Source organism: Flavobacterium sp. ACN6, assembly GCF_002304005.1.
Taxonomy (GTDB): Bacteria; Bacteroidota; Bacteroidia; order Flavobacteriales; family Flavobacteriaceae; genus Flavobacterium.
This window is the reverse complement of the sequence record NZ_MRCQ01000001.1, coordinates 57,672-173,014: the sequence shown is the minus strand read 5'-3', so window position 1 is coordinate 173,014 and position 115,343 is coordinate 57,672. Positions and strand designations below refer to the sequence as shown.

Genomic DNA, 115,343 nt, shown 5'->3' with positions numbered 1-115,343 from the left:
ATTCAGTCTCAAATAGAAGTTCTTCCAAGAAAAGCAATTGCAGAAAAAGCAATTGAAAATTCAAAATTAATTTATGTTGAAAATGATCAAATCGCTTTAGATTTAATCAATGAATATGGGCCGGAACACTTTATAATCTGTTCTGAATACGACGATTTTTATTGTAACGGAATAATAAACGCAGGCTCCGTTTTTATTGGAAATTATACCCCGGAAAGTGCTGGAGATTACGCTTCTGGAACAAATCATACACTTCCAACAAACGGATACGCAAAGAATTACAGTGGTGTAAATCTCGATAGTTTTATGAAATCAATGACATTTCAAAAAATAACTGAAAGCGGCATTCAAAACATAGGTAAAGCGATTGAGCTTATGGCAGACGCGGAAGGTTTACAGGCGCATAAAAATGCTGTTACGTTAAGATTGAAGAGTTTAGAATAAAGAGAATAGAAGTAAGATTCAAGAAGCAAAACAATATAAGAATGAGCAGATTTAAGACTTTTATAAAGTCTTAAATCTTGATTCTTGCCTCTTAAAAAAAATAAAAAAATGAGCACTTTTGATATAAATACAATAACACGTGAAAACGTAAAATCTTTAAAACCATATTCTTCTGCAAGAGATGAATTTGAAGATTTTGATACTGCTGAAATGATTTTTTTGGATGCTAATGAAAATCCGTACCAAAATGGTGTGAATCGTTATCCAGATCCGCAGCAGAATTCGGTTAAAGCAATTTTAGCCAAAAATAACAATACAAAGCAGAGTCAGATTTTGTTGGGAAACGGAAGCGACGAAGTTTTAGATTTGATCTTCAGGGCTTTCTGCGAACCAAAAACAGATAATATTATCACATTACCGCCAACATACGGAATGTACAGCGTTTTGGCAAATATCAATGCGGTAGAAAATAGAGAAATTCTACTTACAAATGACTTTCAGCCTCAAGTAGAAAAGATTTTAGAGGCTGTTGATGAAAATACTAAAATCATCTTTTTGTGTTCGCCAAACAACCCGACTGGAAATTCTTTTTCAGACGAAAGCATTGTGAAATTACTTCAAAACTTTAAAGGTTTAATTGTAATTGATGAAGCGTATATTGACTTTTCAGAAAAAGAAAGCTGGCTTACAGAAATCGATGAATATCCGAATTTGGTTATTACTCAAACACTTTCAAAAGCGTATGGTTTAGCTGGAATTCGTTTGGGAATTTGTTATGCATCAGAAGTTGTCATTTCGGTTTTAAACAAGATAAAACCTCCTTACAATGTAAACGAATTGACACAACAAAGAGCGATTGAACGTTTAAAGGATTCTGATAAAATAAAACAAGAAATAACTTCTATAATAAAGCAAAGGGAAGAATTACTTAAAGTTTTACTTGAAGTTGATTTTGTGGAAAAAATTTATCCAACAGAAGCTAATTTTGTCTTGGTAAAAGTAGATGATGCCAATAAAAGATACGATCAATTAATCGAGAAGGGAATTGTAATTCGTAACCGAACCACACAGCCTTTATGCGAAAACTGTCTTCGTTTTACAATTGGAACCGAAGAAGAAAATGCTGTTTTGATTAAAGAATTGAAATTGTTGAGATAGAAAAAATAGAGTAAAGAATATAGAGTAAAGAATATAGAGTAAAGAATATAGAGTAAGGAAAAAAGTAAGAACTTTAAAAATGGAATGAAAAGACTATTCTCTTTACTCTATCTTCTATATTCTCAAAAAATAAAACATGAAAAAAGTACTTTTTATCGATCGTGACGGAACGATTGTTTTAGAACCAGAAAATTTACAATTAGACAGCTTAGATAAATTAGAATTTTATCCAAAAGCCTTTCAATATTTGGCTAAAATTGCCAGTGAATTAGATTACGAATTGGCAATGGTAACCAATCAGGACGGATTAGGAACAGATAGTTTTCCAGAAGATACGTTTTGGCCAACGCAGAATTTCATTTTAAAAGCTTTTCAAAACGAAGGAGTTTTGTTTGATGAGATTTTTGTAGACCGATCTTTTCCAGAAGATAATGCGCCGACACGCAAGCCTAGAACGGGAATGCTGACTAAATATTTAAACAATCCTGAATATGATTTAGAAAATTCGTTTGTTTTGGGCGATCGTTTAACAGATGTTGAATTGGCTAAAAATCTTGGTGCAAAAGCCATTTTTATGAATGATAAAGATGGGGCAGGAAGTAATGAGATTTCATCAAAACGTGAGGAATTGGACGAGACTATTGTTTTGCAATCGATGGATTGGAAAACGATTTATGAATTTTTAAAATTAGAGGCGCGTTCGGCTTCAATTACCCGTAAAACAAACGAAACGGATATTTATATCAATCTAAATCTGGATGGAACTGGAAAAAGCAAAATCGATACTGGAATTGCCTTTTTTGATCATATGTTAGATCAAATTTCACGTCACGGTCAAATGGATTTGGAGATTTTGGTAAAAGGTGATTTAGAAGTAGACGAGCACCACACCATCGAAGATACTGCAATTGCATTAGGCGAAGTATTCGCAAAAGCATTGGGGAATAAACTAGGAATTGAGCGTTACGGATTCTGTCTTCCAATGGATGATTGCCTAGCGCAGGCTGCAATTGATTTTGGAGGAAGAAACTGGCTGATTTGGGAAACTGAGTTTAAACGTGAAATGGTAGGTAAAATGCCGACTGAAATGTTTTATCACTTCTTTAAATCGTTTACAGACGGTGCAAAAGCGAACTTAAACATTAGAGCAGAAGGAATTAACGAACACCACAAAATCGAAGCAATTTTTAAAGCTTTCGCGAAAGCAATAAAAGTAGCTGTGAAAAGAGATACAGAAAAAATGATTTTGCCTTCGACGAAAGGAATGCTTTAATTAAGTCAAAAGTGGAAAGTCTTAAAGTCAAAAGATTCCAAAATTATGGATATCAAAAAGCAACTTTAAGATTTTAGACTTTGGACTTTTATACTTAAATAAATGAAAATAGTAATCATAAATTACGGAGCAGGAAATATTCAGAGCATTATGTTTGCTATTGAAAGATTGGGATTTAAAGCCGTTTTGAGTAATAATCCTGAGGAAATTCAGTCGGCAGATAAAGTGATTTTTCCTGGGGTAGGCGAGGCGAGTTCGGCAATGGCTAAACTTCGTGAAAGTGGTTTGGATAGTTTGATTCCGAATTTGAAACAGCCCGTTTTAGGAATTTGTCTCGGAATGCAGTTAATGTGTAATTCGTCTGAGGAAGGAAACACAAAAGGTTTAGGTATTTTTGATGTTGATGTTGTCAAATTTTCAAATCAGGTAAAAGTGCCGCAAATGGGATGGAATCAGATTTATGATTTGAAATCAGATTTATTTAAAGACATTCCAGAAAATGAATTCATGTATTTGGTACACAGTTTTTACGCGCCAAATTGCGATGAAGCCATTGCTACAACCAATTATGAACTGGAGTATGCATCGGCTTTGCAAAAAGATAATTTTTATGGAACTCAGTTTCATCCAGAGAAAAGCGGCGCTGTTGGGGAGAAAATACTTGACAATTTCTTGAAAATTCCAATTTCTTAAATTCCAAATTCCAATTACAATATCAATTACAATATTAAAAATCAATTTCAATTTTTAGAATCTAAACTCTAAAATCAGAAATCTAAAATATCAAAAAATGAGAATAATACCAGCCATAGATATCATTGACGGAAAATGTGTTCGTTTGTCAAAAGGCGATTATGATACCAAAATAATTTACAATGAAAATCCGCTTGAAGTGGCTAAATCATTTGAAGCACACGGAATCGAATATCTACATTTAGTAGATCTTGACGGTGCAAAATCGAGTAAAATTGTTAATTATAAGATTTTGGAACAAATTGCCACGCAAACTGGTTTGAAAATCGATTTTGGCGGCGGATTAAAATCTGATGATGATTTGAGAATTGCTTTCGAAAGTGGTGCAAATCAAATAACTGGAGGTAGTATTGCTGTGAAAAACAGAACGATTTTTGAAAAATGGATTTCAGAATATGGTTCTGATAAAATTATTTTAGGTGCCGATGCAAAAGACGAGAAAATAGCAGTTTCAGGCTGGTTGGAAGATTCGAATGAGGATTTAGTACCGTTTATTCAGGATTATCAATCGAAAGGAATTCAGTACGTTATCTGTACTGATATTGCAAAAGACGGAATGCTTGAAGGTCCGAGTTTTGATTTGTATGGGAAAATCCTTGATGAAGCAAAAGGAATAAAATTAATCGCTTCTGGTGGAATTTCAACTTTCGACGAACTGCCAAAATTAGCTGAATTGGGTTGTGAAGGAACAATCATTGGAAAAGCAATTTACGAAGGAAGAATTTCGCTTAAACAACTAGAGAATTATATTATTGGTAAAATGTAAAAAGTGAATTGTAGAATGAATGTTGTACGCTGTGCAGAAGAACATTTTACACCTTACATCTAACAATTAACAAAAAGAAAAATGTTAGCAAAAAGAATAATACCTTGCTTAGATATAAAAAACGGAAGAACTGTAAAAGGCGTTAATTTCGTTGACTTGCGTGATGCGGGAGATCCTGTCGAGCTAGCGGAGATTTACTCTGCTGAAGGGGCAGATGAATTGGTTTTTCTGGATATTTCGGCTACAGAAGAACGTCGTAAGACTTTGGTAGATATGGTGCGAAGTGTAGCGGAGAAAATTAATATTCCGTTTACGGTTGGCGGTGGTATTTCTTCTGTAGAAGATGTTGAAATTCTGCTGAATAACGGTGCAGATAAAGTTTCAATCAATTCATCGGCAGTAAAAAATCCGCAATTGATTAACGATTTAGCTCAGAAATTTGGAAGCCAATGTGTTGTAGTTGCCATCGATGCCAAACAAATTGACGGACAATGGATTGTACATTTAGTTGGCGGAAAAGTACCAACCGAATTAAATTTGTTCGACTGGGCGGTAGAAGTTGCAGAACGCGGCGCCGGAGAAATTCTCTTCACATCAATGGACAATGATGGAACGAAAAATGGTTTTGCAAATGAGGCTTTGTCAAAATTATCAACTTTAATTAATATTCCGATTATTGCATCTGGCGGTGCTGGAAATATACAGCATTTTGTAGATTCGTTTAAAGAGGGAAAAGCAGATGCCGCTTTGGCTGCGAGCGTTTTTCATTTTAAAGAAATCGAAATTAAAACTTTAAAAGAGGAGCTTCGGAAAAATGATATTGAAGTAAGGATTTAGAAATTCCAAATTTTTTAAATTCCAAATTCCAATTGCAATATCAATTTTTAAATTCCAAAAATTAAAATAATCATAGAGCCAAGAAATCTAAAATCTTCCCGATAGCTATCGGGACTAAAATCTAAAAATACAATGAACGTAGATATAAAAAGCGCACACGGATTGATTCCAGCAATAATTCAGGATTCAGAGACAAAAAATGTTCTGATGCTGGGGTATATGAATGAAGAATCATTGCAGAAAACAATAGAAACGAAGAAAGTAACATTTTTCAGCCGATCCAAACAAAGACTTTGGACAAAAGGCGAGGAGAGTGGAAATTTTTTAGAGCTTGTAGATATTAAAAATGACTGTGACGGCGATACACTTTTAATTCAGGCAAAACCTGTCGGTCCAACTTGTCATACAGGTGCAGATACTTGCTGGCAGGAACCGAATACTGCTAACTACGGTTTTATTTCTCAATTAGAAAATACAATCAAAACACGCAGGGAAAATGCTGATTCTGAGAAGAGTTATGTTGCCTCTTTATTCGAAAAAGGAATCAATAAAATTGCTCAAAAAGTTGGTGAAGAAGCTGTAGAAGTGGTTATTGAAGCAAAAGATGATAACGATGATTTGTTTCTTAGCGAAAGCGCTGATTTACTTTTTCACTATTTAATTTTATTACAAGCAAAAGGATTTCAGTTGAATGATGTGGTAGAAGTTTTGAAAAAACGTCAGAAGTAAAGAGCATAATTTCAACACAATCAAATCGTATTATAATTTAGAAATGTCTAAAATATAATGCGTTTTTTTGTGCGGAATAGTAAAATAAAGTACTTTTAATAGGTAAAAATATTCTTTATGAAATGGTATATCTGTTTGTTGTTATTTCTTAATTCCTATTTTAATTATGCTTTTAAGAAAGAAGCACTGCCATATTCTATCGTTATTTCAAAAGCAGATTTGATTGTTGATGGAGTTGTATCTAAAGTTTCTAAAGATAAATATGAATTTACAATTAGTCAATTTTTAAAAGGAAGATCAGCTATAAAAATTAGTATTTCCCTTTGGAAAGAATGGCTTTGTGATTCAAGAATAAAAGAGTTGAAACCTGGCCAGCGATTAATTTTATTTTTAGAAAAAACAGCTTATGGCAATTTTATTCCAATTAATCAAAGTACTGGAGAGCTGTACGTAGATAATGATACTTTCATAAATATACTTCTACCCAAAGATTTTTCTAATCCTACAGTTTTAAAAAAGGGAGTTTCTATGTTTTTGGAAACATATACGTTATATGGAGGTTTAAATTATGAATTTTCCCAAAAGCTGTATTTTTTACGTAACAAATCCATTTTTGCAGTTTATAGAATGACCACGTCTAATTCATTTTTTAAGTTTTTAGTTCAAGATGTGGAGTATTATAAGCCTACCGAAATATATCAGTTGTTCTATTAACTTCGAAAAATAAATCACTCCACAAACTCAAAAACAGCAAATTCCTGTGGCTGATGAAAGCCAAATTTCAAACTCTTATACGGTTGTAATGCAAGGTATTCGATCGTGTTACCGTAATCAATTCTAAAAGTATTTGCTTTCCATTTTGTACCATTTATTGGTTTTGAAAAATTACCGTTTTTAATTTTTTCAAGATTAGAAAACGGAATTTTAATTTCTACAGTATAGCCTTCTGAATTAATTTTGCTGACAGATTCCATTCCTTTAATATCAAATTGCATTGAGGTCTTCCATCCGCCGCAATCGGGAGAAATACATTTTAAAAGCAGGTCATAGTTAGTTGAAAATGCATTGACTCCAATCTCAATATAATTTTGACCGTCTCCATCAGGATCAATAAAAATCTCTACCAAATCATCGGTATAAAAAATCTGGGAATCTTTCTTCTGTGCTTTCCCAATGATCTTAGAATCGGTGCAGTTGTAAGCGATATATAAGTTTTCCTCATTCCACGAAAGTGAAACAAAAGTATTTTGAGCTGCTTTTTCACCAGAATTATGAATTACAAACGGACCTAGAAAAGTATTTTTCCAATCTGACAAATCACCGTCTACAGTTATTTCTTCATTAACCTTATAGACTGGAATAGTCTGCGAATAAATTCGGTTAACAGAGACCACGATGATTGAAAAAAGGAATAAATAAAATTTCATAAGAGTGACGGTAATTTTATTATGCTAAAATAGAGAAGAATAATGATTTTTGATGTAGCATCACTCGAATAGAAATCATAAAATTTAAAAAAACTTAATTCGAATGTTTACATTTGCTGTAGATTAATTCCCGAAGTTTCGGGATATATACTTATTTATTTTATATTTCTAACTAATGAAAAAATACTTTGGAAGCATTTTAACTGCTTTTTTAATTGGTTTCAGCGCTAATGCTCAAGGACTTTTAAATAAGTCAGAAACGGTTTTTACACATCAAGATACTTTACGCGGCAGCATTACAAAGGAAAGAGCTTGGTGGGATTTAAAATACTATCATTTGAATGTAAAGGTAAATCCTTCTGAAAAATCAATTTCAGGTTCTAACACTGTTCGTTACAAAGTTTTAACAGAAAACAACAGAATGCAGATTGATCTGCAGGAACCAATGAATATTACAAAGGTGACTCAGAATGGAAAAGATTTAAAGTTTGAAAGAGACGGGAATGCTTTCTTCATTACTTTAACGGAGAAACAAAAAGTTGGAGATACAAAAGAAATTGTAATCTCCTATAATGGAAAACCAAAAGAAGCGGTTAGAGCACCATGGGATGGAGGATTTTCTTGGAAAAAAGATAAAAATGGAAAAGATTTTATCGCTACATCTTGTCAGGGTTTAGGTGCAAGTGTTTGGTGGCCATGTAAAGACCATATGTATGATGAAGTTGAAAACATGTTAATTAGTGTAAATGTACCTGGAGATTTAACGGAAGTTTCTAATGGAAGACTGCAAAGTGTTAAAAAAGAAAAAGACGGAACAAAAACATTTAATTGGTATGTTTCAAACCCGATAAACAATTACGGAGTAAATATTAATATTGGTGATTACGTAAATTTTTCTGAAGTATTCAAAGGAGAAAAAGGTAATTTAGACTGTAATTATTATGTTTTAAAAGATAATTTGGCTTTAGCAAAAGAACATTTTAAAGATGCTCCAAAGATGCTTAAAGCTTTTGAAAGCTGGTTCGGACCTTATCCGTTTTATGAAGACAGTTACAAATTGGTAGAAGTTCCTTATTTAGGAATGGAGCACCAAAGTTCTGTAACGTATGGAAATCAATACAAACAAGGTTACTTAGGGCGCGATTTAAGCGGAACGGGCTGGGGATTAAAATTCGACTTTATTATTATTCACGAATCGGGTCACGAATGGTTTGCTAATAATATTACCTACAAAGATATCGCTGACATGTGGATTCATGAAAGTTTTACTAATTATTCAGAAAGTCTTTTTGTTGAGTATTACTACGGAAAAGAAGCTGCTGCTGAATATGTAATTGGCTGCAGAAAAAACATTCAGAATGATACGCCTATTATTGGTCATTATGATGTAAACAATGAAGGTTCTGGTGATATGTATCCGAAAGGTGCGAATATGCTGCATACCATCCGCCAGATTGTTAATGATGATGCTAAGTGGAAATCGATTTTAAGAGGTTTAAATAAAACTTTTTACCACCAAACGGTGACTTCAAAACAAATTGAAGATTATATAAATGACCAGTCTGGAATTAATTTCAACAGAGTTTATGCGCAATATTTAACTACAACTCAAATTCCAGTTTTTGAATATATGTTTAAAAATGGAACGCTGGGTTACCACTGGACAAATTGTGTTTCCAAGTTTGATATGCCTGTTAAGGTTAAAATTAATGGAGTGGAAACTTTGTTAAAACCAACAACAGAATGGCAGTCGGTAAAAACAACAAACGAAGATAGAAAGCTCGAAGTAGATAAAAATTTCTATGTAACGACTTCTAATATTGTGGAATAAATTTTAAAAATTCCAATACAAAAATCCCAAATTCCAAAATTGGAATTTATTAATACTAAACCCGACAGGTTTTTAAAACCTGTCGGGTTTGTTGTTTGCGTAAAGTTTGTCGTCCTGAGGAACGAAGGATCACACTATAAACTATCGAATAGTAATTTTCCAATCTTTGTTGATTTACGAGTGTGATCCTTCGTTCCTCAGGATGACAACAAAAGCGCTAAAAAAGTAAGTTTTTTTTAGCGCTTTTGTTATTGGAATTTGGAATTTAGAGAATTGGAATTTAAAAAACTTATCGATTATTCAATTTTGCTTTTTCCTTTATAATAGCAGCGATTTTTCGGTTTTCAATTTTACTTTCCAGCCAAGAAATAATATCTAGATACAAGAACGCTCTTTTTTCGTAAGTGTTCTTTTCCAACTCTACAAAACGAGCGTGCATTTTTTTAAATTCTTTCTTAATATCAGCAGGGTAAAAGTTGTTTAAATTTCTAAGGAATTTGATGATTTCTTTTTGAACTTCATGTAAATCATTCATTTTCAATAAAAACTTATAAGTGCTTTTAAGATGATTTTCTAAATAATAATCTTTTCCAAGTTCATAATGTGCAATTAGAGATAAAAGTCTCGCAAAGCACATCAAATCTTCGCGCATCGTTAAGTTCTTGTTGTTTATGATTTTATCTAAATAATTAATGCATTCGTTGTATTTTTCAACTCCAAAGTAAATAGAAGCAATCTTATAGAAAAACAACATTTCGTGGTGTTCATCAAGATGCTCACTGTGGACTTTAAGCTTAGTGAGAATCTCTGGAATTAGATATTCGCTTTCGGCAAAAGTTCCCTCTAAAATATGCAGATTTAATTTGTTATTATATACATATAAAAATGAAAGTGAGGCAATATTATCATTTGCAGGGAATTTTGGATCTGCGATAGTTTCTTCCAAAAGATTCAAGTATTTCTTGAAATTAGATTTGTACTTTAACATATAAAGCGATTCTAAGAAATAATGATTTCCTTTTAAGAAAAACACCGGATTCAAATAAATCATACTAGGATTATCGTAGAAAAGCTGTACCCATTTATAGGCATATTTATAACTAGCCAAGAAATCCTGAACTAGAAAACTTCTCCATAAATTAGCATTGTAAAACCAGTATTTCTCACGGAATCCGAATTTACTTTCGTCTAACTTTGCAATATGTCTATGGAAATAATCGTCAATATATTTGTATTCTGTATCACTTTTTACGTAACCCGTTTTAAGCATTATTCCGTATAACTGCAGCGATAAATTGGATAATTTACTCGAAATAGTATTACGATAATTCAATTCTTTAGCCTGAACAACCAGTTCGTCAGCGCGGCCTTGAATACTTCGGGTAATGTATTGTGATTCGATTAGTTTTTCAAACTCAACAATTTCATAGGCCATATATTTTTCATCATTCTCAAGTGCCTGCTGTTTTGTTTTGTCTAAAATTTTCAAACTCTGTTTGTACAATCCTTTATTATAAAGAATAACAGCAAAATCCATTTGTTCGCGAAGCTGATAACGAATATTCTGGCTCGGAATATTCAATCGGATACTTACTAGGATTTGTTTGTACAAGTATGATTTTAAATTAGATAGCTGTACTTTCTGAATAATACCGCTTTTCAGAATCAGCTTTTCATCGTAAACCTCAGATTTATCAAGAATGTTGAATAACTCGATAAATTTTGTGTTTGAACTCGTCTCTAATCGGCTTGCAAAAATTTTAAACTGCCTTTTTTCTGATTTCGAAAGTGATTTGATTAAAACAAATAAGAAATCTTTTTGATGGTTAGCCATTGTAAAAAATAATAATGTAACTTATTGATATTAAAGTAATTAATAAGGTATAAATCGTTTTATGAACAGTATAATTTCATTAAAATGAATTTGGTACTGCGGTAGTACAATATATATTTGTTATCAAGATGTGAAATTACATTAAATAAATGAATATGAATAGAGAGAAAGTTCAAATTTTTGACACCACTTTGCGAGATGGTGAACAAGTTCCAGGATGTAAGTTAGATACTAAACAAAAATTAGTTATCGCAGAACGACTTGACAAAATGGGAGTTGACATTATCGAAGCAGGCTTTCCTGTATCAAGTCCAGGCGATTTTTTATCCGTCTCTGAGATTTGTAAAATTGTAGAAAATGCAACGGTCTGCGGACTAACAAGAGCCGTAAAAAATGACATTGATGTTGCTGCAGCTGCTTTAAAGCACGCTAAGAGACCTAGAATCCATACTGGAATCGGAACTTCAGAATCTCATATCCTCCACAAATTAAATACTACTCCAGAAGATATTATTGCAAGAGCAAAGTATGCTGTGGCACATGCAAAGTCTTATGTAGAAGATGTTGAATTCTACGCAGAAGATGCTGGTAGAACAGATAATGCTTTCTTGGCAAAGGTTTGTGAAGAAGTGATTAAATCTGGAGCAACAGTACTAAATATTCCTGATACTACTGGATATTGTCTTCCAGAAGAATACGGAGCAAAAATTAAATATTTAAAAGAAAACGTAAAAGGAATCGAAAACGTAATCCTTTCATGTCATTGTCATAATGATTTAGGAATGGCAACTGCAAATTCAATTTCAGGTGCTATAAATGGAGCAAGACAAATAGAATGTACAATTAATGGTATTGGAGAAAGAGCTGGAAATACAGCACTTGAAGAAGTGGTAATGATTTTCAAACAACATCCTTACCTAAATTTAGATACAAACATTAATACAAGAGAATTGAACGAAATGAGTCGTTTGGTCTCTGAAAGTATGGGAATGATTGTACAGCCAAATAAAGCGATTGTAGGAGCAAATGCTTTTGCCCATAGTTCTGGTATTCACCAAGATGGTGTTATCAAAAACAGAGCTACTTATGAGATCATGGATCCGCTTGAAGTTGGTGTAAACGAATCTTCAATTATTTTGACAGCAAGAAGCGGAAGAGCAGCCTTGGCTTATAGAGCTAAAAAAGTGGGTTACGAGCTTACAAAAACACAGTTGGATATTGTATATATTGAGTTTTTAAAATTTGCAGATATCAAAAAAGAAGTAGTAGATGCTGATATTCATCAGATTATTGAAGCTTCTAAAATTGAAGGTGAATTAATTAGAAGCTAGTTAAGAAGAGAATAGAAAATAGAGCAAAGAAGATAGAGAAAAAATAATATAAGGATTTAAATACATAAAGAACGAGACGTTATGAATTTGAAAATTGCAGTTTTGCCAGGAGATGGAATTGGACCTGAGGTTATTTTACAAGCAAAAAAAGCGTTGTACGCTATTGCTGAAGTTTACAATCATGAATTTGTTTTTGAAGATGCGCTCATGGGAGCAGTTGCAATTGATAAAACAGGAAATCCTTTGCCGGAACAAACGCTTAATTTGTGTTTAAATACAGATGCAGTTTTGCTTGGGGCTATTGGTGATCCAAAATATGATAACAACCCAAATGCAAAAGTTCGTCCAGAACAAGGATTGTTAAAGCTTCGTAAAGAATTGGGCTTGTTTGCAAATATCCGTCCAATAAAACCTTATAAAGCATTAATTGATGCTTCTCCTTTAAAAAGAGAAATTATTGAAGGAGCAGATTTTACAATTTTCAGAGAATTAACAGGAGGTGCTTATTTTGGAGCTAAAACATTAAACGAAGAAGGAACGCACGCTTCTGATTTATGTGAATATACAGAAGAAGAAATCAGTAGAATTGCACATTTAGCTTTTAAATCGGCACAAAAACGTCGTAAGAAGTTAACAATGGTAGACAAAGCTAATGTTTTGGAAACTTCAAGATTGTGGAGAAAAGTAGTTCAGAAAGTGAGCTCAGATTATCCAGATGTCGCTTTAGATTTCTTGTTTGTTGACAATGCGGCAATGCAGTTAATCTTAAATCCAAAACAATTTGATGTGATTTTAACGGAGAACTTGTTTGGAGATATTTTATCTGATGAAGCTAGTGTAATTACAGGATCAATTGGTTTATTGCCATCAGTATCTTTAGGCGAAAAAAATGCTTTGTTTGAGCCAATTCACGGATCATATCCGCAGGCAAAAGGAAAAAATATTGCTAATCCGATTGCTTCGATTTTAGCAGCTGCACTTTTGCTAGAGCATTTTGGATTAACTAAAGAAGCTAATGTAATTTATAAAGCGGTTGAAAAAGCAATTGAGTACAAAGTTGTAACAGTTGACTTAAAACCAGATTCAAAATTTGGAACAAATGAAGTAGGAGAGTTTGTTTCTAATTTTATTTTCAGTAAAGATGATTTACTGTATTTTAATAATGATAATGTAAGTATTGGGCAATCTACAATTGTTTAATATTTTTTGTTAAAAAGTGAAGATAATCACAAGAAGTATTTGAAATGTTGAGATTTTATTTTTTTAGTTCCATAAGTTTAGCTACTTTTGTGACACTAAAAAGTAAATGATGCAAATCTCAATTATTATTATTTCTGTCGTTGTTGTCAATGTGATTCACACATCTGCATCGGGAATGTTATAAATATAATTGAAAAACTATATTACAAACCTTCCAAATACTGGAAGGTTTTTTTTTGGAATAAAAATTAAAATAAAATAAAACAATAATGGAATTAAATAAGTACAGCAAGACCATCACTCAAGATCAAACACAGCCTGCGGCGCAAGCAATGTTGTACGGAATTGGTTTAACTGAAGAAGATTTAAAAAAAGCACAAGTTGGTATTGTGAGCATGGGTTACGATGGTAACACTTGTAATATGCACTTAAATGATTTAGCAAAAGATGTTAAAAAAGGTGTTTGGGATGTAGATCTTGTCGGACTTATTTTTAATACCATTGGTGTCAGTGACGGAATTTCTAATGGAACGGAAGGAATGCGTTTTTCATTGGTTTCTCGTGATGTAATCGCAGATTCAATTGAAACAGTTGTAGGTGGACAATGGTATGATGGTGTAATTGCAATTCCTGGCTGTGACAAAAATATGCCCGGAGCATTAATCGCTATGGGAAGATTAAACCGCCCATCGATGATGGTTTATGGAGGATCAATCCACTCTGGAAAATGGAAAGGAGAATCACTAAATATCGTTTCTGCTTTTGAAGCTTTAGGTAAAAAAGTAAAAAATGAAATTACACCAGAAGACTTTAAAGGTGTTATTCAAAATGCCTGCCCTGGTGCTGGTGCGTGTGGTGGTATGTATACTGCAAATACAATGTCTTCTGCAATTGAGGCATTAGGAATGAGTTTGCCATACAGTTCTTCAAACCCTGCTTTAAGTCAGGAAAAAAGAGATGAATGTCTTGCTGCAGGTGCTGCTATTAAAGTTTTATTAGAAAAAGATATTAAGCCAAGAGATATTATGACTCGCAAAGCTTTCGAAAATGCTATTACAATTGTAGCAGTTTTAGGAGGTTCTACAAATGCAGTTATGCACTTAATTGCAATGGCTCACGCTGTTGATATCAAAATTACTTTGGATGATTTTCAAGCAATTAATGACAAAACACCAGTTTTGGCTGACATGAAGCCAAGTGGTAAATATATGATGGAAGATATTCATGAAGTTGGAGGTATTCCTTCAGTAATGAAATATTTATTGAAAGAAGGATTAATTCATGGAGATTGTTTAACTGTAACTGGAAAAACGGTTGCAGAAAACTTAGCAAGTATTCCAGATTTACAAGACGGACAGCAAGTAATCCATGAAATTCAAAAAGCATTAAAACCTACAGGAAATATTCAGGTTTTATACGGAAATCTTGCTTCTGAAGGTGCTGTTGCGAAAATCAGTGGTAAAGAAGGAGAATATTTTGAAGGACCAGCTGTAGTTTTTGAAGGAGAATTTGAAGTAATCCCAGGTCTTCAGGCCGGAAAAATAAAACCAGGTAATGTAGTCGTCATCAGGTATTGCGGGCCAAAAGGTGGTCCAGGGATGCCTGAAATGCTGAAACCTACATCTGCGATTATTGGAGCTGGATTAGGAAGCAGCTGTGCTCTTATTACAGACGGAAGGTTCTCTGGAGGTTCGCATGGATTCGTGGTAGGACACGTAACACCAGAAGCTTATGATGGTGGTGGTATTGCTCTAGTAAAAGATGGTGATTTGATTGCGATCGATGCTGTAAAAAATACTATTGACCTGAAGATTTCCGACGAAGAATTTGCAGCTAGAAAAGCGGCTTGGGTACAACCGCCGTTAAAAGTTACAAAAGGAGTTTTACTTAAATACGCCAGATCGGTGTCAAGCGCTTCAACAGGCTGCGTTACCGATAACTAATTAAATAACAATATCAAAAATCAATAGCAATGACAATAACAACATCAAAAATCAAATAGCAAAAAAAAAATCAATTTAGAATTTTTCATTAAAATTGATTTTGACATTGCCATTGAATTTTTTGATATTGATTTTTGAAATTGACATTGATAAAACAAAATATACTATGAAAATATCAGGGGCAGAAGCCGTTATAAGATGTTTATTAGCAGAGGGAGTAGACTTGGTTTATGGTTATCCAGGAGGAGCAATCATGCCGGTTTATGACGAATTATATAAATTTCAAGATCAATTACACCACGTTTTAGTACGTCACGAACAAGGTGCAACGCATGCAGCTCAAGGATACGCGAGAGCTACAGGAAAAGTAGGAGTGGCAATTGCTACTTCTGGGCCGGGAGCAACTAATCTTGTAACTGGAATTGCAGATGCTCAAATTGATTCAACACCAATGGTTTGTATCACTGGACAAGTTGGAAAACATTTATTGGGTTCTGATGCTTTTCAGGAAACAGATATTATCGGAATTTCTACTCCGGTTACAAAATGGAATTATCAGGTAACGGAGGCTTCTGAAATTCCTGAAATTATAGCAAGAGCTTTTTATATCGCTCGTTCTGGACGTCCAGGACCTGTATTAATTGATATTACTAAAAATGCTCAGTTTGATGAGTTTGATTTTAGTTATGAAAAATGTACAGGAATTAGAAGTTATGTTCCGGTTCCAAAATTAAAATTAGATAAAGTTGCCGAAGCTGCAGCCTTAATTAATAGTGCCAAAAAGCCTTTTATTGTTTTCGGACAGGGAATTATTCTCGGTCAAGCCGAAGAGCAGTTAAAAGCTTTAATTGAAAAATCGGGAATTCCAGCTGGGTGGACTATTTTAGGTCTTTCGGCTCTTCCAACAGATCATCCTTTAAATGTTGGAATGTTAGGAATGCATGGAAATTATGGGCCAAATATGCTTACTAATCAGTGTGATGTGCTTATTGCTTTAGGAATGCGTTTTGATGACCGTGTTACGGGAAGTTTAAAAACGTATGCAAAACAGGCAAAAGTGATTCACTTTGAAATTGATCCTGCAGAAATCGATAAAAACGTAAAAACAGAAGTTGCTGTTTTAGGAGATGTCAGAGAAGCTTTAAATGCTTTACTGCCTTTAATTGAAAACAATTCTCATGAATCTTGGCACAATGAATTCAAAGAATTACAAAAGATAGAGGTTGAAACGGTTATTAATGAAGAATTAAATCCAACAAACAATAAAGGAATTTCAATGGGTGAAACTATTGAAATGATTAACAAACACTCAAAAGGTGATGCTATTATCGTTTCAGATGTTGGTCAGCACCAAATGTTTGCTTGTCGTTATGCTAAATTTAATTCAACAAAAAGTAATATTACTTCAGGCGGATTAGGAACAATGGGATTTGCTTTGCCAGCTGCAATTGGAGCTAAAATGGGAAGACCAGATCGTGAAGTAGTTGCTATTATTGGTGATGGAGGTTTCCAGATGACAATTCAGGAATTGGGAACTATTTTTCAGACTAAGGTTCCTGTAAAAATTGTCATTTTAAATAATGAGTTTTTAGGAATGGTGCGTCAATGGCAGGAATTGTTCTTTGATAACCGATATGCATCAACAAAAATGATTAATCCAAATTTTGTTGCAATTGCTGAAGGATACCATATTAAATCTAAAAAAGTTTCACAAAGAGAAGATTTAGATGAAGCAGTAGCAGAAATGCTGGCTTCAAAAGAATCTTATTTCTTAGAGGTCATGGTGGAAAAAGAAAACAACGTTTTCCCAATGATTCCAACAGGAGCATGTGTTTCAGAAATTAGATTAAGCTAGGAAAAGTTTCAGGTTTCAAGTTTAAGGTTTCAGGTTCTGTTGAGAACGTGAAACCTGAAACTTGAAACAAAATAAACTAAAAAACAAAATGGAAGATAAAACATTTACCATATCGGTATACTCAGAAAATAACGTGGGTTTATTAAATAGAATATCAGGTATATTCTTAAAGCGTCACATTAATATATTAAGTCTAAATGTTTCTGAATCAGAAATAGAGAATGTTTCTAGATTTATCATTGTTGTAGAAACAACAGAAAAATGGGTTCAGAATATTGTTGGTCAGATTGAAAAACAAATTGAAGTTATAAAAGCATTTTATCACACAGATGAAGAAACTATTTATTTAGAAAATGCATTATTTAAAATCGCTTCAAATTTATTGTTTGATGAGAAACAAATTCAGAATATTATCAAAGACAGCCAGTCTACGATTGTTACGGTTTCAAGGGATTTCTTTGTGATTTCAAAATCGGGGAGACGTTCTGAAATTGAAGAATTATACAAAAAATTCAAACCATACGGCATAATGCAGTTTGTACGTTCTGGAAGAATTTCAGTTTCTAAAGAAAAAATGGAAATTTCATCTTTATTAGAATCTTATAAATAAACAGTTTAGTTACCCAAATTATAAAAATTATTAAATATCATTTCATTAAATATTAAAACAAAAATGGCAAATTATTTCAATACATTACCACTTAGATTACAATTAGAACAATTAGGAGTTTGCGAATTTATGGAGCAGTCTGAATTTGCAGACGGTATTGCTGCATTGGCAGGAAAAAAAGTTGTAATTGTAGGCTGTGGAGCACAAGGTTTGAATCAAGGATTAAACATGAGAGATTCTGGTTTAGATATTTCTTATGCATTACGTGCAGATGCAATAGCTGAAAAAAGAGCTTCTTATAAAAATGCTACTGAAAATGGTTTCACTGTAGGAACTTATGAAGAATTGATTCCAACAGCAGATTTAGTTTGTAATCTTACACCAGACAAGCAACATACAGCTGTGGTAACTGCTATTATGCCATTAATGAAAAAAGATTCTACTTTGGCTTATTCTCACGGATTCAACATCGTAGAAGAAGGAATGCAGATTCGTAAAGATATTACAGTAATTATGTGCGCACCTAAATGTCCAGGTTCTGAGGTTCGTGAAGAATACAAAAGAGGTTTTGGAGTTCCAACACTTATTGCAGTTCACCCAGAGAATGATCCAAACGGTTTAGGCTTAGATCAGGCAAAAGCTTATGCAGTTGGAACTGGAGGACACAGAGCAGGGGTTTTAAGATCATCTTTCGTAGCTGAAGTAAAATCAGATTTAATGGGTGAGCAAACTATCCTTTGTGGTTTATTACAAACTGGATCTATTTTATGTTTTGATAAAATGGTTGAAAAAGGAATTGATGCTGCTTATGCTTCAAAATTAATTCAATACGGATGGGAAACTATTACTGAGGCTTTGAAACACGGAGGTATCACAAACATGATGGACCGTCTATCAAACCCTGCAAAAATTGAAGCTTATGAGTTAGCTGAAGAATTAAAAGACATCATGCGTCCGTTATTCCAAAAACACCAAGATGATATTATTTCTGGAGAATTTTCAAGAACTATGATGGCTGACTGGGCTAATGATGATGTTAATTTATTAAAATGGAGAGCTGCAACAGGAGAAACTAACTTCGAAAAAACTGCACCGCAGGAAGCTCCAATTTCTGAGCAGGAATATTTTGATAATGGAGTATTAATGATTGCAATGGTTAAAGCGGGTGTTGAATTAGCTTTCGAAACAATGACAGAAGCTGGTATCATCGAAGAATCTGCTTATTATGAGTCATTACACGAATTGCCATTAATTGCAAACACAATCGCAAGAAAGAAATTATTCGAAATGAACCGTGTAATTTCTGACACTGCAGAATATGGCTGTTATTTGTTTGATCATGCATGTAAGCCTTTGTTGACTGAATTCATGAAAAATGTAGAAACTAATATTATTGGTAAACCATTTTCAACTTCAAATGCAGTAGACAATGCGGTATTAATTGCTGTAAATAAAGAAATTCGCCAGCACCCTATCGAAGAAGTAGGAGCATGGTTGAGAGAGTCTATGACAGCTATGAAAAAAATTGGATAATTAAAAAATGGGAATTCCCGCAAAATTGGATTTTGCGGGATTTGCACTGTATCAATGATTTGTAATATTTTGAATTAGTAAGCACTTATTAAGAAAATAGATATAGATGCATATTGCATTCACTTAACTTCTGCAAGGTTAAGTTAAGTGAAGCTAATCCCATAATGGGGTATATTTAATAAAATATACTTGTTGAAATTTCTGTTTTAATTAATAAAGATGCTGCTATTTTCAAAATAGAGAAAAGTATGGTAAAAGCAGTTTTAAAAAATTAATTGTTATTGAAATTTGTTAAATTAAAAAAGGCATAATATCTATTTATTATGCCTTTTTTGCCCTTTCTAATTTGGTTTAAAAAATAAAAAAATATACCAAATGCAAATAATAATCATGTTTTATTAAATAAATGTTTTTTTTTAATAAAATTTATGAATTAAATTATTTCTAGAATACATTCAGATTTAATACATTTATAAAAAAATTCAACAAACGATGAGCTATTACAAAATTGAAAATTTAGAACAATATTTTAAACATTATAATAAATCAATAAGAGAGCCAAGAAAGTTTTGGGGAAAGATAGCTGAGGAAAATTTCACATGGTACCAACAATGGGAAAAAGTAGTTGATTTTAATATGGCTGAAGCTGAAGTAAAATGGTTTACAGAAGCTAAAGTCAACATTACCAAAAATTGTATTGATAGACATTTAAGCAAAAGAGGCGATAAAACGGCAATTATTTTTGAACCGAACGATCCTTCTGAAGAAGCTTTACATATAACGTATAACGAATTATACGAAAGAGTTTCAAAAATGGCAAACGTTCTTCGCGAGCAAGGTGTTCGTAAAGGAGACAGAGTTTGTGTTTATCTGCCAATGATTCCTGAGTTAGCCGTTGCTGTTTTGGCTTGTGCTAGAATTGGAGCAATACATTCTGTTATTTTTGCTGGATTTTCTGCATCTGCAGTTTCAGCAAGAATTAATGACTGCGAATGTAAAATGGTTATCACATCTGATGGAGGTTATAGAGGAAACAAAACAATTGACTTAAAAGGAATTGTTGATGAAGCTTTAGAAACTTGCCCATCTGTCGCAAAAGTTTTAGTTGCGAAAAGAACTAAGACTGAAGTAAAAATGAAAGAAGGTCGTGACGAATGGTTACAGCCTTTATTAGATGCAGCTTTAGACAATAGTGTTGCTGAAATTATGGACGCAGAAGATCCGTTGTTTATTTTATATACTTCAGGATCAACAGGAAAACCAAAAGGAATGGTTCATACTACTGCTGGTTACATGGTTTATACAGCATACACATTTAAAAATGTTTTTAGCCACGAAGAAAATGATATTTTCTGGTGTACTGCAGATATTGGATGGATTACTGGACACTCGTACATTTTATACGGACCATTATTAAATGGAGGTACAACTGTTATTTTTGAAGGAGTTCCTTCTTACCCAGATTTCAGCCGTTTTTGGGAAATTATCGAAAAACATAAAATTACACAATTCTATACAGCACCAACTGCAATTCGTTCGTTAGCAAAAGAAAGTTTAGATTATATTCAAAAATATCCCCTAAAATCTCTTAAAGTTATTGGATCTGTTGGAGAGCCAATTAACGAAGAAGCTTGGCACTGGTTCAATGACCACGTAGGAGATAAGAGATGTCCGGTTGTTGATACTTGGTGGCAGACAGAAACTGGAGGAATCATGATTTCGCCAATTGCTTTTGTAACCCCAACCAAGCCAACTTATGCAACTTTACCATTGCCTGGAATTCAGCCCGTTTTGATGGATGAAAAACGCAACGAAATTGAAGGAAACCAAGTTGTGGGAAGTTTATGTATTAAATTTCCTTGGCCGGGAATTGCCAGAACAATCTGGGGAAATCACGATCGTTACAAAGAAACTTATTTCTCTGCTTTTCCAGGAAAATATTTTACAGGAGACGGAGCATTAAGAGATGAAGTTGGATACTACAGAATTACGGGTAGAGTAGATGATGTTGTAATTGTTTCAGGTCACAATTTAGGAACAGCGCCAATTGAAGATGCGATCAATGAGCATCCTGCAGTTGCAGAATCTGCTATTGTTGGAGTTCCTCATGATATTAAAGGAAACGCTTTATATGGTTATGTTATTCTAAAAGAAACTGGAGAAGTTAGAAATAAAGAGAATTTGTCAAAAGAGATCAATCAATATATTGCAGATCACATTGGACCAATTGCTAAATTGGATAAAATTCAGTTTGTTTCTGGACTTCCAAAAACTCGCTCTGGAAAAATTATGCGTAGAATTTTACGTAAAATAGCCGAAGGAGATTTTTCTAATTTTGGAGATACGTCAACATTATTAAATCCAGAAGTTGTAGAACAAATTATGAATGAAAGAATTTCTTAAGTAAAATATAGATCAATAAAAAATGCCTCTTAAATTTTAAGAGGCATTTTTGTTTACTAAAGTATTTTTGGAATTTGGAATTTCAATTTTGGAATTTAAAATTACTATTTTATCCCCAATCGAGACTTCAATTTAAGAAATAAAAGTCCGATTCTGTAAGCATCTTCGGAAGAAGAATTTCTGTCACTTTTTGGAATTTTATAAATTTCGCATAAATCGTCTAAAGAAAACTGTTTGTCATTTATATCAGTTAGTTTTCTGTACATCACATCGACATCAAGTGCCTCATTTTTTAATCGGCCGCAATCCAAACGTTCCAACGCTGCGTTTAACATTTCGACATCAAAATTAATATGATGACCAACCAAAACTGAATTTCCGATAAAATTAACCAAAGCCTCAAGCGCATCTGGCTCCGGCATTTTCATCATTTTGCTTTCAATGATAAATTCATTTGAAAGTCCGTTGTCTTGCAGATACTTGTATTGCAGTAAAACAGTTTCAAAACTTTCTTTTATAACAATGCTGTCATCGATAACCGAAAATGCACCAAGAGACAATATAACATCCTTATCCGGATTCAATCCTGATGTTTCAGTTGATAAAACAACGAACTTATTAGGTTTGGTTTCGAATTTAGTTAAATAATCTTTCCAGAATTCTGGATAGTCTTTATTAATATTTTTTAGCCAGTCTAGCATATTATGAGAATTGTGTCAATTGAAATTTACTCTTAATCAGTTCCTCCAGGTCTTTCATAGGGGCTAAAGCATTTTTTAATTTCTCTTTGTCGGTTTTTGACATTTCTCTTAAATTAATAAATTGGCCAGAGTCGTCATTTTTTAGTCCTTCAACAGTTCTAAATTTTGAAAGTGCCAAAAATGCTTCAGCACAACTTAAATAAATTTCAGCATTTTTAGAATCTGTAATTGCCAATTGTTTGAATCTTAAATAAGTATTTTGAATTCCTTTTATATTGGCATTTAATATCAATAAACGTGCGCCATCAATTAATGGCATTAGTGCACGGGTTTTTATATCAAATTTACCTTTGTGCGGGCCTTCTTCTTCAATGATGAATTTTTTAAAGAAACTTAAAGGAGAATTTCTTTTTAAAGCATCATTTCCTAAAAAGTCAAAAAACAAAGTATTGTTAACTGCATTTTTGAAAATGACATTTTCAATAGCTTCTTCGATTTTTGGTTCACCAAAAACAATTTCATAATCAAAGAAAATACTGCTCAAATCATTACTATTTTCACCTGGAGTATTCATCCAGCTGTTGTATTGTTTTGTCCAGTCACTCAATGATTTACACCAAAGCATATTGCTTCCCATATGCCCATTTGGACAATATTCATAACCAACTTTTTCTAGTACAGAAGTAGTTCTTTTTGCTAATCTTAAAAAATAATCTTTTACTTCTCTATATTTTTCTGGTGTAACATCTTCAAAAATTAAAATACTATCCTGATCTGTAAGTAAAAGTTGTTCTTTACGTCCTTGACTTCCAATACTTAACCAAGCAAAGCGTGCAGGAGGGGAGCCTAAATCTAAAATTGACAGCTCGACAGCGCGTTTAATGATTGCAAGATTAATTTCGCTCGCAATATTACTAACATGCGAAATTGGAATATTCTTTTGAATTGAATTCTGAATCAAATCTGACAGACGATCACGAATCTGTTTTAGATCTTTTGGCAGCTGAGAACGTTTAATTTCTTTAATTAAAACACCAGGGTTGCTGGCTTGAGCGACAATAAGATCATGTTCAGAAATAATTCCTTTTACAACAGATTTACTTGTTCCGTCTTTTGTAACGCATAAATGGGTTACGTTATGTTTTAACATCAACAATTGAGCTTCGGCTAAAGAAACATTTTCTAAAACAGTTACCACCGGCGATGACATAATTTTGTCAATAGTTTCAGTAATAGGATAGCGCCCTGTTGCAATCTTAGAAGATAAATCAGCATTAGTTACAATACCAATAGGGTGATTTTTTTCGCAGATTATAATATTATCCACCATAGAATCTGTCATTAAAATCGCAACATCTTTAATAATGTGATTGGATTGCGTAGTTAATGGCGAATTGTTATAGTTAAGTGATTGAATATATTGCATTTCCGTCTGCTGATCTAGGAAATCAGTATCAGAAATCAGTTTGCCATTAGAGCTGACACTATCTTTTGTATGTCTTGAATTTACAGCAAAACTCTCCAATAAAAAGTTTAAAACATCAGAATTATTAGCAACAAAAGGTCTAAATACAGCGATTGGAATAGCATAAATAATGCTTTCTTCACGAGCTTTAGCGGTCATCATGTAATTATTTTTGGCAAAAAACGGACGCAAGCCAAAAATATCTCCTTCGTGGCATTTATTTATAATGGTTTCTTCAGCGTCTGCAATAGTTGTAAGGTTGATTACACCAGAAGCAACGACATAAAAACTATCATGAAGTGCGTCGTTATTTTGAAATAATACCGCATGTTTTTCTAAATTAATGACACGAATATTCGTAGCAATATCTGATAATTCCTGAAAAGTTAAATTATCAAATGGTTTGTATTCTTTCAAAAAATCTGCAATATGCTCAGCAACTGTATTCATATGTTTGATAATTTATTTTTAAAGTATCGAATGTAAAAATAATAAAATAAAGTCTTACAATGAAAGCATCTTGGCGAGAATATAAATAATATTAAGGAAATGTTAAACATTACTGATTTAAGGACTTAAAAATGTTTTTTTAGTTCGAAATTTTAATCTTTTGATTTAAAAATGAAATTTAAATCGGTAGTATATCTGTTTAATTTTTTTAGAATTGAATATTCAGAAGAGAAGAGTTTCGATTTGTTGAGATAAGAAAAATAGAATGATTCAAAAACAATACTAGATGGGTTTCTTAAATATTCTATTTTACATAATATAAATTATAGTTCAAAATTATCTTTAGGAAATAGAGGCAATATTCATTTGCAAACGTTTAACCAGATTCTTATCCTGTACTGTATGCTTAATGTTTTGCATACTTGAAAAAATAATTTTACTATTTTCATATAATAGATTTTTACCCATCTTATTGAATGATCTCAAAAATTACATTCATATTCTAAGTCTGATATTTTCCGTATTTCAGAAATAAAATTTATTTTTTCCAAATATTGGATTTTCGATCTTTGATCCAGTACTCGTATATTAAACCAAAAATTATTCTGATACCAGATATTATTAAAACTAATGCAAATATTCAAAGCTTCATAATTCTAGTATTTCAAAAAATAATTTTATTTTTTTTAAATATCGAATTTTTCTTAATTAGACGCTTTTATTTTTTCTTAATTAGACGCTTTTATTAAATCACAACACAGTCTAACATAGTTCAAATTATATCTGCTCTAAATAGAGTTATTCATACAACTTATTCAAAATAAATTCTTTAGGAACCAGATCACCACCGCCGCGTTTGTTAAATTGTAAAACGCCTTCGTTTGTAATTAAAACGGCACTTGAAGAAATTCCGTCTTTATCTTTTAATTTGATTTGAGCTCTGTCGCCAAGCGGATAAACATATCCGGAAACTTCTAGAATTCCAGAATTTAATTCTTTGTGTTCACTTGTAACTTCTGCGGTTCCAAAAATCGCATAATTTGACTGTGCGATTGTAATGGTGAAAACATATTCTTTTTTGCAGTTCTTGCAGTTTTCGTTGCTCCAAGTTCCAGAAAATCTATTGGACTGTGAATAAGATTTTAAAGAGATTAAAATTGCCAGCAATAGAAATTTTTTCATTGTAGATTGTTTTATTTAAAATTGAGCCAAATATAACGCAAAAAAGCATCATAAATTATGATGCTTTTTCTAAGTTTGATAAAAATTATAATTTTTTCAAATAAACTGATTTTCCGTTTAATGAAACTTCAATTTGATTTGTTTTTTCATTAAAAGTTGTTCTCAGAGCATTTCCGTTAAATATTGTAACGTCGCCGTATACGTGGCCAGCTTCTGTTGAAACGTAATCAAATACTACTTTTTTGTTACCAGGTTCGATTCCTAGTTTGTAACTCGAAAATTTTGTTCCTCTTAAATCAAAATCCTGCTGTGTGTCGATGACATTGCCGTCTGCGTAGAAATTGGTTACAGACTTACTCAAAGTAATATCAGGATAATACTGATTTACTTTTTTTAAGAGCTCGTATTGTCCAGTACTAGCCTCTTCTTGTTTTGAGGTAATAGTTTGAGCAAAAGAAAGAGATGTAAATAAAACGGCTAATAGTAAAAGATACTTTTTCATATTTTTTTTAAATTAAAGATTAATAAATAGTTACGCCAAATTGTTTTGGCAATAACTTTAATTTATTGTTATAAACTCCTTGAAGTTATACAACAAGGTATGAAATCTTTACCTTTGCACGAAATTAAAAGCCTTTTTTTAAGATAATGACAACAAAAAAATATATTCAGCTTATCCTTATTTTAGGATCGTTAACCGCTCTAGGTCCTTTTTCTATTGACATGTATCTGCCTGGTTTCTCTGGAATTGCTAAAGATTTAAATACAACTGTAGCAAAAGTTTCTATGAGTTTATCCAGCTATTTTATCGGAATTTCAGCTGGACAGTTACTTTACGGACCTTTATTAGATCGTTTCGGACGTAAAAAACCTTTATTTATTGGATTACTGGTCTACATATTAGCTTCTTTAGGCTGTATTTATGTGGGTGATATTGATTCCTTTATTTTGCTTCGCTTTGTTCAGGCTGTTGGAAGCTGTGCTGCAACTGTAGCTTCTGTAGCAATGGTTCGTGATTTATTTCCTGTAAAAGATATTCCAAAAGTGTTTTCACTTTTAATGCTTGTTGTCGGACTTTCGCCAATGCTGGCCCCAACAATTGGCGGTTATGTTACAGAAGATTTAGGCTGGCACGCCGTATTCTTTATATTAATGTGTATGGGAGTTGTAATTTTAATTGCTTCACAAATTGGACTTCCAAATACGTATAAACCAGACACTTCAATTTCGTTAAAACCCAAACCAATTATTACTAATTTCTTAGCGGTTTTAAAAGAACCTCAATTCTATACCTACGCGTTTACAGGAGCAATAGCTTTTTCGGGATTATTTTCTTACGTTGCAGCTTCTCCAATCGTATTTATGGATATTTACAAAGTTGACGCCAAAACCTACGGATGGATTTTTGCTTTAATGTCAGTAAGTTTCATCGGTTCTAGTCAGTTGAATTCGATGTTATTAAAAAGATTTTCCAGCGAACAAATGATTTTTGGTGCTTTAATTTCGCAATCTTTTATCAGTATAATATTTTTGATATTAGCTTTAAATGATCTTTTAGGATTATATGAAACGATTGGAATGTTGTTTTTATTCTTAGCTTGTTTAGGAATCTCAAATCCAAATACAGCAGGACTAACGCTTGCTCCTTTCGCTAAAAACACAGGAAGCGCATCTGCTTTAATGGGAGCAATTCAATTAGGATTAGGGGCTTTGGCTTCTTTTGCAATTGGTGTTTTCGTAAAAGATTCTGTTGCTCCAATGGTGGCAATTATGACAACTACGACAATTACAGCTTTTATTATCTTAAATATCGGTAAACGATTTATAAAAAATAAAGTAGAGCTTTCTGATAGTGATGATGTTATGATTGCTCACTAGGTGATTGAAATTCCAATTTTTAAAATTCCAAATTCCAATTAAAAAAGCCAAAATCTAAAGATTTTGGCTTTTTTAATAGTATACATCCAGCATCCGTTGGAATTTGGAATTTAAAAAATTTGGAATTTAACTTTTAACTTTGCTGCCTTTTCTCAGGTCGAATAATCATTCTAAGAGATTGATCTTTTGCGAAATACGCAACCATCCAGTTCCAAAATGTATTTAATCTGTTTCTGTATGTTATAAGCGAAATTAAGTGAATAAACAACCAAATGACCCAGGCAAAAAATCCTTTAAAATGCCATTTTGGACTTGGTAAATCAACTACAGCTTTATTTTTTCCAATAATTGCCATAGAACCTTTGTCATTGTACGTAAAAGGTTTTAAAGGTTTGTTCTGAGTCAGAGCTTTAAAGTTTTTCGCTAAGTTTAATCCCTGCTGAATAGCAACTTGTGCTACTTGTGGATGTCCGTCAGGAAAATTTTTATCGCCGGCTAAAATGGCAGTGTCACCAATTGCATAAATATTTTCTAATCCGTTTACTTTATTATATTGGTCAGTTGCCATGCGTCGGCCGCGACCGTAACTTTCTTTAGGAATTCCTTCAAAAATCTTTGCAGAAACTCCGGCAGCCCAGATTAAATTTTTAGTTTTAATAGTTTCGCCACTTTCAAAAAACACCGTATCATCTACATAATCTACAACTTTAGTGTTTAATTTTACGACAACGCCTAATTTGGTCAATGCTTCTAAAGTATCTTTTTGAGAATCTTTACTCATTGGAGCAAGTAAAGCATCTCCTCCATCGACTAAATAAACATTACTAACAGATGTATCTAATTCTGGATATTCTTTTAAAAGAATGTTTTTTCGCATTTCTGCAAACATTCCAGAAACTTCAACTCCTGTCGGCCCTCCTCCAGCAACTACGATTGTCAGTAATTTACGTCTTTTACGCATATCCTTACAAATCGCTGCTTTTTCAAGATTTTTAAGTAACGTATTACGCATTTCGATGGCATCATTTAAGGTTTTCATCGGAATGGCGTTTTTCATTACGTTTTCCATACCAAAATAGCTGGTTTCAGCTCCAGTTGCAAAAACTAAATGATCGTAAGTCAATTCGCCGTTGTTCAAAACAATTTTATTTTCAGAAGGAACAACAGATAGCAATTCGCCTAAACGAAACTGCAGATTTTTTTTACCTGCAAAAAACTTTCTAAACGGATAACTAATGCTCGAAGGCTCTAAAAAAGCCGTAGCAACTTGATATATAAGTGGTGGAAAAAAGTTATAATTATTCTTGTCTACAAGTGTTACTTGTAATTGAGGATGGTTTACAAGCTCTTTTGCCAGATTGATTCCTGCAAATCCACCTCCTATAATGACGATCTTCATATATGTTGTTAATTAAGTAGGATTATAAAATAATTCCTTATAAATGTACAACTTTAATATACAATGACAAAAGTCATATTTATTACTTTTTGAATTTTTTAACAGGTTTTTCAACTATATCGATTTTGTTCTGCAAAATATAATTGGCCATTAATTTCTCGATTAGTTCCTCTTTAGTTAAGTGATGAAAAACTGTTTTTACTTTTGTTTTTAATTCGGAAGCAATTTCATGATTTGGTTTTGTTTTGAAGATTTGTTTGGCCCACAAAAGCATATTATTTTCTTCAAGACTTGCTGCAGAAGGTTTTTTAAATTCTAAAAATTTAATTCCTAATTCTTTTTCAAAATCAGCAATTTCAGCGGCTTCTTCTTGTTGTAATACGGTTAAAGAAAGTCCCTTTGCTCCTGCCCTTGCTGTTCTTCCGCTTCGGTGAACGTAATTTTCATACGTATCAGGAAGGTGATAATTAACGACATACGATATTTCTTTTACGTCTATTCCTCTCGCAGCCAAATCGGTAGCAACTAGAATATTGATGTGTCCTTCGCGGAATTGCTCCATAATTCTATCACGAATTCCCTGTGATAAACTTCCATGAAGCGCTCCAGAAGAAAACTTATTTATAGCTAAATTTTTAGCCAGTTTATTAACTGCAGCTTTTGTTTTACAGAAAATAATACCACGTTCTCCATCTCTTGAATTTAAGAAATGCATCAAAACTTCTAATTTCTCAATCGGATCTACAACAATAAATTCGTGATCAATTCCTTCATTACCAACAGTTTCCATATTGGCGCTTACCTGAACTACATTTTTGTTCAAATAATTTTGAATCAGTTGTTTGACGGTTCCTGGCAGTGTTGCAGAAAATAATAAAGTGCGATGCTTTTTCGGTAATTCAGCAACAATTTCGTCTAAACTTTCTTTAAGAATAGCAACCATTTCATCGGCTTCATCCAAAACTAAATATTCAGTCTGTTTTAGATCAACGGCTTTACGCCGCATCAAATCGATTAAACGTCCTGGAGTTGCCACGACAATTTGAGCACCTTCTTTAAGTCTTTCAATTTGAGGTTTTATTGGAGTTCCACCGCAAACTGACGCAATAGATATATTAGGAATATATTTTGAGAAATCTTCTAAATTTCTAAAAATCTGCTGTCCAAGTTCTCTTGTCGGAACTAAAATTACAGCCTGAACCGCAGTTGATTCTGAATTGACCAACTGTAATAATGGCAATCCAAAAGCAGCAGTTTTTCCTGTTCCCGTTTTTGCTAAACCCACTACATCGTGGCTTTCAGACAATAAAAGCGGAATTGTTTTTTGTTGAATTTCAGTTGGTTCAACAATATTTAATTCGCCTAAAGCTTTTAAAATTGGCGCTGAAAGTCCTAATGTTGAGAATTGTTTAGACATAAGTTATTTTTAGATTTTAGAGTTCTGATTTTAGATTTGCTGAAGACTCAGATTTAAATGATTTTTTTGTAACCTTCTTTATTTCTATTTAGTTTTATTTGTCAATCCTCGAGAAGACAAATTGAAACTAAAAATCTTTGTCAAAGCATAAAACTTTGACAAAGATTGTTTTTTTATTTCTATTCCTGCAAGGTTTTCAAAACGTTGTAGGTCTATTTTTTGGTATTTATATTTAAATTCATACCTGAAAGGTTTTGAAAACCTTGCAGGTATCTCAGAATCAATCCGGTTCATTCATGATTTTCTCACGATATTTTTTACCAATTAATAACGTTAATCTTAATTTATAATCGTCTACAAGCCATTCGCGGTAATTTTTACTACATTGGCTCAAACATTTAGAATAACGTTTAATACGATCTTCAATATCATCATCAAGCTCTTTTGCCAGTGATTTTGCTTCTTGCAGCGTTTCTGTGTTATCTACACACATGCTCGAATGCTGCTCAAGCGATTTGTCTAAAACTACTTTTGAACGAAGATTTTGTTTGATGATTAATTTGTGTTCTTCATCAACATCAAAACTAACATCGGCAGTTTTGCTGAATTTCGCACGCAATTCTGGAGGCATACTGTATTTGAAATACAACTCGATTTCGTGATCATCACGCAGGTTTTCAAGATAAAATTCTGGAGATTTAAAAATATGCTGCCAATTTACAGGATCGCTCCATAGACCAAAACGTGCGGCATTATTTCCTAAATCAATAACCGTAAAATCATCTTTTCCAGGCAGTTTACGAGAACCGCGTCCTATCATTTGGAAATAAAGCGTCAAAGATTTAGTTGCTCTGTTCAAAATAATCGTTTCTACAGTAGGCTCATCAAAACCAGTTGTCAAAATTCCGACAGAAGTCAAAATAGCATCTGGAGTCTTTTTAAACCATTGTAAAATGTCTTTACGTTCTTCAGAACTGCTGGTATTATCAAGGTGTCTAATATCGTAACCTGCTTCTCTAAACGTTTCATAAACATATAAAGAAGTATGAATACCATTATTGAAAATCAACGTTTTCTTGCCTAAAGAACGCTCTGTATACGCATGAAGCAGTTTTTCCTGCATCAAGGTATTCGTATACAAATCATCTGATGATTTTACTGTGTAATCACCATTAATACCTACTTTTAATGAAGTTAGACCAACATCATAACTATAAGTAGTTGCTCTTGCCAAAAATCCTTTGTCAATTAAAGATCCAATTGTATCACCAACAATAAGTTCGTTATAACTTTGGTGCATTGGTAATTTTATATTAGAACTCAAAGGCGTTGCTGTTACTCCAAGAATAAAAGCATTTTTAAATGAGTTTAATAATTTACGAAATGAATTGTAATGCGCCTCATCAATAATTACCAAACCAATATTATCCAGATGAAGTTTTTCATCATTAATACGGTTTTTTAAAGTTTCAACCATTGCCACGAAACAAGAAAACTCGTTCTGATCTGGCAGTTCTTTTACTTTACTATTGATAATTTTGTTTGTAACACCAAAACCTGTCAACATCTTTGAAGTTTGTTTACAAAGTTCGATACGGTGCGTTAAAACAACCACTTTTTTATCATTATGAGATAAATAGCGGCGAACGATTTCAGAAAATATTACTGTTTTTCCTCCTCCTGTTGGAAGTTGATACAATAAGTGGTGTTTTGAAGGAGCATTATCTAAGCGTTCAAAAATGGCATCTATATCACCTTTCTGATATGCATACAGTTCTTTTTTCTCTTCTCTTTCTATTTCTAAAGTGTTTTGAGACATTGTTTATTTTTGGATTTTTGCAAAAATACACCGAAAAAACAGTTATTCATCTTAATTTAACCTAAAATAAATGTTTTTTTTAAACTAAGATTTTTTATGAGAGAGGGTTTTAATAGTCGATTTTCTCCAAAATGGCCTCAAAATCGTACTTATTTTTCCATTTTTGGTCGACAGTTTCTTGCTGAACAGCATTAATTCGCAATTTAAATTCGTTAAAAATACCATTTGAAACTATAAAACTCACTGCCTGCTCGAACGAATTAAAGATACTTTTGTAAAACAATTCTGTCTTAATTAAATTTTGTGAAGAATAGGTTTGTGCAATTTCAATATTATACAACATAATATCGGCCACAATAAACGAATCTACCCCAAGCATAATAAAATGTTTGATTAGTTTTTGAGCAACAGATCTTCGCATTTTGGCTTTTGGCCGCCATTTTGCCCCAGGTTTCTTAATTGGAAAATATTCGTGCGAAATTTTAACTTTTGCATCCTGAAGCAATTTGTCTTCTTTAGGATTAAAAACAAAGTCATAATAGACTTTTACGGGACTAAATTTTTCATAAAGTTCAATAAGTTGTTCCTCTAACTGCTCTTTTGTTAAACCTCCTAAATATTTTTTTAAATCTCTTTTACTCATTATCAAAACTTATGATTACAAAAATAAATTACTTTCTTTATAAATACTTCAGAAACCAACGATATTACTTAATTTTGCGGGTTTAAAAACTTAAAAATTTCATACATGCTCAAGATTTTCAAAGTTACTGCAATTTTAGAAGGAATCTCTTATTTAGTTTTATTTGCTAATATGTTGATTATCAAAAACAATAATCCTGAACTTTACCACACTTTACTGCGTCCGTTAGGAATGACACATGGTGTTTTGTTTATTGGATATATTATTTTGGCTTTTTTATTGAAAAAATCTCAAAACTGGGATTTAAAAACTTTCGGAATCATCCTGATTGCTTCCCTTATTCCGTTTGGAACTTTTTACATTGAAAAGAAATACTTAGCAAATGCATAAGCTTTTGGATAAAATTTTCAATTTTTTATATCCCGTTTTTAGAGATTGGGGAATGAGCCGCAATTTTGCGTCTTATATTAGCCTAATCTTTAATATCGTTATTTTAATAGCACTGGCATACATAATTTATTATGCAGCCAAATTTTTACTGGTTACGCTGACGGCAGTTTTTGCACAGCGTACCAAAACCAAGTTTGACGATTATTTAATCCAAAACAAAACCACAAGATATACCGCTTACTTAATTCCGTTTTTCTTTATTTATAAAGCCGTTCCAATTATTTTGGATAAATACGAATATTGGGAATTAATGTTCGGAAAAATTGTCGGCGTTTATATTGTATTGCTTGGATTATGGATCGTTCGAACGGTATTTAATTCATTACGCGATTATTTAAAACAAAAACCAGAATACAGCGATAAACCAATTGATAGTTTCGTTCAAGTAATTATGATTGTGCTTTGGATTTTTGGAGTTGCGCTTATTATTTCGACTTTATTCGGAGTCAAAAAGGGCGAACTTTTAACGATTCTTGGAACACTTTCGGCTATTATCATTTTGATTTTCAGAGATACTATTCTTGGATTCGTTTCCAGTGTTCAAGTTGCGATAAACGACATGGTGCGTATTGGCGACTGGATTACAATGGATAAATTTGGTGCTGATGGAGATGTGATCGAAATCAACTTAACGACTGTAAAAGTCCGAAATTTTGATAATACCATTACCACCATTCCGACTTATGCCTTAAGTTCAGATTCTTTTCAGAACTGGCGCGGTATGCAGAAATCAGACGGAAGACGTATTAAAAGACATGTTTTAATAAAAAGCAGTACGATTCGTTTTCTAAATGATGATGATTTGCAGCAATTGCGAAAAGTACAGCTTATCACCGCCTATATTGACAGCAGACAAGCAGAAATTGAAAAATACAACGATCTAAGAGGTGTTGATAAAACGCTTTCGCTAAATGGCCGTAATATGACCAATTTAGGTTTGTTTCGAAAATACATCATGCAGTATTTGACGGATCATCCGGGATTGAACAAAAACATGCATATTATGTGTCGACAATTACAATCTACAGCGCATGGAGTTCCGTTAGAAATTTATGTTTTCTCGAGTGATAAACGCTGGGCAAACTACGAATATATAATGGCCGATATTTTTGATCACGTTATGGCTTCTGTAGCTTATTTTGGTTTAGAAATATTTGAACTTCCGTCTACAATTGGGAAATTGGAATAAAATAAGTTTTGGTTCAAACCTTAATTTCACCGCAAAGTTCGCAAAGTTTTTTTATGATTTAGAGAATTCTAAATTTAGAAAAGCTTTGCGAACTTTTTTTTTTTTTGAATCTGCTTTTAAAGGAAACCTTGCGTGCTGTGTCCACAGTCTACTGTTTTTTTTAGAAATTCATAATTTGTTTCTGATTCCGATGTGTCGCCAGATTGGCTCTGTAGAGAGGCACTGCAGTGCCTCTCCGCAACGTTTTTCGACAAAGATTTTCACATTCCGTTGTCGATATACTGGATGTAGACGCACAGCAGTGCGTCTCTACGCTATACGATTTTGTTAAAAATTCGGAATTTGTTTCTTATTTCAATTTATAACATTTCGTTGTCGATATATTGGATGTAGACGCACTGCTGTGCGCCTCTACAATATATGGTTTTGTTAAAAATATGGAATTTGTTTCTGATTTCAATTTATAACATTTTGTTATCGATATGCCGGACGCAGACGCACTGCTGTGCGGTAAAAAATAAACCCACTTTATGTCAAACCTGAAACCTGAAACTTGAAACAAATAAAATCAATTTGAAACCTCCTCCTACTCCTCTATTTTCTCAAAAACAAATTCTGAATTAGTATATTCAATTGGCACGCCAGGAACAAAACACGGAAGATTGAAGTACGTTCCAATAACTCCTTTCCCAAGAAAAAGTTTATTGTCTTTCTTTAAGAGCGCTATCGGTACTCTCTTCCAGCTTCCGCCAAAAGAAATATAGTGATAATCGCCTCGAAGCGTGTCGCCTCTTAAATCACCTCTTACGTCTCCAGAATCTTTTCCGTAGCCATAACGTGAGATTTCGTAACGGCCATAAAAACGTTTGTAGTTCATATGAATATCGAAAACGGCAGTATCTTTATTATTTACAGCTCGATAGAAAGCATGATTGTATTTGTCTTTATCTTCTTTTGAATTACAAGAAACTATGAGCAGGCAGAGAAATAGAAATAATCGCATATTTTTATTTTATAAAAAACAAAAATAGGTTTTTACTGTGGGATTATTTATTTAACTTTAAAGAAAAAACATGGCAGATAGAGACACTTTTTTAAAAGAATTCAGAGGCGAAACTTTAGGAACTGTAAGTGCTCAATCTTCTCTAGATGAGATCTTTCAAAATCAAACCATTCGACCTATTTTAAAACTGCAAAATGACTTATTTATAGCGGTTTTTATTAATTATGTCAATAAAAACAAACCCGACTTTTATTCGTATTCTGTCGACAAGAAACTGCAGACAATCGAAAATTCCATACAAAAAGATATTAAGTTCAGAAATTCCCTTAAAGGAATTGTAATGGCGCTCTTCACCATTCAAGAATACGATACTTATATTCAGAATTCTTCAAGCTTAAACAAACGAATGATGAATTTGTTGATTGACCGCTTGAAAAATCAGGTGCAGTTGTTTGAAGTGGAATCTGATTCTAAGTAAAAAAAGATATAGTTAATAAGAATGAAATTTTATTTAAACTTTACTACAGGTTACGGTCAATTCTACTTAAATGATAAGGGCGAAGGAGATACTGGCAGTACAAATTTTTGGTCAGATGAAGCTTTTAATGATAAACTTGCTGTAGAAAAAGGAATTTTAGGGATTTCTCTTGAAAACAGTGAGGGAATAGTAAAATGCGAACTTGAAATATTAAATGAAAAAAGTTTAATTTCTGATTTCAATAATTTTGATCATGTTGTGGAAGCGAGTTTAGAAATAGAAACCGGCTTACTGCAAGTAAATGATTGTCCTTTTTCAATTCTTATTTTGGAAGAAAATATTGAGATTGGAAATTACAGAGTTCGTGTTTATTTCAATAATTTGAAAACAGCATATTCAGAAAATCCAGAGGATTTTTATAAGATTGAAATGTGGAAAGATGTTTTTTCTGAAAGAGTTGTTTTAAAAAGATTTCAAGATTAAAAATTATTTTTAGCTAAATAAATAATGTTCAACAAATTCCGAAATAAATTCCCCTTGACCGACGAAAAGTGGAACGAATACATCTGCTATTTCAATAGAATCGAAGTTCCTGCAAAAACGACTCTTCTAGAAGAAGGCGAAATTTCGAAAAAGCTTTTTATTATCGAAAAAGGCTGTATTCGGGTTTGGTTCAATCACAACGGAAAAGATTTGACTTCTCAATTCTTTTTCGAAAATCAAAGTGTGGCTTCTATCGAAAGTTTCATGAAAAAATTCCCAAGTCCGGTTTTTGTTGAAACGATTGAACCTTCAGTTTTATGGTGGATCTCTAAAAATGATCTAGATAAAATCATCGAAGAAATTAAGGAAATTCCAGAATTAAGGGACCGATTAATTGACATGCTTTTTCAAAGGACATTTGATTATATGAAACACTTTTTTTCTTTCATAAAAGACTCCCCTACTCAGCGTTATCTCAATTTAATTGAAGAAAAGCCTCAAATTGTTCAAAGAGTACCGCAACATTATATTGCATCTTATTTGGGTGTGAGTACGGTTCACTTAAGCCGTATTAAAAGTAAATTGGTTCAAAACAAATAGTGTATTTTATTTGATAACAAATGTTATCGTCTTCCTGCAAACAGCTGTCTAATTTTGCTTTATAAAATTTAATAATTATGAAAGCAGCAGTAGTTTATAAAAAAGGCGAATTGCCACAATATGCAGAATTTCCAGAACCAATTGCATCCAATGAGAACGAAGTTTTACTCTCGGTTAAAGCCGTTTCGATTACAAATCTCGATAAAGGAATTGCGAGCGGAGAACATTATTCTTCGGAAAATGGAAATCAAAATGGATTTATTGTCGGCAGTGATTGCGTTGGAATTTTAGAAAACGGAACAAGGGTTTATGCCCGCGGGATTTCTGGAACAATAGCTGAAAAAGCTTTGGTAGAGAAAAACAGAATGGTTGTTTTGCCTGTCGGAATTGATGACGCAACGGCAGCAGCAATTCCAAATGCAGTTGCAGGTTCGGCAATGGCGCTTCGATTTAGAGCTGGAATAAAACCTGGAGATACCGTTTTAATAAATGGAGCAACAGGATTTACGGGGCAAATGGCGATTCAGATTGCCAGACATTATGGAGCAAAAAAAATAATCGTTACGGGAAGAAATGAAAAAGTACTTCAAAGTCTTGTAGAATTGGGCGCTGATGAAATAGTTTCCCTAAAACAAAGCGAAGAATTAATTATTTCTCAGCTAAAGAAAATTCATCAAAATACTCCATTTGATATTGTAATTGATTATTTGTGGGGACGTTCTGCAGAACTTATTCTTTCTGTTTTAAAAGGAAATGGAAATTTTACTCCCAAAACAAGATATGTCTCAATTGGTTCTATGTCTGGAGATACAATTCAATTATCAGCCCAGATTTTAAGAAGCGTCGATTTACAATTGTCTGGATCAGGTTTAGGAAGCTGGACAAAAGAAGAAGTAAAATTGCTATTTTTAGAAATACTTCCTGAAATGTTTCTTTTGGCTTCTAAAAATATACTAAAAGTAAATATTGAAAAAGTGAATATCTCTGATATCGAAAAAAATTGGAATGCCGAAGTTAGTGATGGAAAAAGATTAGTTGTTTTGATTTAATTTTTTTAAACACATAGTTGCATAGGTTTTAGAATCAAAAAAAGTTTTACTCATTTAAACACATTTGCTATGTGTGAGGAACTAGTTTCTTTTTATTATCTCTTCTCAGAATAAAAATCTATGTAACTATGTGTTTAGTATAAAGTCCAAAAGTTTAATATTTCAATAATTCTTTCAAAACCTCTTCAAATCTATTTCTTGGTAAAAACTGATCTTCAAGCGCTTTTGTAAACGGAATTGGCGAATCTAAACTTGCCACTCTTTTTACTGGAGCATCCAAATATTCAAAACAATTCTCCATTATTAAAGCCGAAATGTCGCTGGCAATCCCGCCAAACATAGTGTCTTCTTGATAAATTATCGCTTTTCCTGTTTTTTTAACCGAAGCAAAAATCGTTTCAGTATCTAAAGGTTGCAGCGTTCTTAAGTCAATTAAATCGGCTTCGATTTCTGGGTTTTGTGCCAAAGTTTCTAAAGCCCAATGTACTGGCGCACCAAAAGTGATAATTGTAACCGCATTTCCTTCTTTTAGTAAAGCCGCTTTTCCTAACGGAATCGTGTAATAATCTTTAGGAACTTCTTGATAAATACTGCGGTATAATAATTTATGTTCAAAAAACAAAACCGGATTCGGATCATTTATAGCGGTGTTTAAAAGTCCTTTTGCATCGTATGGAAATGCTGGATAAACGACTTTCAAACCTGGAGTTTTGGTAAACCAAGCTTCATTCGTCTGCGAGTGAAATGGTCCCGCCTGAGTACCGCCGCCACAAGGCATACGTACTACTACATCGGCTTTTTCGCCCCAGCGGTAATGTGATTTTGCCAATAAATTCACAATCGGATTAAATCCAGTTGAAACGAAATCGGCGAACTGCATTTCTACAATTGCTTTGTAATTATTGATTGATAATCCCATTGCGGCAGAAACAACAGCGCTTTCGCAGATTGGTGTATTGCGAACACGGTCTTTTCCAAAAAACTCTACAAAGCCGTCTGTTATTTTAAAGGCTCCGCCATATTCGGCAATATCCTGACCCATTATAACAAGGTTTCTATGGCGCTGCATCGATTCGTTTAAACCATTTCGAATTGCATCAATAAAACGAATATTTTCCGTTTCTGCTTCTTTGTTAACTTCTTCAAATTGATATGGTTTGTAAACATCATCTAGTTCTCCGCTGTAAGTTGCTTCTATTTCAGGTTCGGCATTTGCCATCGCCCAATTTTTGTCAATTTCTTGTTTTATTTCGGCGTGAAATTGTTCGTCTATTTCAGCAGTAAGAATGCCGATTTCAGTCAGGTAATTTCTGTAATTTGTAACGGGATCTCTTTGCTCCCATTCTTTCATTAATTCCTGCGGCACATATTTAGTACCACTCGCCTCTTCATGTCCGCGCATCCTGAACGTTTTAAATTCTAATAAAACGGGATGCGGATTCTCCTGCATTTCTTTCTTTAACTGAGATAATTTGTTGTAAACTTCAACAATATTATTTCCGTCAATAATCCAGCTTTCAATTCCGTAGCCAATTCCTTTATCAGCAAGGTTTTCGCAGGCATATTGTTCGTTTGTGGGCGTTGAAAGTCCGTAACCATTATTTTCAATAATAAACATAACCGGCAGATTCCAAACCGCGGCAATATTCAAAGCTTCGTGAAAATCTCCTTCACTTGTAGCGCCTTCACCAGTAAAAACGGCGGTTATTTTTTTATTATTTTGAAGTTTATCGGCTAAAGCGATTCCGTCAGCGATTCCTAATTGCGGGCCAAGATGCGAAATCATTCCGATAATATTGTATTCCTGAGTTCCAAAGTGAAAACTTCTGTCGCGGCCTTTTGTAAAACCATTAGCTTTTCCCTGCCATTGCGAAAATAATCGGTGAAGCGGAATTTCTCTCGTAGTAAAAACACCAAGATTTCGGTGCATTGGAAGAATGTATTCCGATTGATCTAAAACAGCGGTAACACCAACAGCAATAGCTTCTTGCCCGATTCCAGAAAACCATTTAGAAACCTTTCCTTGCCGAATCAAGATGAGCATCTTTTCTTCGATTAATCGTGGTTTTAATATCTTTTTATATAAATCTAATAATTGAGCGTCGGTTAAGTTTTGTCGGTAAAAAATCATTTATTTTTTATTTTTTAGTGTTTCAAATATAACAATTTGCGCCAATTTTATAAGATTCTGAAATATTTTTTTAATCAGAAATCAGCTTTTAATGGCTGAGCTTAAGATTATTTTCTAAAATATTCTATACCTTTGTTAACGAAAGGTGCTTATGACACCTTTTGTTCTTAAATATAAAATGTAAAGTATGCAAAACATTCCTAGTGTAGACTTACGTGATTTCCTTTCGGACGACCCGAAACGTAAACAAAAATTTGTAAATGAAATCGGCAGTGCATTTGAAAACATTGGCTTCGTAGCCTTAAAAGGTCATTTTCTTGATGATCAATTGGTCAACGAACTTTATGGTGAAATTAGAAACTTTTTCGCCTTGCCAATAGAAACTAAGCATAATTATGAAATTCCTGGAATTGGCGGACAAAGAGGTTATGTTTCTTTTGGAAAAGAACATGCTAAAGGACGCAAAGAAGGAGATTTAAAAGAATTTTGGCATTTTGGTCAATACGTTGACGAAAATTCACGATGGGCTTCAGAATATCCAGATAATGTGGAAGTTACTGAGTTACCTCGTTTTAATGTGGTTGGTAAAGAAGCATATCAAAAATTAGAAAAAACCGGCGTTTATGTTTTAAGGGCTTTGGCTTTACATTTAGGTCTTGACGAGTTTTATTTTGATGAATATGCAAAAGAAGGAAACTCAATTTTAAGACCAATCCACTATCCTCCAATTACTTCTGAACCAGAAAATGCCATTCGTGCTGCAGCTCACGGTGATATCAATTTGATCACTTTGTTAATGGGAGCTCAAGGTAAAGGATTACAAGTTCAAAATCATAATGGTGAATGGATTGATGCCATTGCACAAGATGATGAATTGGTAATTAATGTTGGAGATATGTTGTCAAGACACACCAATAACAAATTAAAATCTACGATTCACCAAGTGGTAAATCCGCCGAGAGAATTGTGGGGAACTTCACGTTATTCAATTCCGTTTTTTATGCATCCAGTAAGCGATATGCGTTTGGATTGTCTTGAAAATTGTATTGATGAAGAAAATCCAAAGAAATTCGAAGATATTTCTGCGGGTGAGTTCTTGCACGAACGTTTAGTAGAATTAGGTTTAATTAAAAAATAAAACTTAAATAAATTTCTCCCGTGGCTTCGGGATAAAAATTCCAAATTCCAATCTTCATTGGAGTTTGGAATTTGATTTTTATAAACTATATTTATTGTAATTATTTAGAGAATAAAAATTATGGATTTTAAAGATCAATTAAAGAATTTATTTCCAGATCATGTTGAATCAAATGAACCAGAACAAGTTGAAGAACAAGAACATGTCCTGTATGTTCAAAAAGAACCAATGATCTGTAAATTTGAAAAAAGAAAAGGAAAAGCAACCACAATTATTGAAGGTTATGAAGGCTCCGACGAAGATTTTAAAATCTTAGCCAAAGAAATCAAAACTAAATTAAGCGTAGGCGGCACTTTTAAAGATGATTCCATTATTATTCAAGGAGATTACCGTGATAAAATTATGGCAATTTTAAAAGAAAAAGGATTTAAAACCAAACGTGTAGGTGGATAGAATAAATTAAATTTCAATTTTTAAATTCCAAATTCCAAGTAAAAAAACTTAGAATCTTAGTACCTCAGAACCTTAGCAACTTAAAAAAAAATGATCCAATCATCAGAATTAATACTAAATCCAGACGGAAGCGTTTATCATTTAAACCTGCGTCCTGAACATATTGCACACGACATTATTTTTGTTGGTGACCAAAATAGAGTGGAGAAAATTACCCAATTTTTTGATTCAATTGAATATTCCACTCAAAAAAGAGAATTTAAAACCCAGACCGGAATTTACAAAGGCAAGAGAATTTCTGTAATTTCTACCGGAATTGGCCCAGATAATATTGATATCGTTTTAAATGAATTAGACGCCTTAGTTAATATCGATTTAAAGACGCGTGAACCAAAAGAAACGCTAACTTCACTAAATATTATCCGAATTGGAACTTCTGGTTCTTTGCAAGAAGATATTCCAGTAGACAGTTTCGTAATGTCAAAATTTGGTTTAGGATTAGACAATATGCTCCGCTCCTATTTAATTGATGATGTTTCGATTACTGAAATGGAAGACGCATTTGTAGAACATACTAATTGGGATCCTAAAAAAGGAAAACCATACGTAACACAATGTTCTGAGGAATTAGAAAAACTAATTGAATCCAATAGAATATTTAAAGGAATTACAGCAACTGCGGGTGGATTTTACGGTCCGCAGGGAAGAGTTTTACGTTTAAATATTCAAGATGAAGAATTGAATAATAAAATGGATAATTTTATTTTTAATGAAACTAAAATCACTAATTTAGAGATGGAAACGGCAGCAATCTACGGACTCTCTGCTCTTTTGGGACATAATGCTTTGTCGCTTAATGCCATTATTGCCAATCGCGCTTCTGGAACATTTAGCGAAGATCCATACAAAGCTGTAGACGAATTGATCACGTACACTTTGGGTAAATTAGCGGGAAAATAATGAGATAATTAGAAAATGTGATAATTCGATAATTATAAAAAATAGCATTATGTTTTTGAGAGTTGCGCGACATACTAACAATTTAGAGAAAATTGAAAATTTTTATATCAATATTCTTGGTTTTGAAAGATTAGGCGGATTCCAGCATCATAATAATTATGACGGAGTTTTTATAGGAAAACCAGGTTTAGACTGGCATTTTGAATTTACAATGTCTGAAATTGAAGCCAAACATACTTTTGATGAAGATGATATTATCGTGCTTTATCCAAAAACAATGTCAAATTACAACGACTTAATACATACGATTACACAAAATAATATTGAAATGATACAAGCGGTTAATCTGTATTGGAATGAAAACGGAAAAATGATTCAGGATCCGGACGGTTACCGCATAGTTGTGTCATCATTAAAAGCCATAATAAACGAAATAGAATAATGTCGGAAACTCATAAAAAAATATTATTTAAATATTACAGCGATTATTTGGATGAAGTAGTTTCTGAAACCATGTGGGCAGAAATTATAGATTTGGAAAAAGGTCTTTTTAAATTGGATAATATTCCATTTTTTGGCCCATTAATTGCAACAGATGACATTTTTTATGCAGAATTTGATGAGACAGAACAACGTTTCATGCATAGAAAAACAATACAAAATTCAGGAAACTCAATTATACAAATAGCTGTTTTAGAAAAAGATTTTGACAAAGAAATCATCCGCGAACAATTAAAGGCAATAAATTGCTTGTCGGAAGGATTAAACGAAACTTTTTTTGCAGCAGAAATTGCGAAAGATGTAGATTACACATTGGTAAGAAGCCTTTTGACTGATTATGAGTCAAAGGAAATTATCGAATTTGCAGAACCTTGTCTTTCAGAGAAACACAGAGCCGATTTATTAAAAAACTAAAAAAAGAAAAACTAGATTACGCATACCAAGCAACTTAACTTAACTTAACTTAAACTTAAAAGAAATGAAAACTGTCAAAATTGCGGGTGTTCCTGAACACTTCAATTTGCCATGGCATCTATGTATAGAAAATGGCGAATTTGAAGCTGAGAACATCGACTTACAATGGAGAAATATTCCCGAAGGAACCGGAAAAATGTGTCAAATGCTCCGTGATGGAGAAACAGATCTAGCTGTTATTTTAACTGAAGGAATTCTAAAAGATATTGCAGCTGGAAATCCCAGTAAAATTATTCAGATTTATGTGCAGTCGCCTTTAATTTGGGGAATTCATGTTGATGCAAAATCTGATTTTCAAACCCTTAAAGATCTTAAAAACAAGAAAGCCGCTATTTCGAGAGTTGGTTCTGGATCGCAGTTAATGGCCTATGTAAATGCAAATGAGCAAGGCTGGCAGATGGACGATCTGGAGTTTGAAATTGTAAACACAATTGACGGCGCAGTTGATGCTTTGACCAATAAAAAAGCAGACTACTTTATGTGGGAACGTTTTATGACAAAACCTCTTGTGGACCAAGGAATATTTAGACGTATTGACGACTGCCCTACTCCTTGGCCTTCTTTTATAATTGCGGTACGCGAAGAATTCTTGAAAAAGAATCCAAAAGTTGTTGAAAAAATCCTTGAAATTATCAATAAAACAACGGTTGATTTCAAAGAAATTCCCGAAATTGACAAAAAATTATCTAAACTTTTTAATCAAAAAGCAGAAGATATTAAAGAGTGGCTGAAATTAACACAATGGTCACAGAAAAACCTAACAGAGAAAGCTTTTAATAAAATTCAAAATCAATTATTTGATCTGGGAATTATTGATAAAAAAAGTATTTTTGTAGAAACCGTAAAAGCACTATAATACTGCTTTTTTGATTCGTATGATGAAATTCCCTAAAATTGACTTTCCGCAATTAAAATCCAAACTACAGGTGAAATCGCCGTGGGACAGGATTATTATTATGCTTTTGAGTCTTTTTATTACCATTCCGATTTTCATCATACTGCATCAAAATCTTATCGATTTGGAGTGGGCATTCAATCTAGATCGTGTTTTTATCTTTATTTTTGTCTTTGCAGCAATATTTTTCCTTCTCATGTATCTCAGAACAATAATTATATTGTGCATTGCTGTTTATTTATTGGTGTTGTTTTACGGAACAGTTATAGGGAATTATGGTTTCAGCGAAATCTCAGAAGATTATAACTCGATGATTTATACGATGTCTGATAATCCGTATCCGCAAGATATAATTGTGGCAAAACTGCTTCCATTTCCAAATAAATCAAAAATTATTAATGCAATAGAATATCAGAATCCGAGAGTGCGAAATTTTGCTATTATGGCAACAACCAAACACTTTAAAGGTATTAGAGGTTATTCAGATTATAGAACAATTATTCAATGTTTTGCCGTTTTTAAGGAAATAAACGGCCGATGGAATTATGTGAATGATCCCAAAGAAGGTGATTATATTGCAACCGCGAGCGAATCTTTAGATTATTTCTCTGGCGATTGCGATGATCACTCTATTTTGATGGCGGCGGCGATTAGATCTATTGGCGGTACTCCCCGACTTATTCACACCAAAGGACATATTTATCCAGAAATTTTAATTGGTTCTACGATTGATTTGGAGAAAGTTAATTACTTAATTAAGAACGTTCTTTTTACTAAAGAAAGCTACGGTAAAAAACTGCATTACCATATTGACGAGCGCGGTCAAGTATGGATGAACCTTGATTATACGGCAACTTATCCAGGCGGCCCGTTCATGTACGAAGAAATATTAGGAGCCTTAACTCTTAATTAAAATCCCCTTTTCTTTTAGTCTTTCTTGATTACATAAAAAATCAGTGTTTTTTATGAAGAAAAAAAACTTTATAAATATTTGATTATGAATAATATAATGTTGTTTTTTTTTGTAACTTTTTCCTGTTTAACTTTTAACCCAATAATCATGAGAAACTCTAAATTATTTACCCTCGTAATTGCAATTGCTGTAGTATTAATGGTATCATGCCATAGTAAAAGAGACAAACTTGTAAATTCATGGAAAGTTAGTGCTGTAGAACCAAAAATAGAAATGAATGATTCTACAAAAAATGCTATTTTAACAAATGGTACGCTCACTTTTACAGAAGATGGACACGTGACAGGATATTTGCTTCGAGAAATAACAGACGGGACTTACGCTTTAACTAATAAAGGAACTAGTCTTGTTATTAAAGATGAAGTTGGAACACCTTATCCTTGTGTAAGCACAATTACAGAGGATAAACTAATTTTAGATGCTAAAGAAGCTAAAATAACATTAGATAAAATTTAAATTAAGCAGTAGCTTAAACTTTATACAAAAACCATTCTTTACGATTGTAAAGAATGGTTTTTTGATTTTTAATACTAAAATAAATATCTTTGTACTCTTCAAATTAAGCATTGACGTATGTGAAAAATAATTTCTTTCGAAAATTTTAGTAAGCAACCGTAATTTTACGGCCGCTTAATTATTTATCTTAAAAGAAAGGAATTATGCTTATTCTTCAAAATATTTCGTATCAGCACGAGAATAAAAATCTGCTGTTTCAAAACATTAGTTTTACTATAAACAATCACGATAAAGCCGCATTGGTTGGAAATAACGGTGTTGGAAAATCTACGGTATTGAAAATTATTGCTGGTGAACTGCTGCCTTTTTCTGGGCAGCTAAATCTAAATGCTAAACCTTATTTTGTACCGCAATTGTTTGGTCAGTTTAATGATCTGACAATAGTTGAAGCTTTACATATAAAGGATAAAATAAAATCACTTAAAGCAATACTTGAAGGTGATGTAAGTGAAGAAAATCTAGAATTATTAAATGATGACTGGACAATTGAAGAGCGATGTCAAGAAGCTTTATCGTATTGGAAACTTCAAAATTTGGATCTGAACCAGAAAATGGAAACGCTGAGCGGCGGACAGAAAACCAAAGTTTTCCTGGCTGGAATTATGATCCATGAACCCGAGTTGGTTTTGTTGGACGAACCGAGCAATCATTTGGATTTTGAAGGAAGAACTTTATTATATGATTTTATTAAATCTACTTCAAGTTCGTTATTAATTGTAAGTCACGACAGAACATTGCTTAATATTCTAAATAAGACTTTAGAAATGAGTAAAAATGGGATTTCTGTTTATGGCGGCAATTATGATTTTTACAGCGAACAGAAAAAGATTGAAAATAATGCCTTAGAACAAGATGTACAGAGTAAAGAAAAAGCCTTGCGAAAAGCAAAAGAAAAGGAACGTGAAACGATTGAACGTCAAAATAAATTAGATTCAAGAGGGAAAAAGAAGCAGGAAAAATCAGGTGTTGCACGCATTATGATGAATACGCTCCGAAATAAAGCCGAAAACAGCAGTTCGAAAATTAAAGATGTTCACACAGAAAAAATCACCAGTATTTCTGATGATCTGCGACAGCTGCGATCGTCGCTTCCAGCGATTGATCAGATGAAATTTGGTTTTAATGCTACTGTATTTCATAAAGGCAAAATACTTTTTAAAGCAGATGAAATCAATTACAGCTATGAAAATCAAGTACTTTGGAAAGAAAACCTGAGTTTTGAAATTCTTTCAGGAGACCGTTTGGTTTTAAAAGGTTCAAACGGCTCTGGAAAAACTACTTTAATAAAAATAATTTTGGGAAAATTAAATCCAAAGCTTGGAAATATTCAATCCTTAAATAAAAAAGCAATTTATATCGATCAGGATTATTCCCTGCTTGATAACAACTTAAATGTGTATCAGCAAGCTCAAGTTTTTAACGATTCAGGTTTAGAAGAACATGAAATAAAAATGAGGCTCAATCGCTTTTTGTTTTCTCAAAATGATTGGGACAAACCCTGCGATGCTTTGAGCGGCGGAGAAAGAATGCGCCTGATGCTTTGCTGTTTGACAATAAGTAATGAGTCGCCCGATATTATTATTTTGGATGAACCGACTAATAATCTGGATATTCAAAATATCGAAATTCTAACGGCGGCGATTAATGAATATCAGGGAACTTTGATAGTTGTTTCGCACGATCAGTTGTTTTTGGAACAAATCAATATTGAAAAAGAAATTCTGCTTTAAATAAAATAATTTTAGCGCGAAAACTAATTTGGCGCTAATTTATTGATTTCATTACAAATTAAATCCGGTTGCTGAAGCGTTATATAATGACCGCTTTTCTGCGCAAAAATCTGTTTGCTGTGAGATGACAAATTCAGAAGATCAACTTGTAAGGCATTGTGAACCGATAAATATTCTTTTTCTAAGTTTTTATCTTTCGCGCCTTCTACTCCATCTGGATATTTAGCTGTAATTATGGTTAACGGAACAGCGCCAAAATTAGTAATTCGCGACGCTTCATTCATTAATTTTTCATCATTTTCCAGTTCAGCCATCATTCCATCGAAAATGCGGTAAAAATAGGTTTTCACATTCTGATTGAACCAATGTTTCTCTGGAACTGCGGTTGTAAAAGAAACGTTGCTGTACAAAATTCTGATGACACCAATTTCGTTTAAAAAACTTAAAAAATTTTTTGGTGGCGGCTGTACGGAATTTTTTAAAGCTTCAGAAGATTTTTCTAACTGCTTTGGATGGGAAACATCAACAAATACAATTCCTGCCAGATCTTTTGTGTTTTCTTTAATAAATAATCTTGGCGTAATACCTCCAAAGGAGTGTCCGACCAAAATATAAGGTTTTGGGCATTTTGTTTTCTCTAAAAGCTGTTTTAAATCATCGGCATATCTTCTTAATGATATATTTTCTGAGGGCTCACTCCATAATATTCCTGCTTTATCATACGAAATGGTGGTATATTTTTGAGAAAGTTTCTTCTGAATTTCCTGCCAATGCAGATAATCTCCGCCCAAACCAGATTCAAAAATGATGGTGCAGGAACCTTTTCCTTCTTTCTTGTAATGAATTTTTCGGCCCTCAACTTCAACAAATTCCGAATCCTGCGGTCGTTTGCTGTTGTAATAGACTCTTGAAATATGTTCAAACAAAAATCCGATTGCAATTAACGCCAGCAGAATTAGTATGACTATTTTGAGAACTTTGAAAATCTTTTTTATCATTTTAAAGTTGTTTTGGCGTGTAAATATCGTTTGTTCCAAAAATACTTTAATTCTATTCAAATTACAATATTATTTATAATTATTCCAGATAATATTGATTAAAAACCGACGTATCTTAAAAAAAGAATTTATATAAGTATTGAATTGAAATTCAAATCAATACAAAAAAGACGTAAATTGCATAGAGAGGTTTTATTTACAAATTAGTTGTCTGCAAAGTATACGCTTAATCAAAATTAAAAACTATGAAATCACGAAACAGATTTTTTGTGGCTAATAACGAAAATTATTCTAGTGAATCGTTATTGAATTTCAAGGAATCTAAACCTTTTCAGTTTGCTGGATTGGACTAAGATAGCTGAAAAATGATATGTAAAACCTTCAAATTTAAAAGTTTGAAGGTTTTTTTTATTAAAAATAATCATCAAATTATATTGCGCAGTCAAATGACTTCATTATATTTGCAGTCAAATAACTGCATAATGGAAATTAGAAGAGATGTTTTTCAAGCCATAGCCGATCCTACGCGAAGAGCTATTTTAAGTTTAGTCGCTATACAAGCAATGACACCTGGGGCAATTGCAGATAATTTTGATTCGTCGAGACAGACCATTTCGAAACACATTAAAATATTAAATGAATGTGAATTACTGCACCAAATACAAAATGGCAGGGAAATTTATTATCATTTAAATCCTCAAAAAATGAAAGAAATCGACAGCTTTATTGAACCCTTTAGAAAAATGTGGGACGATCGTTTTAATAAGTTGGAAGCAATCATGAAAAATTATAAAAAATAAAAACATGGAAAGAAAAACGAAAATTGAAGCAGAAAACGGCAGACAAGATCTTGTAATCACAAGAGAATTTGATATTGCAGTTGAATTATTATTTAAAGCTTATATCGAACCTGAAATTGTAGAACAGTGGATGGGAACAAAAGTTTTGAAATTGGAAAATAAAAAACATGGCGGCTGGCATTTTGAAACTAGTGATCCCAACGGAAACGTAGTATTTAGTGCTAATGGCGCTATTCATGATTTTGTTCCAAATGAAAAAATAACGAGAACTTTTGAAATGGATAATGCAAATTTTGCACCTCAATTGGAGTTTTTAGAATTTGAAAAGCTGACCGACGAAACCAGTAAATTAAAGATGCAGATTATTTATAAATCAATTGAACATAGAGAACAGCAGTTAAAATTGCCTTTTGCGCAAGGTTTAAATATGGCGCATAACAGATTGGAAGAAATTGTAACGAACCTAAAATAAAATAGTATGTCTAAACGAAATAAATTTATTTACTGGATTGCCACGATTTGGCTGTCTTTAGGAATGGCTTCTACGGGAACTGTACAGCTCATTAAGATGAAAGAAGAAACCGAAATGATGACCCATTTAGGATATCCGCTTTATTTTTTAACGCTTTTAGGTGTTTGGAAATTATTAGGTGTAATTGCAATACTTATTCCTAAATTTGGTTTACTGAAAGAATGGGCTTACGCAGGTTTTTTCTTTGCTATGTCTGGTGCGGTAATTTCTCATTTAGCATGCGGAGATGGTGCCAAAGAACTTTTTGGCCCGCTATTATTAATTGTTTTGACTATTTTCTCTTGGTATTACAGGCCTGCAGAGAGAAAGTGTTTTGTAAATTAAAAAAAAGAATCAGATGAAAAAAGTATTAACTACAAACGAGCAGGAAGAGATTTTAAGTACGCTTGAAAAACGTTTTGAGAAGAACTTAAAGCGGCATAAAGATTTAGATTGGGCAAAAATTGAAGCAAAATTAAAAGCCAATCCTGAAAAGTTATGGTCGCTTGAAGAAATGGAAAGAACTGAAGGGGAACCAGATGTTATTGGCTACGATAAAAAAACAGATGAATATCTTTTTGCGGATTGTTCTCCTGAAAGTCCAAAGGGACGCAGAAGTATCTGTTACGATCATGAAGCACTCGAAAAAAGAAAAGAAAACAAACCTAATAACAGCGCTGTAAATATGGCTGCTGAAATGGGAATTGAAATTTTAAACGAAGAACAATACAAAGAATTACAAAAGTTAGAGAAGTTTGATACTAAAACATCGAGCTGGATTTTGACGCCGCCGGAAATACGAAAATTAGGCGGTGCAATTTTTTCTGACTTTAGATACAATACCGTTTTTGTATATCATAATGGCGCAGAATCGTATTATGCCGCAAGAGGTTTTCGCGGTTTACTGCGAGTTTAAAAATAGCAAAAGCCTCCGAAAGATTTCATTTTGGAGGTTTTCTATTTACTCTCTTAAAATCTTTTCCATCTTTTTTCCTTTTGCCAATTCGTCTACCAATTTATCCAAATAACGAATTTTCTGCATCAGCGGATCTTCGATTTCTTCTACACGATAACCACAGATAACGCCTGTAATTTTAGATACGTTCTGATTCAATTTTGGTGCTTCAGCAAAGAAGGTTTCAAAGTCGGCCTTTTTCTCAATTTGAGCTTTAAGTTCTTCGTCGCTGTATCCTGTTAACCATTTGGTTACAATATCTACTTCTTCTTTGGTTCTTCCTTTCTTTTCTGCTTTTTGAATGTATAAAGGATACACGCTTGAAAATAGTATTTTATATACTCTATCGTTCTTCATTTTACTCTTTTTTTAGATCAATTATGGTTTAGTGTAAATATAATTCAAAACTTAAAAAACGGCAACGGAATAAATTATTTTATACCTTAGATTTAGTTTTAACATTTCAATCAGTAATCTAAAAACTATTTTTATGGAAAACCAGAATAATTTAAACGACAACACACCAAAAGTTACAGGAATAGGCGGTATTTTCTTTTTTCTTGATAATCCGAAAGAGACTAAGGATTGGTATGCCAAAAATTTAGGATTAGAAATTAATGATTGGGGTTCTGCGAGTTTTGAATCGAGAAATCTTGAGAAACCAGATCAAATAGAATCGACTCAATGGTGTCCATTTAAAACGGGAGATAAATATTTTTCTCCATCCAAAAAGGATTTTATGGTGAATTACCGTGTTCAAAATATTGAAGGTCTTTTAGAAAAACTCAAACAAAACGGAGTAACTATTCTGGATGATATTGAAACGTACGATTACGGGAAATTTGTTCACATTATGGATACCGAAGGCAATAAAATAGAACTTTGGGAACCAATTTGATTAATTGTTAATTGTTAATGGTTTATTTAGATTGATTGAAAAAAATATAAAAAAAAGCTCCATTATTTTCTAATGGAGCTTTCGTTTTTTTATCTAATTTTAATTCCAGATTTCATTCATTTCTGTCAAAATAATGGGTTTGCCTTCTGTCACAACAATCGTATGTTCGTGCTGCGCCATAAAACCGCCTTTGTTACCAACCATTGTCCATCCATCCTGCAAAGTTTCGGCATAAGTAGAAGTTGTCGAAATAAACGTTTCTATCGCAACTACAGAATTCTTTTTGAATCTTGTCAAATTGAATCGGTCTCTATAATTGGCTATTTCGTGCGGTGCTTCATGAAGGTTTCTCCCTACTCCGTGCCCCGTTAAGTTTTTAATGACTTTATAACCTCTTTTTTTAGCTTCTGTTTCAATTAAAAAACCAATATCAGAAATACGAACGCCTCTTTTTATATTGTGAATCGCTTTATGCAAAATCTGTTTGGAAGCTTCAACCAGTTTTTGATGTTCGTTTACATCAGAACCAATTACAAATGAGCCTCCGTTATCTGACCAAAAACCATCTAGTTCGGCAGAAACATCAATATTGATTAAATCACCTTCTTGAAGAATTCTATTTTCTGAAGGGATTCCGTGACAGAATTCATTTCCAACGCTGATACAAGTCCATCCAGGAAAACCATAAGTCAAATATGGTGCAGATTTAGCGCCGAGATCGTTTAGTATTTGTCCGCCATAATCATCCAATTCTTTGGTAGACATGCCGGCTTTGGCAAACTTTCTCATTTCTTTTAAGGTGAATGCAACTGCTTCACTTGCTTTTTTCATTCCTGCTAATTCTGCTTCTGTTGTAATTGACATAGTTCTTTCTTTAAAGTTCTTCAATTGAATATTTCACAAAACTACCATTTTTTTATTTTACCAAGGACTTTCTTCGCTTTCGTCTTCAATATCATTGCTGAAGAATTTTCCAGTTGGTCCGTTTTTGTCAGTCAGTGTATGTTTTATAATGAAACCAGCGGCGCTTTCGACACTTCCCGGCCCGCTGAAATGATTAAAATCTGTAGCGGTGTAACCTGGATCTATGGAATTTACTCTGAAACCTAAATCTTTTAATTCGTAAGCCAAAGTAACGGTAAAAGCGTTGAGAGCTGCTTTGGATGAAACATAAGAAACGGCTTTAATAGCGTAATATTTCCAAGCAGGATCGCTATGTAACGTAAGTGAACCAAGACCCGAAGTGATATTGCTAATTCTCGGATTCTTAGACTTTTTAAGCAATTCAATAAACGCTTGTGTAACTCTAATTACCCCAAAAAAGTTAGTATCAAAAGTACTCTGGATCTTTTCTACAGCAGTTGACGAAGGATCTTGCGGTGTATCTCCTAAAACTCCAGCATTATTGATTAGAATATCTAATTTTCCCTGCTCCTTTTCTACAATTTCTTTTGCTTTTAAAACACTTTCTTCGTTTGTAACATCAATTTGAATTGCTTTAATGTTTTTAAAACCTTGCTGTGTTAGTTCTTTTACCACTTCCTCGCCTTTTGCAAGATCACGGCTTCCTAAATAAACAAATAATCCTTTTTCTGAAAGCTGTTTAGCAGTTTCTAAACCAATGCTTCTGTTTGCGCCTGTAATTAATACTGAATCCATTTTTTATCTTTATAAATTATTGAGTACAAAGCTGCGTCGATAAAAAACAAAAACATTTGCCATATGGCAAAAAGCGATTTTAGCGAATATTTTTTCGTATTCTGCTTAAAGAAGATTGTGTAATTCCGAGATAAGAAGCCAAATATGAAAGCGGTACGCGATTAATAACTTTTGGAAACATTTCCATAAAAGATAAATAACGAGTTGTAGCATCTTCTGAAACCAACGGACTTCTTCGAGCTACTTTCTGAATTAAAGCTTTTGAGATAATTTTGTGCACAATAGTATCCCAGCCAATAATGGTGATCAGGAGTTCTTCCCAATCTTTTTTAGAAAAAACAATCATTTTACAATCTGTAACAGCCTGTACGTAAGCTGAGGAACAAATACTATTTTGAAAACTTTCCAGGTCGACAACAAGATTATTTTCGTCTATAAAATATTTCGTTATTTCTTCGCCTTTGTTATTATAGTAACAAACCCTCATTATTCCGTCTACAATAAAACCAACTTCTACAGCGATTTTACCAGCTTCTGAGAAATAAGCGTCTTTAGTAATGTCTCGTTCTTTGGCTTTGGTTAAAATTAAATCAATTTGCTGCTGATTTAAATTACCAAACTGTAATAAGTATTCTACTAATTCTTTCATGCACGAAAGTTAAGTATAAGTTTTTAATGGAAATTTGTCATATGGCAAAAAAATAGTATTCTGAAAAGCTTAATTTTTAATAAATTTTAGTCCGTCTTCGGCATTATTCTTACTTTGCATTGGTTTATTTACGGTAACAATCTTTATAAGAGAAATGAAAATTATAGAAAGCAGTTTTTTCAAGCCTAGGAAATGTGAGTACGGCAATTTTGAAATAATACCCGATGAGGGCTGGGAATTTTCGCAGACATTCATTGATTATGAATCTAAACTTTTAATAGTATCTCTAAGTATTATAGATAAAACCAAATGGGAAAATCTGGGTTATAATGGCACCGTGATTCCAACCAAACAATATAAAATTGATTTGAATACGCTTCGTATTTTAGAATGTGAAGAGTGGAAAGAGTATTTCAATTACAATAAAATTGAAATAATTAGTGACGATAAAAAGTACAAATTGATCACTCAAAGGGTTTTTAAACCAGAAAACAATAATGATTCAATCATTGAAGAATTATATGATAATGTTTCTGGCGATCTAATAAGTTCAAGCCGTTCTGTTGCTTTTCGTGAAGATAAATATGAAAATTTATTAGAAAATAAATATCGTTCGGAAAGGGAATTAGAAGAGCGAATAAGAATATATAATGCTAAACCCAATTTAGCTGCATTCTACACGATTCAGATTAATCAGTTAAAAAATCAAGATGTTATAATTTATTATTATGATGCTTTTGATACATTTAAACTTACTTTCTTAAATGATGAATTTGTTTTATCTAAAGGAGATATATTTCCTTCAAAACAAGAAGATTGGCAGTCATTATACTATGATGAAATCGCTGTTTACTCTACTATAGATGAATTTTGGAAAGAATTTAGTAAAGATGAAAAATGGTATTTAAAGTATAACTTACATTACGGCTTTGATCATAAACCATTGGTTTTGGCAAAACAAGTAACGGAATATTTGAATGAATTGCGTGAGGAACAAAAGTCTTCATTTAAAGAATATGAAAAAATTAATGAATGGCAGGGAATAGTTTGGAGTGACGAGTATAAAAAGAAGGAAATAAAACAGTGGTGTTCTAATTGTTTTAAACCAGTGAATTACAATGGACGCTATCCAAAGTATATTTGTCAAGAATGTGCTTCTAAAGACGCATACGATGCAGATGGAAATGTACTTGAGTTTTCAAACCTCGGAATGTCAGGCGGTTTCAAGGCAATTACAAAAAATAAGGAAGGAGAAATTATCAAAGAAAATGATACCGACCAATTTTGTGATTGTATAATTGATGGTAAATTGTTTTTTGCACAAGAAGCAAGATTTGGCGGCATAGTAATTCAACTTAAAGATTCTCAATAAATTGAGATTGAATCACATTCCCGGCCAATACAGAAAATTAAATTTATGCCCGTCTGGATCTGAAAAACCAAAAGTATAACCTTGTTCAAAATTTTCTGGTTCTGAAAATATAGTTCCACCAATTTTTTTGACTTTTTCGTGCCAAAGGTCTACTTCTTCCCTACTTTCGGCCGATAAAGAAAATATGATTTCATTTTCAGATTTAGTATTCGTTATATTGCCTTTTAGAGCATTTTTAAATCTCTTGGAAGTGAAAAAGTTAATTATAAAATTGCTGTCTCCAAAAGAGAAACTCACCAATTCTTCTGTTTCTTTTCCGTTTTGTACGAAACCTAGATTTGTGTAAAACTGAATTGTTTTTTGCAAATCATGCGTAACCAAATTTGCCCATATCATTTTCGTTTTCATAAACTTTGATTTTATTAAATTGATTTACACTAAGTTAATTAAATTATGCTAGATTTAAGAAAACAATTCTAATTTATAGACTGCCTCTGTAAGTTTTTTCTATCTTAGCTTAATAGACAAAGAACTATGAAATTTATAAAACCTTTTTCCTCCTTAATACTTTTGATACTTACTGGATGTATTGGAAACTTGAGTCCAAATGGCGGAAATTCTTCTGTAGATTATCCTTATTTTATTACTACCGAACCAATAATAGTGAAGAAAATTTTAGTGCCTAAAGGAACCAGGTTAACATACGATGAACACTTTTTTGTAAAAGGAAAACAAGACCATACTATGAGCGAAAAGCGCTTAACGAGTATAAAATTACCCGAAGGACAAACCCTAGATTGGGGTGGTATTCCTATTTATTGGATTGAAAAATTTTTCAATTCTGAAATGCGCGGTTATACTGTTTATGCTGATTTCAGCAAATTGACTGAAGATAAAAAAACGAAATTTGCTAAAATATGGCAAGGCTGCACCGACGGTTTAAGCATCACTGTCAAAGAAGTCGACGATTGGTCTTTTAATAAAGTAAATATTGCTGATATTGAAAGCTGCAGCGTACAGTATCAACGTTATTTTAAAGATGACAAAGAGCAGCAGGCTTTTTTAGATGATATGCTCAATGAGCTTAGAAAAGTAGATTCGAAATAAACATCAACTCAAAATACTTCCTTTAAAATACAACAAATCAAAAAATAACTAAACACCAAACCTATAACCAATGAAAATACTTTCAAGAATCTTAATCTTATTAATAATATGTCAAGCTGCTTATGGACAAACTGCTGCAAAGAAAATTGATTCGATTTGCCAGTCAATTTCAAAGAAAAATCCAGAAGTTGGAATCAGTGTAGGATTTCTTGATAATGGTAAAGAATACTTTTTTAATTATGGAAAAATAAGCAAAGAAAGTAAGCAGCCAGTAAATGAAAAAACAATTTATGAAATTGGTTCTATCACTAAACTTTTTACGGGAAATTTAATAGCACAAGCCAGCAATGAAGGTAAATTGAAAGTGGATGATTTTATAGATGGATATCTGCAAGATTATAAGCTATCAAAAGAACTTCAAAACAAAATAAAAATTTCAGATTTAGCTTCTCATCAATCTGGTCTGCCCGATTTAGATTTCAAAAAATTGACAGAACTAAATCCGAAACAGCCTTTAGATATAAGTAAAGAATTGGTTCATTCTATTATCAATGAGAAAACAGAATTAATTGATTATGGCAACTATCGCTACTCTAATATGAGTTTTATATTGCTTGGTGCCATACTAGAAAAGGTATATGGAAAAGATTATGAGACTTTAATTAGAGAAAAGATTCTTGTTCCAACAAAAATGGAAAACACGTTCACTTCTTCTTATACTGTTGAAAATATGGTAACAGGTTACGATTATAAAGGCGTTCAGCAAGATTTTTTCAATTGGAATACTGTAGTTGCGCCGGCAGGTCTGCTTAAATCTAATACATCAGATTTAACGAAATTGGTTAAGAGTATTTTATCTAATAAAACTGAAATTTCAAAAGCGACGACAATAAGCGAAAATACCTTTTATAAAAATACACTGAGAGAAATTGGCTTAGGACTTCAAATGGAGCGAACAAATGATGATGTTTATTTCTATAAAACAGGAAATACAATGGCTTGTTCTTCGATTCTGGCTTATAATAAAAAGGCAGATTGGGGTTTGGTGATTTTGTTAAATCATAACAATTCTGGAATTGTAGCAGATTTAATTAATACAAATTATGATGAAGTGCTGCAGAAAAAAATCATTTCAACTTCTAAAAATAAAAAATAGTTTTCAAATTAATGAAAAATGAATTGCTGAAAACTCCTTTAATATATTTAAGGAGTTTTTTTATATATCTCTGAAAATTAAGGTATTGAAGTTAGTGTTTCCTGTTTTTGTAAAAAGTCGTACTATTATTTTTTAAAGAAAAGCGTTCGACTTTTTTTAGTCGGTCGCGTAAGACTAGTTTCTTTTTCACATTTGTATCGAAATAAATTTCTAACACAAAAAACGATACTATGAAAACTTCAGTAAAAATTTTAGCAGGGCTTTTAATAATAAGTAATATTTCTTTTGGACAAGATATTACCAAAAAAATTGATTCTATAATAAAGGGTAATTATCAAAAAAATCCCAACGTGGGAATCAGTGTTGGTTTTGTTCAAAATAATAAAGAGTACTATACTTCCTATGGTAATTTGAACGCAGAAACTCAAACTAAAATTGATAAAAACTCAATCTTCGAAATTGCGTCTATTACTAAAATTTTAACTTCTAATTTAATTGCACAGGCAGTAAATGAGAATAAAATTAAAACAGATGATTATATAGATAATTTTATTCCCAAAGAGTATGTACTGCATCCAAACCTTAAAAACAAAATAAAAATTTCAGACTTGGCATCTCATCAATCCGGCTTACCTGATATAGATTTTGCAAAGCTGATAGAATTGAATCCACAACAGCCTGTAAGCATTGTTACCCAAGAAACGCTGACTGCTCTAGTTAATAATTGTACAGAACTAAAAGATTATGGTAAATATCGCTATTCAACTATTGGTTATACTTTACTTGGTCAAATACTTGAAAAAGTGTATCATAAAAGTTACGATGAAATTATAAGAGAGAAAATAATTATTCCCTTAAAGTTGAAAAATACTTTTACTACAGATTTTAATGTAAAGAATATCACAACAAGTCATAATCCTGAAGGAGGTATTCAAGAATTCTTTAATTGGAATATTACAGCGCCCGCAGGATTAGTAAAATCAAGTACATCTGATATGGTTACTTATTTAAAGGCTGTTTTAAATAAAGATAATGCGGTTGGTAAAGCAGCTTTAATTACAGAAAAAATCTTTTACAAAGACGAAAAAAGGGAAATAGGATTAGGCTTAGGTATCATGACAGATGATAAGAATACCATCTATTCTAAATCTGGCGACTCTATGGGACAGTCCTCTATTATCTGTTATAACAGAGCTCAAAATTGGGGAATTATTATACTGCTGGATCAAAGAAATTCAAAAATGAGACAAGAACTAGTGAATCAGATTTATGATACCGTATTGAAATAGTTTATAAAAAACAACCTCCAAAATGAAGCCATTTGGAGGTTATTTTTTTAGTTAGAAGAACTTAAAAAACGATAATACTCTTTAATTTTATTTTTTAATCTTTCTGCCAAATATTTGTTGCCGTCTTGCAGCTCATGTAATATAATTTCGGCTTCTTCGATGTATTTCAGTTTTTTTTCGTCACTCCAATAATATGGAGGTTCATACAAATTTGATATTCTATCGGCCATTTTTACAGCCCAGACTTCTATCGGCTGTTGTTTTATTCTGCTCAAACTATCACGCATTTTTTCAAACGAATCCGCAATGTTTTCATTTTTGGTTAATGCCAAAACTCCCGACGCAACCTGACCTCCAAATAAATCATTTACTTTTTCATAGTCAAATGCTGTATCTTCTATGGTATCATGGAGCATCGCACATTTAACAGCTAAATCAGAATTCATATTTTCTGTTAAACGAACGGCATTTAGGACTTCAAAAACAACGCTTCCGATATGATTAATGTATTCTACCCTTTCTCCTTCATTAACACCACCATATTTTTGCCCTTCATGCAATTTTGAAACCAATTGCCAAACATTCTGAATTTCATCTATTGACCAGTCTTTTTGTTGTTCTATATTTTGCATATTGATTTTTTAGATTTAATGTAATTTATTGCTTTTTTTGGAGATCTGCAATAATTCAGTTGAAGGTTTTATTTTTTTTTACTAAAAATCAATGACACAGAAATAATTTGAATTAATGCGATATGTTTATATTAGCCACAGAAATACTTGTTTATGCCCCAAACTTTAAAAATTACGAGCCTTACTAATGAAGACATAAAATTCCTGAAAACAAAACTCAAGAAGAGCTACTTAGGCTGGTTGATTTTCTCTCTATTTTCGGTTGTTTTTCCTGCTTTTTGTATTTATGCCATCATCACCAATGACGAGTTAGAGGATAAAGGATTTTTAATTTTAATAGTTTTAATTATTTTCGGACTTTGGATTTACCTTACGATTAGGGGAATATTAGACACAATAAAAGAACAGCAGAATTTACTATCGCAGACTAAAATTGAGGGCGATACAATAGTTTTAGAAAAAGAAATCGTTACGATTGAAGGACATGAGTCTGATAGTACTTCACACCAAATAAAAATTTATTCAGCAGTTGAAGAAAAACATAAAAGCATTTGGATAAATCAAAAATATTACGAAAAAATCCAGATCGGAGATTCGATATGGATTGAATATTTTTTGGATTGTAATTACATCAAAACATTACGATTTGATGGACAAAATATTAAGTCTAAAACTTTTAGGTAGAATTAAAAACAGTTGCGAATATGACTGGTTCAGGATATAAGTATTTTGATGAAGATGCTTTTTAACAAGTATAAAAAAAACTCCTTAAAAAATTAAGGAGTTTTTTTTATATCAAAGTCGGTTTTACGATGCTTTTGGCCATTATAACATATACATTTCTTCTATTCGGTCTTATTAATAGCAATAAGTTTTACCATGTTAGAATTGAAAGATGGAAGATTTTCATTTAAAATAGAAAAGAATTCAATGTCGGCATTTTCAACTTCAATAATTGCTTTTTGCAAAACGCTTTCTCCAGTATTTGTTAGCCGAATTGTTTTTGCCCTTGTATCTGTGTGATGTTCATGTCGCGTTACGAAAGCTTTTTCTTCCAGCGTTCGCAATACTTTAGATACCATCATTCTGTCGGCATTACTTTGGTTGGCAATGTCAATTTGTGTTACAGAATCACTTTTTTTTGAAAGCCACCCTAATGCGGCCAACAATACAAATTGCGTCTGGGTTAAATCTAACGGATCTAATACTTTTTTTAGTTTACGCTGCCAAAGCATTGTCAGTTGTCCCAGCAAATAACCTGGACTATCCTTTGGACTTTTAAAATGAAAATTAATTTCTTTAGACATAAAATGATATTGAAGCAATTGTTTTTCTTCCAGAATTTCTTTCTAAAATTAGTAAATAATTACATTTATTTTGTTTCTAGAAAAGTAAGTTTATAACCGTCAAGATCTTTAACATGAAATGCTCTTCCAAAAGGAGTTTCAATAATTGGTCCGGCTGTAGTTACTTCATTTGCGATGAATTTTTCTTTCAAATCATCTACATTTTCGTCTACTGCAAACCAAAGCGCTACTCCTGTTCCTAATTCTTTTCCTTCTATAGGTTCGAGCGGTGTACGAATGGCAAAACTTGCCTGCCCTTCATTATACTTAAAAATACAGGCTTGCGGATTAGTATTTCCAATCTCGAATCCTAATTTTTTCTCGTAGAAGTTTTTTGATGCTTCTAGATTTTTTACTTGCACTGATGCAAAAGTTAATTCTCTCATTTTTACTATATTTAAATTGTTGTCGCAAATATAGTATTCGCGACAACAATAAACAAGTAGATTTGAATTTTTCTTTTTTGATTAGTAAAATGTTGCTTAGCTTTCAAAAATACTATTCATTCAATTTTCTAAATAACAATTTCATTGATTCAGAATCAATTGTATTCATGTCGACCAAATTGAGTGCTTTTACCATTTTGATGGTTGTTGTTTTATATTTTAGAAAATGCGGCGTTTTTAAATGGAATTGATAAGAATCTTGATCTTTATACATTTCTAAGATTCTTATTTGTGTTGAATCATTTTTTTGATACATAGGAAAAATTGCCAAAACTCCAGGTTCTAATTTTACTGATGCCGAAGATTCTTCTTTAAGTATAGCCTTGTATTCTGATAAAAATTCCGGAAAAATTTCAATTTCCGAAATACGAACCATCATCTCTTTTTTTTGAGCAGACATAGAACTGGAAGTAAAAATTATGGTTAAAAGTATTAAATGCGACAAGGGGCATTTTGAAAAAATGTTTCGAAAATTGAGGATAAGATTTGCCATATGTAAATTCATGAAATTATTGATTCTTACCGATTTTGAAGAACTTTATCAAGATTGTTTTTAAGTATTTCAGCCTGTTCGTTCCCAATTTCTTTTTTAATAATTGTACTTAATTCTGTAATCTGTCCTTCTGTAATTCCTGTATTTAATCCCATGGAAATATGAGCCTGCAATTGAGGTTCAACTCCTGACATTGCAGCTAATATTGAAATAGTTACAAATTCGCGCTGACGGTAATTTAATACATCGCGACTGAAAATATCGGCAAATAAGTGCTCTTTTAGAAAAACATCAATTGCTGGTGCAAAAGCATTCGCACCTGTTTTTGGACCTTTTTCTTCACGTCCTGTTAGTTTTTGCAGTGTTTCTTTTCCAACCTTATATTTATCGCCAGAATCAGTAATTGGAGATGCTTCCCTACCCACTTCATCTTTAATTCCTTTTGCTTTTCTTTCCTCCAGAACTTCCATAAAAGCATTGATTGCATTAAGGCTCCTTGGAAAACCACAGTAAGCGTAAAGCTGTACTAAAGCTTCCTTAATTTCATTAATAGTAAGTCCGGCATCCAGCCCTTTATTTAATTGAATTTTTAGCTGCTGTATGTTGCCAATTGCCGACAAAGCAGCAATACCAGCCATACTTTGCTGATGAGTATTTAAATTTGAACTTTGTGTATTATTATCTTGCGCATTCATTGAATTGATATTTATTAAAAGAATTATAATCAGTAGATTTTTATAAATAGTCGCTTTTTTCATTTTAAGATTATTTATTAGCCTCCAAATATTCCTCATCTGAAACAGGATTTAACCAAACTGCATTTACTTCTCCTTCGTAATTTGTAATAGCAATATGAACCATTTTTGAATCTGCTGAAGCGCCATGCCAATGTTCTGTGTTTTCGGGTATGTTTATTACATCTCCTATTTTTATCGACTGTGCAGGTTTTCCTTTTTCCTGATATAAGCCTTCACCTTCAGTTACGATTAGAACCTGTCCTTTTGGATGGGTATGCCAATTTGTTCTCGCTCCAGCCTCAAATGTTACGCTTCCTATTACGAAGTCGTTATTTTTATCTTTTGCTAATAGAAGTTGCAAATAAGCGTCTCCAGTAAAATATCCGTTTGTCAATTTTTCTCCTTTAGAAAAAAGCGATGAAGTGTTTTCTGTATTCATTTTTTGCTGTATTATTTTGTTATTACATGATGTCAATAGTACTAATGTTATTAAAATTAGTGTTTTACATCTTAGTTTTGTCATTAAATTCATCTTTAAATATTTGATATATAACATTGAATACAAATTTCGTCACTAATATTTGCTTTAGCCGTAGACAGATTACTGAATTATTTACCACTTTTACTGATAGTACAAATCAGATTAATCAGGATGATTTAGTTTCTTTAAATTTGTATAGTAATTTTTTAGATTATGGAAGAAATTGAAAGAATTGATACCGTTAAACAATACAATGACTCGGTTGGGGTTGATACATTGCACCCTTTGGTAAGTGTTGTTAATTTTGATGAAATACCAACGTACCAATATTTTAGAAGGTACATGGGGATTTATGCCGTTTTTCTAAAATATATTAACTGCGGAGATATTCGTTATGGCTGCCAGCCTTATGATTATGAAGATGGAACTTTAGTTTTTATTTCGCCTGGACAAGTTTACGGAATCGATAGTAAAGGTAAACTTATAAAACCTGCAGGAAAAGCTCTGGTATTTCACCCCGATTTAATTGCAGGAACATCACTTGGAAAACATATAAAGGATTATTCTTTTTTTTCTTATGAAGTTAATGAAGCGCTTCATCTATCTAAAAAAGAAAGAATTACAATAAATGATTGTCTGGAGAAAATCGCGGTCGAAATAGATTTAAATATTGACAAACACAGTAAAACATTAATTGTTTCCAATATTGAACTTTTCCTAAATTATTGTATGCGATATTATGATAGGCAGTTTATTACCCGAAATAATGTTAATAAAGATATTTTAGTGCGTTTTGAAGATTTACTCAATAACTATTTTAAATCTGATCTGCCGCGGAAATTAGGATTGCCAAATGTAAACTGGTGTGCAGAGCAACTGCATTTATCTCCCAATTACTTTGGCGATTTAATAAAAAAAGAAACAGGAAATACGGCACTAGACTACATCCAGTCTAAGTTGATTGATGAAGCAAAATCAAAAATATTTGATCCCCTTAAGTCAATAAATACTATTGCAGATGAACTTGGATTTAAATATCAACAACATTTTACCCGCCTATTCAAACAAAAAACTGGAATGACACCCAATGAATATAAGAATGGAAATTAAGGAGTCATATTGATGCTTCATATTGATTATGAATTATACATAAAATAAAAACTCCTTAATTTCTTAAGGAGCTAAACTATACATTTGCCCTCTTCAGAATTAAAATAAAAATAAAAAAATGGTACAAGAATTTTCAGTTACACATAGTATTCTTTCGGCAGATAAAATCAGAGAATTTATTATAGATAAATATGGTCTAAGTGAAGCTGCAGAATGTAAACTTTTTAGAGCTGCAATGAACCATTTGTATATTGTGTTGGATGGTGATGAAAAGTTTGTTTTTAGAGTCTACACCTTCAATTGGAGAACTCGAGTAGAAATAGACGAAGAATTAAAACTTTTATTGTATCTGAAAAATAGCAATACATCCGTGTCCTATCCAATAGAGGACATATCGAATGAGCTGGTTCAGGAATTTAATGCTCCTGAAGGGAAAAGGTATGGCGTGCTTTTTTCGTACGCAAAGGGTTCAAAAACAGCAAAATTTTCAGCTGATGCGAGTTTTTTCATAGGTAAAGGACTAGCCGAAGTTCATAAAGCCGCAGAAATGTTCAGTTTGGCAAGAATAACTTATAATACGCAGACTTTACTTGATGAGTCCCTTACAAGAACAAAGCTTTTTTTCAACAAAACATCAGGTGAAATTTTATTTTTAGACGCTTTATCGAGCTTTCTAAAAATTAAGTTTGATAATGTTGATGAAAAACAAATAAGATCTGGAGCCGTTCATCTTGATGTTTGGTTTGATAATATGCATATCGATGAAGAAAACCAAGTAACTTTTTTTGATTTTGATTTTTGCGGTAATGGCTGGTTATGTCTTGATATTTCTTATTTCTTGTTTCAGCTTTTTTCGACCAACCTCAATGAGAATGACTATTTAATTAAAGCCCAGAGCTTTTTAAAAGGTTATGAAAATGTGACTAAAATATCTGAAGAGGAAAAAAGAATACTTCCCTACCTCTGCCTGGCCATTATGAATTATTACATCAGTATTCAATGTGATAGATTTGAATATTGGACAAATATATTTCTAAACGAGGATCATCTAAAAAGATTTGTAGGTAACTTAAAACGCTGGGCTGCCTATAATAATATTGAAATTGAACAAAATATAATTTAAAAGCGACTGAGATTGATTAATTGTAAAAAATACTGGTAAAGAATTGGCATAATAGAATTACATTAAAAAAGTGAAAAAAAATATATTAATATTGATTTTGATGGCTCTACTTTTTTCCTGTAAACAAGGGAACGAATCCATGAAAAATAAAGCTGAGGCTGAAACGTTTCATTTGGTAAAAAATGACCATATTAAAAAGCGTTTGAGTACGATTAATAACAAAGACATTTATACTAAATATGAGTATAATGATTCTAAAAGCGCAAGTCTAATAATACAAAACAGCTTCCCGAGAGGCGGAATGAAATATACTGCTCCTAATGGCGAAGTTTATCGTTATGCCGTTTTTTGGACTAGAATAATAAACGAAACGGATAATATTCTGGAATTGAAAATTGACTTTCCTATAAATTCATATGATGTACCCTCTTTACTTGGCAAATACTTTAAAATAGTGATACCTCCTGATACGATGGTTCCTGAGAAAATGTCCTTGTTTAATTATGGCTTAACAGATTTAGAATCTTTTTTAGATACTAATATTTATACAGCAGCTTCATTAGAAAGAATCATTAATTCGAAAGAATCAACTGGCTTTTATGTTGTAATGCTCTGCGTGGTTGAAGGTGCTAAAGGAACTTTACGAACAGGACTTAGTCTAAACGGAAAAAATCTTACTTATACAATTAATGGTAAAGAAATACATTGTGGAAATATAGCCATAAAAAAAAACTCCTTAAGAAATTAAGGAGTTTTAGTATATGTGATACTAATTATTTGGTACAATTGTAGAAAGAATAAAATCAACTCTTTCTCTTATTTTTAGTTTTGGAACTTCTATAAGTCGATACCCATAATCATAATAAGTTCTTTTTAATATGTCATAAACTTCAATTGCTTCTGTAAAAGTTTGCTTGCGCTCAGAATCTGTTTGATAAATTTCTTCCCAAGGCGGTAATATAAATACAATATGATTATACCTGTATTTTCGAACAGTTTCAGCTAATTCATTGGATATTTCCAATTTAATTAGATTTGCATATGCTATGGTGTCAGGAATACCCCTATCGAAAAAGGTAATTGAAGAATCGTCCTTGTTTTTCAGAAAATCATCTATAGACCTTTCAAGCATTAAATAAGTATATCTTTCCTGATTTGCCCACGGAAGTGCATCTCCATTATTTATTACTTGTTCTTTGATAATTTGACGTGCTGCTTCATCGATACAATTATATCCTCTTCGTTCTAATTCTTGAATAATAGTTGTTTTTCCAACTCCAGGACCACCTGTAATTATGAATGTGTTGATTAATTTGATCATTTTTTAATTAATTATTTTGTTAATTAAAATACAGAGGAAATTGTTCTAAGGCAGGCAAAAAGTATCTTTGCAGTCTCGACTATTTAGAACGAAGATTTTTATAAATATTTTCAGCGTATTTATGAAAAGGTGTGGTAATTTTTGAATTATTTCTTAACGAAAAAAAAGTGTACTTAAATAAAAAACTCCTTAATTTCTTAAGGAGTTTTTCTGTGGGCGATGAGGGGTTCGAACCCCCGACCCCCTCGGTGTAAACGAGGTGCTCTGAACCAGCTGAGCTAATCGCCCTATTTTACTAGGCTGCTATCATTTCGTGATTGCGAGTGCAAATATACAGCTAGATTTTGTATTTGCAAGCATAAATACAAAAAAAATGAAATTATTTTTGATGTTTTTATTTAGCTCTCTATTTTTCAGTCTGTTAAAAAATGAACAAAAAATTGTGTTTTCTTATATTTTCGTTAAAAAGCAGAATATGGAACTCTAATTCGTAATATTACTTTGTATTCATTTCCTATAGTCATACATTTGTATACCTAAAAATAGTAAATTCTAATGGCAAGATTTAAAGAAAATGATTTACCAAAATCTAAAATAACTGCTACTTCACTTACCAAAGCAAAAACAATATTTACATACGCAGGAAATCACAAATGGAAATTCTTCATCGGATTAATTTTTCTGCTTTTAACGGGAGCTACTGCCCTAGCCTTTCCAAAATTAATGGGAATGCTTGTTGACTGTGTAAAAAATAAAGACAATGACCAAGCTAATACAATCGCTTTAGGATTAATTGCGATTTTGTTTTTACAATCTTTCTTTTCCTTTTTCAGATTGTCTTTATTTGTAAACTTTACCGAAAATACATTGGCAAATCTCCGTTTGGCTTTGTATACCAATTTAGTAAAACTGCCAATGACTTTCTTCTCTCAAAAAAGAGTTGGAGAATTAAACAGTCGTATCAGTGCGGATATTACACAAATCCAAGATACTTTAACTACTACAATTGCTGAGTTTTTACGTCAGTTTATATTAATTATTGGAGGTGTTATTTTATTAGCGACTGAAAGCTTGAAATTAACTTTATTAATGCTTTCAGTAGTACCGTTAGTGGCAATTGCAGCAGTTGTTTTCGGAAGATTTATTAGAAAATATTCTAAAAAAGTTCAAGATCAGGTTGCAGAAAGTCAGGTTATAGTTGAAGAAACGATGCAGGGAATCAGCATTGTTAAAGCTTTTGCTAACGAATGGTACGAAATTGCACGTTATAAAGGTAAAATCAGCGATGTTGTAAAACTGGCTATTAAAGGTGGTAAATATCGCGGTTACTTTGCATCATTTATTATCTTCTGTTTATTTGGCGCCATTGTAGCGGTAGTTTGGTTTGGCGTACGGTTGAGTATTGCGGGCGAAATGAGCGTGGGACAATTAATCTCTTTTGTTTTGTATTCTACTTTCGTCGGAGCTTCATTTGGTGGAATCGCCGAATTATATGCACAGATCCAAAAAGCAATTGGAGCAACCGAAAGGGTTTTCGAATTATTAGACGAAAATCCGGAGAAAATCAATTCTGATGTTAATAGAAAAAAAGAAAAAATTAAAGGAAATGTAACCTTCAATAATGTTGCTTTTAGTTACCCGACACGTCAGGAAATACAGGTTTTAAAAAACGTAAATTTCAAAGCCGAGTTTGGACAAAAAATAGCAATTGTTGGACCTAGCGGTGCTGGGAAATCGACTATTTCTTCTCTTTTATTGAGATTCTACGATATTACTTCTGGAGAAATAACCATAGACGGAAAAAATATTTACGATTATGATTTAGAAGATCTTCGCGGCAACATGAGTATTGTGCCGCAAGATGTTATTTTATTTGGAGGAACAATCAGAGAAAATATTGCCTACGGAAAACCAGACGCTTCTGACGAAGAAATTGTACTGGCAGCAAAACAGGCTAATGCTTTTAATTTTATAGAAGGTTTCCCAGAAAAATTTGAAACGTTAGTTGGAGAACGCGGGGTTAAGTTATCAGGCGGACAACGCCAGCGTATTGCAATTGCAAGAGCGCTGCTTAAAAACCCGAGTATTTTAATATTAGATGAAGCAACTTCATCTTTAGACAGCGAAAGCGAAAAACTAGTTCAGGAAGCTTTAGAAGTCCTAATGGAAGGAAGAACAAGCATCATTATCGCTCACAGACTTTCGACTATTAGAAATGCAGATAAAATCCTAGTTTTAGATAACGGAAAAATCTCAGAAGAAGGAACACATCAGGAATTGATTAATTTAGAAAATGGAATTTATAAGAACTTAAGTAATCTTCAGTTTAGTAACTATTAGATAAAATTCCAATTTTTAAAATTCCAAATTCCAATACAAAAAAAATGGATTTGCAAAGCAAATGGATTTTTTTTGTAAAATCTAAAATCTAAAATCTAAAATCTAAAATCTAAAATCTAAAATCTAAAATCTAAAATCTAAAATCTAAAATCTAAAATCTAATCCCAAGACTTCGGGACTAAAATCTAAAATCGCACGTCTACAACAAACTCGACAGGTTTTAAAAACCTGTCGGGTTTAATACGAACGAAAAAGGTTCCAATTTTGTTGGAACCTTTTTAATATGTAAACTGTAAGCCGAGACTGAAAACTAAAAATTATTTCCCTTTTCTACGTTTGCGTTCAGCTTTAATCATAGATAATTCGCGGCTTGTTTGTCCGGCTACAGAAGTGTTTTCTTCGGCACGACGAATCAAGTACGGCATAACATCTCTAACTGGTCCAAAAGGCAGATATTTAGCTACATTATAACCATTTTCAGCCAAGTTATAACTAATATTATCGCTCATTCCGTATAATTGTCCAAACCAGATTCTATTATCGTTTTTAGCAATTCCTTTTTGAGCCATCATTTCCATCAATTTGTATGAACTCAATTCGTTATGTGTTCCTGCAAAGATCGCCATTGTTTCTAAATGATCCAGCATATAGTTTACAGCGGCATCATAATTATCATCTGTTGCTTGTTTAGAAACACAAATTGGAGAAACATATCCTTTTTCTTCCGCACGTTTGTTTTCTTTTTCCATGTACGCGCCGCGAACTAATTTCATTCCGATGTAGAAACCTTCCGCTTTTGCAATATCATGCAATTTTTTCAAATAATCCAAACGATCCCAACGGTACATTTGTAAAGTATTAAATACAATGGCTTTTTCCTTATTGTATTTGCGCATCATATCGGTAACAAGATCATCAGCAGCATCCTGCATCCAGCTTTCCTCACCATCAATTAATAAAGCAACATCTTTTTTATGTGCTTCACTGCAAACTTGATCAAAACGAGCTACTACTCTATTCCATTCTTCTTGCTCCGTTGGAGATAAGGTCTGCTTTTCTCCTAATTTCTCATACAATTCAAAACGGCCTAAACCAGTTGGTTTAAATACTGCAAACGGAATTGCTAATCGCTCCTTTGCAAATTCAATAGTTTTTAAGGTCATTTCTAAAGCAGCATCAAATTGTGCTTCTTCTTCTTTTCCTTCAACTGAATAATCTAATACAGATGAAACACCTTTAGTAAACATTTTATCAACTACAGTTAAACAGTCATTTTCGTTAACCCCGCCGCAAAAATGATCAAAAACAGTTGCGCGTATTAATCCTTCAACTGGAAGATGTGCTTTGATAGCAAAATTAGTTACTGCTGTCCCAATACGCACTAACGGTTCGCTGTCAATCATTTTAAAAAGAAAATAAGCTCTATCAAGTTCTGTATCACTTTTTAACGAAAATGCAACCTGTGTGTTGTCGAATATTTTTTCCATTAAGTTTAGTTTTTGTGCAAAGATATAGAGTGTTTTGAATATTATTTACTAAATGGTGTCAAATTTTTCAATTTTCTCAATTGAAGGATTGATTTTTTTTCTGCGTAATTCTATATGAATAAAATATCCGACAATAAAGTAAGAAATTACTTTGTATTTTGTATTTTTGCAAAAAATAATGTCATGAATGCGAACAGGATTGATGAAATCATCAACGAAACAAAAGGGAAAAAGGCAATATCGGATTTTTTAGTACTTGCAGTTATAAGTTCACTGCTGGCAATTGATTTTTTTCCATATTTTAAAACTTTGGAAATTATTAACCCTCAGTTCTTTTATTTATCTGTTATTAATATTTTGCTGGGATTATATTTTTATTTTAATTCAAATACCACTTCTGCTTCTATTTTTCCATTATTAAAAAGAAATATTATTTTTAAGTTTTATTGTGCTTTTATAATAATAAGCGGGATTTCTATTTTTGCGGCAAAAAATACATCATTAGTTTATACCAAATTGACAGAGCTAGTTATTATATTTTGTCTTTTTATAAACCTTACAATTTTATTAAAAGACAAATTAGATATACTATATAAAATTATTTTAGCGGTAGGTATTAGCGCATTCCTTCAGTCATGGCAGCAATTATGTAATTTTATTATTATACCAAGAAACGCTTCTATAATTGATCTTTTGAGCACAATCAAAGGAAATACAGGAAATATTAATATAATTGCCGCAAGCCTGACAATCAAAGTTCCTTTTTTATTACTGGGAATAACTCATTTTTCAGCTTACAAAAAATGGCTTCTTATAATTGCACTTTTTTCAGTTACTTCAGTTATTTTCTTAACCGGAGCAAGAACTCCGTTGATTAATCTTTTTTTGATCTATTCTATTTATAGTATATATCTTTTAAAAAAATCCTTTACAAAATCTAGTTTTATAAAAATTATTTATTTAATTCTTCCTGTTTTAACAGCGATACTATTTGCAAATTCAATTTTTGAAAAATCTAAAGATAATGGGCGATATCAATCATTAGAAAATAGAGTCAGTCAAATTAATACCAAAGACGCTTCATCACAAGCAAGGTTAGAATATTGGGGAAATGCAGTCGAAATAACTAAAAAAAATCCAATCTTAGGAATTGGATTAGGTAATTATCAAGTAGAATCTATTCCTTATGAAAGAACTTTTTCTAATGATGTTACTGTTTCCCTGCATACACACAATGATTTTCTTGAAATTGCATCAGAAACTGGAATTGTGAACGGGTTGATTTATTTTTCAATCTTTGTTTTTTTGTTTTTTTTTAATTTAAAAAATGTCTTAATATCAAAAGAGTCAAGCAAAAAAACAACGGAGCTTTTAACCTTATTAATAGTCGTTGTTTATGGAGTCGATTCTTTTTTTAATTTTCCAATGTACAGACCTACAATGTCAATCTTTTTCTGTTTGATGGTTGCGCTTACTATAATAAATAGTTCTAATTATCAAGATTTAAGAGGCAATACAAATAAGGTTAAAATTGCATCTCGGGTCCTAATTGCGTTATCAATAATAGCTTGTTATTCTGCTTTTTTAATATGCCGAGCTTCAAATCTTGAATATTTAATCGCCGGCGATAATATTAATTTAAATAACAAAGGACTTCTTAGCGGAGACGAAGTAGTAAAAAGAATACCAAGCTATCCAAATGTTTTCAGTAGTTCTGAAGCATTCTATGAGTACGCTGGAATCTACTATATACGTGAAGAAAATTACGAAAAAGCTCTTAAATGTTTTTCTAAAGCAGCAAAAATAAACCCATATTCTGGAAGAATCGATTTTTACAAACAAGTGATTTCTTCAAAAAAAGGGAATATTGATAGTGCTTACTTTTATGCGAAACGAGCTTTTTATACACGTCCAAGAAATAAAGCTATTTATAAATCGGCAATGAATTTTGCAATTAGGAAACGTGACACCTTAGAAATATTAAAAGAACACTCATTATATAATAAATTTAGAAAAGAACCTGATACATGGGTTACCGCATTTTACGGTTTGCAAAGTTCGGGTGCAGATCGCAATAGATTATTAAATTTTATTAATCAAGGATTAAAGAACTTTCCAAATGACAGCACACTTCTGAAGCAAAAAAATAATTTTGTAGTTACAAACTATATTGAGGAGGGACAAAAAGCTGGAGCGGAAGGAAAAAGGGATAAAGAAATGGAAATTTATCTTAAAGCTTTAAAAATTGATCCTGAAAATATATATGTACTTCAAAATATTGGTTTTTGTTATTTCAATACTGGAAAAAATGATCTGGCAGTAAAATATTTCAAAAAAGCGCTTGAGCATCCTGGTTTAAAGGGTGGAAAAACAGAGTTCTTTATAGCGGTTTGTTATCTGTATAAAAATGAAAAAGATAATGCCTGCAAATATTTTAACTTGGCAAAAAGTAAAAATTACCCTGGTGCTCATCAATATACGCCACAATATTGTAAATGATTTAGTTTATAGGAGATTATATTTTGAATGATATTATATTAGGAAATTTATAAAGCGAGTATAAGCGTTATTTAGTTAAAATTGCCTTATTTTGCGGTTTTAATTAACTAAAGAATTATGCAGTCAATTCAAGCCAATAATTATTTCGTACATTTTAACCACAATGCATACGAAGCTTTAAATAAACATTTAAGAGAAACTAAATACTCAAACATATTTATAATTGTTGATGATCAAACTAATGAGTTTTGTTTGCCAAAATTTATACCGCTTTTAGAAACAGATCTTACAATTGAAATTATTGAGTTTGAAGCTGGAGAAGCTAATAAGAATATTGAAACCTGCATTGAAATCTGGAATATCTTAACAGAACTTGGAGGCGATAGAAAATCACTTGTAATTAATCTGGGCGGCGGTGTCGTTACAGATTTAGGAGGTTTTGTTGCTTCTACTTTTAAGAGAGGCGTTGATTTTATCAATATCCCTACTACATTGTTATCTATGGTGGATGCTTCTGTTGGCGGAAAAACAGGTGTTGATTTAGGAAATCTTAAAAATCAGATCGGAGTTATTAATGTACCGCAGATGGTTTTAATAGATACACAATATCTTGAAACTTTATCGCAAAGTGAAATGCGTTCTGGTTTAGCCGAAATGTTAAAACATGGTTTAATTTATGATGCACCATACTGGAGACAGTTCTCTGATCTAAAATCGATTATTTTCGATGATTTAGATCAATTAATTTATCGTTCTGTTGAAATCAAAAATGAAATAGTTATTCAGGATCCAACAGAAAAAAACATTCGTAAAGCCTTGAATTTTGGGCATACTTTGGGTCACGCTATTGAAAGTTATTTTCTAGAAAGCGAAACCAAAACTACTTTACTTCACGGAGAAGCAATTGCTATTGGAATGATTCTGGAAAGTTATATCTCTCTTCACAAGAATCTAATTTCAGATGAAGACTACAGAGAAATCAAAACTGTCATAAAAGGCATTTACGACGATGTAATTTTTGAAGAAAATGACATCGATCCAATCTTAGAATTGCTTATTCACGATAAAAAAAATGAATACGGCTTAATCCAATTCGCATTAATTGAAGGAATAGGAAAGATAAAAATTAACCAATCCGTTGAAAATAAATTGATTCTAGACGCGTTTCAAGATTATAAATCTTAAACTTTTTTTAATCAAAAGCATTGCGTTAGGTATATATTATTTTTTACATTTGCCACCATGAAAACAAACAGGAAACAAAGACACTTTAGTTCTTATAGAAACCGTCTCAACAGTTCTTTATTAAGAATGTTAGATCGCTTTTATAATAGCAAGAGTCCGTTTTGCCCCGATGTTTTCCAATGTTCAAAAGCGGAGCATGAAAAACTGCCTATTATATTTGCCAATATTAGAGTTTGAATTTAAGATTTAGTTCCAAAAAAAACCTAAATTTAAATAAAATTACAATCTCTAAACATTGACACATAAATGAATACAAAATATTCTGATCTAATAAATCAAACATACTATTTTCCACAAACAGAATTTAAATTAAACAAAGACAACCTTTTGTTTCACAATATCGATTTGATGAAATTGGTTGAGCAATATGGTACGCCATTAAAATTTACTTATCTGCCTCAGATTTCTGAAAACATCAATAAGGCAAAAGCCTGGTTCAGAAAATCAATGGAAAAAAATAAATACGAAGCAAAATACTATTATTGTTATTGTACAAAAAGTTCTCATTTTGAATACATTATGAATGAAGCTTTCAAGAATAACATTCATATAGAAACATCATCGGCATTTGATGTTAATATTGTGGAGAATTTATTAGAAAACGGAAAAATCAATAAGAGTACTTATGTAATTTGTAACGGTTTTAAAAGAGACGAATACATTAGTAATATTGCAAGATTGATTAATAACGGACATAAGAATACTATTCCGATTATTGACAATTATGAAGAATTAGATTTACTTCAAGCAGAAATTAAAGGGAAATTTAAAATTGGAATCCGTATTGCTGCTGAGGAAGAACCTAAATTCGAATTTTATACATCAAGATTAGGAATTGGTTATAAAAACATAGTTTCTTTTTATAAAAAACAAATTCAGGAAAATGATAGATTAGAGCTTAAAATGCTTCACTTTTTTATCAATACCGGAATAAACGATACATCATATTATTGGAATGAGCTTGTAAAATGTATTAAAGTATACATTGCTCTTAAAAAAGAATGCCCTACCCTAGATGGATTGAACATTGGAGGTGGTTTTCCAATTAAGAATTCATTAGCTTTTGACTATGATTATCAATATATGATTGATGAAATTATCAATCAAATTAAAATTGCTTGTGATGAAGCTGAAGTTGATGTTCCAAATATTTTTACGGAATTTGGATCGTTTACTGTAGGCGAAAGCGGTGGTGCAATCTATCAGATTTTGTATCAAAAACAACAAAATGATAGAGAAAAATGGAATATGATTGATTCCTCTTTTATTACCACTTTACCAGATACTTGGGCTATAAACAAACGTTTTATCATGCTGGCGGTAAACCGTTGGAATGATACTTACGAGCGGGTCTTGTTAGGAGGTCTGACTTGCGATAGTGACGACTATTACAATTCTGAGCAAAACATGAACGCAATTTATCTGCCAAAGTACAATAAAGAAAAACCATTATATATTGGTTTCTTTAATACTGGCGCATATCAAGAAACAATTGGAGGATACGGTGGTCTTCACCACTGTTTGATTCCGCAGCCTAAACACATTTTGATAGATCGTGACGAAAATGGTATTCTGGCGACAGAAGTTTTTTCAGAACAGCAAACTTCAGATGATGTATTGAAGATTTTAGGCTACAAAAAAAAGTTGTAAAAAAACGGCAGATTAAGTAAGATAAATATTTAGAAAATTCTTAATTTGCATTAACATCCAAAAAGGTTAAACTTTTTAATTCAAAAAAAAAACAAAAAAAAATGAAAGGACCAATCAGTCAGTTTATTGAAAAACATTATTTGCATTTTAATTCTGCTTCATTAGTAGATGCTGCAAAAGCATATGAACAGCAGTTAGCAGATGGTGCAAAAATGCTTGTAAGTATGGCTGGCGCAATGAGTACAGCAGAAATTGGTAAAATTTTTGCAGAAGTAATCAGACAAGACAAAGTACATATTATTTCATGTACAGGTGCAAATCTTGAAGAAGATATCATGAATTTAGTGGCTCATTCTCATTATGAAAGAGTACCAAATTACCGTGATTTAACACCAGAAGATGAGTGGGCATTGCTAGAAAGAGGATTAAACCGTGTTACAGACACATGTATTCCTGAGCATGAAGCTTTCCGTCGTTTACAAAAACATATTTACAAAATTTGGAAGGATGCAGATGATAAAGGAGAACGTTATTTTCCGCATGAATTTATGTATAAAATGTTGTTATCTGGCGTTTTAGAAGAATATTACGAAATTGATTTAAAAGATAGCTGGATGTATGCAGCTGCAGAGAAAAACCTGCCTATTATTGTACCAGGATGGGAAGATAGTACAATGGGAAATATCTTTGCGTCATACGTAATTAAAGGAGAGTTGAAAGCATCTACTATGAAATCTGGAATTGAATACATGACATTCCTAGCAGACTGGTATTCAAAAAACAGCTCTAAAGGAATTGGATTCTTCCAAATCGGTGGTGGTATCGCTGGTGATTTCCCTATCTGTGTTGTACCAATGTTATACCAAGATATGGAAATGCATGATGTTCCATTTTGGAGCTATTTCTGCCAAATTTCAGATTCAACAACTAGTTACGGTTCTTATTCTGGAGCAGTTCCAAATGAAAAAATCACTTGGGGTAAATTAGATATCAAAACCCCTAAATTTATTATTGAGTCGGATGCTACAATTGTTGCTCCGTTAATTTTTGCATATTTATTAGATTTATAAAATAATTTATGAAAAGAGTTATAGTAGACTACGCTAAACTTACCAATGAAATTTTAAACCTTTTGGTTGAAAAATTTCCTGATGGTTATGATGATTCGGATGTAATCCGTTTTAGAAATGCTAAAAACGAATTGGTTGAAGCTGTGGAAGTTCGCACAGAAGACACTATTTATTTAGTAAAAATTAGTACTAAACTTGCTGATAGAATTGAAAACTACGATGAAGATGATGATATTGATGTTGATGTAGATACAATCGTTCCAGTTAAAGGAATGGATCTTGATGATGATATCGACGACGATGATGAAGACGATAATCAAGACAAACCTGATGTTGAAGGCGGCGATGAAGATGATGAAGATGACGACGATAAAGCAGATACTGATTATGACGAGGATGAAGAAGAAGATGAAGATTAATTCATTTCTTTGAAATAAAATAAGAGGAACTCTATTCGAGTTCCTTTTTTTATACCATAATAATTAAACAAATTTTATATTTTTGTAAGATTATTTTTAATTTTAGTCTTTTATTAAAGATTATACGCCCTATGACTTCAGAAATATTACATGCAGCATTAAAAGAAAATTTTGGTTTTGAAAAATTCAGACCAAATCAAGAAACTATTATCAATACTATATTAGCGGGGCAAGATGCTCTAGCTATTATGCCTACCGGAGGCGGAAAATCAATATGTTTCCAACTTCCGGCTTTAATTTTACCCGGAATTACAATAGTGATTTCTCCCCTGATCGCCTTAATGAAAGATCAGGTTGACAGTTTAAAAACAAACGGAATATCTGCCTGCTATATAAACAGCTCACAGTCTGCACAAGAACAGCAGTATTATATAGAAAACTTAAAATCTAATACTTTTAAGCTGGTATATATTGCTCCAGAAAGTCTTTCTTATCTTGATGTTGCTTTTAATGAACTAACAATTAGCCTAATAGCAATTGACGAAGCACATTGTATTTCGTCTTGGGGTCATGATTTCAGACCTGCTTATACTAATTTAGGATATTTAAAAAGCCGCTTCCCTTCTACTCCAGTTTTAGCGCTGACCGCTACAGCTGATAAAGCAACGCGAACAGATATTACAAAACAGCTTAATTTAATAAAGCCAAAAACTTTTATTGCCTCTTTTGATCGTGCAAATTTAAGTTTAGAAGTACGTCCAGCATTGGATCGTGTAAAACAGATCATTGATTTTGTTGAAAATAAACCCAATGAATCAGGAATTATTTATTGCTTAAGCCGTAAAACTACAGAGGAATTAGCCGAAAAATTAAAGAAAAACGGAATTACAGCAAAAGCGTATCATGCTGGTTTAGATAACGATACGCGTGCGAAAACTCAGGATCAATTTATAAACGACGATTGTCAGGTAGTTTGCGCAACGATTGCTTTCGGAATGGGGATTGACAAATCGAATGTTCGCTGGGTAATTCATTATAATCTTCCAAAAAACATAGAAGGTTATTATCAAGAAATTGGACGTGCGGGACGTGACGGTTTACCAGCCGAAACAGTTTTGTTCGAAAGTTACGCAGATGTGATTCAGCTTCAGAAATTTGCTTCGGACGGATTAAATGCAGACATTCAGCTTGCGAAATTAGATCGTATGAAACAATACGCTGATGCCGTTAGCTGCCGTAGAAAAATTCTGCTTTCTTATTTTGGTGAATTGGTTACAGAAAATTGCGGTAATTGTGATATCTGCAAAAATCCGCCAACTTTTTTCGACGGAACAGTTTTAGCGCAAAAAGCATTATCTGCAATTACACGTTTGAAAGAATCTGAGCCACTGGCAGTAATTGTAGATTTTTTAAGAGGCTCGAGAAACGCGTATATCTACGAAAAAAATTATCAAACGCTAAAAACCTACGGAATTGGCGATGATATTTCTTGGTATGACTGGAATCAATACCTTATTCAGCTTATAAATTTGGGATATTGTGAAATTGCCTTTCATCAGCATAACAAAATACTCCTTACCCCTTTTGCAAAGAAAGTTTTGTTTGAAGGTGAAAAAGTAAAATTGACAACAGTTGTTAAGAAAGTAATCGATAAATCTGAAATTAAAGAAGCGAAAACTAAAACAGCTAAAAATTCTCTTTTTGAAACACTTCGAAAATTACGCTACGAAATTGCTCAAGAAGAAGAAGTTCCTGCGTATGTAATTTTCAGTGATGCCTCTTTAAGACAAATGGAAATTTTAAGACCAATGACAGATGAAGATTTTCTTGCTGTTGAAGGAGTTGGAAAAGCTAAACTTGAAAAATATGGTTCCGAGTTTATCAATGCTATAATTGAATTTTACAAAAATAAATCGGTAGTTAAGAAAGATAAAAAAGAAAACACCTATAAAAAAACTTTAGAATTATATGAAAGCGGTATTTCTGTAGATGAAATTGCCGAAAGAAGAAGTTTAGGCAGAACAACAATTATTTCTCATCTGGCTAAATTATATGTTGACGGTCACGATCTCGATTTGAATCCATTTATTTCTGATACAGAAATTACTGAAATCGAAAAAGCAAAAACAGCTTTAGAAAATCCAAATGCTTTGAGACCTTATTTTGATTATTTTGAAGAGAAAATGTCTTATGATAAAATTAGATTTGGTTTGGCGTTTTTAGAAAGAAAAAATCAAACTATTCAATAAATACTAATTTTTGTCATTTCAACGAAGGGGGAATCTCACGCGAGAATCTGAAAAGAATTTATTCAATTTCTAGTGTGATTTCTCCTTCGTCGAAATGGCAGGCTGTGAAAATATTATTTAAATAAAAAAATCCTGCGAATTGCTTCACGGGATTTTTTTTATAAAGAAGTTTAGCTTTCTACAAATACCTTTCTTCAAAAACTTTTTGATGATGTTTTTGATGTCCGATTATGACAAAGCCTAAAGCACGAACCGAAATTTGATTACCAGAAGCTGTTCCAATTCTTTTAAGTTGTTCTTCAGATAAGCTTTTGTAAAGCAATAAAGTTGAGTGTCTTAGCGCTGATAGTTCAGTTAGCAAATCTTGAATACTTCTTCCATTTGAATTGGTGTTATTTGCATAATCATCCTCTTCAAAACTTGGCAAAGGCGTTTGATCATTTCTTGAAAAACGTAGAGCGCGGTAAGCAAAAATACGTTCTGTATCCATAACATGTTGGATAATATCTTTGATCGTCCATTTACCTTCTGCATAACGGTAATCAAATTTATCCATTGGAATATTTTGAACAAATCGTATAAATTCATGAAGAGAAATTTCTAATTCCTCAATCAATAATCCATCTCCGGCTTGTTTTAAATATGTCCCAAAATGGCCGGAAAATTCATTCTCTGCTATATCGCTTACTTTCATTTTATATAAATCTATAATCTAAGATTCAGTTTTAAGCTGAATTTCTACTTGCATTAGTATTTCCAAAGAGAGATCTTGTTACTACTTTTTCATAAACTTTGATCAATTCTTCATTTGGAGATTCTTCTTTGTTCAACTCATTGATTCTCAATAAAGCATATTGCTGAATTGTTAACAACGGTAAAACAATACGCTCTCTTATTTGGATTGAAGCAATACCATCTGGATAATTTTCCATTAAGGTTTTATGATCAGCAATTTTTAGTAAAAGTCTCTTTGTTTCTGAGAATTCATCGTAAATAATCTGCCAGAATTCACCGAATTCAGGATCTTTTCTCATATATGCTGTTAATGGTAAAAACGATTTTGCCAATGACATCATACTATTTTCCAGTAAAGTTTTGAAAAATAATGAGTTATGATATAAATCGCTTACTTTATCCCATTGCCCGCTTTCTTCAAAATGTTTTAAAGCTGAACCAACTCCAAAGAATCCAGGTACATTTTGTTTTAACTGACTCCAAGATCCCACAAATGGAATTGCTCTTAAATCAGCAAAATCTAAAGATTCAGATTTACTTCTTTTAGAAGGACGGCTGCCGATATTAGTTTTAGAATAATATTTCAGCGTACTCATTTTTTCCAAATAAGGAATAAATTTTGGGTGATTCTTAAAACTCAAATATTTATCATATCCTAAATTAGCCAATTGCGTCAAGATTTCAGTCTCATCCGCAGTAAGTTCATTTTTTCCTTTACTAAAAACCTGGTTAGTTACTCCAGCACTTAATAAGTTCTCAATATTGTAACGACAAGAATCTAAAGTTCCAAAATTAGAGCTTATAGTTTGACCTTGAACCGTAATTTGAATTTCGTTATTTTCGATTTTTGGCCCTAAAGAAGCATAGAATTTGTGCGTTTTTCCGCCGCCACGAGCTGGAGGCCCACCGCGTCCGTCAAAGAAAATTACTTTAATACCATATTTTCTAGAAATCTCGGTCAATGAAATTTTTGCCTGATAAATACTCCAGTTTGCCATTAAATAACCACCATCTTTAGTTCCGTCAGAGAAACCAAGCATAATTGTTTGTTTATTTCCTCTTTCTTTTAAATGCTTAGAATATTCTGCATTGGTATACAATTGCTCCATTATAGAATGTGCATTTTGTAAATCATCTACAGATTCAAAAAGCGGAATAATATCAACCGTAGGATTTTCCCAATTATTCAAACGAATCATAGCGAAAGTTTCCATTACATTCAGCGCACTTTCGTTATTACTAATAATATAACGATTGGCCCCTTCTTCACCATTATTTGCTTGAATGGTTTTAATCGCCTGAACAGACTCTAATGTGTATCTGGTAATTTCATCTTCAAAATCAGCAGGATTTAAATTTCCTTTAATTTTTGATAAAACATTGATTTTTTGCTCTTCTGTTAATTCAAAATAGTTCTTCGGAAAAATATCAGATCCAGAATTCAAATAATAGTTCACAACATCTTTAAATACAACATTATGAATTTTACTATTCTGACGAATATCTAAAGTTGCAAAATGAAATCCAAATAAATTGATTTTTACTAAAAACGCTTCTAGTTCATCTAAGTATAAAGATTGATGTTTTTCAATAATTATAGCTCTAATTTTATTTAACTGCGTCAATAATTCTTCTAAAGTGATAAAAATTTCACCTTTAGAATAGAAAACAGAACGATAAAGCTTATGTTCAAGTTCAGACACCAAAGTGTCTACACCAGAGAAAGTTAACTTGCGTTTTAGATTTCTCATTTCGACATAGTAACACTTTAAAATTGAAGTACGTAAACGATCTGCAACTTTAAGCGTAATTTCTGTTGTAACAAAAGGATTTCCGTCACGATCACCTCCCGGCCAGAAACCAAGTTTGATTAATTGATTGTGAATTGGCTCTCCCTCTTTTATGTTTTTTTGAAGGTAATGTACAATTTCTCCAGCAGTTGCGTAAAACACATTTTCCAAATACCAAATCAAGCTGACTGCTTCATCGTACGGATTTGGTTTTTCATTTTGAATGAAAGGTGTTTTTCCTAACTGTGCCAGTAATTGTTTAATCTGTAATAAATCATTTTGACGGATTGCCTCAGTCAAATCATTTATAATTCCTAAAACTGGCCCAGGATAAAATTGAGTTGGATGCGCAGTTAAAACAGTACGAACATTAAAGTTTTCTAAAAACTCAATTAGTTCACCGTCTTTCTCTTTAGCATCTGATTTTTCTTTGATATCACGTAAAGAACCGCGTCCTTCCATGTTGTTCACTTCTGGAAAGGCAGCATCTTCAATAGCATCAAACAATACAATTTGGCGTTCTATATATTGAATAAATCGAAACATTAAATCGATTTTTTCAGTTTCTGAAGCATTGTTAAGAAATCTATCAGAAAAGAAATTAAAAATTTCCTTTGGGGTTTCTTGTTTTTTAAAGCCCGTTTCGCAAGTCTCTGTAAATAAAGGAAGTAAAACCCCAGTATTATCTATAGAATCAAATGGTAATGTTATAAAAACACTATTATAGATGTGGTATTTTGAGAGAACATCTTGATTAAAACGTTCAATTTTTGGCAACGTATACATAATCGTGTTATAGTTGGTTGGTTAATTAGTCATAAAAAAACCCCAAGAATAAACTTGAGGTTATATTTTAATATAGCATTCAAGAAAAGTTCTTACATATTTTTGAAAATAGTATGCATCAAACGCTTCTTATCGTTTATACTTTCTTCTAATGAAATCATTGTTTCAGTTCTGTAAACACCTTCGATATCGTCAATCATAAAGATAACTTCTTTCGCGTGCTTAGTATCTTTTGCTCTAATTTTGCAAAAAATATTAAATTTCCCTGTAGTTACAGAAGCTACGGTAACGAATGGAATTTGGTTAATTCGCTCTAATACAAATTTTGTTTGAGACGTATTATTCAGAAATACACCTACGTAAGCAATAAATGAATACCCTAATTTATCGTAATCTAAGGCTAAAGAAGAACCCATTATTATACCTGCGTCTTCCATCTTTTTTACTCTAACATGTACTGTTCCAGCAGATATCAATAATTTTTTTGCAATGTCAGTAAACGGAACTCTCGTATTGTCTATTAACATATCTAAAATCTGGTGATCTACTTCATCTAAACGAAATTTACTCATAATTGTTTAATTAATATTACTAATTGCTATTACAAAGTATAAAATTATATATAAAAAACAACAAATTCACAAAAAAATTAACTTTTTATTAATCCGTTAACAAATTTAACATTTTTATTTAAATAAAAATTTGCTTTCTGACCCAATTTGGGAAAATTTGTGAAATCATCCGAATATTCCTGCTCTTTCGCATCATATTCGTAGTGACCAAAATAATTTTCCAATTCGCCTACTTCAACTATGTAAGCATTAAACTGAATCTTATTTTCGATTAATTCCTCTTTGTATTGTGCGACAAAATTCGTAATAATTTCGATACCATCATAATTTATTTTGACATTTTTATACATAAAATCATAAAAAACCACGTTATTTTGTGAAATATTCAAATATTCACCAAATCGATTATCAACTAAAACGTTTTCGGAAATCAATTTAAAGCTCAAAATTAACGAGAAAAATATGTATTTACGTGTGATTTCCCTTTCATAGTCGCCTGGGTAATGCCCTGCTTCAAATAATATAGTAGGGACTCCTAAAAATTGAAAAGTATCTCCGATACAATTAATATTAAAAGAATCATCGAAACGGCCGACTTGTCCTGGTATATATTTCTGAAGTTCGTGATTGATTCCTGCAATAATATTTATGGCTTTTAATCTATTCTCATTCACTTCTCTCTCTTCATTATAAGAGGGTGCTAAAAAAGACACCGTTGCAGGCTTCCCAGTAGTTCCTGCGCCAAAAATAGTACGCTGATCATGTAGATTAAAACAATAATGGGGTTTGAAACTTTCAAATACTTCTCTTAAAACCCTGCTTTCTGGCTGTGTCAGGTCTTGAGAGTCGCGATTTAAATCTACATCAACAGCATTTGCACGTGTGTATAATCTTGCGCCATCTGGATTTAATATAGGAATACTATAAAAGGTAAAAGTATTGAGCATTCTCTTTGCAAAATCTGTTTCACCATTTAGCAGATTAATAAAATCGAATAGCGCTTTTGTGGTTGTGCTTTCGTTTCCGTGCATTTGCGACCATAAATAAACACGTGTTTGTCCTGTCCCAAATTGGTAACTATATATAGGTTCACCTAAAACTGATGTTCCAATAATCTGTACTTGATTATTTGTATTTAATTTATCTAAAAGTGGTTTAATGTGATCTAAAGTCAAATATCTTCCAGATATGCTTTCTTCTTTGTATTCTGTAAAAAGTACTTCTAAATTCATTGTGTTTTGATTAGTTTACAAAAGTAAACATCTTTATTTTTACAATTGTAAACTATTTAAAATGTTAATAATTTAGAAATGTAAACAGTTAATTGCCTTAATATCCTATTGGTTCAGCGATATGAATTAACAAATGTTATAAATCACAAAATTAAAGTTCATTAATTTGTTTTTCAATTACTTATGTAATTTTATTAAAGTTTATGTTTAAGTTATTATTCTTTATATATAAGATTTACAACTGTAATATTGTTATAGTTATTCTTTTTGTTTACATTTGTAAATACGCATTTCTAAAACTAGAATTTACAATGGTAAACATAGATGATTTTGTAAAAAGACTTGAGATTGTACTAGACTATTATGGACTAAATGCCTCTGCATTTGCTGATAAAATTGGTGTGCAGCGTTCGAGTATGTCTCACCTATTATCTGGCAGAAACAAACCAAGTTTAGATTTTGTTATGAAAATTTTGGAAGTTTTTCCAGATGTAGATCTTTATTGGATTTTAATTGGAAGAGGAAATTTCCCGAAAAATGACGAAGAAAAAATTTTACCTCCCTTACCTATTTCAATTCAAAATTCTGACAAAGATTTATTTTATAGAATTGAAGTAAATGAAAATAAAAAAACGGAAACAAAATTTCCGTCTGAATTAAAAAGCCCAAATTTAAACTCGGAAGAAAGCGAAATTGAAAAAATTGTATTCTTTTACAAAAATGGAACTTTTAAAACGTATTCTTCCTAATTTAAAATTATCGCATATTTGGACACAGGTAAATATTTTTTTTATTTACGCGATTCTCACGCATTTGAAAAAATCTTTAAAAATTATAGTGGAAAGCCATTTTCTGGAATTTTTCCTGAAACGCCTTGATAATGTTTTTTCAAAATTTCAAAATCAGCCTCATAATTTCCAGTTGGATAAAATGCTTCACCAAAACTAACTTCTTTTTTGCCCCAATTAAAAGCTACAGGAACAATTGGAACATTCGCTTTAAGCGCGATATAGTAAAATCCTGTTTTAATTTCTTTTACCTCTTTTCGAGTTCCTTCTGGAGCAACAGCCAATCGGAAGATTTCTTTTCGGTCAAAAATGGCAGCAATTGAATCTACCTTATTTAAGCCGCCGGATCGGTCCAAAGGTTCTCCTCCAACATTTCTGAAATAATAGCCGAAAGGAAACTTAAACAATTCCTTCTTTCCTACCCAATTCATCTGTAATCCTGATATACCACGCGTGAAAAGTCCTATATAAAAATCGTGATTACTCGTATGAGGCATTACCATTAGTATACATTTTTTGATTTCGGCATTTTTTATTCCTACTATTTTCCAGCCCATTAGCTTAAAAAATAGGAATTTGTACAATAGTTTTTTCATTAAAGACATATTATTTGGTGCAAAATAAAAGATTTAATACTAAATTTGAGTAAAAGCATTCAAAAATGATTCGAAAATTTTTCAGTTATATAATTCCTATTAAAATCTTTAAAAAGAAATCTGCCAGAAGTAAAATTATTGAAGTGACTTGGGCAAATGGTGAATTAGTATTAGATTCTGAAAACACAAATTATTCGTACGGAAGCCTGCAGCGTATTTTGCGTTACGGTCTTCGCAATATTGGCTATGAAACCATTTTAAAAATGGATCATATTTTATTATTAGGAGTGGCCGGCGGCAGTGTTGTTAAAACATTAGTAGATGAAATTGATTATAAGCATAAAATAACAGGCGTTGAAATTGATCCGGATATGATTCAGATTGCCAACGAATATTTCAATCTTAATCAAATCAAACAACTAGAAGTAGTAATTGATGATGCTTTTGAATTTGTTTTAAAAACCAAAGACAGGTACAATCTTATTATAATTGACATTTTTGAAGATACTAATATGCCGAACTTTTTATTTGAAAAATTTTTTGTAGACAGAATTTGTACTCTTTTAAAAGACAATGGTTATGTTTTATTTAATACGATGATTCTCGATGAAGCCCACAATGTTAGAAACAGAAAATATATTTCTGAAGTAAATCCAAAATTGTTTACAACAAAAATGCTGCCCCGCATAGAAGTACACAATGAATTAATAATTATAAAAAAAGTTGCTTAAATTTATGAAACCCCTTGCCTCTATTTTAAACGCCTTACCACCTACTAAAGTTATTGATGAATCAATTAAAATTTCAGAATATACGCCGTTAAATTTATCGGTTTCGAATAAAGATTTAATGGAAGAGAAGTTAGATACCTCTGAAGATTTTGAAAAATACATTTTAAGTTATCTAAAAGAAAATAATGCTAAAGTTGCTTTTGGCGGTTATATCGAAGGCCGCTTTTTGTACCAGCGCAGCTCGATATTTTTAAACGAATCTAAGCCTGAGCGAAATATTCATATTGGTTTAGATTTATGGGCAGAGGCTGGAACTGCTGTTCTTGCTGCATTAGACGGTAAAGTCCATAGTTTTAAAAATAATATTGGTTTAGGCGATTACGGCCCTACCATAATATTAGAACATCAAATAGAAAATGAAAAATTTTATACTTTATACGGTCATTTGTCGTTAGAAAGTATAGAAAAATTAAATATCGGAGAACAATTTAAGAAGGGCGAAAAAATTGCCACTTTAGGAAATGCCTCAGTAAATGGTGATTATGCCCCGCATGTCCATTTTCAAATCATTCATAAAATTGAAGATTACTGGGGAGATTATCCAGGTGTCTGCAACACAAAAGACCTGAACTTTTATATAGAAAATTGTCCCGACCCTAACTTATTATTAAAAATTACTTAAATAGTTATGAAGAAAGCAGGATTGATTATATGTTTGTTATTATTAATTGGATGTAAATCGAAAACAGTAAGCAGAGATACAGAAGATTTAAAAATTAAAAAAGTTTCTGGAGCCGACATAAGTGCAAATCAGCAGCAAAAAGCGTATGATTTAGGAAAAAGAGTTTTAGAAACTTGTAACACCTCAAAATTTAAACCTTTTAATGAAACGGAAGTAACTAAATCGGTTTTGGAAAACACGACAGAAGAACGTTTGACCAAAACCTGCCAAAGATTTAGACAATATTACGGAAGTTTTATTGATTTAAAATTAGATGGAGTTTACAAAACCAAAAATGAAGTCATTTACCGCTACCATGCGTTATACTCAAAGAAAGTAGCAAATAAAGAGCTGCGAGTATTTGTAAATGATGAAAACCTTATTTCAGCCATAAAATCAATGGATTGGGATGAAAAATTTGACGCCAAATTAGCCGATCAATAAAACACATAAATTATGAATTTTAAATTACCGTTTTTTCTATTACTATTTGTTTCAACTTTTGCCATCGCACAGCAAACTATAAGTGTAAAGGGCTCTGCTCCTTTTCCTGCAACACAGGATTACACTTTTATCTGCGAAAAATATGCTTATACTGGCGAAGTTAATATTCAAATAGCAAAAACGGATAAAGGCGGTATTTTAAAAATTACAGCTGCAACGGCAAACGACAAGGCAAGAATTGCTGGAGGTCTATATGTAGATCTTTCAAATGCCGATGTTATTGCCTGCACAGACAAAAATGTAAAAGAATCTACAGACGGTAAAACAACTTCTTATTATTATTTTACTCCTGCAGAATGGCTGAAACTTAAAAAGAATGATATTTATGCTGTTAGGTTTATAATTGCCGGCGGGCCAACAACTTTTGGTAATCAAACTGGATATTTTACAGCTCACAATAAAATGAACTATTTTTCGACTGTATTTGACAAATCAAAAAAAACATACGATACTGCGAAAGAAATTAGTGTTTTATAATGATTTTTTAATCTAATAAATCTTATATTTAACATTAAAAATTTCAGTATGAATGCAAATGAAACCTTAATTACAAAATTCTACACCGCTTTTGCAAATGCAGATGCCAAAACAATGAGTGACTGCTACCATCCAAAGGTACACTTTATTGATCCGGCCTTTGGTTTACTAAAAGAAGATCAGGTTTCTAAAATGTGGGAGATGCTGCTTTTAAAAAGTAAAGGGAATTTAAAAATTGAGTTTTCTAATGTAAAAGCTGACGACTCTACAGGTTCTGCCAATTGGACTGCTACATACAATTTTAGCAAAACAAACAGAAAAGTTATTAATAAAATTTACGCCGAATTTGTTTTTAAAGAGGGCTTAATTATTAAGCATACCGATAGTTTTGATGTCTGGAAATGGTCAAAACAAGCTTTCGGCACTACAGGTTATTTATTAGGATGGACTGGTTTTTTTCAGAAAAAAGTACAAAAGCAGGCTTTATTATCATTACAAAAATTTCAAGAGGTAAAATAATTTTTTGAATTCAAAACTCAAACTGCCTTTGCCCCGATTATAATTTATTTGTTACTTATTGTTTTTTACTAAAAGTGTTAATCTTAAATACTGATGAAAGAAATCGTACACAAAAAATTAAATCAATTACAGGCAACTGCAATTTGTGGCAATGATATTAGTTCTTCCTGTCTTTATGTTTCCGCATTAACCATTTTATATGCTGGGCAATATGCTTGGATTTCACTTTTAATTGTTGCTGTTGTATTATTTCTATTCCGAAAAATTTACGGAGAAGTGGTTGGAGCAATTCCACTAAACGGAGGAGCTTACAATGTTTTACTAAACACTTCAACCAAGCGATTGGCTTCTTTGGCTGCGACTTTAACTGTTTTATCCTACATGGCAACTGCGGTAATTTCGGCGTCTGAAGGCATGCACTATTTGCACGGAATTTTTGAAGGACTAAATGTTACAATTGCAACCGTCGTAGTGCTAGTTTTATTTACAGGACTAGCCATTTTAGGAATTGGAGAATCTGCATTTGTGGCTGTTATCATTTTCCTGACCCACATTGCAACTTTAACTTTGCTGGTTTTAGCTTCCATTTGGTTTGTAATGACCAACGGATTAGAAACTTTTCATATCAATTGGGCAGCTCCTATTGCTTACGATAATATTAAAACAGCGCTTTTCCTTGGTTTTTCGGCAGCAATGCTCGGAATTTCTGGTTTCGAAAGTTCTGCTAATTTTGTGGAAGAACAAGAACACGGAGTTTTTCCAAAAACACTTCGCAATATGTGGGCGATTGTAAGTTTCTTTAATCCGGTGATTGCTATATTATTAGTTAGCGTAATTCCGTTAACTGAAGTTGGAGAAAATAAAGAGTCACTATTGGCACATTTAGGGCAGACAACCGGTGGTTCGTGGCTGGCTTGGCTAATTTCCATCGATGCTGTTATGGTGCTCTGCGGAGCAGTTTTAACGTCTTTTGTTGGAGTTTCCGGCCTTTTAAACAGAATGACATTAGACAGAATTCTGCCAAATTATTTCCTGAAACAAAACAACAGAGGTTCGCATTACAGAATTGTGATCAGCTTTTTAATCCTTTGCATTTCAGTGCTTTTTGCTACAAGCGGTCATTTAGAATCACTGGCTGGGGTTTATACTTTTTCATTTTTAGCCGTAATGGCATTATTCGGAATTGGTAATTTACTTTTAAAATACAAACGAAAAAAGCTTCCAAGACCCGAACGCGCGCGCGGTATTGCCGTTGTAGCCGCGGTAACTTTTATTATTGCTGCTTTTATTGGTAATATGCGTCTGAATATCAATTCGTTTTATACCTTTTTGCAATACATGATCCCATCCTTGATTTTTATCGGAATCATGCTCAACCGCGTCAATTTAATTCGTCTGCTCATTGAAGCCTTAGAATATTTCTATCAGCCGCTTCGAAAAATGGTGGTGGTAAGCAATCGGTATCTTCAAAATTTAAGTGTAAAAATCAATTCACAGGAATTTGTATTTTTTACCAAAGGTGACGATATTACAATTCTCAACAAAGTCTTGCAATATGTGGAAGATAATGAGACCACCAAAAAACTGAAAATCGTCCATGTTAAAAATCAGGCCGTAGATAACGAATCTCTAAAAAAAGACCTCGAAGTTTTGGACCGTGCCTACGACGGACTTGATATTGAATACATTGAAATAGATGGCGTTTTTGGACCAGAAATAATTGACGAACTTTCCCAAAAATGGAAAATTCCCAAAAACTTTATGTTCATCGGTTCTCCAGGAAATAAATTCTCTTACCGCGTTTCAGATCTAGGCGGCGTACGTTTGATAATGTAATTTTTTAAGAAGCAGAAATATACGTTTTTTGAAGAACTAAAGTCCCGCTATCCGTTACGATCTTTTGTGCTTCCCGAAGCCTCGGGATCAGCACAAAAGGATTTTCACTTCTATCGGGGCTAATAAATAAACACTTATTCATGAAATCTCAAAATCCAACTAAAAAAATGTAAATCTTATTGTTTTGCAGAGCTTTTATGTCATCCTTGAGGAACGAAGGATCACACTAGAAACTCCGCACAGAATTTTATTAAGCGTTGTAGAGTTCCGTGTGCGATCCTTCGTTCCTCGGGATGACACGTTTGAGTTTTCTATTAACAAACCCGTCATATCATAAAAAAACCGACAGGTTTTAAAAAACTGTCGGCTTTAATATTTTTATTTCGCGCTCTTTACGGTTTAAAAAAAACTAAGATTTAAACCAGCTCGCTACCAATTCATCTTCAAAAGAAGTTGCATTTTTATGGATAAACTCGTTTCTGTCTCTATCGTAAGAATAATCTAAAGCCCAAGTTTTATGATTTGCAGCCATTTCTTTTATACTTTCACATACAAAAGCAATCTCTTTATCTGTTGTCGTTGGGTGAATAGACATTCTAATCCATCCCGGTTTTTTGATCAAATCACCAATCGTGATTTCATTAACCAGCTTATTAGAAGTTTCCTGATCAACATGCAGTAAATAATGTCCGTACGTTCCCGCACAGCTGCATCCGCCTCTGGTCTGAATTCCAAAACGATCATTTAGAAGTTTTACACCTAAATTAAAATGAAGATCATCTATAAAAAACGAAATTACACCAAGACGCTCTTTATGTTGTCCTGCTAAAATTTTGATATTCGAAATAGGATCCAATTCACTAAAAACGTAATCTACGATTTCATGCTCACGCTGCATAATGTTTTCGATTCCCATTTCTTCTTTCAGCTCAATTGCAAGTGCTGTTTTTATAACTTGAAGAAAACCAGGCGTTCCACCATCTTCACGATCTTCTATATTATCAATATATTTATGTTCTCCCCAAGGATTTGTCCAGCTTACCGTTCCGCCGCCAGGACAATCAGGAATCATATTTTTGTATAATTTTTTATTGAAAATTAAAACACCCGAAGTTCCAGGTCCACCCAAAAATTTATGAGGCGACATAAATACAGCATCCAAATAAGATTCTGGATCTGCAGGATGCATATCCACTTCTACATAAGGACCAGAGCAGGCAAAATCCACAAAACAAACACCACTATGCTGGTGCATCAATTTTGCTGCTTCATGAAAAGGTGTTCTCAAACCCGTAACATTAGAACAAGCAGTAATAGAAGCAATTTTTATTGTTCTGTCACTATATTTTTCTAGTAAAGATTCAAGATTTTCTAAATTAAAAAGTCCTTTCTCGCAAGACGGAATAATCTCAACATCTGCAATAGTTTCCAGCCAAGAAGTTTGATTGGAATGATGCTCCATATGCGAAATAAAAACAATTGGTTTTTTTTCTGCTGGGATATTCGTGAAGCTTTTCAAATTCTCTGGAATTTTCAATCCTAAAATGCGCTGGAATTTATTGATAACTCCCGTCATTCCAGTTCCATCTGTAATTAAAACGTCATCATTACTGGCATTCGCATGACGCTTAATAATATGTCTTGCATGATGATACGCTTTTGTCATAGCAGTACCAGACACCGTAGTTTCAGTATGTGTATTGGCAACAAAAGGTCCAAATTCATTTAATAATTTTTCCTCAATCGGGCGGTATAACCTTCCACTGGCAGTCCAATCAGTATAAATAATTGATTTTCTGCCATAAGGTGACGTAAATTCTTGGTTTATACCGACAATATTTTGTCTAAATTCCTGAAAATAAGTTTCTAGAGTGATGGTATTATTTTTGCTATCCATTAGTTGTGCCTTGTGTTTGACTGCAAATATATCGCTTTTTTATAAAATTGCGAATTTATCAATGGTAAACTTCAAACATTACATTCCTGTTGGATATCTTTAGTCAAAAGATCTTTTTTTTAATAAATTATCACAATATCCTATCGAATTAATAGGCATTCAACTAAAAGAAAGCATTATTTATGGAAAATTCAACAATAGCTACATTTGGAGGTGGTTGTTTTTGGTGTATTGAAGCTGTGATTCAGCGTTTAAAAGGTGTTGAATCAATACAATCGGGTTTCTCCGGCGGGTTTATAAAAAATCCACCTTACCGCGAAGTCTGTACAGGACGAACGGGACACGCAGAAGTGATTCAAGTCGCCTTCAATCCTGACATAATTTCATATCATGACCTTATTTCTATATTTATGACAAGTCATGATCCAACAACTTTAAATCGTCAAGGCGGTGACAAAGGGACGCAATATCGTTCTATTGTTTTGTATCATGATGAAAAACAGAAGGAAACAGCTGAAAAAGTTTTTCAGGAAGTACAACCTGCATATCCTGAACCGATTGTTACGGAATTAAAACCTTTTGAAGTTTTTTACCAAGCCGAAGATGATCATCAAAATTATTATAATGAAAATCGAGATGCGAGATATTGTCAGGTCGTAATTGATCCAAAAATTCAGAAACTAAATAAAATGTACGCCGATAAATTAATTGGTTAAATTTAAAGTTTTGTCAAGATTAGAGGCAAATAAAATCCTTCTAATCTGTGTAATCTGTGACAAAATAAAAAAGAAAGAAACAAAATGAAAAATCTAAAAATAAACAATCGATTTACAGCCGAATTACCAGCGGATCCAGAATTGACCAATGAAATTCGTCAGGTAAAAAATACGTTATTTTCTTATGTAAATCCAACAAAACCAGCTAATCCGAAATTGATTCACGCTTCTGAAGAAGTTGCCGATTTAGTCGGGATTTCAAAAGAAGAGATTCAATCTGAAGAGTTTTTAAATGCTTTTTCTGGAAAAGATATTCTTCCTGATACACAGCCATATGCTATGTGTTACGCCGGACATCAATTTGGAAATTGGGCTGGACAATTGGGCGATGGACGTGCTATTAATTTAACGGAAGTTGAACACAATAATCAATTTTATACGCTGCAGTTAAAAGGTGCTGGAAAAACACCGTACTCTAGAACCGCAGATGGTTTGGCTGTTTTACGTTCTTCGATCAGAGAATATCTATGTGCAGAAGCGATGTATTATTTGGGAGTTCCCACTACTCGATCTCTTTCGTTGATTCTTTCTGGTGATCAAGTTTTAAGAGACATTTTATACAATGGAAACCCTGCTTATGAAAAAGGCGCAGTGGTCTGCCGTGTTGCACCATCATTTATTCGTTTTGGAAGTTTTGAAATGCTGACAGCGAGAAATGAACTTAAAAATCTGAAAGAGTTTGTAGAATTTACAATCAAGCATTATTTCCCGGAAATTACTGGTGAACCGAAAGAGCAGTATCTACAATTCTTTAAAAAAGTTGCAGATACAACACGCGAAATGATTTTACATTGGCAGCGCGTCGGATTTGTTCATGGCGTAATGAATACCGATAATATGTCTATACACGGAATCACAATTGATTACGGCCCTTACGGATGGCTGGAAAACTATGATCCGAACTGGACTCCAAACACTACAGACAGTCAAAATAGAAGATACCGTTTCGGAAATCAGCCTCAAATTGCACAATGGAATTTATATCAACTCGCCAATGCGCTATATCCATTAATTAATGAAGCTGAACCATTAGAAAAAATACTAGAGTCCTTTATAGTTGATTTTAAAGAAGATTATAAAAATATGTTTTTAAGTAAATTAGGTATCTTTACTTCAAGTAATACTGATGATAAAATAATTCAAGGAATTGAAGAAATTTTGCAATTATCTGAAACCGATATGACTATCTATTTTAGAAATTTAAGTCAAATCAAAAAAGACGATTCTGTAGAACAGGCATTTAACAAAATCGAATATGCATTTTATTTGCCAGAAGAGATAAAAGGCGAAATTCTAGATTCTTGGCAAAAATGGTTATCGGTTTATCTTAAACGTTTAAGTAGTGAAGAGCTGTCAGATGAGGAACGCGCTGTGAAAATGAATTTGGTAAATCCGAAATATGTACTGAGAAATTATATGGCACAATTGGCTATAGATGAAGCGGACAAAGGAAATTATGATTTAGTTGACGAGTTATTTCAGCTGTTGAAAAATCCATACGACGAACAGCCTGAATCTGAAAAATGGTTTGCTAAACGACCAGATTGGGCAAGATCTAAAGTGGGATGTTCAATGCTTTCTTGTAGTTCTTAATTTTTTTCTGCTACTAATTTCACGAATTTTTGCTATTTTTTTATATAAATATTTATTAGAATATAAATCTTAAATAATTTGCGCACGTCTCGACTTCGCTCGATGTGACAATTTAAATTCAATAAAAAAATCCGCGAAAATTCGTGAAATTCGGGGCAAACCTATTTCGAAGTAATATAATTCACAATCATACTGGCGTGAACGCGCGAGTTTTCAATAAACCATTTATGTGTCTGAATACCGCCGCAGACAACGCCTGCAAGAAATAATCCTTCTACATTTGTTTCCATTGTTTCAGGATTGTAAATCGGAATTTTTAATTCGTCGTCAGAAAGCTGAATTCCCATTTTTTCTAGGAAATTCAAATCTGGTTTATAACCGGTTAATGCTAAAACAAAATCATTTTCAAGTGTAACCTTTCCATTTGGAGTTTCAATTTCAACTTCATTTTCTCTGATTTCAGTAATATTAGATTCAAAATACGCTTTAATACTTCCCTCTTCAATCCGATTTTCAATATCAGGTTTTACCCAATATTTTACTCTGTTGTTAATTTCATTTTTACGAATCACCATAGTTACATCGGCGCCTTTTCTCCAGCATTCCAAAGCCGCGTCTACAGAGGAATTATTGGCACCCACTACTAGAATTTTTCTAAATGCATATTCGTGTGCTTCTTTATAATAGTGGCGCACTTTTGGGAGATTTTCTCCAGAAATATTCATTTCTATCGGAATATCATAAAAACCTGTAGCAATTATAACATTGCTTGATTCGTAATTTTGTTTGTCGGTGGTTATTTTGAAAATCTTGTTATTTTCTTTTTGAACGCTGATTACTTTTTCAAATAAATTAATATTGAATTTAAAATAACGATGAATGTTTCTGTAGTATTCTAAAGCTTCTTGACGCCCAGGTTTTGGCGCTAAGCAATTAAACGGAATATCACCAATTTCCAATCTCTCTGCAGTAGAAAAAAAGGTCATATAAAGCGGATAATTGAAAATGCTATTTACAATTGCTCCTTTTTCAATTATTAAATATTTTAATTTTTTCTTTTGGGCTTCGATGGCGCAGGCAAGACCAATTGGGCCTCCTCCTACTATAATAAGGTCGTATGCTGCTTCTGTCATTTTATTTCTGCCATTCTTTAAATGGATTTTTACTCAAATAGGCGTTATAATATCTTTCGTCGTTTGTAACTTCTTCTCCAAGCCAATCTGGTTTTTCAAAAGCTTCTGTTTCAGAGTTTAATTCAATTTCTGCCATAACTAAACCTTCGTTTTCTCCATAAAACTCATCAACTTCATAAACATGAATTCCGGATTTTATTTCAAAACGGGTCTTTTCTATTTTGCCTTTTTCGCATAATTTCAAAAGTTCAGCTGCTTCGTCGAGCGGAATTTCATTTTCCCATTCAAAACGAGACATACCACCGCTGTGGCTTATTCCTTTTATAGTTATAAACCCTTTATTTCCCTTAATTCTAACCCTGACAGTTCGTTCTGGAACAGAACTAAGATAACCTTGAGCAATTTTATTTTGAGCAAAAGCTTGTTTCTTGAAGTCCTCAGATTTCACAAGAAATTTTCTTTCTATTTCGACCATTTTAAATGTGCGTTATTTTTTTTATGCAAGTTACTCATTTTAATCAAGCTGTTGAAAATATAGAAAAGCAAAAAAATGTTAATTCAATTTTAAAGACGTAAATCAAGAACATTAAAATAACTGATTATTAATACATTACGTGTTATTTTTTTAGTTAAATTTGATAGAATCTAAACTTTATCATCTATGTCTAAAAAAGCACTTTATGTATTAGGCATTGCAATAACCATTATTTTGGGTACTTATTTGTATCTGAAATTTTGCTGCAACTGCAATGAGAAAACACCAACGGATGATACTCCCAAAACAGCTTCAACTGCTGTTCAAGAGCTAAATTTTGTTCCGTTTGAATTGAATGGTTCTGGAATTGAATATCGTACAAATGATAATTTCAAGTTCCTTAAAAACAGCGCTATTTTAATAATGCCTGTAAGTGATTCTATTATAACTGGAATTCAGAAATTAAAGACATTCCTGGCTTCAAATCCAAAGCAGCAAGTAACAATAACTGGTTATGCTTTATCTGACGAAAAGAACACGACCTCTTTTGAGAGTCTGGGTCTGGCAAGGGCAAATGATGTTAAGAATTACTTTGTATCAGAAGGATTAACTGAAAAACAGTTTATTACTAAAGGTGAAATAATAGACAATTGGAAAACGAGTGCAGATACGCTTTTAGGACCTGCAGCTTATACCTTTGGAACTATTGATTCTACTGCTGTTACAAATGACGAATGGAGCGCTTTAAAAGACAAAATAAACGCAGATCCGCTGCTTCTTCACTTTAACACAAATCAGTCCAGCCAAACTTTAAGCAGTGTAGAAAAACAAAAAGTGGCCGATATTATTAAGTATACAGAAAATGTAAAAGATGCTGTTGTTTTAGCTGTTGGACATTCTGATAATGTTGGAAACCGCGATTCAAATATTGTTTTAGGACAAAAAAGAGCGGAATTTTCTAAAAGTTATCTTTCTAAAAACGGAATAGACCAAACTAGGATCGAAACCCAGTCTAAAGGTCCAGATGAACCCATTGGTGATAATAACACTTCAGAAGGAAAGGCGTCAAACAGAAGAACAGTAATTACAATTAAATAACTAATCAAAACATACGATCATGAATATACCTTGTATCTTAATACCTGTGCTAGTGGGATTAATCTGTGGGATTTTAGGTTACCTGCTTGGAAAAATGAACTCGAAAAATGATGATTCGCTTGCATTATCCCTTCAAGCTGATTTGGATGCCTGTAAAGCGAATACTAGAAATTTAAATGCCCGAATAGCGACATTAGAAGCAGATTTAGCTGCGAAACCTAAAATAGCGCCTCAGTCATTTACCGCCACGGCACCAACGTTAGTTACTTTTGACAGCGCATTAGCAGCAACAGTTTTAGGCAAAAAAATAAAAGATAATGATTTGAAAATTGTAGAAGGAATTGGTCCGAAAATAGAAGCATTATTAAATAATGCGGGAATTACAACATGGTATGATCTTTCTCAAGCATCAACTGAAAAACTACAATCTATACTTGATGCAGGCGGCGAAAATTACTCCATACATAATCCAAGTACCTGGGCTAAACAAGCTTTATTTGCCTATCAAGGAAAATGGCAGGAATTAAAAGATTGGCAGCAAAATCTTTTAGGCGGGAAAGAGTAAGGAAATAGGTTCAGAGGTTCAGAGTTGCAAAGGGACAAAGGTTTAAACAAAGGTTTAAACAAAGGTTCAAACAAAGGTTCAGAGGACAAAGGTTGAGAGGGACAAAGGTTCAAAGGCACAAAGTTTTCGCTCTGTATCTTTGCTCCTTTGAACCTTTGTCCCTCTGTACCTTTTTCCCTTTGTAACTCTGAACCTACAATCCCCAACCTTTTGAGTTATTGTACCAAAGCTTACCATTTTTAACTTCTAAAGGACAATCTATATTATTAGTATATAATGCTCCGGTTCCTAAACCTTGGGGCATTTTTGAATTCTGAAGGAATGTCCATTGTGCAATGGCGTTAAGACCAATATTACTTTCTAAAGCCGATGTAATCCACCAGCCGATATTATATTTGTCTGCCAACGAAATCCACTCTTGCGTGCCTCTGAAACCGCCAATAAAACTTGGCTTCAAAATAATATACTGTGGTTTTATTTCGTGGAGTAATTTTTCTTTTTCTTCCAATGAAAAAACACCAATAAGTTCTTCGTCTAAAGCTATAGGAAATGGAGTTACTTTACAAAGCTGTGCCATTTCTTTTATATTACCGTTTTTTATAGGCTGTTCTATGCTATGAAGTTCAAATTGTTTTAATTGATTAAGCTTATCTAAAGCTTCTGTAGAAGTAAAAGCGCCATTTGCATCTACACGAATTTCGATTTCTTCTGGTGAAAAATGACTTCTAATAAATTGAAGTAATTCTAATTCTTTTTCAAAATCTATTGCACCAATTTTAAGTTTGATACAGTTAAATCCATCGGCTAGTTTTTCTTCTATTTGCTGTTTCATGAAAGAAGATTCTCCCATCCAAACTAAGCCGTTTATTGCAATAGAACTTTTGTTTGTAGTGAAATCTGACGGAAATAAAATATATGAATTTTCGCTTTTTAAGGATTGAAAAGCCATTTCTATTCCGAATTGTATTGATGGAAATTCTAGTAAGGCCTCCCACAGTGCTTTTTCGCCTAAATGAATATTATTACAAGCCCATTGGAGTTTTTCTTCGTAATCGTCACGATCGTCTGCGCTTAAACCGCGTAAGATCCCGCACTCACCTATCCCTTTTTTTCCGTTTTCTTCTAGAGTAATAAACCAGGTTTCTTTTTCGGTCATTATACCTCTCGAAGTTCCTGAAGGGCGTTTAAATTCTAATAAATATTTTTGGTAAGAAGCTTTCAATGAATGTTTATTTTAATTATAAAGTTTAAGCACTTTTTCAAAATCCTTAGACGGAAGTCCAGCTTTTTCAAAAGCTGCAAAATCCAATTTTGTTTTTGCAACCCAGCTCAAACTGTCGGTTACATTTTGAGTTTGGTATTTTTTATAAATTGCTTTTGCTTCGCTGTAATCGTTAGTAATTAAATAAGTGTGAGCTAAATTTAACTTCACCATTAATTCTGTATCATCCAGCTTTTCGCCTTCTTGAAGTGCTTTTAATGCTTTTGCATATTGTTTGGTTAAAATGTAGCAATATCCTAATGAACTATAATCTAAAGCCGTTGCTTTACCTTCACTTATTATAGTGTTCAGCTTTGGAATGGCTTCATTGTATTTTTGCAGTTTTATTAATGAAGATGCCTGCGTTCTTAAGTCGTTGAATACATTTTTAGAAATGTCGGCATCTTTATAACAGGCGTTTCCAAAATCTTTATACACTTTTGTTTTTTCGACGGCTAATAATTTTTGGAATTCATCATAACGATATTGTTTCATGATTTTATTCAAAATGCACACACAAAAATCATCTGAATTGGCCATTTTTTGTGCCATTGTAGAAGTTTTACACAAACTTATGATTTCGTTTTTATTGTCTTGGTTCCAGCCGCGGTTTAATTTGGAATCGACCCAAGGCACAACTTCTAAAACTACTTTCTGACTTAGAATCCAATTTTTACTTTCAAAACCAAACCAAATTGTTCCGGTATTTTGTTTTAAGCAGGAAGATTTATCAAGTGATAAACGTTTTGCGTCTTTGCTTACAGGTTCGGCCTGAGAAAAACAAGCTTTATCAATTTTACCGTCTGCCACATATTTTTTTGCATTTTCATTTGATGTAAAAATCGAATAGGTGCATTCGTCATCTCCAGAAATTTTAGACATCAAAAAAACAGCTCCTGCAGATCCCTGACTAACGCCTGTTGGATCTGGAATAGCTTTTAGTAAAGAAACCAAACTATTGGTCAGTTCCTGATTTTTGTCTAAAAGTGTAATGCGATAAACGATTTCTGTGGTTCCGACTGGAAGATCTTCTGTCGCAATATAAATTCTATCGCGTGCGGGAACCATAATTTCTTTTGTAGTTGCTCGCTCTTTGTCCCAATAACCGTCTTTCTGTGCGAAAGCAGTAAAGGAAACTGTAATAAACAGCGATAGAATTATTTTTTTGAAAGTTGTATTTCGTGATGATGCTTTAATTGCCACAGATTTCACAGATTAAAATGATTTTTACTTAAAAAAACTTCATTATATAATAACATAGATTATGCCAAATAACTTTCTTATGGAAACGATTGCCTAGCCCCGATTACTTCACCAAATTTTATTTTAATTGGAGTTTAGTGAAATTCGTTTGAGGCGGTATCTTTTTTAAGTTAATTTTTCTTTACCTTAATAAAGATATAGCCGAAAGCAGGATTAGCTCCTTCTTTCGACTATTCTCAGGATGCCAATTATAATTCTATAGATTCTCCGATTTGTAAAAGCATTAAATCTTTTCCTTTATCGAAAAATTTACGGATTGATTCTTCGTGATTGATTTCGATATAACCGAAAGTGTCAAAGTGGTAACCTAAAATTTTATCACATTCTACAAAATCTGAAGCGATGATAGCATCTTCTACATCCATTGTAAAATTATTTCCGATTGGAAGAATTGCTAAATCCAATTTTGTACGAAGCGGAATTAATTTCATATCGTACGTTAATGCAGTATCTCCGGCGATATAAATGTTTTTATGTTCGCCTTCGATCACAAATCCACCAGGATTTCCGCCGTAAGTACCATCAGGAAAACTGCTGGAGTGAATAGCATTTACATATTTCACTTTTCCGAAATCAAAATTCCAGCTTCCGCCGTGATTCATTGGGTGTGAATTGAATCCCTTGTTGGCATAATAACTTGTAATTTCAGCATTTGAAACAATAACCGCATTGGTGTTTTTTGCAATAGCTTCAACATCCAAAACATGATCACCATGTGCGTGTGTCAACAAGATATAATCTGCCTTTAGTGCATTGATATCAATTGCTGCTGCTTGCGGATTTCCCGTAATAAAAGGATCCACAATAATATTTTTTCCTCCCACTTCAATTGCTAAAGAAGCGTGTCCGTAAAATGTAATTTTCATTTTGTTAAGTTTAAAGTTTAACGTTTGTTTTTATCTTCCTCCTAAAAATAAGTTTACAATAATGTCTGAAATCAATGAAATCATACAAATTGTAAGGAGTATCGAAAGAAGAAATGTGCTTAATGCCAGTTTTTTTAATTCTGGATCTAATAATTTAGGGTTTTGATTCTTGTAAACAGTTATTAGATGTTTAGTCAAAGGAATAAAAGCCAATAAGAAAAGGTATTGATCGAAATTATAATCGCTTAAAATGGCAAAAATAACGACCAAAAGCATTGCAGTACCAATTAGAAAATAATGGTAAAACTTTGCTTTTGCTGCGCCAATCTGCACTACAACTGTGTTTTTACCTGCTTTTTTATCTGATTCCTGATCACGCATATTGTTCAAATTTAAAACTCCAACGCTCAATAATCCTATTGAAACTGCTGGAAGAATTAAAAGCGGATCAATTTCTTTTGCATATAAAAAGTTTACACCTAATGTACTTACAAGTCCGAAGAAAACAAAAACGAAGATATCTCCAAATCCTCTGTAGCCATAAGCAGAATTACCTACTGTATATCGAATCGCAGACGCGATTGCAGCAATTCCTAATAGTAGAAAAAAGATCGAATATCCGAAATTATCTTTTCCAAAAGCGAAATAAATTAATATCATAGCCGACAAAAGAGTCAGTATTGAGGTAATTATGATCGCTTTTTTCATTGCCTGAGGCGTAATAACACCGCTCTGAATAGCGCGCATTGGCCCTACTCGATCTGCATTATCGGTACCTTTTACACCATCGCCGTAATCATTTGCAAAATTTGATAAAACCTGCAATCCTAATGTTGTTAAAAGTGCAAAACCAAATACTTTCCAGCTGAATACTTCTGTTGGCGTATTAATAGTTTCTGTTGGATTTGATAATGCATAAATACTTCCAACTATAATTCCGGAAACTGATAAAGGTAAGGTGCGCAGTCTTGCGGCTTCAATCCAATGTTTCATTATTTGTTATTTTAGATTTTAGAGTGTAGATTTTAGATTATTATGCGCTGACTAAGAATTATAGATTAAAAAAATCTATCCCGACGCTTCGGGACTAAAATCAGAAATCTACAATTATTTACGGTAACCACTTATTTTCACCGAAATTTGGTTTTCTTTTTTCTAAGAAAGCATTTCTACCTTCTTTGGCTTCTTCCGTCATGTAAGCCAGACGAGTTGCTTCTCCAGCAAAAACTTGCTGTCCAACCATTCCGTCGTCAGTTAAGTTCATTGCAAATTTCAGCATTTTTATAGAAGTTGGTGATTTTTGAAGGATTTCCTGAGCCCATTCGTAAGCTGTATCTTCAAGTTCGTCATGAGGAATTACGGCATTTACCATTCCCATTTCAAAAGCCTCCTGAGCAGAATAGTTTCTACCTAAAAAGAATATTTCACGAGCTTTTTTCTGCCCCACCATTTTAGCCAAATAAGCTGATCCGTAACCGCCATCAAAGCTTGTTACATCTGCATCTGTCTGTTTAAAAATGGCATGTTCTTTACTCGCAAGAGTCATATCGCACACTACGTGTAAACTATGTCCACCGCCTACAGCCCAACCTGGAACAACAGCAATTACTACTTTTGGCATAAAACGAATTAAACGCTGTACTTCAAGAATATTTAAACGATGCTGCCCATCTTCTCCAACATATCCTTGATGCCCGCGCGCATTTTGATCGCCGCCGCTGCAAAAAGAATAAACGCCGTCTTTTGTCGAAGGTCCTTCTGCAGAAAGTAAAACTACTCCAATTGAAGTATCTTCCTGCGCATCATAAAAGGCCTGGTATAATTCTGAAGTCGTTTTAGGACGGAATGCATTTCTAACATTTGGTCTGTTAAAAGCGATTCTTGCTACTCCATTACATTTTTTATAGGTTATATCTTCAAACTCTCTGGCTGTAATCCAATCCATTTTGATTTATTTTATTTAAACAATTATAGGGTAAAAATAAGGCATTTTTATAATTTTACCTACTCAATTCGGGTTAAGTCTTAACGAAAATTACGCTCAATGTTAACAATTGGGTCATGCGTCCAAAAAATAACATTTTTTAACATTAGTTTAGAAAAATAATAATTAATTTTACACCCTAGAAATCAATGAGATACATTTTGTTTCAATGATTTTAGATTGATTTTCTTTCACTGATTTATTAACCTAAAAAATGATTTTTTTGAGAAAATTTAAAAAATTTGTCGCTCATTTTTTTACGGTTTTTAGTAACAGACCAATTAATGAGCAAATGATTTATGTGTTTGTCGAAACTTCGAAAAGAAAAAAGTAACACCTAAGGTTAAATGTTAGAATTGTATCTATAATTAGTATATGAATGATAACGAAAAAGACGAAAAAGTACTAATTCACACTTTCTAAAAGTTATTTATAAACCAATGGATTAAGCCGTGAAATTCTCTTTTTGCTTTTAAGATATTTGCATCAATTGTTTAAAAGACATACCATCAATGGAGTAATTTCTAAAATTTTTAAAGCCATTATTCTGAGATGGATTCGAATTATTTTATTTCTGTTTTTTTTTAATTACAATTTTTTTTAAAACTAGAATAAAAAGCGAAAGGCTGCTCTAATTGAGCAGCCTTTTGTGTTATATTTATTTTTAAAATTCCAAATTTTAACTTTAAATTCCAATATTTTTTAAATTCCAAATTCCAATATTTTAGGATTGTACTTAAAATCTAAATTATAAAATCCTACATTGGAATTTGGAATTTTAAAATTGGAATTTTAAAAACTCTTTAGTTTACAAGATAAATTCCATCTTCCTTAATTTCAATTAGTTTCTCTTTGTATAAAGAACCAATTGCTTTTTTAAACGATTTTTTACTCATCTTTAAAACCGTTTTAATGTCTTCTGGATGCGAATCGTCGTTTAAACGAAGAAAACCTCTGCTGGCTCTTAATTCACTTAAAACCTTTTCTGCATTTGGTTCTATACTTTCAGCGCCTTGTACTTGTAAGGCAACATCAATTTTATTGTCAGGTCGGATATTTTTAATGTAACCGCGCATTCTGTCGCCAGTTCTAATAGAATCATCATAAACTTCGTCTTTGTATAAAAGACCTTTATGCTGCTCGTTTATAATTACATTAATCCCCATATCTGTAATATGAGAAACAATTAAATCTACTTCTTCCCCTTTTTCAACCGTTAACTGGTCATTATTCAAGAATTGGTTTGTTTTACTAGATGCTACCAAACGATTGGTTTGCTTATCCATATATAAATAAACCAAATAACGCTTTCCTTTTTCCATCGGACGTGCTTGTTCTTTAAACGGAACAAGAATATCTTTTTCCATTCCCCAATCCATAAAAGCGCCCACATTATTGATATAGTTTACTCTCAAAAGAGCAAATTCGTTCAATAAAATATAGGGAACTAAAGTCGTGGATACAGGTCGTTGTTCATGATCCAGATAAACGAAAACGATTAATTCTTCTCCGATTTCAAATTCTTTTGGAACATATTTATTTGGCAGTAAAACATCGTGAATTCCATCTGGATCATTTTCAGGATCTCCTAAAAATAAACCAACTTTGGTATCACGTAATATAGTAAGTGTATTGTATTTTCCTATTTCAAGCATTTTTCTAACGTTCTAAGTTGATAAGCAACTAAGTTTATGAGTTGCAAAGGTACGAAGTTTGAAAATGGAAATAGAAAATGTTTGAGATAAAATACTAAAAACAAAAAGCGCCCTTAATAAGACGCTTTCATTTTGACTTTAAATGACTATTTGTAAACACTTTCTTTTTTAAAGTGTACTGTCAATAAATAATACACAACTGCTCTATATTTGTGTTTGTTCGATTTTCCGTATTTTTCTAATACAGAATGAATAGCTTCCAATAATGCTGGGCTGTCTGCTAATCCTAATTTTTTAATTAAAAAATTATTTTTAACTGTATCTAATTCAGACTGCTGGCTGCCTGCCACTGTCGAAGCATCATCATTGTAAATGGATGGTCCACAGCCAATTGTTACTTTAGTCAATAAATCCATATTTGGAGTTACTCCGCATTTTTCTTTTAAATCTGAAGCATACTTCAAAATTAATTCTTCTCTTTTGCTCATAATGTTATGTATTGGTTATTATTTATAAAACCAAAACTAAAAACTATTATGAAATAAAACTAATTTTTAACAAAAATTAACTTACAATAATTAAATCAATTTTTTGAAGTATTGCTTTAAAATAACATCATTTTCTGCTGTCGGCGTAAAGATTTCCAATATTCCAGGCGCCTCATTTGTATTGTAAAGTAATTCTAAACTTTTATTTAATGATTCCGAGTCATTGGCGGTAAAGTAATTGCAATGATACATTTTAGCTAAATGTTCAGCAGTTAAATGGTGAGATGTTTCGAAATACGTATTGAAAACAGGCTTTTCTTCATGTCCTGGCAGAATCCTGAAAATTCCTCCTCCTCCATTATTAACCAATATTATTTTAAAATTTTTCGGGATATAAGAATTCCATAAGGCATTGCTGTCATATAAAAAACTAATGTCTCCGGTAATAAATACAGTCTGTCTATCATTCCCAACCGATGCTCCAACTGCTGTTGACGTACTTCCGTCGATACCGCTTGTACCGCGGTTGCAGAAAACTTCGATTGATTTGTCAATATCAATTAATTGAGCATAACGAATGGCAGAACTATTACTTATCTGAAGAATGCTGTTTTTTGGAAGCGATCCAATTACTTTCTCGAAAACTTTAAAGTCTGAAAAATTAATTTGTTCTAAATATTCTTGTCTTTTTACTAATCTAATTTTATAAATAGCATCTATATCTCTAAAATAGTCACTTACTGCAAAAGATGTTTTGGAGAGCAAATCTTTGAAAAAGTCATTGGGATACATTTCAAAATGTTTAGTCAACGCTCCAAAGGTGTCATAAGCACGTAAAGTATCAATATGCCAATGATGCTGCGGTTTATACTTTCGTAAAAATCCTTTGATTCTTTTTGAAACCACCATGCCGCCAAAAGTCACTAAAACTTCTGGGTTAAATTCTTTAAAATCAGAATCATCAAATGGTGTAATTAAAGTATCAATACTATTAATGAAAGTTGGATGATGCAGGTTCGAAGTAGTTTCTGTAAGTACTACAACTGATGGATCTGAAGCTAAATTTTCTATTACTGCTTGATCCAAAACGTTTGCGTCATTTACACCAACTAAGATTAATTTTCGCTTGGCATTGTTCCAAACGGATGCAAATTGGGCACTATTTTCAATCGTACTTACGTTATTTTCTGGCTTCGAATTTGTAATTTTTGGATGTACAGAAAGTACTTCTGTAGTTTCATATAAGGGCTCTTCAAAAGGTGCATTGATATGAACTGGTCCTTTTTTCTGTATAGCAGTTTCTATCGCGAGATTGATTTTCAAATCATTTTCTTCTGAAGCTTCTTCTGTTAGATTTGCATTAAAAACAGAATGATTAAGAAAAACATTTTCCTGGCGAATCGTTTGTCCGTCACCAATATCAATTTTACTCTGCGGACGATCTGCAGAGATTACAATTAAAGGAATCTGGCTGTAGAATGCTTCCGCAAAAGCGGGATAGTAGTTTAATAAAGCAGATCCAGAAGTACAAACAACCGCTGTTGGCTGTTTGGTTTGTTGTGCTATTCCTAAAGCAAAAAAAGCAGCGCAGCGTTCGTCTGCTATACTGTAACATTTAAAATTAGGATTTTGAGCAAAACCAATCGTTAATGGTGCGTTTCTTGATCCGGGAGAAATTATAATATTAATAATGCCTTTGGCAGATAAAATTTCGATAATGCTTTGTGCAAGCGCAATTTTGGGGTAAATCATTCTGATCGCGTATTACTTTTTTTAAAGAAAATCCTCAATTTGATTTTTCTTCATCTTGCTTACAAAGTTACAAACTTCGCAGTTGATTTAAATTATAATTAGGAATATATTAAGTCTCTTTCTCGAAAAAGGAAATATATTTGTAAAATCGAATAATTAATAAAAGCCAGACATACTATGCGTTTCTTACTTATACTTTTTTTTGCTGTTACTTTTCAAGCCGTAAATTCTCAAAATAAATTTGTTCCCGTTGATGTTACGTATAAAACGGCTTTGGAAAATGCTAAAAAAGAAGGAAAACCTCTTTTTATAATGCTTTATGCCGATTGGTGTCCGCATTGTAATTTAATGAAAACAGAAGTTTTAAGTGATCCTGCAGTTATTGATTTTCTGAACAAAAATTATGTCTGCACCTATAAAAACATTGAAAAAGAAGAAGGAATTGCTTTAAAGAATAAATTCAACACCAAATCGCTTCCTACTTTTTTATTTTTAGATGCCAATGAAACTCTGATTTATGCTTTAAAGGGCGAAATGAAAAAGGCAGAATTTCTAAATGAGCTTCGTTATGCTTTGAACCCAAAAATGCAATTGCCTTATTTAGAAAAGGAATTTATGGCAGATCCGAGTAATTCTGATAAGTTCTTTACCTATTTAAATACCTTAAAAAAAGGAAAAGATAGAACCGAATTGTCTCCAGCAACTCATACGTATCTTAATACACAATCTGATACACAATTGGTGAGCGAGTTAAATTGGCGCGTTATTGCAAATGGTGTTACAGATATAAAATCGAGAGAATTTCAGTATGTTTTAAATCATCAAAAAGAATTTGCCACTGTAGCTTCTCAAAATCGTGTGGATCGTAAAATTGAAAGTATTGTAAATGAACTACTTCGTCCGTTGGTTGATAATTTAGACACTATAAACTATTACAAACAAAGAGAAGTTGCCAAATCGATTCGATTGCAAAAAACTGATTCGCTGGTTTTTAAATATGATTTAACTTTGGCGGAAAGAACAGAGAAATGGGATTTTTATAAAAAAGTTACACTTGAAGATACTCAAAAATTAGTTTGGAATGATGCCAGTTTTCTAAAAGAAATTGGAAATACATATTTAAAACATATTAACGATACTGAAAGTTTGAAGAAGGCGATTTTCTGGGTTAATCATTCTTTAGAATTAAATGATTCTTATGATGGTAATTTACTTCAAGCGAAACTTTATCATAAAATAAAAGATAAAAAGAAAGCTTTAGAATTTGCCAAAGAAGCCAAAGCTGTTGCAAAAGAAATGGGCTGGGATTCTAAAGACGCAGACGCTCTTCTAGCAGAACTAAACAAAAAATAACCAAAAAAAATATGAACATCGTTTTAAGGCCAGCAGTCGCAGATGATTTGCAAAAAATATTAGAAATCGTCAACCATTCTATTTTACACACAACGGCGAATTACAGCTATGAAATTCAGACATTAGAAGTTCAGAAAAAATGGTTTGAAGATAAAACAGCTAAAAACCTTCCGATTGTAGTAGCCGATCTAGATGGTGAGGTAGTTGGTTTTGGCAGTTATGGACAGTTCCGAGAAAAAATAGGCTATCAATTTACGGTAGAACATTCGGTTTATGTAGTAGATCATATTATTGGAAAAGGGATTGGTTCTAAACTTTTGACAGAATTAATTCGATTGGCCAAAGAGCAAGGCTATCATGTTATGATTGGTGCAATTGATGCTGCTAATGCAGGAAGTATTGCTTTTCACGAAAGATTTGGCTTTGTAGCAACAGGAACAATTCGGGAAGTTGGCTATAAGTTTGACCACTGGCTGGATTTGGTTTTTATGCAGTTAATTTTGAAATAAGTTTTTAACCGCAAGGGCACTAAGATTTACGCAAAGTCCGCAAAGTTTAATCAACCTCTGCAGCTCCGAACCTCTGTTCCTTTGAACCTCTGTTCCTTTGAACCTTTGAACCTAAAAAAAAAATCCTCAAACTTAAAATTAAGTTTGAGGATTTTTTGGTTTAGATAGTTACGCTGTTAACTTTTAATCCAATTGATAACTTCTGGATCTGTTGGTAAAGTTCTTGGTTTGATTACTTTTACCAATTCTCCTTTTTCATTAATTAAGTATTTTTGAAAATTCCATTCTACTTCAGAATCTTGCAAACCATTTTTAGATTTCTGAGTCAGGAATTTATAAACTTCAGACATATCATTTCCTTTAACCGAAACTTTGTTCATCATTGGGAAAGTTACACCATAATTCTGCTGGCAGAAAGACTCAATTTCTTTGGCTGTTCCAGGTTCCTGAGAAGCAAAATTGTTTGCTGGAAAACCTACAATTACAAAACCTTTATCTTTATATTCTTTGTAAATAGCCTCTAAATCTTTGTACTGAGGTGTCAAACCGCATTTTGAAGCTGTATTGACAATCATGATTTTTTTGCCTTTTAAAGTTGAAAAATCAAAAGTATCTCCTGATAAATCTTCAACTTTAAATTGATAAATGTTTTCTTTTGTCATAACTTCTGTTTTAGGTTTATGGCTTGTTTGTGCCTGAATTTGCGAGGCTATCATAAATAATGCACTGCAAACTAAAATTGCTATATTTTTCATCGTATAATTTTTTATAAAATTAGCTAAAATACGCTTATCAAAAACGGTTTTGCTTCGTTAAATTATATTAATCAAAAGTTAAATAAAAAAATGAAGCCTAACGTTAATCAGACGTTAGGCTTCCCCCCATACAAACAAATCAAACCATGAATTAATTATTATGCAATCTTTTTATATAAAATATATTTTTATTTAAATTATAGTTGATGACTCGGTTATAGTGAAAACTTTCTTAACCCCCACGGTCAAAACGAACTTTCAAAATGTTGTCAAATGGCTTGTATGTTGTAAAATTTTAACTTCTTATATAATTCGAAATGACCATTAAAAAAATCTTCGATTGGAAGTCCGAGTGCATCAACTATACTATATGTCAGCTTTTTTATTTTTAAATTTTAAAGAACTTCATTTGTTTGCTATTGTTTATAAAGCTTTATAAACACACAGACAAAAACCAGCAGCACAACTATTTTTATAAAATTCATAATGTTAGCTTTAATTTATAATAATTAACAGCATCTTTTCTAAAATCATTTTTATTCAAAACACTTAATGCAAGAACAGTTGTTAATCCGATAATTAATATTTTAATTACATCTCTGCTGTTCATAATTACTGTTTTTAAATTGTCTTCAATTTATTATGATCTTTTTCTTACTTCTAAATACATTTACGTAACGGGATTGTTTTTGGTTTTAAAAAAAAGTAAAAAAAATCACATTTTTTTCAAAACCCTTTATTTTCCTAGGCTTTGGACTACAAAAAAAATTAAAAAAAAACTAAAAAAAATAAATTATCTTTATAACTGGTAACCAACTTGCATCTAACTTTATATATTTAAACTTAAAATCCAAATCTATGAGTCAAGAAGAATTATTAGTTTTAATTTACAAAAAAGATGAAAAAGCTTTTACGCATTTGTACGACATGTACTCTAAAAGTTTATTTTCTGTCATTCATGTCTTAATCAAAAATCGAGAAGAAGCAGAAGATGTTCTTCAGGACGTTTTTGTCAAAATCTGGAAAAACATCGATTCTTATAATGAAAGTAAAGGCCGATTTTATACTTGGATACTTAATATTGCCCGCAATACTTCGATCGACAAGCTTCGTTCTAAAAACTTTAATAACAGCCAAAAAAACCTTTCCTCAGATAATTTCGTAAATCTGTTAGATGACAGTAATAAATTAGCTAATAAACTTGATGCCATTGGGATTCAGGAGTTCGTAAAGAAACTAAAACCAAAATGTATCGAAATCATCAATTTGTTATTCTTTAAAGGATATACCCAGCAAGAAGCTTCAGAAGAATTGGCGATTCCGCTGGGAACTATCAAGACCCAAAACAGAAACTGTATTAACGATTTACGTAATTATTTAAAAATATAATGGAAGCACAAGAATATATAGAATCAGGAATTCTAGAGTTGTACGTTTATGGCTTATTGAGCGAAAAGGAAAACCTAGAAATAGCTGAACTGGCAAAAAATAATCCTAATGTTGATCAGGAGATTATTTCGATCGAAAAGGCCATTATAGCTTTATCATCGAGCTTCTCCCCTTTCCATTCTGTGGAGAATTTTGAAAAAATAAAAGCTCGTTTAGAACTTAAACACGGTAAAGTAGTCGACATGAAACCCGCTTCAAACTGGTCTCAATATGTGGGCTGGGCTGCAGCTGTATTGTTATTGCTAGGTTTAGGTTACCAAACCTTAGAATTAAACAAAACTCAAGACGCAATCTCTACTGTTGGAAATGAAAAAAATAAAATTCAAAGAGAATTTGCGTACTTAGATCAGCAGAATAAACAAACTGAGAAAAACCTAAGTATCGTAAGAGATATTAAAAATACTGGTGTAACTCTGGGCGGTCAGGCTGTTTCTCCTTCCTCTTTTGCAAAAGTATATTGGAACAAAGAAACAAAAACGACTTATATTGATGCTGCCGGTCTGCCGGCACCTCCAAAAGGAATGGTTTACCAAGTTTGGTCTTTAAAATTAAGTCCTGTTCTTACACCAACAAGTATTGGTTTACTGGATAATTTTGAAGGAAATACACAAAAAATCTTTGCTGTAAGTCAAACCGATTCTGCAGAAGCTTTCGGAATTACACTGGAACCTGCTGGAGGAAGTTTAACTCCTACAATGGAACAACTTTATACTTTAGGAAAAGTTTAAACTTAATCTTTTATAAAAACGAAAAACGCATATTAAATTTAATATGCGTTTTTTTTTTTTACTATTTTTAATAACATGTAAGTCAGTAATTTATAACTATAAATCGAATTGTAAATGGAAATTGTATGTAAAAATTGCCATCAGGTTTTTAATGGTCATTACTGTAATAACTGCGGTCAGCCAGCAGATACCCATAAAATAAATTCTCATTTTTTATGGCATGATATACAGCATGGTTTACTGCATTTTGATAAAGGGATCCTATATTCTTTAGGGCAGTTATTTACAAGACCTGGAAATTCTATACGCGAATTTATTGAAGGCAAAAGAGTCAGGCATTTCAAACCGCTGTCTTTAGTTGTTCTTTTGGGTACACTTTATGGTTTTCTGTATCACTATTTTCATATCAATTATTTTATAAATGAATCACAAGATGATACGCTGGATTACAAAACTATAAATGAATGGACGGCAACACATTTTTCTTGGGTAACTATTGCTACAATACCTTTATATACTATCGGAACATTTATTGTTTTCCGAAATCAGGGATATAACTTTGTTGAGCTTTTTGTATTGAATACTTTTAAAGCATCACAAAGACTTTTTGTTCAAATAATAACTTTTCCTATATTATTTTATCTCAACAATACCAATCACTTACAGCAGTTCTCGTTTGTAACTTACTTGATTGGTATGATATTAATATTTTGGACAAACATTCAGTTTTTCAACAAATTATCCAAAACAAAAGCTTTCTTTTTATCTTTATTAAGCCATATTATTTTTTTGATTTGTATTTTTTTTATTACAGGTATAATTTTGCTTCTTACGGGTAAATTTTCAGATTAAGTTGATATAGAAATTAAACAAAAAAAGGTTCAACGTTATGTCGAACCTTCTTTATCTGAATCAATAATTAATTTAATTATCTATTTTTTTACTTTTTTACTTTTATAGTATTTTCTATATTTTGGATAAGTAACTGCTCCAATTACAGAAATTGAGATCAAACAATAATAAACCCAGCTTAATGAATGCGCTTCTCCGCTTGCGTAAGAGTGTAAACCAACTAAGTGGAAATTTACTCCATAATAAGTAAATAGAATGGAAACAAATGCAAACATCGTCATTAAGTTAAAAAACCATTTTCCTCTTAAAGCAGGAACAAAACGAGCGTGAATTACAAACGCATAAATCATAATCGAGATTAGAGCCCAAGTTTCTTTTGGATCCCAGCCCCAGTAACGTCCCCAGCTTTCGTTTGCCCATTGTCCTCCTAAGAAGTTTCCAATAGTCAGCATGATCAAACCAATAGTTACAGCCATTTCGTTGATATAGGTAATCTCTTTTAAATTAAGTTCCATTTTGGCTTTATTTTTCTCAGTTGTAAAGAAAATCAATAGTAATGCAACAAAACCTAAAATAAAACCTAATGCAGTTGGACCATAACTACCTACAATAACTGCAACGTGAATCATTAACCAATACGAGTTAAGAACTGGCTGTAAGTTTGCAATTTCAGGATCAATCCAGTTCATGTAAGCAGCCATTAAAATCATAGCCGTAACAAAAGCAGATGATGCCACTGTTAATTTTGATTTTCTGTCAAAAGCCAATCCGAAGAACATTGTTGACCAAGCTACATAAACGATTGCTTCATAAGCATTACTCCATGGCGCGTGGCCAGAAATATACCAACGTGCAATTAATCCTACGGTATGAACCGCAAATAGCAATCCAACCATAATATGGAATGCATTTATCGTAATACGAAGCCACTTTTTCTCAAAGAAGATGTTTACAATAATAAAAATGAACATAAAGCTTGCTACTGTAATATACCAATACGGTAATTTTTGAAAAACGTCGTATTTGTTATAGGCAATCTCTGCATCAATTTTTTGTTCGCTTGGCCTTACTTTTCCTCCGAATTTCTTTTGAAAGCCATTGATACTTTCTACTAAATTATCGGCTGTGTCAAAGTTTTTGGCAATTGAACCATTGTTTAAAGCACTAAAATATAGAGGCAGAATTTGATTTACATAAGTAGAATCCATTCCTTTAAATCCATTATTATTACGCTCTAAATAAGAAACCCATTTGTGATTTGGATCATTTGGAACTGGAAATATTCTTAAAATACTACCACTTAAAGCAGACTCCATCAAGTTTACTTTTTTATCTGTTTCGATATAATCTTTCTCAAATTGATTTGGATTTGCAGCCTTATATGCAGCATCTAAATAAGGAGATAACTTATAATTTCCCTGCTCATCAAAGAATTTTACAAATGGAGCATATTTATCTTTTGAATCAATACCAATTATTTTACGAATACTATCATTTCCAGATTTAATATAAATCAAAGGAATTTGAATCCAAACCTGAGCGTATTGTGTCATAGACAAGAATACCTGATCAGAATTCATTCCGTTGTATTTGTCATCGTGGCTTACTTTACGAAGTAATTCAGAAGAAAATGTATTGATAGGCTTCATTCTTCCGCC

Annotated in this window: 113 protein-coding genes and 1 tRNA gene (2 of these 114 cut by a window edge); 68 read left to right on the top strand and 46 right to left on the bottom strand. The window is 32.5% G+C overall.

The annotated features are described in order from the left end of the window. The 8 genes from hisD to BSF42_RS00820 all read left to right on the top strand — a co-directional run. Positions 1 to 444: the 3' end of a histidinol dehydrogenase gene (gene hisD / locus BSF42_RS00855; RefSeq protein ID WP_095951234.1), read on the top strand. It extends 840 nt beyond the left edge of the window; only the last 444 of its 1,284 coding nucleotides appear in the window; its start codon lies beyond the left edge, outside the window; its stop codon occupies positions 442 to 444. Positions 445 to 552: 108 nt separating this feature from the next. After that, positions 553 to 1,602, top strand: coding sequence for a histidinol-phosphate transaminase (gene hisC, locus BSF42_RS00850; RefSeq protein WP_095951630.1), 1,050 nt, complete (start codon positions 553 to 555; stop codon positions 1,600 to 1,602). Between the two features lie 136 nt (positions 1,603 to 1,738). Then, positions 1,739 to 2,875 (top strand): bifunctional histidinol-phosphatase/imidazoleglycerol-phosphate dehydratase HisB, encoded by a 1,137-nt coding sequence (gene hisB, locus BSF42_RS00845; protein WP_095951233.1) that lies wholly within the window; start codon positions 1,739 to 1,741, stop codon positions 2,873 to 2,875. A 102-nt stretch (positions 2,876 to 2,977) separates the two neighbouring features. Further along, complete coding sequence (gene hisH / locus BSF42_RS00840; RefSeq protein ID WP_095951232.1) at positions 2,978 to 3,568, top strand: imidazole glycerol phosphate synthase subunit HisH; 591 nt, start codon at positions 2,978 to 2,980, stop codon at positions 3,566 to 3,568. A gap of 97 nt (positions 3,569 to 3,665) precedes the next feature. Beyond that, positions 3,666 to 4,394: a 1-(5-phosphoribosyl)-5-[(5-phosphoribosylamino)methylideneamino]imidazole-4-carboxamide isomerase gene (gene hisA, locus BSF42_RS00835; RefSeq protein WP_095951231.1), complete on the top strand. Its 729-nt coding sequence runs from the start codon at positions 3,666 to 3,668 to the stop codon at positions 4,392 to 4,394. Between the two features lie 81 nt (positions 4,395 to 4,475). After that, entirely contained in the window at positions 4,476 to 5,231 is a 756-nt protein-coding gene (gene hisF / locus BSF42_RS00830; protein ID WP_095951230.1) for an imidazole glycerol phosphate synthase subunit HisF, read from the top strand. A gap of 132 nt (positions 5,232 to 5,363) precedes the next feature. Continuing rightward, entirely contained in the window at positions 5,364 to 5,960 is a 597-nt protein-coding gene (gene hisIE, locus BSF42_RS00825) for a bifunctional phosphoribosyl-AMP cyclohydrolase/phosphoribosyl-ATP diphosphatase HisIE (RefSeq protein WP_095951229.1), read from the top strand. Between the two features lie 117 nt (positions 5,961 to 6,077). Continuing rightward, positions 6,078 to 6,674: a hypothetical protein gene (locus BSF42_RS00820; RefSeq protein WP_095951228.1), complete on the top strand. Its 597-nt coding sequence runs from the start codon at positions 6,078 to 6,080 to the stop codon at positions 6,672 to 6,674. 14 nt (positions 6,675 to 6,688) lie between these two features. Here BSF42_RS00820 and BSF42_RS00815 read toward each other — a convergent pair whose 3' ends face one another. Continuing rightward, positions 6,689 to 7,387: a carbohydrate-binding family 9-like protein gene (locus BSF42_RS00815; RefSeq protein WP_095951227.1), complete on the bottom strand. Its 699-nt coding sequence runs from the start codon at positions 7,385 to 7,387 to the stop codon at positions 6,689 to 6,691. A 175-nt stretch (positions 7,388 to 7,562) separates the two neighbouring features. On the opposite strand from BSF42_RS00815, the gene BSF42_RS00810 reads away from it, so the two are divergent. After that, positions 7,563 to 9,218, top strand: a complete 1,656-nt coding sequence (locus BSF42_RS00810; RefSeq protein WP_095951226.1) for a M1 family metallopeptidase — start codon at positions 7,563 to 7,565, stop codon at positions 9,216 to 9,218. Between the two features lie 289 nt (positions 9,219 to 9,507). Here the strand turns inward: BSF42_RS00810 and BSF42_RS00805 are convergent, their stop codons facing one another. Beyond that, positions 9,508 to 11,052 (bottom strand): hypothetical protein, encoded by a 1,545-nt coding sequence (locus BSF42_RS00805; protein ID WP_095951225.1) that lies wholly within the window; start codon positions 11,050 to 11,052, stop codon positions 9,508 to 9,510. Positions 11,053 to 11,207: 155 nt separating this feature from the next. Between BSF42_RS00805 and BSF42_RS00800 the strand changes: the two genes are divergently transcribed. The 7 genes from BSF42_RS00800 (at position 11,208) to acs (ending at position 21,927) form a co-directional block, all read left to right on the top strand. Next, on the top strand, positions 11,208 to 12,383 hold the full coding sequence (locus BSF42_RS00800) for a 2-isopropylmalate synthase (RefSeq protein WP_095951629.1): 1,176 nt from the start codon (positions 11,208 to 11,210) through the stop codon (positions 12,381 to 12,383). An 81-nt stretch (positions 12,384 to 12,464) separates the two neighbouring features. Then, on the top strand, positions 12,465 to 13,583 hold the full coding sequence (gene leuB / locus BSF42_RS00795; RefSeq protein WP_095951224.1) for a 3-isopropylmalate dehydrogenase: 1,119 nt from the start codon (positions 12,465 to 12,467) through the stop codon (positions 13,581 to 13,583). Positions 13,584 to 13,852: 269 nt separating this feature from the next. Next, complete coding sequence (gene ilvD, locus BSF42_RS00790; RefSeq protein ID WP_095951223.1) at positions 13,853 to 15,526, top strand: dihydroxy-acid dehydratase; 1,674 nt, start codon at positions 13,853 to 13,855, stop codon at positions 15,524 to 15,526. A gap of 166 nt (positions 15,527 to 15,692) precedes the next feature. After that, on the top strand, positions 15,693 to 17,381 hold the full coding sequence (gene ilvB / locus BSF42_RS00785; RefSeq protein WP_095951628.1) for a biosynthetic-type acetolactate synthase large subunit: 1,689 nt from the start codon (positions 15,693 to 15,695) through the stop codon (positions 17,379 to 17,381). Between the two features lie 88 nt (positions 17,382 to 17,469). Then, positions 17,470 to 17,991 carry an acetolactate synthase small subunit gene (gene ilvN / locus BSF42_RS00780; RefSeq protein WP_095951222.1) on the top strand — a complete coding sequence of 174 codons (522 nt, stop codon included), beginning with the start codon at positions 17,470 to 17,472 and terminating at the stop codon, positions 17,989 to 17,991. 63 nt (positions 17,992 to 18,054) lie between these two features. After that, on the top strand, positions 18,055 to 19,524 hold the full coding sequence (gene ilvC / locus BSF42_RS00775) for a ketol-acid reductoisomerase (protein WP_095951221.1): 1,470 nt from the start codon (positions 18,055 to 18,057) through the stop codon (positions 19,522 to 19,524). A gap of 492 nt (positions 19,525 to 20,016) precedes the next feature. Continuing rightward, positions 20,017 to 21,927, top strand: coding sequence for an acetate--CoA ligase (gene acs, locus BSF42_RS00770; RefSeq protein WP_095951220.1), 1,911 nt, complete (start codon positions 20,017 to 20,019; stop codon positions 21,925 to 21,927). Positions 21,928 to 22,031: 104 nt separating this feature from the next. Here acs and BSF42_RS00765 read toward each other — a convergent pair whose 3' ends face one another. The 4 genes from BSF42_RS00765 to BSF42_RS00750 form a co-directional block, all read right to left on the bottom strand. Beyond that, on the bottom strand, positions 22,032 to 22,628 hold the full coding sequence (locus BSF42_RS00765) for a 3'-5' exonuclease (RefSeq protein ID WP_095951219.1): 597 nt from the start codon (positions 22,626 to 22,628) through the stop codon (positions 22,032 to 22,034). A gap of 1 nt (position 22,629) precedes the next feature. After that, the gene (locus BSF42_RS00760; protein WP_095951218.1) at positions 22,630 to 24,543 is read right to left on the bottom strand and encodes a DUF294 nucleotidyltransferase-like domain-containing protein; all 1,914 of its coding nucleotides are present in this window, start codon (positions 24,541 to 24,543) and stop codon (positions 22,630 to 22,632) included. Between the two features lie 798 nt (positions 24,544 to 25,341). Further along, positions 25,342 to 25,725 (bottom strand): hypothetical protein, encoded by a 384-nt coding sequence (locus tag BSF42_RS00755; protein ID WP_095951217.1) that lies wholly within the window; start codon positions 25,723 to 25,725, stop codon positions 25,342 to 25,344. An 85-nt stretch (positions 25,726 to 25,810) separates the two neighbouring features. Beyond that, on the bottom strand, positions 25,811 to 26,227 hold the full coding sequence (locus tag BSF42_RS00750; protein WP_095951216.1) for a hypothetical protein: 417 nt from the start codon (positions 26,225 to 26,227) through the stop codon (positions 25,811 to 25,813). Positions 26,228 to 26,373: 146 nt separating this feature from the next. Here BSF42_RS00750 and BSF42_RS00745 point away from each other — a divergent pair, with 146 nt between their 5' ends. Further along, entirely contained in the window at positions 26,374 to 27,603 is a 1,230-nt protein-coding gene (locus tag BSF42_RS00745) for a multidrug effflux MFS transporter (protein ID WP_095951215.1), read from the top strand. 133 nt (positions 27,604 to 27,736) lie between these two features. On the opposite strand, the gene BSF42_RS00740 is transcribed toward BSF42_RS00745, so the two are convergent. The 4 genes from BSF42_RS00740 to BSF42_RS00725 all read right to left on the bottom strand — a co-directional run bounded on the left by BSF42_RS00740 (position 27,737) and on the right by BSF42_RS00725 (position 32,881). Continuing rightward, on the bottom strand, positions 27,737 to 29,002 hold the full coding sequence (locus BSF42_RS00740; RefSeq protein WP_095951214.1) for an NAD(P)/FAD-dependent oxidoreductase: 1,266 nt from the start codon (positions 29,000 to 29,002) through the stop codon (positions 27,737 to 27,739). Positions 29,003 to 29,084: 82 nt separating this feature from the next. Further along, the gene (locus BSF42_RS00735) at positions 29,085 to 30,419 is read right to left on the bottom strand and encodes a DEAD/DEAH box helicase (protein ID WP_095951213.1); all 1,335 of its coding nucleotides are present in this window, start codon (positions 30,417 to 30,419) and stop codon (positions 29,085 to 29,087) included. A gap of 280 nt (positions 30,420 to 30,699) precedes the next feature. Continuing rightward, positions 30,700 to 32,238 (bottom strand): DEAD/DEAH box helicase, encoded by a 1,539-nt coding sequence (locus tag BSF42_RS00730; protein ID WP_095951212.1) that lies wholly within the window; start codon positions 32,236 to 32,238, stop codon positions 30,700 to 30,702. Positions 32,239 to 32,347: 109 nt separating this feature from the next. Beyond that, positions 32,348 to 32,881, bottom strand: a complete 534-nt coding sequence (locus BSF42_RS00725; protein ID WP_095951211.1) for a DUF6155 family protein — start codon at positions 32,879 to 32,881, stop codon at positions 32,348 to 32,350. 105 nt (positions 32,882 to 32,986) lie between these two features. On the opposite strand from BSF42_RS00725, the gene BSF42_RS00720 reads away from it, so the two are divergent. Together BSF42_RS00720 and BSF42_RS00715 are read left to right on the top strand one after the other, a co-directional pair. After that, on the top strand, positions 32,987 to 33,271 hold the full coding sequence (locus BSF42_RS00720) for a DUF3817 domain-containing protein (RefSeq protein WP_095951210.1): 285 nt from the start codon (positions 32,987 to 32,989) through the stop codon (positions 33,269 to 33,271). After that, on the top strand, positions 33,264 to 34,520 hold the full coding sequence (locus BSF42_RS00715; protein ID WP_095951209.1) for a mechanosensitive ion channel family protein: 1,257 nt from the start codon (positions 33,264 to 33,266) through the stop codon (positions 34,518 to 34,520). Before BSF42_RS00720 ends, BSF42_RS00715 begins: the two co-directional genes overlap by 8 nt. Before the next feature lie 586 nt (positions 34,521 to 35,106). Here BSF42_RS00715 and BSF42_RS00710 read toward each other — a convergent pair. Beyond that, positions 35,107 to 35,523 carry a hypothetical protein gene (locus BSF42_RS00710; protein WP_095951208.1) on the bottom strand — a complete coding sequence of 139 codons (417 nt, stop codon included), beginning with the start codon at positions 35,521 to 35,523 and terminating at the stop codon, positions 35,107 to 35,109. 70 nt (positions 35,524 to 35,593) lie between these two features. Here BSF42_RS00710 and BSF42_RS00705 point away from each other — a divergent pair, with 70 nt between their 5' ends. The 4 genes from BSF42_RS00705 (at position 35,594) to BSF42_RS00690 (ending at position 38,133) form a co-directional block, all read left to right on the top strand. After that, positions 35,594 to 36,001, top strand: a complete 408-nt coding sequence (locus BSF42_RS00705) for a glyoxalase (protein ID WP_095951207.1) — start codon at positions 35,594 to 35,596, stop codon at positions 35,999 to 36,001. A gap of 21 nt (positions 36,002 to 36,022) precedes the next feature. Beyond that, positions 36,023 to 36,484: a hypothetical protein gene (locus BSF42_RS00700; RefSeq protein ID WP_095951206.1), complete on the top strand. Its 462-nt coding sequence runs from the start codon at positions 36,023 to 36,025 to the stop codon at positions 36,482 to 36,484. A 54-nt stretch (positions 36,485 to 36,538) separates the two neighbouring features. Then, a complete protein-coding gene (locus BSF42_RS00695) occupies positions 36,539 to 37,084 on the top strand; it encodes a Crp/Fnr family transcriptional regulator (protein WP_253250952.1) in 546 nt (181 codons plus the stop codon). A gap of 77 nt (positions 37,085 to 37,161) precedes the next feature. After that, complete coding sequence (locus BSF42_RS00690; RefSeq protein ID WP_095951204.1) at positions 37,162 to 38,133, top strand: zinc-binding alcohol dehydrogenase family protein; 972 nt, start codon at positions 37,162 to 37,164, stop codon at positions 38,131 to 38,133. A 154-nt stretch (positions 38,134 to 38,287) separates the two neighbouring features. Here BSF42_RS00690 and BSF42_RS00685 read toward each other — a convergent pair whose 3' ends face one another. Beyond that, positions 38,288 to 40,264, bottom strand: coding sequence for a thiamine pyrophosphate-dependent enzyme (locus BSF42_RS00685; protein WP_095951203.1), 1,977 nt, complete (start codon positions 40,262 to 40,264; stop codon positions 38,288 to 38,290). Positions 40,265 to 40,451: 187 nt separating this feature from the next. Between BSF42_RS00685 and BSF42_RS00680 the strand changes: the two genes are divergently transcribed. The 9 genes from BSF42_RS00680 to BSF42_RS00640 all read left to right on the top strand — a co-directional run bounded on the left by BSF42_RS00680 (position 40,452) and on the right by BSF42_RS00640 (position 47,904). Next, entirely contained in the window at positions 40,452 to 41,402 is a 951-nt protein-coding gene (locus BSF42_RS00680) for an isopenicillin N synthase family oxygenase (RefSeq protein WP_095951202.1), read from the top strand. Positions 41,403 to 41,522: 120 nt separating this feature from the next. After that, entirely contained in the window at positions 41,523 to 41,855 is a 333-nt protein-coding gene (locus BSF42_RS00675) for a translation initiation factor (RefSeq protein ID WP_095951201.1), read from the top strand. Between the two features lie 90 nt (positions 41,856 to 41,945). Further along, positions 41,946 to 42,815: a nucleoside phosphorylase gene (locus BSF42_RS00670; RefSeq protein ID WP_095951200.1), complete on the top strand. Its 870-nt coding sequence runs from the start codon at positions 41,946 to 41,948 to the stop codon at positions 42,813 to 42,815. Between the two features lie 49 nt (positions 42,816 to 42,864). Then, on the top strand, positions 42,865 to 43,257 hold the full coding sequence (locus BSF42_RS00665; protein WP_095951199.1) for a VOC family protein: 393 nt from the start codon (positions 42,865 to 42,867) through the stop codon (positions 43,255 to 43,257). Further along, complete coding sequence (locus BSF42_RS00660) at positions 43,257 to 43,730, top strand: DUF4265 domain-containing protein (RefSeq protein ID WP_095951198.1); 474 nt, start codon at positions 43,257 to 43,259, stop codon at positions 43,728 to 43,730. The genes BSF42_RS00665 and BSF42_RS00660 overlap by 1 nt, the downstream gene beginning before the upstream one ends. A gap of 64 nt (positions 43,731 to 43,794) precedes the next feature. Next, entirely contained in the window at positions 43,795 to 44,646 is an 852-nt protein-coding gene (locus BSF42_RS00655) for a substrate-binding domain-containing protein (protein WP_095951197.1), read from the top strand. A gap of 19 nt (positions 44,647 to 44,665) precedes the next feature. After that, positions 44,666 to 45,598: a transglutaminase gene (locus BSF42_RS00650; protein ID WP_095951196.1), complete on the top strand. Its 933-nt coding sequence runs from the start codon at positions 44,666 to 44,668 to the stop codon at positions 45,596 to 45,598. Positions 45,599 to 45,745: 147 nt separating this feature from the next. Then, positions 45,746 to 46,114 (top strand): hypothetical protein, encoded by a 369-nt coding sequence (locus BSF42_RS00645; protein WP_253250951.1) that lies wholly within the window; start codon positions 45,746 to 45,748, stop codon positions 46,112 to 46,114. A gap of 203 nt (positions 46,115 to 46,317) precedes the next feature. Beyond that, entirely contained in the window at positions 46,318 to 47,904 is a 1,587-nt protein-coding gene (locus BSF42_RS00640) for an ABC-F family ATP-binding cassette domain-containing protein (RefSeq protein WP_095951194.1), read from the top strand. A gap of 23 nt (positions 47,905 to 47,927) precedes the next feature. On the opposite strand, the gene BSF42_RS00635 is transcribed toward BSF42_RS00640, so the two are convergent. Then, positions 47,928 to 48,902 (bottom strand): alpha/beta fold hydrolase, encoded by a 975-nt coding sequence (locus BSF42_RS00635; protein WP_095951193.1) that lies wholly within the window; start codon positions 48,900 to 48,902, stop codon positions 47,928 to 47,930. A 482-nt stretch (positions 48,903 to 49,384) separates the two neighbouring features. Between BSF42_RS00635 and BSF42_RS00630 the strand changes: the two genes are divergently transcribed. Genes BSF42_RS00630 through BSF42_RS00615 form a run of 4 tightly spaced genes read left to right on the top strand, consistent with a single transcriptional unit; the run spans position 49,385 to position 51,129 of the window. Then, on the top strand, positions 49,385 to 49,702 hold the full coding sequence (locus BSF42_RS00630) for a helix-turn-helix transcriptional regulator (RefSeq protein ID WP_095951192.1): 318 nt from the start codon (positions 49,385 to 49,387) through the stop codon (positions 49,700 to 49,702). Between the two features lie 4 nt (positions 49,703 to 49,706). Further along, the gene (locus BSF42_RS00625) at positions 49,707 to 50,174 is read left to right on the top strand and encodes an SRPBCC domain-containing protein (protein WP_095951191.1); all 468 of its coding nucleotides are present in this window, start codon (positions 49,707 to 49,709) and stop codon (positions 50,172 to 50,174) included. A gap of 6 nt (positions 50,175 to 50,180) precedes the next feature. Next, positions 50,181 to 50,558, top strand: a complete 378-nt coding sequence (locus tag BSF42_RS00620) for a DoxX family protein (RefSeq protein ID WP_095951190.1) — start codon at positions 50,181 to 50,183, stop codon at positions 50,556 to 50,558. A 13-nt stretch (positions 50,559 to 50,571) separates the two neighbouring features. After that, positions 50,572 to 51,129, top strand: a complete 558-nt coding sequence (locus BSF42_RS00615) for a DUF4256 domain-containing protein (RefSeq protein WP_095951189.1) — start codon at positions 50,572 to 50,574, stop codon at positions 51,127 to 51,129. 45 nt (positions 51,130 to 51,174) lie between these two features. On the opposite strand, the gene BSF42_RS00610 is transcribed toward BSF42_RS00615, so the two are convergent. Further along, positions 51,175 to 51,525 carry a DUF2200 domain-containing protein gene (locus BSF42_RS00610; protein WP_095951188.1) on the bottom strand — a complete coding sequence of 117 codons (351 nt, stop codon included), beginning with the start codon at positions 51,523 to 51,525 and terminating at the stop codon, positions 51,175 to 51,177. A gap of 133 nt (positions 51,526 to 51,658) precedes the next feature. Here BSF42_RS00610 and BSF42_RS00605 point away from each other — a divergent pair, with 133 nt between their 5' ends. Beyond that, entirely contained in the window at positions 51,659 to 52,066 is a 408-nt protein-coding gene (locus BSF42_RS00605) for a VOC family protein (RefSeq protein ID WP_095951187.1), read from the top strand. A 99-nt stretch (positions 52,067 to 52,165) separates the two neighbouring features. Here BSF42_RS00605 and map read toward each other — a convergent pair whose 3' ends face one another. The 3 genes from map to BSF42_RS00590 all read right to left on the bottom strand — a co-directional run bounded on the left by map (position 52,166) and on the right by BSF42_RS00590 (position 54,374). Continuing rightward, positions 52,166 to 52,930 carry a type I methionyl aminopeptidase gene (map, locus tag BSF42_RS00600; RefSeq protein ID WP_095951186.1) on the bottom strand — a complete coding sequence of 255 codons (765 nt, stop codon included), beginning with the start codon at positions 52,928 to 52,930 and terminating at the stop codon, positions 52,166 to 52,168. A 57-nt stretch (positions 52,931 to 52,987) separates the two neighbouring features. Then, positions 52,988 to 53,725 (bottom strand): SDR family oxidoreductase, encoded by a 738-nt coding sequence (locus BSF42_RS00595; RefSeq protein WP_095951185.1) that lies wholly within the window; start codon positions 53,723 to 53,725, stop codon positions 52,988 to 52,990. A gap of 79 nt (positions 53,726 to 53,804) precedes the next feature. Next, positions 53,805 to 54,374, bottom strand: coding sequence for a Crp/Fnr family transcriptional regulator (locus BSF42_RS00590; RefSeq protein ID WP_095951184.1), 570 nt, complete (start codon positions 54,372 to 54,374; stop codon positions 53,805 to 53,807). A gap of 154 nt (positions 54,375 to 54,528) precedes the next feature. On the opposite strand from BSF42_RS00590, the gene BSF42_RS00585 reads away from it, so the two are divergent. Beyond that, entirely contained in the window at positions 54,529 to 55,746 is a 1,218-nt protein-coding gene (locus BSF42_RS00585; protein ID WP_095951183.1) for a hypothetical protein, read from the top strand. Positions 55,747 to 55,758: 12 nt separating this feature from the next. Here BSF42_RS00585 and BSF42_RS00580 read toward each other — a convergent pair whose 3' ends face one another. Next, complete coding sequence (locus BSF42_RS00580; protein WP_095951182.1) at positions 55,759 to 56,154, bottom strand: VOC family protein; 396 nt, start codon at positions 56,152 to 56,154, stop codon at positions 55,759 to 55,761. A 126-nt stretch (positions 56,155 to 56,280) separates the two neighbouring features. On the opposite strand from BSF42_RS00580, the gene BSF42_RS00575 reads away from it, so the two are divergent. The 3 genes from BSF42_RS00575 (at position 56,281) to BSF42_RS00565 (ending at position 59,298) form a co-directional block, all read left to right on the top strand. Continuing rightward, positions 56,281 to 56,853 (top strand): hypothetical protein, encoded by a 573-nt coding sequence (locus BSF42_RS00575; protein ID WP_095951181.1) that lies wholly within the window; start codon positions 56,281 to 56,283, stop codon positions 56,851 to 56,853. Between the two features lie 70 nt (positions 56,854 to 56,923). Further along, positions 56,924 to 58,009 (top strand): serine hydrolase, encoded by a 1,086-nt coding sequence (locus tag BSF42_RS00570; protein WP_095951180.1) that lies wholly within the window; start codon positions 56,924 to 56,926, stop codon positions 58,007 to 58,009. A 230-nt stretch (positions 58,010 to 58,239) separates the two neighbouring features. Next, the gene (locus BSF42_RS00565) at positions 58,240 to 59,298 is read left to right on the top strand and encodes a serine hydrolase (RefSeq protein ID WP_095951179.1); all 1,059 of its coding nucleotides are present in this window, start codon (positions 58,240 to 58,242) and stop codon (positions 59,296 to 59,298) included. 47 nt (positions 59,299 to 59,345) lie between these two features. Here the strand turns inward: BSF42_RS00565 and BSF42_RS00560 are convergent, their stop codons facing one another. Next, positions 59,346 to 59,930 (bottom strand): HD domain-containing protein, encoded by a 585-nt coding sequence (locus tag BSF42_RS00560; RefSeq protein ID WP_095951178.1) that lies wholly within the window; start codon positions 59,928 to 59,930, stop codon positions 59,346 to 59,348. 153 nt (positions 59,931 to 60,083) lie between these two features. Here BSF42_RS00560 and BSF42_RS00555 point away from each other — a divergent pair, with 153 nt between their 5' ends. Next, on the top strand, positions 60,084 to 60,614 hold the full coding sequence (locus BSF42_RS00555; RefSeq protein WP_095951177.1) for a hypothetical protein: 531 nt from the start codon (positions 60,084 to 60,086) through the stop codon (positions 60,612 to 60,614). Positions 60,615 to 60,775: 161 nt separating this feature from the next. On the opposite strand, the gene BSF42_RS00550 is transcribed toward BSF42_RS00555, so the two are convergent. From BSF42_RS00550 to BSF42_RS00530, 5 genes are all read right to left on the bottom strand, one after another. Then, positions 60,776 to 61,237, bottom strand: coding sequence for a MarR family winged helix-turn-helix transcriptional regulator (locus tag BSF42_RS00550; RefSeq protein WP_095951176.1), 462 nt, complete (start codon positions 61,235 to 61,237; stop codon positions 60,776 to 60,778). 65 nt (positions 61,238 to 61,302) lie between these two features. Next, complete coding sequence (locus tag BSF42_RS00545; RefSeq protein WP_095951175.1) at positions 61,303 to 61,662, bottom strand: VOC family protein; 360 nt, start codon at positions 61,660 to 61,662, stop codon at positions 61,303 to 61,305. Positions 61,663 to 61,774: 112 nt separating this feature from the next. Then, positions 61,775 to 62,122, bottom strand: a complete 348-nt coding sequence (locus BSF42_RS00540) for a putative quinol monooxygenase (RefSeq protein WP_253250950.1) — start codon at positions 62,120 to 62,122, stop codon at positions 61,775 to 61,777. Between the two features lie 119 nt (positions 62,123 to 62,241). Beyond that, positions 62,242 to 62,910 carry a carboxymuconolactone decarboxylase family protein gene (locus BSF42_RS00535; RefSeq protein WP_253250949.1) on the bottom strand — a complete coding sequence of 223 codons (669 nt, stop codon included), beginning with the start codon at positions 62,908 to 62,910 and terminating at the stop codon, positions 62,242 to 62,244. Positions 62,911 to 62,980: 70 nt separating this feature from the next. Next, positions 62,981 to 63,391, bottom strand: a complete 411-nt coding sequence (locus tag BSF42_RS00530) for a cupin domain-containing protein (RefSeq protein ID WP_095951173.1) — start codon at positions 63,389 to 63,391, stop codon at positions 62,981 to 62,983. A gap of 255 nt (positions 63,392 to 63,646) precedes the next feature. Here BSF42_RS00530 and BSF42_RS00525 point away from each other — a divergent pair, with 255 nt between their 5' ends. From BSF42_RS00525 to BSF42_RS00515, 3 genes are all read left to right on the top strand, one after another. Then, on the top strand, positions 63,647 to 64,543 hold the full coding sequence (locus BSF42_RS00525) for an AraC family transcriptional regulator (RefSeq protein ID WP_095951172.1): 897 nt from the start codon (positions 63,647 to 63,649) through the stop codon (positions 64,541 to 64,543). Between the two features lie 118 nt (positions 64,544 to 64,661). Further along, positions 64,662 to 65,666 (top strand): phosphotransferase, encoded by a 1,005-nt coding sequence (locus tag BSF42_RS00520; protein ID WP_095951171.1) that lies wholly within the window; start codon positions 64,662 to 64,664, stop codon positions 65,664 to 65,666. A 139-nt stretch (positions 65,667 to 65,805) separates the two neighbouring features. Beyond that, a complete protein-coding gene (locus BSF42_RS00515) occupies positions 65,806 to 66,414 on the top strand; it encodes a hypothetical protein (protein WP_095951170.1) in 609 nt (202 codons plus the stop codon). A gap of 21 nt (positions 66,415 to 66,435) precedes the next feature. On the opposite strand, the gene BSF42_RS00510 is transcribed toward BSF42_RS00515, so the two are convergent. Further along, positions 66,436 to 66,987, bottom strand: a complete 552-nt coding sequence (locus BSF42_RS00510; protein ID WP_095951169.1) for an AAA family ATPase — start codon at positions 66,985 to 66,987, stop codon at positions 66,436 to 66,438. A 213-nt stretch (positions 66,988 to 67,200) separates the two neighbouring features. After that, a tRNA-Val gene (locus tag BSF42_RS00505) sits at positions 67,201 to 67,275 on the bottom strand. A gap of 267 nt (positions 67,276 to 67,542) precedes the next feature. Between BSF42_RS00505 and BSF42_RS00500 the strand changes: the two genes are divergently transcribed. After that, complete coding sequence (locus BSF42_RS00500; RefSeq protein ID WP_095951168.1) at positions 67,543 to 69,327, top strand: ABC transporter ATP-binding protein; 1,785 nt, start codon at positions 67,543 to 67,545, stop codon at positions 69,325 to 69,327. A 317-nt stretch (positions 69,328 to 69,644) separates the two neighbouring features. Here BSF42_RS00500 and BSF42_RS00495 read toward each other — a convergent pair whose 3' ends face one another. After that, positions 69,645 to 70,814 carry a proline dehydrogenase family protein gene (locus tag BSF42_RS00495; RefSeq protein ID WP_095951167.1) on the bottom strand — a complete coding sequence of 390 codons (1,170 nt, stop codon included), beginning with the start codon at positions 70,812 to 70,814 and terminating at the stop codon, positions 69,645 to 69,647. Positions 70,815 to 70,997: 183 nt separating this feature from the next. Here BSF42_RS00495 and BSF42_RS00490 point away from each other — a divergent pair, with 183 nt between their 5' ends. From BSF42_RS00490 to recQ, 6 genes are all read left to right on the top strand, one after another. After that, the gene (locus tag BSF42_RS00490; RefSeq protein ID WP_172426633.1) at positions 70,998 to 73,313 is read left to right on the top strand and encodes an O-antigen ligase family protein; all 2,316 of its coding nucleotides are present in this window, start codon (positions 70,998 to 71,000) and stop codon (positions 73,311 to 73,313) included. Between the two features lie 117 nt (positions 73,314 to 73,430). Beyond that, positions 73,431 to 74,498 carry a 3-dehydroquinate synthase gene (gene aroB / locus BSF42_RS00485; protein ID WP_095951165.1) on the top strand — a complete coding sequence of 356 codons (1,068 nt, stop codon included), beginning with the start codon at positions 73,431 to 73,433 and terminating at the stop codon, positions 74,496 to 74,498. A 306-nt stretch (positions 74,499 to 74,804) separates the two neighbouring features. Beyond that, complete coding sequence (locus BSF42_RS00480) at positions 74,805 to 76,208, top strand: arginine decarboxylase (RefSeq protein ID WP_095951164.1); 1,404 nt, start codon at positions 74,805 to 74,807, stop codon at positions 76,206 to 76,208. A 101-nt stretch (positions 76,209 to 76,309) separates the two neighbouring features. Beyond that, positions 76,310 to 77,278 (top strand): deoxyhypusine synthase family protein, encoded by a 969-nt coding sequence (locus BSF42_RS00475; protein WP_095951163.1) that lies wholly within the window; start codon positions 76,310 to 76,312, stop codon positions 77,276 to 77,278. 8 nt (positions 77,279 to 77,286) lie between these two features. Further along, entirely contained in the window at positions 77,287 to 77,697 is a 411-nt protein-coding gene (locus BSF42_RS00470) for a DNA primase (RefSeq protein ID WP_095951162.1), read from the top strand. Between the two features lie 131 nt (positions 77,698 to 77,828). Next, positions 77,829 to 79,946 carry a DNA helicase RecQ gene (gene recQ / locus BSF42_RS00465; RefSeq protein WP_095951161.1) on the top strand — a complete coding sequence of 706 codons (2,118 nt, stop codon included), beginning with the start codon at positions 77,829 to 77,831 and terminating at the stop codon, positions 79,944 to 79,946. 178 nt (positions 79,947 to 80,124) lie between these two features. Here the strand turns inward: recQ and BSF42_RS00460 are convergent, their stop codons facing one another. From BSF42_RS00460 to BSF42_RS00445, 4 genes are all read right to left on the bottom strand, one after another. Continuing rightward, positions 80,125 to 80,640 carry a DinB family protein gene (locus BSF42_RS00460; RefSeq protein ID WP_095951160.1) on the bottom strand — a complete coding sequence of 172 codons (516 nt, stop codon included), beginning with the start codon at positions 80,638 to 80,640 and terminating at the stop codon, positions 80,125 to 80,127. A 31-nt stretch (positions 80,641 to 80,671) separates the two neighbouring features. Continuing rightward, complete coding sequence (locus BSF42_RS00455) at positions 80,672 to 83,257, bottom strand: phosphoenolpyruvate carboxylase (protein WP_095951159.1); 2,586 nt, start codon at positions 83,255 to 83,257, stop codon at positions 80,672 to 80,674. A gap of 92 nt (positions 83,258 to 83,349) precedes the next feature. After that, the gene (locus BSF42_RS00450) at positions 83,350 to 83,829 is read right to left on the bottom strand and encodes an Lrp/AsnC family transcriptional regulator (protein WP_007805990.1); all 480 of its coding nucleotides are present in this window, start codon (positions 83,827 to 83,829) and stop codon (positions 83,350 to 83,352) included. 77 nt (positions 83,830 to 83,906) lie between these two features. Next, the gene (locus tag BSF42_RS00445) at positions 83,907 to 85,061 is read right to left on the bottom strand and encodes a M14 metallopeptidase family protein (RefSeq protein WP_095951158.1); all 1,155 of its coding nucleotides are present in this window, start codon (positions 85,059 to 85,061) and stop codon (positions 83,907 to 83,909) included. Positions 85,062 to 85,372: 311 nt separating this feature from the next. Here BSF42_RS00445 and BSF42_RS00440 point away from each other — a divergent pair, with 311 nt between their 5' ends. Beyond that, on the top strand, positions 85,373 to 85,810 hold the full coding sequence (locus BSF42_RS00440) for a helix-turn-helix transcriptional regulator (RefSeq protein WP_095951157.1): 438 nt from the start codon (positions 85,373 to 85,375) through the stop codon (positions 85,808 to 85,810). A gap of 83 nt (positions 85,811 to 85,893) precedes the next feature. Here the strand turns inward: BSF42_RS00440 and BSF42_RS00435 are convergent, their stop codons facing one another. Next, a complete protein-coding gene (locus BSF42_RS00435) occupies positions 85,894 to 86,445 on the bottom strand; it encodes a 1-acyl-sn-glycerol-3-phosphate acyltransferase (RefSeq protein ID WP_095951626.1) in 552 nt (183 codons plus the stop codon). Positions 86,446 to 86,510: 65 nt separating this feature from the next. On the opposite strand from BSF42_RS00435, the gene BSF42_RS00430 reads away from it, so the two are divergent. The 6 genes from BSF42_RS00430 (at position 86,511) to BSF42_RS00405 (ending at position 91,233) form a co-directional block, all read left to right on the top strand. After that, positions 86,511 to 87,176: a spermidine synthase gene (locus BSF42_RS00430; protein ID WP_095951156.1), complete on the top strand. Its 666-nt coding sequence runs from the start codon at positions 86,511 to 86,513 to the stop codon at positions 87,174 to 87,176. A 4-nt stretch (positions 87,177 to 87,180) separates the two neighbouring features. After that, the gene (locus tag BSF42_RS00425; protein ID WP_095951155.1) at positions 87,181 to 87,858 is read left to right on the top strand and encodes a peptidoglycan DD-metalloendopeptidase family protein; all 678 of its coding nucleotides are present in this window, start codon (positions 87,181 to 87,183) and stop codon (positions 87,856 to 87,858) included. 6 nt (positions 87,859 to 87,864) lie between these two features. Further along, complete coding sequence (locus BSF42_RS00420) at positions 87,865 to 88,341, top strand: hypothetical protein (RefSeq protein WP_095951154.1); 477 nt, start codon at positions 87,865 to 87,867, stop codon at positions 88,339 to 88,341. A gap of 12 nt (positions 88,342 to 88,353) precedes the next feature. Continuing rightward, positions 88,354 to 88,878, top strand: coding sequence for a hypothetical protein (locus tag BSF42_RS00415; RefSeq protein WP_095951153.1), 525 nt, complete (start codon positions 88,354 to 88,356; stop codon positions 88,876 to 88,878). A 48-nt stretch (positions 88,879 to 88,926) separates the two neighbouring features. After that, positions 88,927 to 89,397: a nuclear transport factor 2 family protein gene (locus BSF42_RS00410; protein ID WP_095951152.1), complete on the top strand. Its 471-nt coding sequence runs from the start codon at positions 88,927 to 88,929 to the stop codon at positions 89,395 to 89,397. Between the two features lie 93 nt (positions 89,398 to 89,490). Then, positions 89,491 to 91,233: an APC family permease gene (locus BSF42_RS00405; protein ID WP_095951151.1), complete on the top strand. Its 1,743-nt coding sequence runs from the start codon at positions 89,491 to 89,493 to the stop codon at positions 91,231 to 91,233. A gap of 409 nt (positions 91,234 to 91,642) precedes the next feature. Here BSF42_RS00405 and BSF42_RS00400 read toward each other — a convergent pair whose 3' ends face one another. After that, positions 91,643 to 93,130: an aminotransferase class V-fold PLP-dependent enzyme gene (locus BSF42_RS00400; protein ID WP_095951150.1), complete on the bottom strand. Its 1,488-nt coding sequence runs from the start codon at positions 93,128 to 93,130 to the stop codon at positions 91,643 to 91,645. Positions 93,131 to 93,312: 182 nt separating this feature from the next. Here BSF42_RS00400 and msrA point away from each other — a divergent pair, with 182 nt between their 5' ends. Then, complete coding sequence (gene msrA, locus BSF42_RS00395) at positions 93,313 to 93,846, top strand: peptide-methionine (S)-S-oxide reductase MsrA (protein ID WP_095951149.1); 534 nt, start codon at positions 93,313 to 93,315, stop codon at positions 93,844 to 93,846. A gap of 84 nt (positions 93,847 to 93,930) precedes the next feature. Then, positions 93,931 to 95,499: a YdiU family protein gene (locus tag BSF42_RS00390; RefSeq protein WP_095951148.1), complete on the top strand. Its 1,569-nt coding sequence runs from the start codon at positions 93,931 to 93,933 to the stop codon at positions 95,497 to 95,499. Between the two features lie 161 nt (positions 95,500 to 95,660). On the opposite strand, the gene BSF42_RS00385 is transcribed toward BSF42_RS00390, so the two are convergent. Together BSF42_RS00385 and BSF42_RS00380 are read right to left on the bottom strand one after the other, a co-directional pair. Then, entirely contained in the window at positions 95,661 to 96,632 is a 972-nt protein-coding gene (locus tag BSF42_RS00385; protein WP_095951147.1) for a YpdA family putative bacillithiol disulfide reductase, read from the bottom strand. Between the two features lies 1 nt (position 96,633). Next, complete coding sequence (locus BSF42_RS00380) at positions 96,634 to 97,107, bottom strand: CYTH domain-containing protein (protein WP_095951146.1); 474 nt, start codon at positions 97,105 to 97,107, stop codon at positions 96,634 to 96,636. Between the two features lie 186 nt (positions 97,108 to 97,293). Between BSF42_RS00380 and BSF42_RS00375 the strand changes: the two genes are divergently transcribed. Beyond that, positions 97,294 to 98,205 carry an OmpA family protein gene (locus BSF42_RS00375; RefSeq protein WP_095951145.1) on the top strand — a complete coding sequence of 304 codons (912 nt, stop codon included), beginning with the start codon at positions 97,294 to 97,296 and terminating at the stop codon, positions 98,203 to 98,205. Between the two features lie 19 nt (positions 98,206 to 98,224). Further along, positions 98,225 to 98,770: a hypothetical protein gene (locus BSF42_RS00370; RefSeq protein WP_095951144.1), complete on the top strand. Its 546-nt coding sequence runs from the start codon at positions 98,225 to 98,227 to the stop codon at positions 98,768 to 98,770. A 193-nt stretch (positions 98,771 to 98,963) separates the two neighbouring features. Here the strand turns inward: BSF42_RS00370 and BSF42_RS00365 are convergent, their stop codons facing one another. The 8 genes from BSF42_RS00365 to menD all read right to left on the bottom strand — a co-directional run bounded on the left by BSF42_RS00365 (position 98,964) and on the right by menD (position 108,039). Then, entirely contained in the window at positions 98,964 to 99,992 is a 1,029-nt protein-coding gene (locus tag BSF42_RS00365) for an o-succinylbenzoate synthase (protein WP_095951143.1), read from the bottom strand. A 12-nt stretch (positions 99,993 to 100,004) separates the two neighbouring features. Further along, entirely contained in the window at positions 100,005 to 101,243 is a 1,239-nt protein-coding gene (locus tag BSF42_RS00360; protein ID WP_095951142.1) for a M48 family metallopeptidase, read from the bottom strand. A 239-nt stretch (positions 101,244 to 101,482) separates the two neighbouring features. Continuing rightward, positions 101,483 to 102,160, bottom strand: coding sequence for a metal-dependent hydrolase (locus tag BSF42_RS00355; protein WP_095951141.1), 678 nt, complete (start codon positions 102,158 to 102,160; stop codon positions 101,483 to 101,485). 30 nt (positions 102,161 to 102,190) lie between these two features. Continuing rightward, on the bottom strand, positions 102,191 to 103,153 hold the full coding sequence (gene menA, locus BSF42_RS00350) for a 1,4-dihydroxy-2-naphthoate octaprenyltransferase (RefSeq protein ID WP_095951140.1): 963 nt from the start codon (positions 103,151 to 103,153) through the stop codon (positions 102,191 to 102,193). A gap of 118 nt (positions 103,154 to 103,271) precedes the next feature. Then, a complete protein-coding gene (locus BSF42_RS00345) occupies positions 103,272 to 104,105 on the bottom strand; it encodes a 1,4-dihydroxy-2-naphthoyl-CoA synthase (protein ID WP_095951139.1) in 834 nt (277 codons plus the stop codon). A gap of 842 nt (positions 104,106 to 104,947) precedes the next feature. Further along, the gene (locus BSF42_RS00340) at positions 104,948 to 105,799 is read right to left on the bottom strand and encodes a S1 RNA-binding domain-containing protein (RefSeq protein WP_095951138.1); all 852 of its coding nucleotides are present in this window, start codon (positions 105,797 to 105,799) and stop codon (positions 104,948 to 104,950) included. A 146-nt stretch (positions 105,800 to 105,945) separates the two neighbouring features. After that, on the bottom strand, positions 105,946 to 106,287 hold the full coding sequence (locus tag BSF42_RS00335; RefSeq protein WP_095951137.1) for a DUF2853 family protein: 342 nt from the start codon (positions 106,285 to 106,287) through the stop codon (positions 105,946 to 105,948). A 90-nt stretch (positions 106,288 to 106,377) separates the two neighbouring features. Continuing rightward, on the bottom strand, positions 106,378 to 108,039 hold the full coding sequence (menD, locus tag BSF42_RS00330; protein WP_095951136.1) for a 2-succinyl-5-enolpyruvyl-6-hydroxy-3-cyclohexene-1-carboxylic-acid synthase: 1,662 nt from the start codon (positions 108,037 to 108,039) through the stop codon (positions 106,378 to 106,380). Positions 108,040 to 108,216: 177 nt separating this feature from the next. Between menD and BSF42_RS00325 the strand changes: the two genes are divergently transcribed. Then, positions 108,217 to 109,392: a thioredoxin fold domain-containing protein gene (locus tag BSF42_RS00325; RefSeq protein ID WP_095951135.1), complete on the top strand. Its 1,176-nt coding sequence runs from the start codon at positions 108,217 to 108,219 to the stop codon at positions 109,390 to 109,392. An 11-nt stretch (positions 109,393 to 109,403) separates the two neighbouring features. After that, positions 109,404 to 109,901 (top strand): GNAT family N-acetyltransferase, encoded by a 498-nt coding sequence (locus BSF42_RS00320; RefSeq protein WP_095951134.1) that lies wholly within the window; start codon positions 109,404 to 109,406, stop codon positions 109,899 to 109,901. A gap of 176 nt (positions 109,902 to 110,077) precedes the next feature. Here the strand turns inward: BSF42_RS00320 and BSF42_RS00315 are convergent, their stop codons facing one another. Together BSF42_RS00315 and BSF42_RS22750 are read right to left on the bottom strand one after the other, a co-directional pair. Beyond that, entirely contained in the window at positions 110,078 to 110,656 is a 579-nt protein-coding gene (locus BSF42_RS00315) for a glutathione peroxidase (RefSeq protein ID WP_095951133.1), read from the bottom strand. A gap of 481 nt (positions 110,657 to 111,137) precedes the next feature. Beyond that, positions 111,138 to 111,266 (bottom strand): hypothetical protein, encoded by a 129-nt coding sequence (locus BSF42_RS22750; RefSeq protein ID WP_256385332.1) that lies wholly within the window; start codon positions 111,264 to 111,266, stop codon positions 111,138 to 111,140. Positions 111,267 to 111,514: 248 nt separating this feature from the next. Here BSF42_RS22750 and BSF42_RS00305 point away from each other — a divergent pair, with 248 nt between their 5' ends. From BSF42_RS00305 to BSF42_RS00295, 3 genes are all read left to right on the top strand, one after another. After that, entirely contained in the window at positions 111,515 to 112,045 is a 531-nt protein-coding gene (locus BSF42_RS00305; protein WP_057117904.1) for an RNA polymerase sigma factor, read from the top strand. Next, positions 112,045 to 112,833, top strand: coding sequence for an anti-sigma factor domain-containing protein (locus BSF42_RS00300; RefSeq protein ID WP_095951131.1), 789 nt, complete (start codon positions 112,045 to 112,047; stop codon positions 112,831 to 112,833). The genes BSF42_RS00305 and BSF42_RS00300 overlap by 1 nt, the downstream gene beginning before the upstream one ends. Before the next feature lie 114 nt (positions 112,834 to 112,947). Beyond that, the gene (locus tag BSF42_RS00295) at positions 112,948 to 113,685 is read left to right on the top strand and encodes a DUF3667 domain-containing protein (protein ID WP_095951130.1); all 738 of its coding nucleotides are present in this window, start codon (positions 112,948 to 112,950) and stop codon (positions 113,683 to 113,685) included. Between the two features lie 80 nt (positions 113,686 to 113,765). Here the strand turns inward: BSF42_RS00295 and ccsA are convergent, their stop codons facing one another. Further along, positions 113,766 to 115,343, bottom strand: the final stretch of a protein-coding gene (gene ccsA / locus BSF42_RS00290; RefSeq protein WP_095951129.1) for a cytochrome c biogenesis protein CcsA. Its footprint extends 1,638 nt past the window's final position; the window shows 1,578 of its 3,216 coding nt (coding positions 1,639-3,216); its start codon lies off the right edge, out of view — the gene reads right to left on this strand; its stop codon occupies positions 113,766 to 113,768.

What these genes read in the sequence shown, in the direction of transcription:
- BSF42_RS00755 (WP_095951217.1), bottom strand. Translation starts at nt 25,725, where the DNA reads ATGAAAAAATTTCTATTGCTGGCAATTTTAATCTCTTTAAAATCTTAT.
- BSF42_RS00625 (WP_095951191.1), top strand. Translation starts at nt 49,707, where the DNA reads ATGGAAAGAAAAACGAAAATTGAAGCAGAAAACGGCAGACAAGATCTT.
- BSF42_RS00420 (WP_095951154.1), top strand. Translation starts at nt 87,865, where the DNA reads ATGAAGAAAGCAGGATTGATTATATGTTTGTTATTATTAATTGGATGT.
- BSF42_RS00805 (WP_095951225.1), bottom strand. Translation starts at nt 11,052, where the DNA reads ATGGCTAACCATCAAAAAGATTTCTTATTTGTTTTAATCAAATCACTT.
- BSF42_RS00325 (WP_095951135.1), top strand. Translation starts at nt 108,217, where the DNA reads ATGCGTTTCTTACTTATACTTTTTTTTGCTGTTACTTTTCAAGCCGTA.
- BSF42_RS00415 (WP_095951153.1), top strand. Translation starts at nt 88,354, where the DNA reads ATGAATTTTAAATTACCGTTTTTTCTATTACTATTTGTTTCAACTTTT.
- BSF42_RS00340 (WP_095951138.1), bottom strand. Translation starts at nt 105,799, where the DNA reads ATGCTTGAAATAGGAAAATACAATACACTTACTATATTACGTGATACC.
- BSF42_RS00550 (WP_095951176.1), bottom strand. Translation starts at nt 61,237, where the DNA reads ATGTCTAAAGAAATTAATTTTCATTTTAAAAGTCCAAAGGATAGTCCA.
- BSF42_RS00375 (WP_095951145.1), top strand. Translation starts at nt 97,294, where the DNA reads ATGTCTAAAAAAGCACTTTATGTATTAGGCATTGCAATAACCATTATT.
- BSF42_RS00710 (WP_095951208.1), bottom strand. Translation starts at nt 35,523, where the DNA reads ATGCGATTATTTCTATTTCTCTGCCTGCTCATAGTTTCTTGTAATTCA.
- BSF42_RS00685 (WP_095951203.1), bottom strand. Translation starts at nt 40,264, where the DNA reads ATGATTTTTTACCGACAAAACTTAACCGACGCTCAATTATTAGATTTA.
- BSF42_RS00640 (WP_095951194.1), top strand. Translation starts at nt 46,318, where the DNA reads ATGCTTATTCTTCAAAATATTTCGTATCAGCACGAGAATAAAAATCTG.
- msrA (WP_095951149.1), top strand. Translation starts at nt 93,313, where the DNA reads ATGGAAAATTCAACAATAGCTACATTTGGAGGTGGTTGTTTTTGGTGT.
- BSF42_RS00635 (WP_095951193.1), bottom strand. Translation starts at nt 48,902, where the DNA reads ATGATAAAAAAGATTTTCAAAGTTCTCAAAATAGTCATACTAATTCTG.
- BSF42_RS00305 (WP_057117904.1), top strand. Translation starts at nt 111,515, where the DNA reads ATGAGTCAAGAAGAATTATTAGTTTTAATTTACAAAAAAGATGAAAAA.
- BSF42_RS00740 (WP_095951214.1), bottom strand. Translation starts at nt 29,002, where the DNA reads ATGAAGATCGTCATTATAGGAGGTGGATTTGCAGGAATCAATCTGGCA.
- BSF42_RS00745 (WP_095951215.1), top strand. Translation starts at nt 26,374, where the DNA reads ATGACAACAAAAAAATATATTCAGCTTATCCTTATTTTAGGATCGTTA.
- BSF42_RS00620 (WP_095951190.1), top strand. Translation starts at nt 50,181, where the DNA reads ATGTCTAAACGAAATAAATTTATTTACTGGATTGCCACGATTTGGCTG.
- BSF42_RS00765 (WP_095951219.1), bottom strand. Translation starts at nt 22,628, where the DNA reads ATGCTAGACTGGCTAAAAAATATTAATAAAGACTATCCAGAATTCTGG.
- BSF42_RS00440 (WP_095951157.1), top strand. Translation starts at nt 85,373, where the DNA reads ATGGTAAACATAGATGATTTTGTAAAAAGACTTGAGATTGTACTAGAC.
- BSF42_RS00500 (WP_095951168.1), top strand. Translation starts at nt 67,543, where the DNA reads ATGGCAAGATTTAAAGAAAATGATTTACCAAAATCTAAAATAACTGCT.
- BSF42_RS00610 (WP_095951188.1), bottom strand. Translation starts at nt 51,525, where the DNA reads ATGAAGAACGATAGAGTATATAAAATACTATTTTCAAGCGTGTATCCT.
- hisIE (WP_095951229.1), top strand. Translation starts at nt 5,364, where the DNA reads ATGAACGTAGATATAAAAAGCGCACACGGATTGATTCCAGCAATAATT.
- BSF42_RS00580 (WP_095951182.1), bottom strand. Translation starts at nt 56,154, where the DNA reads ATGAAAACGAAAATGATATGGGCAAATTTGGTTACGCATGATTTGCAA.
- BSF42_RS00490 (WP_172426633.1), top strand. Translation starts at nt 70,998, where the DNA reads ATGAATGCGAACAGGATTGATGAAATCATCAACGAAACAAAAGGGAAA.
- BSF42_RS00380 (WP_095951146.1), bottom strand. Translation starts at nt 97,107, where the DNA reads ATGGTCGAAATAGAAAGAAAATTTCTTGTGAAATCTGAGGACTTCAAG.
- BSF42_RS00575 (WP_095951181.1), top strand. Translation starts at nt 56,281, where the DNA reads ATGAAATTTATAAAACCTTTTTCCTCCTTAATACTTTTGATACTTACT.
- BSF42_RS00760 (WP_095951218.1), bottom strand. Translation starts at nt 24,543, where the DNA reads ATGAATACAGTTGCTGAGCATATTGCAGATTTTTTGAAAGAATACAAA.
- ilvB (WP_095951628.1), top strand. Translation starts at nt 15,693, where the DNA reads ATGAAAATATCAGGGGCAGAAGCCGTTATAAGATGTTTATTAGCAGAG.
- BSF42_RS00400 (WP_095951150.1), bottom strand. Translation starts at nt 93,130, where the DNA reads ATGGATAGCAAAAATAATACCATCACTCTAGAAACTTATTTTCAGGAA.
- BSF42_RS00675 (WP_095951201.1), top strand. Translation starts at nt 41,523, where the DNA reads ATGGATTTTAAAGATCAATTAAAGAATTTATTTCCAGATCATGTTGAA.
- BSF42_RS00815 (WP_095951227.1), bottom strand. Translation starts at nt 7,387, where the DNA reads ATGAAATTTTATTTATTCCTTTTTTCAATCATCGTGGTCTCTGTTAAC.
- ilvN (WP_095951222.1), top strand. Translation starts at nt 17,470, where the DNA reads ATGGAAGATAAAACATTTACCATATCGGTATACTCAGAAAATAACGTG.
- hisH (WP_095951232.1), top strand. Translation starts at nt 2,978, where the DNA reads ATGAAAATAGTAATCATAAATTACGGAGCAGGAAATATTCAGAGCATT.
- BSF42_RS00735 (WP_095951213.1), bottom strand. Translation starts at nt 30,419, where the DNA reads ATGTCTAAACAATTCTCAACATTAGGACTTTCAGCGCCAATTTTAAAA.
- BSF42_RS00390 (WP_095951148.1), top strand. Translation starts at nt 93,931, where the DNA reads ATGAAAAATCTAAAAATAAACAATCGATTTACAGCCGAATTACCAGCG.
- hisF (WP_095951230.1), top strand. Translation starts at nt 4,476, where the DNA reads ATGTTAGCAAAAAGAATAATACCTTGCTTAGATATAAAAAACGGAAGA.
- BSF42_RS00590 (WP_095951184.1), bottom strand. Translation starts at nt 54,374, where the DNA reads ATGAAAGAATTAGTAGAATACTTATTACAGTTTGGTAATTTAAATCAG.
- BSF42_RS00445 (WP_095951158.1), bottom strand. Translation starts at nt 85,061, where the DNA reads ATGAATTTAGAAGTACTTTTTACAGAATACAAAGAAGAAAGCATATCT.
- BSF42_RS00700 (WP_095951206.1), top strand. Translation starts at nt 36,023, where the DNA reads ATGAAATTTTATTTAAACTTTACTACAGGTTACGGTCAATTCTACTTA.
- BSF42_RS00720 (WP_095951210.1), top strand. Translation starts at nt 32,987, where the DNA reads ATGCTCAAGATTTTCAAAGTTACTGCAATTTTAGAAGGAATCTCTTAT.
- BSF42_RS00705 (WP_095951207.1), top strand. Translation starts at nt 35,594, where the DNA reads ATGGCAGATAGAGACACTTTTTTAAAAGAATTCAGAGGCGAAACTTTA.
- BSF42_RS00585 (WP_095951183.1), top strand. Translation starts at nt 54,529, where the DNA reads ATGAAAATTATAGAAAGCAGTTTTTTCAAGCCTAGGAAATGTGAGTAC.
- BSF42_RS22750 (WP_256385332.1), bottom strand. Translation starts at nt 111,266, where the DNA reads ATGAACAGCAGAGATGTAATTAAAATATTAATTATCGGATTAACAACT.
- BSF42_RS00315 (WP_095951133.1), bottom strand. Translation starts at nt 110,656, where the DNA reads ATGAAAAATATAGCAATTTTAGTTTGCAGTGCATTATTTATGATAGCC.
- acs (WP_095951220.1), top strand. Translation starts at nt 20,017, where the DNA reads ATGAGCTATTACAAAATTGAAAATTTAGAACAATATTTTAAACATTAT.
- BSF42_RS00355 (WP_095951141.1), bottom strand. Translation starts at nt 102,160, where the DNA reads ATGAAAATTACATTTTACGGACACGCTTCTTTAGCAATTGAAGTGGGA.
- BSF42_RS00655 (WP_095951197.1), top strand. Translation starts at nt 43,795, where the DNA reads ATGAAAACTGTCAAAATTGCGGGTGTTCCTGAACACTTCAATTTGCCA.
- BSF42_RS00520 (WP_095951171.1), top strand. Translation starts at nt 64,662, where the DNA reads ATGGTACAAGAATTTTCAGTTACACATAGTATTCTTTCGGCAGATAAA.
- BSF42_RS00295 (WP_095951130.1), top strand. Translation starts at nt 112,948, where the DNA reads ATGGAAATTGTATGTAAAAATTGCCATCAGGTTTTTAATGGTCATTAC.
- hisC (WP_095951630.1), top strand. Translation starts at nt 553, where the DNA reads ATGAGCACTTTTGATATAAATACAATAACACGTGAAAACGTAAAATCT.
- BSF42_RS00300 (WP_095951131.1), top strand. Translation starts at nt 112,045, where the DNA reads ATGGAAGCACAAGAATATATAGAATCAGGAATTCTAGAGTTGTACGTT.
- BSF42_RS00385 (WP_095951147.1), bottom strand. Translation starts at nt 96,632, where the DNA reads ATGACAGAAGCAGCATACGACCTTATTATAGTAGGAGGAGGCCCAATT.
- recQ (WP_095951161.1), top strand. Translation starts at nt 77,829, where the DNA reads ATGACTTCAGAAATATTACATGCAGCATTAAAAGAAAATTTTGGTTTT.
- BSF42_RS00820 (WP_095951228.1), top strand. Translation starts at nt 6,078, where the DNA reads ATGAAATGGTATATCTGTTTGTTGTTATTTCTTAATTCCTATTTTAAT.
- hisA (WP_095951231.1), top strand. Translation starts at nt 3,666, where the DNA reads ATGAGAATAATACCAGCCATAGATATCATTGACGGAAAATGTGTTCGT.
- BSF42_RS00470 (WP_095951162.1), top strand. Translation starts at nt 77,287, where the DNA reads ATGAAAAGAGTTATAGTAGACTACGCTAAACTTACCAATGAAATTTTA.
- BSF42_RS00545 (WP_095951175.1), bottom strand. Translation starts at nt 61,662, where the DNA reads ATGAGAGAATTAACTTTTGCATCAGTGCAAGTAAAAAATCTAGAAGCA.
- BSF42_RS00665 (WP_095951199.1), top strand. Translation starts at nt 42,865, where the DNA reads ATGTTTTTGAGAGTTGCGCGACATACTAACAATTTAGAGAAAATTGAA.
- BSF42_RS00435 (WP_095951626.1), bottom strand. Translation starts at nt 86,445, where the DNA reads ATGAAAAAACTATTGTACAAATTCCTATTTTTTAAGCTAATGGGCTGG.
- BSF42_RS00715 (WP_095951209.1), top strand. Translation starts at nt 33,264, where the DNA reads ATGCATAAGCTTTTGGATAAAATTTTCAATTTTTTATATCCCGTTTTT.
- BSF42_RS00725 (WP_095951211.1), bottom strand. Translation starts at nt 32,881, where the DNA reads ATGAGTAAAAGAGATTTAAAAAAATATTTAGGAGGTTTAACAAAAGAG.
- BSF42_RS00510 (WP_095951169.1), bottom strand. Translation starts at nt 66,987, where the DNA reads ATGATCAAATTAATCAACACATTCATAATTACAGGTGGTCCTGGAGTT.
- BSF42_RS00450 (WP_007805990.1), bottom strand. Translation starts at nt 83,829, where the DNA reads ATGAGTAAATTTCGTTTAGATGAAGTAGATCACCAGATTTTAGATATG.
- BSF42_RS00405 (WP_095951151.1), top strand. Translation starts at nt 89,491, where the DNA reads ATGAAAGAAATCGTACACAAAAAATTAAATCAATTACAGGCAACTGCA.
- BSF42_RS00495 (WP_095951167.1), bottom strand. Translation starts at nt 70,814, where the DNA reads ATGGAAAAAATATTCGACAACACACAGGTTGCATTTTCGTTAAAAAGT.
- BSF42_RS00690 (WP_095951204.1), top strand. Translation starts at nt 37,162, where the DNA reads ATGAAAGCAGCAGTAGTTTATAAAAAAGGCGAATTGCCACAATATGCA.
- BSF42_RS00430 (WP_095951156.1), top strand. Translation starts at nt 86,511, where the DNA reads ATGATTCGAAAATTTTTCAGTTATATAATTCCTATTAAAATCTTTAAA.
- BSF42_RS00530 (WP_095951173.1), bottom strand. Translation starts at nt 63,391, where the DNA reads ATGAATACAGAAAACACTTCATCGCTTTTTTCTAAAGGAGAAAAATTG.
- BSF42_RS00565 (WP_095951179.1), top strand. Translation starts at nt 58,240, where the DNA reads ATGAAAACTTCAGTAAAAATTTTAGCAGGGCTTTTAATAATAAGTAAT.
- BSF42_RS00335 (WP_095951137.1), bottom strand. Translation starts at nt 106,287, where the DNA reads ATGAGCAAAAGAGAAGAATTAATTTTGAAGTATGCTTCAGATTTAAAA.
- BSF42_RS00645 (WP_253250951.1), top strand. Translation starts at nt 45,746, where the DNA reads ATGAGAAACTCTAAATTATTTACCCTCGTAATTGCAATTGCTGTAGTA.
- BSF42_RS00660 (WP_095951198.1), top strand. Translation starts at nt 43,257, where the DNA reads ATGTCGGAAACTCATAAAAAAATATTATTTAAATATTACAGCGATTAT.
- BSF42_RS00555 (WP_095951177.1), top strand. Translation starts at nt 60,084, where the DNA reads ATGCCCCAAACTTTAAAAATTACGAGCCTTACTAATGAAGACATAAAA.
- menA (WP_095951140.1), bottom strand. Translation starts at nt 103,153, where the DNA reads ATGAAACATTGGATTGAAGCCGCAAGACTGCGCACCTTACCTTTATCA.
- leuB (WP_095951224.1), top strand. Translation starts at nt 12,465, where the DNA reads ATGAATTTGAAAATTGCAGTTTTGCCAGGAGATGGAATTGGACCTGAG.
- BSF42_RS00800 (WP_095951629.1), top strand. Translation starts at nt 11,208, where the DNA reads ATGAATAGAGAGAAAGTTCAAATTTTTGACACCACTTTGCGAGATGGT.
- BSF42_RS00410 (WP_095951152.1), top strand. Translation starts at nt 88,927, where the DNA reads ATGAATGCAAATGAAACCTTAATTACAAAATTCTACACCGCTTTTGCA.
- menD (WP_095951136.1), bottom strand. Translation starts at nt 108,039, where the DNA reads ATGATTTACCCCAAAATTGCGCTTGCACAAAGCATTATCGAAATTTTA.
- BSF42_RS00525 (WP_095951172.1), top strand. Translation starts at nt 63,647, where the DNA reads ATGGAAGAAATTGAAAGAATTGATACCGTTAAACAATACAATGACTCG.
- aroB (WP_095951165.1), top strand. Translation starts at nt 73,431, where the DNA reads ATGCAGTCAATTCAAGCCAATAATTATTTCGTACATTTTAACCACAAT.
- BSF42_RS00650 (WP_095951196.1), top strand. Translation starts at nt 44,666, where the DNA reads ATGATGAAATTCCCTAAAATTGACTTTCCGCAATTAAAATCCAAACTA.
- BSF42_RS00475 (WP_095951163.1), top strand. Translation starts at nt 76,310, where the DNA reads ATGAAAGGACCAATCAGTCAGTTTATTGAAAAACATTATTTGCATTTT.
- map (WP_095951186.1), bottom strand. Translation starts at nt 52,930, where the DNA reads ATGTCAATTACAACAGAAGCAGAATTAGCAGGAATGAAAAAAGCAAGT.
- BSF42_RS00680 (WP_095951202.1), top strand. Translation starts at nt 40,452, where the DNA reads ATGCAAAACATTCCTAGTGTAGACTTACGTGATTTCCTTTCGGACGAC.
- BSF42_RS00320 (WP_095951134.1), top strand. Translation starts at nt 109,404, where the DNA reads ATGAACATCGTTTTAAGGCCAGCAGTCGCAGATGATTTGCAAAAAATA.
- BSF42_RS00345 (WP_095951139.1), bottom strand. Translation starts at nt 104,105, where the DNA reads ATGGATTGGATTACAGCCAGAGAGTTTGAAGATATAACCTATAAAAAA.
- BSF42_RS00615 (WP_095951189.1), top strand. Translation starts at nt 50,572, where the DNA reads ATGAAAAAAGTATTAACTACAAACGAGCAGGAAGAGATTTTAAGTACG.
- ilvD (WP_095951223.1), top strand. Translation starts at nt 13,853, where the DNA reads ATGGAATTAAATAAGTACAGCAAGACCATCACTCAAGATCAAACACAG.
- BSF42_RS00730 (WP_095951212.1), bottom strand. Translation starts at nt 32,238, where the DNA reads ATGTCTCAAAACACTTTAGAAATAGAAAGAGAAGAGAAAAAAGAACTG.
- BSF42_RS00570 (WP_095951180.1), top strand. Translation starts at nt 56,924, where the DNA reads ATGAAAATACTTTCAAGAATCTTAATCTTATTAATAATATGTCAAGCT.
- BSF42_RS00605 (WP_095951187.1), top strand. Translation starts at nt 51,659, where the DNA reads ATGGAAAACCAGAATAATTTAAACGACAACACACCAAAAGTTACAGGA.
- BSF42_RS00370 (WP_095951144.1), top strand. Translation starts at nt 98,225, where the DNA reads ATGAATATACCTTGTATCTTAATACCTGTGCTAGTGGGATTAATCTGT.
- ilvC (WP_095951221.1), top strand. Translation starts at nt 18,055, where the DNA reads ATGGCAAATTATTTCAATACATTACCACTTAGATTACAATTAGAACAA.
- BSF42_RS00670 (WP_095951200.1), top strand. Translation starts at nt 41,946, where the DNA reads ATGATCCAATCATCAGAATTAATACTAAATCCAGACGGAAGCGTTTAT.
- BSF42_RS00630 (WP_095951192.1), top strand. Translation starts at nt 49,385, where the DNA reads ATGGAAATTAGAAGAGATGTTTTTCAAGCCATAGCCGATCCTACGCGA.
- BSF42_RS00810 (WP_095951226.1), top strand. Translation starts at nt 7,563, where the DNA reads ATGAAAAAATACTTTGGAAGCATTTTAACTGCTTTTTTAATTGGTTTC.
- BSF42_RS00515 (WP_095951170.1), top strand. Translation starts at nt 65,806, where the DNA reads ATGAAAAATAAAGCTGAGGCTGAAACGTTTCATTTGGTAAAAAATGAC.
- BSF42_RS00425 (WP_095951155.1), top strand. Translation starts at nt 87,181, where the DNA reads ATGAAACCCCTTGCCTCTATTTTAAACGCCTTACCACCTACTAAAGTT.
- BSF42_RS00560 (WP_095951178.1), bottom strand. Translation starts at nt 59,930, where the DNA reads ATGCAAAATATAGAACAACAAAAAGACTGGTCAATAGATGAAATTCAG.
- hisB (WP_095951233.1), top strand. Translation starts at nt 1,739, where the DNA reads ATGAAAAAAGTACTTTTTATCGATCGTGACGGAACGATTGTTTTAGAA.
- BSF42_RS00455 (WP_095951159.1), bottom strand. Translation starts at nt 83,257, where the DNA reads ATGTATACGTTGCCAAAAATTGAACGTTTTAATCAAGATGTTCTCTCA.
- BSF42_RS00595 (WP_095951185.1), bottom strand. Translation starts at nt 53,725, where the DNA reads ATGGATTCAGTATTAATTACAGGCGCAAACAGAAGCATTGGTTTAGAA.
- BSF42_RS00540 (WP_253250950.1), bottom strand. Translation starts at nt 62,122, where the DNA reads ATGTCTGCTCAAAAAAAAGAGATGATGGTTCGTATTTCGGAAATTGAA.
- BSF42_RS00535 (WP_253250949.1), bottom strand. Translation starts at nt 62,910, where the DNA reads ATGAATGCGCAAGATAATAATACACAAAGTTCAAATTTAAATACTCAT.
- BSF42_RS00460 (WP_095951160.1), bottom strand. Translation starts at nt 80,640, where the DNA reads ATGAAAGTAAGCGATATAGCAGAGAATGAATTTTCCGGCCATTTTGGG.
- BSF42_RS00480 (WP_095951164.1), top strand. Translation starts at nt 74,805, where the DNA reads ATGAATACAAAATATTCTGATCTAATAAATCAAACATACTATTTTCCA.
- BSF42_RS00750 (WP_095951216.1), bottom strand. Translation starts at nt 26,227, where the DNA reads ATGAAAAAGTATCTTTTACTATTAGCCGTTTTATTTACATCTCTTTCT.